Below are 112,077 nucleotides of genomic sequence, written 5' to 3'. Positions count from 1 at the left end.
CACTTCGACCTCGAGGGTGCGGACGCCGTGCTCGGCGGCTTTCTTGCCCGCGTCTTCAGCGGCGACCTGCGCCGCGTACGGCGTCGACTTGCGGCTGCCCTTGAAGCCCATCATGCCCGCGCTGGACCAGGCAATCGCATTGCCCTGCGCGTCGGTGATGGTGATCATGGTGTTGTTGAAGCTGGCGTTTACGTGAGCGACGCCGGCCGTGATGTTCTTGCGCTCCCTGCGGCGGAGGCGCTGCGGTGCTTGGGCCATTTAATTCTACATCCCTTCAAAAGTCGTGCTGGGGCGTCGCGCCTTGCTCAACTCGCCATCCGGCGGAGTAATGCGGCGCAACCGTCCCCCGGACGATCGCTGCTGCGATTACTTCTTCTTGCCAGCGATCGGCTTGGCCTTGCCCTTGCGGGTGCGCGCATTCGTGTGCGTGCGCTGGCCGCGGACCGGAAGGCCCTTGCGGTGGCGCAGGCCACGGTAGCAGGCCAGGTCCATGAGCCGCTTGATGTTCATCGCGGTCTCGCGGCGGAGGTCGCCCTCGACGGTGAGGTCGCGGTCGATCGCTTCGCGGATGTGCAGGACTTCCTGATCGGTCAGGTCCTGGACCCGGCGCTCGGGAGTGATCCCAAGCTTGGCCGTGATTCCCTTGGCCGTGGTGCGGCCAATGCCGTGGATGTAGGTCAGCGCGATTTCGACGCGCTTGTTAGTCGGGATATTGACGCCGGCGATGCGTGCCATTCTGTTTCCTTCTTCAGCTCCACAGGTGTGGAATTTTGCAGAGGGAAATTCCCACGCTTGACCCCACGCCCATCTCGTCGCTTGTTAAGCCCCGTTCCAAACGAAAAACCGACGCGCGCACAAGTGCGCCGCCGGAACCGGTGGATCGGGATAGCTGCGAAATAGGATTTGACTCTCTTCAAGTCAAGCCTTCGCGCGTGTAGCCGGGGCCTTCCATGAAAGAAAAGCGTATCCACCGGCTGTTCGTGCTGAGCGTCGGCCTCAAGGGCTTCTACGCCCTCGTCGAGATTGCGAGCGGAATCGGCCTGCTGGTGGTCACGCACGCGGCCATCATCACCTTCCTCAATCGCTTCTCGACCGACGAGATGATGCAGGACCGGCATGACTGGGTCGCTAGCCATGTGCTTGAATTCGCCCAGAGCTTCTCGCTGGAGACCCAGCACTTCTACGGGCTGTATCTGGTGACGCACGGCGTCGTGAAGCTCGCGGTCGTCATCGGCCTGCTGCGCGAAAAGCTGTGGGCCTATCCCGCGTGCTTCGTCGTCTTCACCGCCTTCATCGCCTACCAGCTCTACCGCTATAACTATACGCACGACATCGGCCTCGTCCTGCTGTCGATCCTCGATGCCTTCGTCATCGCGCTGGCCTGGCACGAATATCGCCTGCTGCGGCGGCACTTGCCCACGCACTGATTTGCGATAGGACCACGGCCAATGCAGCGGCTTCACCACGATCAGCCCATTCCGGAAGCGCTCCGCGGCGCGGTGCTCGCGCTCGGCAATTTCGACGGCTTCCACCTCGGCCATCAGGCCGTCGTGAGCAGGGCGATCGCGCTCGGCTTCCACATGCGCCGGCCGGTGATCGTCGCGACGTTCGATCCCCACCCTGTCCGTTACTTCAAGCCGGATGTTCCGCCCTTTCGGCTGACGACCCTCGATCAGCGGCAAGAGCTGTTCGCACACGCCGGCGCCGATGCGATGCTCGTTTTCGAGTTCGGCCCGGATCTCGCCGCGACCAGCGCAGAGAAGTTCGTCACGGAGATCCTCGCAGGCCGGATCGGCGCGGCGGGGGTCGTCACGGGCGACGACTTCACCTTCGGCAAGGGCCGGACCGGCAGCATCGAGATGATGCGTGAGCTCGGCGCTCGGCACGGCATCACTGCCGAGGCGGTGTGCCCGGTCCTCTACGAAGGGGAGCGGATTTCCTCCGGCCGCATCCGCGATGCGCTGGAGGCGGGAGACGTCGCGAGGGCGACCCATTTGCTCACCCGCGACTTCGCGATTGAAGGCGTGGTCCAGCGCGGCGACCAGCGCGGGCGGGAACTCGGCTATCCGACAGCTAACCTGGTGCTGGGCGATTATCAGCGCGCCAAGTACGGCATCTACGCGGTGCGGGTGAGGCTGGACGACGGACGCGAGGTGCCCGGCGTCGCCAGCCTCGGCATCCGTCCGACTTTCGAGCCTCCCGTGGAACTGCTGGAGACCCATATCTTGGACTTCGACGGCGACCTTTACGGTCGCAAGATCGAGGTCGGCCTCCACGCTTACATCCGTGAAGAAAAGAGGTTTGGTGACATTCAGGGGCTCGTTGCCCATATGAAGGATGACGAGGCGAGGGCCCGACACCTTCTCGCGCTCGACTAAGCCCCAGTTTGCAATCTCATGAGCGGCCGTTAAGGCCCCGCACCAAATGGCCGACAGCCCCGACACCACCGAACTGAAGCGGGATTACCGCTCGACCGTCTTCCTGCCCAAGACCGACTTCCCCATGAAGGCCGGCCTGCCGCAGAAGGAGCCGGCGATCCTCGCCCGCTGGCTGGAAGGCGACATCTACCAGCAGGTACGCCGCAGCCGCGAAGGCCGCGAGAAGTTCATCCTTCACGATGGCCCGCCGTACGCCAATGGCGACATGCATATCGGCCATGCGCTGAACCACATCCTCAAGGACATGGTCGTCCGCACCCAGACGCTCCTGGGCAAGGACGCGCCGTACGTGCCCGGCTGGGACTGCCACGGTCTTCCGATCGAATGGAAGGTCGAGGAGCAGTATCGCAAGAAGAAGCTCAACAAGGACGAGGTGCCGGTCAAGGAGTTCCGGGCCGAGTGCCGCGCCTATGCCCAGCACTGGGTCGACACGCAGCGCGAGCAGTTGAAGCGGCTCGGCATCGGCGGCGACTGGGATCATCCGTACTTGACGATGGACTTCCAGGCGGAAGCGACGATCGTCGCCGAGCTGATGAAGTTCGCCGAGAGCGGCCAGATCTATCGCGGCGCGAAGCCGGTCATGTGGTCGCCGGTCGAGAAGACCGCGCTGGCCGAAGCCGAGATCGAATATGAGGACATCACCTCGACCCAGATCGACGTGGCGTTCGAGATTGTTGAGAGTCCGATCCCGGAGCTGGTCGGCGCCCATGCGGTAATCTGGACGACCACGCCTTGGACGATTCCGGTCAACCAAGGCATCGCTTACGGGTCGGACGTTGAATACGTGCTGCTCTCGGGCGAAGGCTTCCACGTCCTTGCCGCGGAGCCGTTGGTCGGCGCGTTTAAGGAGCGCAGCGGGCTCGTTCATCTGCAGCCCGTTCGGCATCTGAAAGGCTCCGACCTCGCCGGCACCGTCGCGCGTCACCCGATGCACAAGCTCGGCGGCTTCTTCGCCAAGCCGCGGCCGTTCCTGCCGGGCGACTTCGTCACCACCGATCAGGGTACGGGCCTCGTCCACATGGCGCCGGACCATGGCGAGGACGATTTCGAGCTGTGCAAGGCGAACGGCATCGACCCGGTGTTCGCGGTCGACGGTGCAGGCTTCTACCGCCCCGACTGGCTGTGGCTCGGCGGGCAGGGCAGCGTCATCAACAACAAGTTCAATGCGCCGGATGGGCCGATCTGCACCGACCTGCGCGACGCCGGCGCTTTGCTGGCGGCGAGCGCGGACTTCCTGCACAGCTATCCGCACAGCTGGCGGTCGAAGGCCAAGGTCATCTACCGCTGCACGCCGCAATGGTTCGTTGCGATGGACAAGCCGCTCACGCACTTCTCTCCCGAAACGCGCGCAGAGCAGCGCTGGGACAATGAAGGCGGCGCCGACCCGGTTGACGAGACTCAGGGCGCGACGCTCCGCCAGCTCGCGCTGAACGCCATCGCCCAGACCCGCTTTGTGCCCGAGAAGGGCCGCAACCGCATCGGCTCGATGGTCGAGCAGCGCCCCGACTGGGTGCTCAGCCGCCAGCGCGCCTGGGGCGTGCCGATCGCATTGTTCGTCGAGCGCAAGACCGGCCAGCTCCTCGTCGACCATGACGTGAACCGGCGCATCGTCGCGGCCATCCGCGAGCAGGGCGTCGACGCCTGGGATCCGGAGAACGCTGCCGCTTTCCTCGGCAACCGCAACCCCGACGATTACGAGATGGTCGCCGACATCCTCGACGTCTGGTTCGACAGCGGCTCGACCCACGCCTTCGTGCTGGAAAGCGGCCGCTGGCTGGAGCAGCGCTGGCCGGCCGACCTCTACCTCGAAGGCAGCGACCAGCATCGCGGCTGGTTCCAGTCCTCCCTTCTCGAAAGCTGCGGAACGCGCGGCCGGGCGCCGTTCGACGCGGTCCTGACCCATGGCTTCACGATGGACGCCAAGGGCCTCAAGATGTCGAAGAGCCTCGGCAATACCATCAGCCCCATCGACCTGATGAAGGAGCATGGCGCCGACATCCTTCGGCTGTGGGCGCTGTCGGTCGACTTCACCGAGGACCATCGCATCGGCAAGGAGATCCTCGCCGGCGTCGCGGACCAATACCGCAAGCTCCGCAACACCTTCCGCTACCTGCTTGGCGCGCTCGCCGACTTCCGCGAGGAGGAGAAGGTCGGCATCGAAGCCATGCCGGAGCTGGAGCTCTACATGCTCCACCTGACCGCGGAGCTGGACAAGAAGCTGCGCCACGCGGTCAACGACTTCGACTTCAACAGCTACACGCGGCTGCTGTCCGATTTCGCCAACAACGATCTGTCGGCCTTTTACTTCGATATCCGCAAGGACGTCCTCTACTGCGAGGTGAATGCGGAGTCAGGCTTCCAGACCGAGAAGCGGCGCGCCTACCGAACGGTGCTGGACGAGATGTTCCAGGCGCTCGTGCGCTGGCTTGCGCCGGTGCTCGTGTTCACGACCGAGGAAGTCTGGGGTACGCGCTACCCCGACGGCGGCTCGGTGCATCTGCTCGAATGGCCGCAGATCCCTGACGTGCCCGCCGATGACGGCCGCTGGGCCAAGCTGCGGGAGCTTCGCGCCCAAGTCACCGAGACCATCGAGCCGCTGCGCCGTGAAAAGATCATCGGTTCAAGCCTCGAGGCCGAGGTCACCGTTCCCGAACTGCTCGCAACGCCGGATCAGCTGGCCGAGCTGTTCATCACGTCGACAGTTCACGGCGGCGAAGCACTGAGCGTCGAGAAGACCGATCATCACAAGTGCGGGCGCTGCTGGCGCTACCTGCCGGAAGTCGAGGAAGACGGCACGCTCTGCGGCCGCTGCGAGGATGTCGTGAATGCGTGACCGTTCCTGGGGCTTCGGGGTCGCCCTGTTGGTGTTCCTTCTCGATCAGGCGGTTAAGTGGTTCGTGACCGGGCCGCTGAACCTGCGCGAGGTCGGGCAGGTTTATCTGCTGCCCTTCTTCCAGTTCACCTACACCGAGAATTACGGCATCTCACTCGGCCTGTTCAACGCGCACAACGCGCTCGGCCGCTGGATGCTGGTCCTGATGACGAGTGCGATCGCCATCGGCGTGGCCATTTGGATCGTCCGGGAGAAGCTTCGCGTCGACCAGGTCGCGCTCGGCCTCGTCCTCGGCGGAGCGCTCGGGAACATCCTCGACCGCACCCGCCACGGCTACGTCGTCGACTTCGCCGACTTGCACTTCGGCGACTTCCGTCCGTTTTTAATCTTCAATGTCGGCGACGCTGCCATTAGCATTGGCGTCGTCATACTGTTACTGCGGGCCTTCCTCGCCAAGGAGCGCCCCAAGGAGAATGCCGAACATGCGTAAATTGGTTTCGCTGGCGCTGATTCCTGCTCTCGCTCTTGGCGGGTGCGCGGCATTCGGCAAGCGCGCCACGCCGGATGAGTTCCAGGTCGCGCGCAACGCGCCGCTGGTGATTCCGCCGGACTATTCGCTGACTCCTCCGGTCGCCGGCACTGCCGCGTTGAACCCGCAGGACGCTCAGCAGCAGGCGATCGACGCTCTCTTCGGCGGACCCGCTCCGCGCAGCTCGAGCGAAATGAACATGCTGGAAAAGGCCGGCCGCGACCGTACCCAGATCGGCGCGCGCTCGACCGCCGGCGATCCTGATACGCGCGTGGTCGACAAGGGCCCGGTGACGATGACGATCCTGAACGCTCCGGAAGCGGACGGTCAGGTGGCATCGGCGTCGGTGCCTCAGTAGGCCTACAACGAGCGGGGTGGGCAAATAATGGCTGAAGAAACACTTTCCGCACGCCTCGTGGAAATCGAGTCCATGCTCGAGCGGTCGCGTCGCCGCTTCGAGGAGGGCTCGCGCCTCGTCGAAGAGGCGCAGCAGCTGATGGGCGAGATCCAGCAGGCCATCATCGGGTCCCCGCGCCGCGTGTCGCCGGAGGACAGCGAGGAAGCGGCATCCCGCCTGCTCGCATCGCTGAAGGCTTCGGGCGGCGAGATGCCGGAGACGCTCTGCGGCGGCCGCCTGTCGGTCGACCAGGTCCAGCGCCTCATTCGCATCGATGGCCATCCGATCGGCATCACCGAGATGGAATATCGCGTGCTGGAGCTGCTGGCCTTCGCGCGCAACAATGTCGTCACCCGCGCGATGCTGTTGAAGCATCTCTACCGCCGGGCCGACGACCAGCCACAGCCGAAGATCATCGACGTCTTTATTTCGAAGCTGCGCAAGAAGCTGCGCAGCGCTTCGGGCGGGGCCGAGTTCATCGAGACGATCCCGCAACGCGGCTGGATCCTGCGCGACATCGACGCTCAGCAAGGCGCCTAAGGGTCTTCACACTTTCTTGACCATGGCCGCGGCAAGCTGCGGCCATGTTCCAGATCCTCTCCATCGAAGCCGCTGGCGAAGCGACGATCGAGTGCGGCGAGCTTGCCGCGCGCGTTGCCGGACTGAAGCGCGCTCTGCGCCTTCTCGAGCCGCACGGGCATGGCCCAGCGTGCGACGAGGAAGACTTCCTGGGCCTGGATTTTGCGAGCGAAAGCACCCGCCGCTGCTTCGATCACCGGTCGGAGCGGATTGTGGGAGCCGCTGCGGCGGGCCTCGATGCCGTCGTGAACGTGCGCAACGAAGGCCAGGAGCCGCATCCGATTGCGGTGGACTTGGTCGCCGACGCGATTCGTGAAGGCCTCGCCAACCTCGACGAGCTTCTGCGCCGCTAGGCTGCGCCCTTCACCTTCGGGGTCGAAGGGTCGGAGCCCCACTCGCTCCAGCTTCCGTCATACAAACGCGTGTCGCGGTTCCCGAGCAAGCGCGCCGCGAAAATCAATGAGTTGGCGGTCACGCCAGACCCGCAGGTCGCGACGAAAGGTCGATCGACGTCTGCGCCCGCGGCGAAGAAGAGCTTTCGAATCTCCTCCCGCGGCTTGAACGTCCCGTCAGGGTTATAGATCTCGGCATAGGGCAGGTTGCGCGCGCCGGGCATGTGACCAGGCTCGACGCCTGGACGCGGATCCTCCTCGGCCCCCTCGAAGCGCGGACGTCCTCGCGCGTCGACCAGCGGGACGCCTAGACCGGACAGGATCTCATTCTTGCCGACCACATTCGCGGGTTTGGCCGCCGCATCGAAGCGGGCTTCGCGGGGTTCGGGCTTTCCGCTCTCCGTCGGCCGGTTCTCGGCCAACCATTTCTGGAATCCGCCATCGAGGATGGCGACCCGATCGGCGCCGAAATGGCGCAGCATGAACCAGCCTCGGGCCGCGGTGCGCAGCGGGCTGTTGTCATAGACGACGATGCGATCGTCGTGCGCGACACCCAGCTTTGTCATCGCGACTCCGAAGTCCTCGGCCGACGGCAGCATGTGCGGCGCGGGGTTCTGCTTCTCGCTGAGTTCGTCGATGTCCAGGAAGCGCGCTCCCGGGATGTGGGACTGCTGAAACTCCCCGCGTCCGCTGCGGCCCGATGAGGGCATAAACCAGCTGCAGTCGACGGGTACGATGTCGCGCGCGGCCAGGTTTTGGGCCAGCCAGGCGGTGGAGACCAGATCGTCCATCGCGCGCAAGGATAGGCGTGAAGTCTTACGTCTGCTAGCTGGCCGCCCGATGGAGACTACGCACCTCGGCAAGCCCAGCGCCTTGCCAGCGTCGCCGGAAGAAGCGCGGCTCGACTATGTGCCGAACCCGCGGCCCGATACGCTTTACCTCGTCCGCTTCGCCGCGCCCGAATTCACGTCGCTCTGCCCAGTGACCGGCCAGCCGGACTTCGCACATCTGGTCATCGACTATGCGCCCGGCGAGACCATCGTCGAGAGCAAGAGCTTAAAGCTATTCCTCGGCTCCTTTCGCAATCACTGCGGCTTCCACGAGGACGTCACGGTGGGAATCGGCCAGCGGCTTGTCGAGGAGATGAAGCCGCGGTGGCTCCGGATCGGCGGCTATTGGTACCCGCGCGGCGGCATGCCGATCGACGTCTTCTGGCAGAGCGGAACGCCGCCCGAGGGGCTGTGGCTGCCGGACCAGGGCGTGCAACCCTATCGTGGCCGCGGCTAAAGTCGTCATTCATGGCGCCGGATCGGTCGGCTGTTTCGTCGGCGGCTGTTGGCAGGCGGCCGGAGTGCCAGTCAGCTTTTTGGGCCGTCAGAGCTTTGCGGCAGAAATCGCCGAGCACGGCCTCTCGCTCGCCGACTTCACAGGATGGCAGAGGCGCCTCGACTCGGTGGATTACCGGACCGATCCGGCCGTTCTGGCCGAAGCCGACATCATCGCGCTGACCGTGAAAAGCGGGGCGACCGAGGAAGCGGCCGAGCAGATCGCGCGCCATGCCCGTGACAGTGCGCTCGTCATCAGCTTCCAGAACGGCATCAGCAATCTGGACGTCCTGCGTCGGAAGTTGGGGCAGCGCCTGCAGGTCGCGCGCGGCATCGTGCAGTTCAACGTCGCTTATTTGGGCGAGGGGCGCTTTCACAAAGGCGTCGCCGGCGCGCTTTATGCGGAGGACCGCCCCGACATCCGCGCATTGGCTGCAACGGTCGGTGATGGGCGCGCTGCGCTGAAGCTTTCCGAAGACATGACCGGCGTCGCCTGGGGCAAGCTGCTCATCAACCTCAACAATGCGGTCAATGCGCTGTCGGGCAAGACCTTGCTCGGCGAGTTCGCGGAGCGGGATTACCGGCTGGTCGTCGCCGCTTCCCAGCGCGAGGCGCTGGCCCTTCTCAAGAGAGCGGGGATTTCGCCGGCCAAGATCGCGGCCGTCTCGCCGGGCCTGCTCCCGACGGTGATCGGATCGCCGAACTGGCTGTTCAAGAACGTCTTCCTGCGGAGCTGGAAGATCGACGAGAAGGCGCGTTCGTCGATGAACGACGATCTCGCGGCGGGCCGAAAGACCGAGATCGAATATATCAACGGTGAGCTTGTCCATCTGGCCGAGAAGCTTGGCGTCGATGCCCCGATCAATGGCGCTATCGTCCGCCTGATCCACGAAGCGGAGGCGGGGCGCGGACCGTTGCGAGCGCAAGAACTGCGCCGTGAGGTGCTCGGGCGCTAGTTAGTGGCGGACTGGCTTGAAGGCGATTTTCGCATCGTAGCGATAGAGGATGAGCTGATCGCCGTCCCGGCTCAGCTGCTCATCCTGAAAGCGCACCTTGCCCAGGTCATTCGGCACGAAGCGAACGGTCAGACGATGCCCGCCGCCGCCTGAAACAGGGATTGGCGAGGACACGTCGCCGTAAATCGGCACGACCGGCTGGATTGCCGCCACTCTAGCGCTGTCGACGGGAACGTGCCCATCACCCTCGGCCTCGGCCGGTTCGACCTTCCCGTCCTTCATGGTCACCAACATCCGCAGGTCGGTCGTGAAATTGCCGAAGCCCGGAGGCGCGAGCACCACCCATAGCTCGCCGGCGGGCGCGGGCTCGTCCTTCACGAGCTCGAACGCCGGCGCTTTGGGCATCGGGTCGCTTGTCAGGACCACAGTGTCGCCGAGCATCCGCCACTTGCCTTCGCCCTGCTCGGACGCGGCGCCATATTCCAGCGCGTAGCGGAAGCGTCCGTCGGGATTTAGCTCCAGCCCACCCGCCATCTCCATCTGGCGGATTTCGTAGAGGCCTTCGACCATGGGCGGCGGCTCGGCCGGTGCCGCCGCCGAAGCGGCGAAAAGCACCGGTCCGAGCAGCGCCTTCAGCACGCTACCGGTAGGTGGCTTCCGACGGAACGAGGGCATCATCGTCCGGAGCCGGAGCGTTCGACGCCCGGTTCTTCGTCCAGAAGTAGAGCGCCAGGATCGCTGCGGTAAACACTGCGAGGCTGACGACCATGACCGCCGGATAGGCTGGTACCAGCGCGAACACGTTGGCGCTGTCCTCCGACCCGGCCCTTTCGGCGCCGGCAACGGCAAAGGCATAGACGACGCCCATCAGGCTTTCGCCGACGATCAGTCCGGTCGCCATCAGCACGCCCATCCGCTCAGCGAAGGCGGGGCTCTTCGACTGCATCGCCCAGCGATTGTAGAACCAGCCAAGTGCGGCGCCGAACGGGATCAGCAGGTCCGCCTCCAGGGGCAGATAGATGCCCATGCCGATCGCAAGCGGCGGCAGGTGCAGCCGCCTGCCCGAGAAGCGCTTGAGAACCTCGTCGACAATGACCGCGACCACGCCGATGAGCGCGCCTTCGCGGATCAGGCCCCAGTCGAGGCTCCCGCCGAGCACGCCCTGCGCGATCGTCGAGATGATCGCCGCCTGGGGAGCGGGGAGGGCCGTGGGCTTCGCGCCGGGGGCACCCTGGAACGTGAAAGCCGTGTTCATGAGGTCGAGGATCGGCGGGATGACCAGCGCGCCGAAGACGACGCCGAGCACCAGCGCGACCTGCTGCCGCCAGGGCGTGGCGTCGACCAGCTGGCCGGTCTTCAGATCCTGCAGATTGTTGTTCGAGATGGTCGCAACGCCGAAGATGATGGCTGTGACGAACAAGGCGAAGGCCACGAGCGCCTTGGTCTCATCGACGCCGGCACCATGGAAGAGCGCGGCAAGGATCAGCGAAATGCCCAAGACCGACAGGATACCTACGCCGGAGATCGGGCTGTTCGATGCGCCGATGAGCCCGGCCATGTAACCGCAGACCGCCGCGATGACGACGCCGGCGATCAGCGTGTAGATGATGCTCAGTGTGATCGTGACGCCGGGTTCAGCGGCGATCGGCGCGGTGTTGCCGAACGCGAAGAGCAGCAGGCCGATCGGGATCATCGAGAGCAGGATGGTCGCCGCGACGATGCCGATCGGGATGTCGCGCTCGGTGAGCGGCAAGTCGGCTGCGCGGCCGGCCTTGCGCTCGCGGTTGGCCGCGATCGCCGCCCGGATGCCTCGGATGATCGGGCCCATGATGCGCAGCAGGGTCCAGATGGCGGCGACGCCGATGGTGCCGGCGCCAACCATGCGGGCCTTCTGACGGAACGCTGCACCGACCAATGTTTCGAGATCGGGGGCGGCGACTTGCGCCACGAAGCCGGCGTCCTGCGTCCAATGAGGCACGATGAAGACCCAGGTGATCAGCATGCCGACAATCATCGCCGCACCGACCGCGACGCCGACGAGATGGCCTACGCCGATGAGGGCCATCGACAGGCTGCCGGAAATCGCCGAACCCCCGGTTCCGACCTTAAAGGTCCGCCCGACGGTGTCGGTCAGCATGCGGGTCTTCGCGACCAGGAAATAGGCCGCCGCAACGACGGTCGAACCGCCGATGAGGATGAGGCCGCGGCGGTTCTCCTCGGCTCCGCCGACGCCGCTGCCGACTTTCAGCACTTCAGCCGCCGCGACGCCTTCGGGGAACGGCAGGTCCGTGCCGGTCACGAGCGCGCGCCGCAGCGGCACGGAATACATGACGCCCAGGATGCCGCCGATGCCGATCACGGCTACCGACAGCCAATAGGGAAAGCCGGTCCACCATCCGACCATGATCAGGCCGGGCAGGACGAAAATGATCGCCGACAGTGTTCCCGCCGCCGATGCGATCGTCTGGACGATGTTGTTTTCCTGAATCGTCGCATCGCGGAAGGCCTTGAGCACGGCCATAGAAATGACGGCGGCCGGGATCGAGGTCGCGAAGGTGATGCCGATCTTCAGGCCGAGGTAGACGTTGGCCGCGGTGAACACGACGGTGATGAGCGCGCCCAGGATAATGCCGCGCAGAGTCAGTTCGCGAACGGCCTTCACGCCGTCCTGTTGAGTTACAGTCGCCACGTCTTCCCCTCTTAAAACTTACATCCCGGCGGCGCTGGGCTCGAATGCCTTCGCACGACCTGCCACCGGTCTTCTTCCTTGACCCAGACGTCCGTTAGGAGGACGCAATCTTCGATCTCGCCGCCGAAATACTTCACTTTCCAGCGTGCCCAGACCGTCCCGACCATGACCTCGTCGCTGACGAACGATTCCCGGATCTCCAGGTCGATCGTCACGATCTCGCGCTGCTGAACGGCGGCAAGCCATTCCTCGCGATTGATGATGAAAGGGCCGCTCGCCCGCGTTCCGATGAGGACGAAGCGGGGATGGATCAGCGAACGCAGGCCGTCGATGTCGCGCGAAAGGAGCGCGTCCCGCCACTCATTCTCGAGCGACTGAATCAGCTCGCAACTAGCGTCCACGCAACAGGCCTCCGAAAATCCCGCGGAGCAGCTGGTTGCCGATCTGGCGGCCGACGGAGCTGGCGATCGAACGTCCTGCCGACTGCATCATCTTGTCGGCCATCGTGGGCTTGGCGGCCTCGCGGGCCTGGCGAGCAGCTTCACGCTCCGCAGCCACCCGCTGGCGCTCGGCTTCGCGCTGCTGCTGAGCCTCGAGGCGGGCTTGTGCTGCCTGGGCGCGGGCGGTCTCCTTCGCGACGATGGCGTCTTGCCGGGCCTTCTCTGCAGCGGCCTTGTCTGCGTCGTTCTGCGCCTTGGCCGACGCCGCAGCCGCAGCCGCTTCATCGCCCTTGGCCTTGAGGATTTCCTCGGCGGAATCGCGGTCGAGCAACGTATCGTACTTGGTGCCGACCGCGTCGGTGGTGACGATGACGTTGCGTTCTTCGGGTGTCAGCGGACCGACGCGCGTCGAGGGCGGCTTGATCAGCACGCGCTGAACGGGGGAGGGCGAACCGTCCGGCTGCAGGAACGAAACCAGGGCCTCGCCGATCTTCAGTTCGGTGATTGCGGTTGCGACGTCGATTTCCGGATTGACGCGGAACGTGTCGGCGGCCGCCTTCACGGCCTGCTGATCACGCGGCGTGAAGGCGTTAAGCTTGTGCTGGATGCGGTTGTTGAGCTGCGCGGCGACCTTGTCCGGAATGTCGATCGGGTTCTGCGTGATGAAATAGACGCCGATGCCCTTCGAACGGATCAGGCGGACGACCTGCTCGACCTTTTCGAGCAGCCCCGGAGGCGCATCGTTGAACAGCAGGTGGGCCTCGTCGAAGAAGAAGCACAGTACCGGCTTGTCCGGATCGCCGATTTCCGGAAGCTCTTCGAACAGTTCGCTCAGCAGCCAGAGCAGGAAGGTCGCGTAGAGCCGCGGGCTCGCCATCAGGCGATCCGCCGCAAGCACATTGACATAGCCCCGGCCCTGATCGTCGAAGCCGATGAAGTCGTGCAGGTCCAGCGCCGGCTCACCAAAGAAATGATCGCCGCCTTGGCTTCTCAGCTGAAGCAGCGAGCGCTGGATCGATCCGATCGATTGCTTGGACACGTTGCCGTACTGCAGGGTCAGCTGGTCCGCCTGCTCGCCGCAATGGACCAGCATCGATTGCAAATCGTCGAGATCGAGGAGGAGCAGACCCTCCTTGTCCGCGACGTTGAAAGCGATGTTGAGCACGCCTTCCTGAACGTCGTTGAGGTTCATCAATCGGCTGAGCAGCAGCGGACCCATCTCGCTGACGGTAGTGCGGATCGGGTGGCCCTGCTCACCGAACAGGTCCCAGAACTGGACCGGAGTGTCATGGTAGGTCCAGCCGGTCATGCCGACATCCGTCGCGCGCTGCGCGAAGATCGGGTGGATTTTTGAAGTAGGCGAGCCGGCCATCGCGAGACCGGAAAGGTCGCCCTTCACGTCCGCGACGAAGCAGGGGACGCCGGCAGCTGAAAGGCCTTCGACGATGCCCTGCAGGGTCACGGTCTTTCCGGTGCCGGTCGCTCCGGCGATCAGTCCGTGACGATTGGCCCGGCTAAGCTCGAGGCTCTGCGGATTGGCTCCGCCCGAAGCACTTCCAATGAAGACGCTGCTCGTCGACCCGTCGGCCATGCGCTCTCCCTCGCACATTCGCTTCCCCTAGCCTAGCGGCGGCGAATACGGATTGCGAGGGAGGCTCGCTACTTCTGACCGCTGCCGATTTCGATGCCGATGAAGGCCTCGGGCGCGGTGCCGCGCTTGACCAGCAGGAGGACGTTCGTCCGGCCAGCCCGGCGAGCGGCATCGACTGCGGCCTGGACCTGCGCGGGGGTAGTCACCAGCTGCTGGTTTACCGAGACGATGAGATCACCGCGCTGCAGGCCCTTTTCGCCCGCGTCGCTGTTCGAATCGACCGAGGCGATCACCACGCCGCGGGCGCCGGCCGGCAGGTTCAGTGCACGTGAGATCTGGGGGTTGAGCGACTGGAGCGAGAGTCCGAGGACCGAGCTTCCCGGAGTTGCCGGACTGTTGTCCTGGTCCGTGCCCTGGTCGGTGTCGCCTCCGCCGAGCTGCTTGGCGAGCTCTTCCTCGGTTGGGCGCTGGCCGACGGTCACGTTGAGCGACTGGCGCTTGCCGCCGCGGATGATTTCAAGCGGCACCTTCGATCCGACCGGCGTGTTGGCGATCAGGAAGGAGACCGTCTGGTCGGGGTTTACGTCACGGCCGTTAACGCGGACGATCACGTCGCCCTGCTGCAGGCCCGCACGCGCTGCCGGCTCGTTCGGCTGGACCGAACGGACGATCTCGCCGCGATCCTTCGGAAGACCGAGGCTCTCGGCGATATTCTCGTCGAGCGGCTGGAGGCCGACACCGAGGTAACCGCGCTGCGGACGCTGACCACGACGCAGTGAATCGATCACGGGCTTGGCCGCTTCCGCCGGGATGGCGAGACCGATGCCCACCGATGCACCCGTCGGGGAGATCAGCGCCGAGTTGATGCCGATGACGTTGCCACTGAGGTCGAACATGGGTCCGCCGGAGTTGCCCATGTTGATGGCCGCATCGGTCTGGATGTAGCGATCGTAGGCGCCAGCACCGGTGATGCCGCGGTGCAGGGCCGAGATGATGCCGGCCGTGACCGAGCCACCGAGACCGTACGGGTTGCCGATCGCGAGAACCCAGTCACCCACGCGGGCGTGGGTGCTGTCACCCCAGTTCACGTAGGGCAGGTTCTGCCCTTCGATCTTGAGGAGCGCGAGGTCGGACGCGGTGTCGCGGCCGATGATCCGCGCCGGATATTCCTTGCGGTTCGTCATTGTCACCGTGACCTGGTCGACGGTGCCGTTGCCGGTCGCGCTCTGGATCAGGTGGTTGTTGGTGACGATGTAGCCGTCCGGCGAAATGATGAAGCCGGAACCGAGCGAGCCGGTCTCGCGGGTGCGCGGGCCGCCGCCCTGACCACCTTGGCCACTACCGCCTTGGTCGCCGCCGCCCTGGTCGGGCATGCCGAAGCGCTTGAAGAATTCCTCGAGCGGGTCGGCCTGCGTGCGCACCGGCACGCGCTGCTTCGTCGAGATGTTGACGACCGCGGGCTGTAGCTTGGCCGCGAGATCCGCGAAGGACATGGGCGCTCCGCCAGGAGCCATTGCAGCAGGCGCGTTCTGAGCAACCTGCGCTCCCGCCTCGCCGGTTGCCCACGAAAAGGCGGTTCCGCCCAATAGCAGCGCCGTTGCAACTCCATAGGCGTAGCGCACCGTCCCGGACTCCTTCGATCTCATCGATACTCCATGAATTGCACGTTTAGCACCTGAGTTTGCGCTAGCCAGAACGCCTGAACGCGAATTGAACAGGCTCAGCGCCCTTTCCCAGCGAATTCCTTCAAATAGGCATTGTCAGGCGACAAAACGATGGTCGTCGGAGCAGCTTTTTCCTGTCCGTCGCCCACGAAAGTGGTCTGATAGCTCTGCATGGCGCGGTAGAAATCGTAGAAGTCCACGTCCTTGCCAAAGCTGGCCGCATAGGTGCGAGCCGCCTCTGCATCCGCCACGGCGCGGATGATCTGCGCCTGCTTCGCACCTTGCGCGCGGATCGAGCGGGCCTCTTGCAGACGAGCCGTCCGCATTCGGTCGTAAGCCGACTGAAGCGGCGTCCCGTCTGGCAGATCGGTCTTCTTGATCCGGACGTCGATGATCTGAGCGCCATATTGCCGGGCGATCAGGTTCAGCGACTGCTTCACGCTGTCCATGATGCCCTGCCGCTCCGGCGTCAGGAGCTGCGCGAACTCGATGCGGCCGAGCTCGTTGCGGACTTCGGAACCGAGGATGGGACGAAGCTGCTCGCGAAGCTGCTCCTCGTTGCGGGCGCGGACGTACATCAGCAGCGGATCCACGATGCGGTAGCGTGCGAATGCGTCGACCTCGAGCCGGCGCTGGTCGGTCGAGAGCACCTGCTGGCGCTGCATGTCTACGTCCTGCACGCGCTTGTCGATCCACACGACGTCCTCGGCGAAGGGGATGCGCCAGCTGATGCCGGCGCCAGCGCCGCCGATGGGACGGCCGGGCTCGTAGCGATTGAGGATGCGAACCGGCTTGCCGAAGCGGACGACGACCGCCTGCTTGGTCTCCGGAACGATCGGGAAGCTGCTGATGACCACGAACAGCGCGATCAGCGCGATCACGATCGAGAGGATCGAGTGGCGGCGGAAGAAATCGGTCATCGCGCCGACTCCTGCTGCTGCGACTGCTGTTGCTGCTTCTTGATCTCCGGCAGCGGCAGATAAGGTGTGACGCCGGGCGCCTCGATGATCGTCTTGTCGACCTTCGACAGAACCTGCTCCATCGTTTCGTAGTACATGCGACGGCGGGTCACGTCTGGCGCCAGCTTGTACTGTTCGTAGACCTTGTCGAACGCGGTCGCCTCGCCCTGCGCCTTGGCTGTCAGCTGAAGCGCATAGGCGCGTGCCTGGTTGACGTAGGACTGCGCGTCCTGCTGCGCGGCGGTGACTTCCTTGAAGGCGTCGTTGACCGCGTCAGGCGGATCGGCCTGCTTGATGGCGATGCCCTGCACTTGGATGCCCGAACGGTAGCCGTCGAGGATTCGCTGCATGGTCTCGGCAACCTGCGTCTCGATCTCGGCGCGCTTGTCGCCCATCGCGTCGTTCAGGCTGACGCGGCTGACGACCGCGCGCATCGCGCTTTCCGCAACCTGCTTGATCGTCTCGTCCGGATCGGAAAGCTGGAACAGATAAAGCTCCGGCGTGCGGATATTCCAGCGAACCGAATAGGCGATGTCGAGCAGGTTCTGGTCGCCCGTCAGCATCAAATCGTTCGCCTCTGCCGAGCCGAGATCGAAGGTCCGGATATTCTGGACGTCGATCTTCTTCACCCGATCGATCGGGGAGGGGAACGTCAGCCCGATACCCGGCCCGAGCGTGGCGTTGTACCGGCCGAAACGGGTGACCACGCCTTGCTGACCCGGCGCGACGCTATGGAAAGAGGTCCCTAAGATCCACAGCAGCGCCAGGACGCCGGCGATCCAAATGACGATCGATGTGTTCGGCCGTCCGGGAAGGTCTCCGCCGAAGCGCGCGCGGCTCTTGCGCAGGAAGTCGTCGAGGGACCCGACCTGGCGCGGAGCCGATCCTCCGCCGCGGCGTCGCTTCGGGCCGTCGCCCCACGGCCCTGCGGGCTGATGATCGTCGCCGCCCTCCGGTTCGTTGCCGGATGGTCCCCAGGGTCCCTTGTTGTCGCTGAAGAGGGCTCGCGCCCGTGGCCCCAGCCCCGAAAGAATTGTCATAAATACACTATAGGGAGCGGAAATCGCGAAAAACAGTGGCAAGCGCGAGGGGAGCACCTATGTCGCGCCGCGATGGCCGATCCTCTTGCCGAACTCGACACCCTTCCGGACGCCGGGCGTATCCGGTCGCGAAGACTGAATGACGGTGTCGCGACGCTGATCGTCGATGCCACCGGTTTGGCCGATGCAGACCGCAAGGTGCTGGAGGCAGAATTCCATCACGCCGCGTCGGGCATTGCGGGCGTCGAGGAAGTCCGCATCGCTCTGACGGCATCGCAGCAGCATCGGACCCTGATCGCCGTTGGGAGCGGGAAGGGTGGCGTGGGCAAGTCCACCGTCGCTGCCAATCTTGCCGTCGCGCTGGCGAAGAGTGGGAAGAAAGTCGGTCTCGTCGATGCCGACGTTTACGGCCCCTCGCAGCCGACCCTGCTTGGCACGGATGCCAAGCCGACCGCCGACAACGACCGTCTCAATCCCGTTGAGGCTCACGGCCTGAAATTTCTTTCGCTCGGGCAATTGGTTTCGCCCGGTCATGCGCTCGCCTGGCGCGGACCGATGGCGACGGGCGCCCTTGCCAAGCTGGTCGAGGCTGATTGGGGCGACGCCGAAGTGCTGGTCGTCGATCTTCCGCCGGGCACGGGCGACGTGCAGCTGTCGCTAATCCAGAAGTCGCGGCCGGACGGAGCAGTGATCGTCTCCACGCCGCAGGACCTGTCGCTGATCGACGCGACGCGCGCAATCGATCTGTTCCGCAAGATGGACGTGCCGGTGCTGGGGATCATCGAGAACATGGCCGGCTATATCTGCCCGCATTGCGGGGAGGGATCGGACCCCTTCGGCAGCGGCGGCGCCGAGGCCGCGGCGGCTCAGATCGGAGTGCCGTTCCTCGGACGCCTTCCGCTTTCTGCAGCAATTCGTTCAGCGTCCGATGCTGGAAATCCGCCGGCGCTCGGCGATGGGCCGGAGGCGAAAGCCTTCACCGATCTGGCTGCCAGAGTGATCGACGCACTGGAAACGGTGGGCCGCTAAAGCATTGAAGCACCAGGAGGCCGTCCATGCCGCTGACCCGTGACGAAGACATTGCTGAACTTCTGACCAATGCCCGGAACATCGCCGTCGTTGGTTGCTCAGACCGTCCGGACCGCCCGTCCTACGGCGTTTCGGCCTTCCTGCAGCGGCACGGCTACCGAATCCTGCCGGTGAATCCGCAGATCACCGGCGAGCGCGTCCACAGCGAATTCGTCTGGCGCGACCTGCACCAGCTCGGCGTTCCGATCGACATCGTCGACATCTTCCGCCGACCGATGGCGGCGGGTGAAGCGGTCGATGAAGCGATTGCCGTCGGGGCGAAAGCCGTGTGGCTTCAGCTCGGCATCGTCAATGAGGAAGCGGCTGCCCGCGCCGAAGCCGCGGGGCTAAAGGTCGTCATGGACCGCTGCACGAAGATCGAGATCATGCGGCTCGGCATCCCCGCGATCGAGGGTGCGGACTAGGCCGCGGCCACCGTCATTTCGGGGATGAGGATCGTCGGAGAGTCGATGCCGCGCCGGAACTCCAGGTCGCTTCCCGGTTCCAGCGTCGCGAACATGTCGATCAGGTTCGATGCGATCGTGATCTCGGCCACAGGCTCTGCAATCTCGCCGTTTCGAACCATGAAACCGACCGCGCCACGGCTGTAATCGCCGGTCACCGGGTTCACGCCCTGGCCGATCAGTTCGATGATCAGCAGTGCTTCCGGGAAGGCGGTGAGCAACTCATCGCGGCTGCGCTTTCCAGGCGCGAGGAAGAGATTGGTCGGACCCGCACCAGGCGCGCCGCTCGTCCCCCGCACGGCATGTCCGGTAGGCTGAATGCCAAGCTGACGCGCCGAAGCGCTCTCCGCCGTCCACGTGCGCAACACCCCGTCCGCGACCAGATCCATCTGCGCTACGGGGAGGCCTTCACCATCGAACGGCCGCGAGCGAAGGCCGCGAAACCGAAGGGGATCGTCGGTGATCGTCACGCCAGCGCCGAAGATGCTTTCGCCAAGCTTGTCCTGAAGGAAGCTCGACTTGCGAGCCACGGCGCCGCCGGTGATCGCGCCAGCGAAATGCGTGATAAGCGATCCGGCGACGCGCGGATCGAACAGCACGGGGTAGCGGCCCGGCTTCGGCTTGCCCGGGTTGAGCCGCGCGACGGCGCGCTCGCCGGACAGCCACCCGACCTGTTCCGCAGGGTCGAGGTCTTCGAGATGGCGAGTGCCGTGCCATGCACTGTCGCGCTGCATCGTCGCGCCTTCGCCCGCGATGACCGAGGCAGACACGCTGTGTCCCGTCGCGCGATATGCGCCGCTGAATCCCGTCGACGTCGCGAGCGCCACGGTACTCGCCGAGCTTCCGGCGGAGGCGCCGCTCGAATTTGTGATCTGGGGCACGCCAAGCGCCGCCCTTTCCGCCTCGAGCGCGCGGCTGCGCATCGCCTCGGGATCGGCACCCTGGCTATCTTCCGATTGGACGTCGGGCGGAGTTCCGCGTTGCAACAACTCGGCCGGGGCGAGACCCGCAAACGGATCTTCGGGCGCTTCGCGGGCCATGGCGATGACACGCGTGACGAGTTCCCGCAGGGCCTCGGGCGAGAAGTCCGATGAGGAGACGGTCGCCGAGCGCTGCCCGATGAATGCGCGCAGGCCGACTTCCTCGCCCTCCGACCGGTCGACATGCTCGAGTTCGCCGAGCCGGACCTGAACACTTTGGGACTCGGAGGCCGCATAGATCGCGTCGGCGGTGTCGGCGCCTGCCGCGCGTGCCTGCTCGACGAGCGACTCCGCGATCGCTCGCGCCTGTTCGATGGGAAGCATCGGGAGCGCCTAGCGGCTCGAAAGACCGACGACCAGCATTCCCAGGAAAACGAGAAAGCCCGCGGTTCGGTTTGATCGGAACAGCTTGAGAGCACCTTCGCCGTCCTTCGGATCGGCACGAAGCGCCTGATTGGCGAGGTGTAGCGCCGCCGGAGCGAGCGCGAACAGCGCCAGCCAGTCGGGACGCACCGCCCAGACTGCTGCGCCCCAGAGAATGACGGCGATGGCGTAGAAGATTGCGACGCCGACGGGCGCCTTGCCGCCGAGACGTCGGGCCGAGGACTTCACTCCGACGAGTGCGTCATCCTCCAGGTCCTGGATCGCGTAGAGCGTGTCGTATCCGATGACCCAGGCGATGCTCCCGAACCAGAGCAGCAGGGCCGGCCAATCCAGCGTCCCGCGAACCGCCGGCCATCCGACCAGAGCGCCCCACGAGAATACGAGACCGAGCCACGCCTGTGGCCACCAAGTGATCCGCTTCATGAAAGGATAGGCGGCGACCGGCGCGACGCTGACGAGCGAGACGATCGCCGCCGTCCGATTCAACTGCGCAAGGACGACCAGTCCGATTGCGCAAAGGACCCCGATCAGGAGCCACGCCGACTGGAGCGACACCCGCCGGCTGGCGAGGGGGCGCAACTTCGTCCGCTCCACCCTCTTGTCGAGGTCCCTGTCCACGACGTCGTTATAGACGCAGCCGGCGCTGCGCATCGCGAACGCGCCGAGAAACAGCCACAGGAACAGATCCCAGCGCCCGCCGACGCCCGCGAGCGCAACGCTCCACGCGCACGGCCAATAGAGCAGCCATGTCCCGATCGGGCGATCGAGCCGCATCAGCGAAGCATAGGGACGCAGCCTCGGCGGTAGTCCGCCGATGAATCCGCGCCGCTCGCTGTCCGGGACGATGTCGCCAGCCGTGCTCACGCTCGCGGCTTAGCGGGTTGATGGTGGCCTTAGCAAAGCGCTTCGCCCGGCAACGAAAGATAACTGCCTCGGCTGCTGAGCTTCATTTAAAGCGCGCGGACCCCGGGTGGACGGAGGAGAGCGCGTATGAGCAGGATCACCGTGTTTGTGGCGGCTATTTGCGCCGTTGCCGTTGCAGCCCCGGCCATGGCCGGTGAAGTCAATGGAAGCACGAAGAACCCCAAGTCGGACTATTCCAAGGGAATGTCCTTCTGCAAGTTCTCCGGCTTGAACGACGATCCGGACGCTCCGATTGACGGTCCGGAGGGTCCCGGCGGTCGCGTCCAGAATTGGGGGCACACGCATCAGATCTTCGATCTCGATTCGTCCGGTTTCAACCCGGGCGAGGGATGCAATCCTAACTCGAACCCGCTGCCGCCCGAGTTGCTCAACCGGTAGCCTGTTCTGAAGGCTGCGGCTAAGCGGGCGCGATGCCCGTAAAGCCTGTTCGTTCGTCAAGAAGCCGACCACACTTTCTCGTGGGGTCGGCATCGCTGGTTTTCACCGTCTCGTTTCTCGCGGCTCTGCCGGCGGAGCCGAGATCGATCCTGTTCGTGGGCAACAGCTTCACCTTCGGCGGCGAAGCGGAGGCGGTTCTCAAGTACCGGCCGGAGACCGTGACCGACCTTAACCGGGACGCCACGGGAGGCGTACCCGCGCTCTTTCAAGCATTCTCAGACCAGTTGCATCTGGGTTGGCGCGTGTCGCTGGAGACTTCGCCCGGCAAGTCGCTGGAGTGGCATTGGGACAACAGGCGGCAGGTTCTGAACCGCAAGTGGGATGCGGTCGTCCTTCAGGACTACAGCACGCTCGATCCCGACCAGCCCGGCGATGCTTCGAAGACGGTGACCTATTCGGGCAAGTTCGCCGAAATTTTCCGGCGTAAGTCGCCCCATGTCGCTCTCAGCATGACGGCGACGTGGAGCAGGCCGAACCTGACGTACCCGAGCGGCCAACATTGGTCGGGGCAGCCGATCCAGCGCATGGCGAAGGACGTGCGCCGAGGGTACGACGAGGCGCGGGCCGCCCATCCATCGATCGCTCGCATCCACCCCGTGGGAGAGGCCTTCAACTGCGCCATCGCCCGCGGGATCGCGGATCCCAACCCCTATGACGGCATATCGCTCGGTATGATCGATCTGTGGGCGCCGGACCATTATCATGCATCCGTGGCGGGCTATTATCTGGAGGCGCTGGTCGTGTTTGCGGGAGTGACGGGCCTGGACCCTCGACGCCTTGGAAAGGATGAGCGGGCCGCCCACGATCTCGATCTCGATGAAGGCCTTGTGGTTCGACTTCAGCAGCTGGCCCAGGACATCACGCACGGCGACGGCTGCAAGGCTGCGGCCGCCCCCTAATGCCTGCGACGCCCGCCTGGCCGGCAAAGAGCCTTCCTCGCCTCTTCGTGCGGGGGGAGTTGAGCGAAGGCGGGCGCCTCGAGCTCGATCCCGGCCAGGCGAACTATCTCGGCAACGTCATGCGGCTGGGTGAGGGCGCCCAGTTGCTCGTTTTCGACGGCAGTTCCGGCGAGTGGCTCGCAACCGTCGCCGAGGCCGGCAAGAAGCGCATGACGTTGACGGTGGGGCCCCGGACCCGCGAGCCCGAGAGCATTCCCGACGTCTGGCTGGCCTTCGCGCCGGTGAAGCGCACGCAGACGGATTGGCTCGTCGAAAAGGCGACCGAACTCGGCGTCGCCAAACTCATCCCCGTCATGACCCAGCGAACCGTAGCCGAGCGCGTGAAGCTCGACCGGCTGCGGTCGATCGCGGTCGAAGCGGCGGAGCAATGCGGTCGGACACGGCTGCCGGAGATCGCGGAGCCGTTGTCGCTCAAGCAACTGCTCGAAGGGCGCGACAGCAGTCGGCCGCTCTATTTCGCCGATGAAGGCGGCGGAGAGCCGCCCTCGTCTTCATTCAATCCGGGGCCTGCGCTCATCCTCACCGGTCCCGAAGGCGGCTTCACCGACGATGAGCGCGCGACGATCCGCGCTACCGCCGGCGCGGTGCCGGTTTCCCTCGGTCCACGCATCCTGCGCGCCGAAACAGCCGCATTGGCCGCGCTGGCCGCTTTCATGGCGATTGCCGGCGACTGGCGCTGAAGCCAGCCTTATCGGCTTATAAGCTGGAAGTGCTGGCGCGGGCTTGGGCGCGCCGCTAACGGGCCGGTGATGACGACGCGTACGGACGACAAGAAGAGCCGCCTGATCGAGAGCCGCGAGGACTTGTTGTCCGTCTTCGCCGGCGGCGAGAAGCCGCCCGAGCGCTGGCGCATCGGTACCGAGCACGAAAAATTCGTCTACCGCCTCGAAGACCATCGGGCGCCGAGCTACGACGAACCCGGCGGCATTCGCGACCTGCTGATGGGTCTCACCGAGTTCCCGTGGCAGCCGGTCCTGGAGAACGGCAACGTCATCGCGCTGAGTGGCCCGGACGGCACGATCAGCCTGGAGCCGGCGGGGCAGTTCGAGCTCTCCGGCGCCGCGCTCGAAAACCTGCACCAGACCTGTGCAGAGGCGGGCCGCCACCTCAACCAGTGCAAGGAAGTCGGCGCGCGGTTGGGCATCGGATTCCTCGGCCTCGGCATGTGGCCGGACAAGGCGCGCGCCGACCTGCCGGTCATGCCCAAGGGCCGGTACAAGATCATGCTTAACTACATGCCGAAGGTCGGATCGCTCGGCCTCGACATGATGCTTCGCACCTGTACCATTCAGGTTAATCTGGATTACGCGTCCGAAGCCGACATGGTAAAGAAGTTCCGTGTCGGCCTGGCCCTGCAGCCGGTTGCCACCGCGCTCTTCGCCAACTCGCCGTTCACAGAACGCAAGCCCAACGGCTATCGCAGCTTCCGCAGCCACATTTGGGAAGACACCGACCCGGACCGCACCGGCATGTTGCCCTTCGTGTTCGAGGACGGGTTCGGATACGAGCGCTACCTCGACTACGCGCTCGATGTGCCGATGTACTTCGTCTACCGGGACGGCCAGTACATCGACGTTGCAGGCGAGAGCTTCCGCGCCTTCCTCGAAGGCAAGCTTCCGCAACTGCCCGGTCAGAAGCCGCTGGTTTCGGATTTCGTCGACCATCTCTCGACCATCTTCCCCGAAGTCCGCCTCAAGAGTTTCCTGGAGATGCGCGGTGCCGACGGCGGGCGCTGGGGCCGGATCTGCGGCCTCCCGGCGCTGTGGGTTGGCCTTCTCTACGACGATGTCGCGCTCGATGCGGCGTGGGACCTGGTCAAGGACTGGAACATCGAGGAGCGCAGCCAGGTTCGGCACGACGTTCCACGCTTGGCACTCAAGACGCCCCTGCCCCGCGGTGGCACGGTCCACGACCTCGCTCGCGAAGTCCTCGAAATCGCAGGCGAGGGCCTGACCCGCCGCAACCGGCTCAATTCCGCCGGGGACAATGAAGGCGGCTTCCTCGATCCCCTGCGAGAGGTCGTCGCAACCGGCGTGACGCCTGCAGATCGCCTGCTCGACAAGTATGAGAATGAGTGGAATGGCGACGTGTCGCGCATCTACGAGGAGTTCAGCTTCTGATGGACATGCAGACCACGCAGCGCCGAGGGCTCTATCCGGAGATCGAGCCCTACGAAACAGGGATGCTCGACGTCGGCGACGGTCACAGCCTCTACTGGGAACTGACCGGCAATCCGGACGGCAAGCCGGCGGTGATGCTCCACGGCGGACCGGGTGGCGGATCGAGCCCCGATCACCGCCGTCAGTGGAACCCGGACAAGTACAAGATCCTCGTTTTCGACCAGCGCGGCTGCGGCAAGTCCACGCCCTACGCGAGCCTCGAGAACAACACGACCTGGGACCTCGTCGACGACATTGAGAAGCTGCGGACGCAGGTCTCGAAGGTCGACAAGTGGCAGGTTTTCGGCGGCAGCTGGGGCTCAACGCTCTCGCTAGCGTATGCGCAGACCTATCCCGAGCGCGTCACGGAACTGATCCTGCGCGGCATTTTCCTTTTCGACCAATATGAGATCGACTGGATGTACGCCTTTGGCGGCGCATCGTCCGTCTACCCCGACAAGTGGGACGAGTTCGAAGCGGTCATCCCGCAGGACGAGCGCAGCGACATGGTCGAGGCCTACCGCAAGCGCCTAACTAGCGACGACAAGGCTGAGCAGCTCCGCGCGGCCCAAGCATGGAGCAAGTGGGAAGGGGACATCGTCACTCTGCTGCCGAGCCCGGCAACGATCGAGCATTTCACCAGCCCCGACGTCGCCGTGGCGGTCGCGCGCATCGAGAACCACTACATGGCGAACAACGGCTGGTTCGAGGAAGGCCAGCTGCTGAAAGGTGCGGAAAAGCTGCGCGGCATCCCGGGCGTCATCGTTCAGGGCCGTCACGACACCTGTACGCCGCCGGTCGCGGCGTGGAAGCTCAAGCGGGCATGGCCGGAAGTCGATCTCAACATCGTTCCGGACGGCGGGCACCTGTTCAACGAACCGGGAGTTCTCGACGGGCTGGTGCGCGCTACGGATCGCTTCGCCGACGCCTGACCCGGTGCGCTTGTGAGCGCTAACATTTAGCCTCGCCAACGGCATTAGCCGTGCTATCCATCACCCTTCGTTTTGGGAGAGGCGAAGGGCATGAACGAGTTTTCGCGGCGCGATTTCGGCAAGGTTCTTGGCTCGGCATCGGCCGCAGCGTTGGTGAGTGCGCATTCGACGGCCGCGAGCGCCGCACCGGTCGAGCTTCGCTTCCCGAAAGATTTCCGTTGGGGCTGCGCGACGGCGGCCTACCAGATCGAAGGCGCGGTGAAGGAAGACGGCCGCGGGCCGACCAACTGGGACGTCTTCTCGCATACACCGGGCAAGGTGGTCGGCGGCGACACGGGTGACATCGCGACGGACAGCTATCATCGTTACGCCGAAGATACGCAGCTTCTAAAGAACCTGGGCGTCAGCACCTATCGCATGTCGCTGGCCTGGTCGCGCATCTTCCCGGAGGGCCGCGGCAAGCCCAACCAGAAGGGCGTCGATCACTACAACAAGGTCATCGACAACCTGCTGGCGAACGGCATCGATCCCTACGTCACCATGTTCCACTGGGACTATCCGGCGGCGCTTCCGGGCGGTTGGCAGAACCGCGACACGGCGAAGGCCTTCGCGGACTATGCGGGCTACATGGCGGGACAGATCTCCGACCGTGTGAAGAACATCATGACCGTGAACGAGCTGCGCTGCTTCACCGACCTGAGCCACAAGGTTGGCATCCACGCGCCCGGGTTGAAGCTTCCCGATGCGGAAGTGAACCAGGTTCGTCACCACGGCGTGGTTGCTCACGGCTTGGCCGTGCAGGCCATCCGCGCGCACGCGAAGGCGGGGACGCAGGTCGGAATAGCCGACAACACGGTCTTCTACGTCCCCGTAATGGAGACTGACGACCATGTCGCTGCGGCCAAGAAGGCCACGCGCGAAATGAACGCCATGTTCCTGACCGCGATCATGGAAGGCCGGTACATCGACGAATATCTGACGCAGGAAGGCGCCAATGCGCCCAAGGTCCAGCCCGGCGACATGGAAGCGATTGCCAGTCCGCTCGATTTCCTGGCGCTCAACATTTACGCGCCCGAGTGGGTTCGCGCCGACGATTCACCGCGCGGCTATGCGACGATCCCGCACATCCCGTCTTCGCCGCACATGGCCTCGCCTTGGCTGATCGTCGGCCCGGAGGTCGCATACTGGGGCGTCCGTCAAGTCAGCGAGCTGTGGAAGCCGAAGGTGCTCTACATCTCTGAGAACGGGGCGTCCGCGGACGATCCGCTTCAGAACGGGCGCGTCGACGATGCCGATCGCGTCATGTACCTGCGCAACTACGTCTCGCAATTCCATCGCGCGGTCGCGGAGGGCTATCCCCTGAAGGGCTATTTCCTGTGGAGCCTGCTCGACAATTTCGAATGGGCCGACGGGTACAGCAAGCGCTTCGGCATCCACTACGTGGACTTCAAGACGCAGCGGCGCATCCCGAAGCTGAGCGCAGCCTGGTACAAGGAAGTGATCCGGCAGAACCGGGTCGTCTAACCCTCACTGCCCGGGCTTGTAGCGCCGCTCCGTGTGGCCCTTCAGCTGGTCGGGGTAGAAATAGACGTCGCGCAGGTTTCCGGTCGCGTAGCGTTCGGCTTCGTCGTTGAAGTGCGGCGACGTTGGATTGCCGCTCTCACCGCCGGCCGTAACCGCTCGGGCGCGCACGCGATTGCCGAACTCAACGACCGCGACGAAGGAATTGCCGTAGTCGCCGTACCACTTCTTCGTGCCGTCCCGCGGCATCGAGCGGAAGGACGCGAGCGAGCCGAAATTGCCGTCGGCGAACGGCACCGGAATGCTCGGCGCGGCGTCGCTGTAGGTCGCCTTGATCGCCGGCGAGATTCGCTGGAAGCGATTGATCTCTCCCCACGGGACCTGAGACCAGCCAAAGTCACGGCGTAGCGCGGCAACCGTCGTGTCGAGCGCCTTGAGCTTCTGCTCGGCCGTCGTGTCGCGGCCGAGGCGCATCATCACCTTGTTGCCGGGCTCGTCGGTTGGGGCATTGAGCGCCTTGCGAAGCGTCAGGCCCCAGTTGACGGCCAGCGACTGCGCCACCGAACCCGCGCTCCAGCGGTAGTCCCAGGTACGCAGGATGTTGATCGCTCCATCGAGCCGTTCGCGCCGCGGATCCTTCTTCGGAAGCGCGTCGAACGCCTTCACGAGCTGAGGGATGAGATCGACGAAGGCAGGCTGGAGACTGTCGTACGCGGCGGCCTGCAGCTTCTCGAGAGTCCAGCCGCTGCTGTTCGTCAGCAGCTGAAGAGCATGCACCCCGCGATAATTCTCGCCGTCCATGTCCATATATTTCGGGAAGCGCTTCGGATCGGCGCTGTTCGGCCCAGCTGCGCGATAGGGCCAAGTATTCGTGTTTTGCACCCAGCCGTTCGGTGGGGTCGTGACGCTCGGCAGTTCGGCGAGGGTGTGCAGCGGACCCCGGTCCGTGGCCGGGTCGCTGCCGTCGACGGGCTTCGTGTAGTCGAAGCGGTCGTCGCGCCTCGGGACGAACTGCGGGTGCAGGTAAGCGATCTCCCCCTTATCGTCCGCAAAGATTGTGTCGTTGGAACTGTTGCTCTTGAGATTTGCGACCTTCAGGAAGTCCGCGAGGTCGCGCGTCTTGGTGCGGAGGAAGCTCTGCTGAAGAGCCGTGACGGGCCGGTCCATCATCGCGAAGGCCACCCAGCGGCCGTTGGTCCCCCGCACGATCGGGCCGTGATGCGTTCGCCATGTCTTGAACTCGCGGGAGGCGATCTGGCCGTCGGCGGTGCGGTAGCGGACCGTCACCGGGCGCGTGGCGAGCGGCCGGCACTCCTTGCCGTAACGGTAGCAGAAGCCCTTGCCCTTGCGCTCGAGCTTCTCTGCGAACTCATCGACGCTATCGACGCCGCTGGACGTGTGCATCCAGCCCGCATGCTGGTTGAAGCCCTGGTAGATGAAGAACTGGCCCCAGGTCGCCGCGCCGTATGCGTTCAGACCTTCGTCGCTCGTCACCTGCTGCTCCGAGCGAAAGAAGAAGCTAGTGTGGGGGTTGATCAGGAGAAGCGCGTTTCCGTCTCGCGTGATCTTCGGAGCGATGGCGATTCCGTTCGATCCGTTCCGCTCGGGATCGCGCGGCTCGAACGCCAAGGTCTGCTTGCCGTTGTAGAACTTCTGAAGCTCGCCGAGGTCGATCCGCTCGATATCGCCGCCGATGCTGCCTTCGGTAAAGCTCAGCGCCATCCACGGTTCGAACCGCGTCAGCACGCGCGGATGCACCTGCGGATGCGTGGCGAGATAGTAGTTCACGCCGGCCGCCCAGCCGTCCATCAGCTTCTTCAGCCAGTCAGGGCTGGCCTTGTAGTTGGCCTGCAGCTCGCTCTCGCTGACGTAGAGCCGCGCGCGCAGGTCCTGCCAGATCGCCTTCTCGCCCTCGGCCTCCGCGGTACGCCCGAGGTTCGTGAGATAGTTGGCCTCGATCCGCGGGAAGTCGTCTTCGGCCTGGGCGTAGATCATGCCGAACACGGCGTCCGCGTCGCTCTTCCCCTTCACATGAGCGATGCCCCAGTCGTCGCGCGTGATACTCACGCGGTCGGCTTGTTTCTGCCACTGCTTCAGCTCTGCGGGCGAGGCAGCCGTGAGAACGAAGAGAAGGGGAAGGAGTGCTGCGCGGGTGCGGCTATGCATCCGGTAGCGATTGCGTCGCTTTTCCCCAGCCCGCAAGCTTCTTCAATTTCGCACGCCGCAGCAGTTCCCCGGCGTCCAGAATGGAAAAGGCGTGGCCGCTATCGAAGTCCTTGAGTTCGTCCCACGCGATCGGAGCCGCCACCGGAGCGCCTTCGCGGGCACGCGCCGAGTAGGGCATGACCGCCGTCGCGCCGCGCTGGTTGCGAAGCCAGTCGAGGAAGATGCGGCCCTTGCGCTGCACCTTGCGGATGTTGGCGGTGAAGCGCTCGGGCTCCGACTCCGACACCGCGCGCGAGAAACGGTCGGCGAAGCTCTTCACCTCCGTCCAGTCCGCGGTCGCATCGAGCGGGACGACCACGTGGATGCCCTTGCCGCCGGTCAGTAGCGGGAAGCTCTCCAACCCCATCTCTCCGACGAGATCCCGGACCCGGACAGCCGCGTCCTTCACCTTGCCGAAGTCCAGGCCCTCGTCGGGGTCGAGGTCGAACACCAGGCGATCCGGATACTCGACATTGTCGACCTTGCTGCCCCAGCCGTGGAATTCCATCGTGCCCATCTGCACGCAGGCGAGCAGGCCGCGGATGTCGTCGAAGTAGAGATAGTCCTCGAAGTGGCCATCCTTCTCCTCGATCGGAACCTGCTTTACGTCCGGGCCGAACGTGCCCTTGTCGTGCTTTTGGAAGAAGCATTCCCCGGTGCGCCCGCCGGGGCAACGGATCAGGGTCATCGGACGATCGGCGGCATCGAGCATGATCAGCGGCTCGATGGTCGCGTAATAGTCGGCGAGGTCCTTCTTGGTGAGGCCGAGCTCGGGGTAGATGATGCGCTCGGGGCTTGAGATTTCGATCCCGAAATCCTCGGCGCTCTTGAGCTTAGCCTTACCTCGTGACGGCGGCTTGGCCTTCGACTTCATGCTCGTTTCCTCGAGATGCTTCGGCACTTCGCGCACCACCTGCGCAGCCGGCTTGTCCTCGCGAAGGGCGATGAAGCTCGGGTGCCGGAGAACGCCATCCGAGGTAAACTCCGTGAAATTGATTTCGGCCACGAGCTTGGGCTCGATCCAGTGCGCGCCCTTGCGATCGGGCCGGGGCACTTCGACGGCCGCCTTGCCGGTCGCGAGCGGCTCCATCCGCTCCATCAGGTCCTCAATCAGCGCTGCATTGAAGCCCGTGCCGACCTTACCCGCGTAGCTCAGCTTGCGGCCGTCGCGCGTGGCGAGCAGCAGCGAGCGGAAGCCGCGCCGTTTGTCGCTCTCCGACCAGCCGATGATCACGAACTCCTGCCGCTGGATGCATTTGATCTTCAGCCAGTTGCGCGACCGGTCGCCGCGATACGGCGCGTTCGCAAGCTTGGCGATCACGCCCTCGCCGCCGGCCTTGCAGATCTCGCGGAAGAGTTCATCGCCGCGCCCGAGGACATGGTCCCCGAAGAGGATCGGCGCCGGAATACCAGCAAGCAGCGACTTCAACCGATCCTTCCGCTCGATGTTTGGGAGGCGGGTGATGTCCTCGCCACGGTCGACCAGCAGGTCGAAGGCATAGAAGGCGAGGTTCTTGCCGCGGCTGTCCTTCAGAGTGGACTGCAGCAGCTGGAAGTCCGGCTTGCCGTCATCGTTGAGCGCGACGGCCTCACCATCGATAAGGCAACCCGCGGGCAAGTTTGCCGCCGCTTTCACAAGTGCCCGAAACTTGTCGCTCCAGTCCTTGCCGTTGCGCGTCCAGGCCGTGGCTGCGCCGCTGCCGGTCGCCATCAGCAGCCGGTAACCGTCGTACTTGTATTCGAAGAGCCAGTTCGATCCGGCGGGCACTTCGTCGACGAGCGTCGCGAGCTGAGGATTGCGGAAGGGCGGAGGAGCCTCACTCGACTTCTTCTTCGCCCGTCCGCCCTTTTGCCCGCCGCGATTGGAGCGCCAGACGTCGGTGCCCGACGCGATCTCAGCCATGGTTCGCCCGGTCGTGACGCTGGTGACCGCTTCGTCGACCAGTTCGTCGCCATCTTCGGGATTGGCGAACTCGTCGGTGACTTTCTTGAGCATCCACGTCTCGCGCCGGTCGCCCGGACGGGGCTTCAGGCGGAACATCACCCATTCGCCTTTCATCCGCTCTCCCTCGAGCGTGAAGTGCAGATGGCCTTCCTCGATCGTCTTGCGCGGGTCCTTGTCTGGGTGGGGAATCCAGCGTCCGTGATCCCACAGCATCACTGTCCCACCGCCATATTCGCCCGCCGGGATCGTCCCCTCGAAGCTGCCGTAGTCGAGCGGATGATCCTCGGTCCGCATGGCGAGGCGGTTCTCGCCGGGATCGACGCTGGGGCCCTTCGGCACCGCCCAGCTTTTGAGGACGCCGTCCAGTTCCAGCCGGAAGTCCCAATGTAGGTGCGACGCGTCATGCTTCTGGACGACGAAGCTGTCCCCGGAGCCCTTGAGCCTGCGGCCTTTGGGCTCCTTGGTCTTCGTGAAGTCGCGCTTTTGGTTGTAGGTCTCGATGTCGAGGCCCGCGCGCTTCGCCATGACTATGCTCGCTTACGGGCCGGTTCTTTGGTCGCCTTCTTGGCAGGCGCCTTCTTGGCGGTTGCCTTCTTGGGCAATGCCTTCTTCTCGTCGCCGAGGCTCTTCTTGAGCGCAGCCATAAGGTCGATGACGTTGGAGCCCTTCGGCGGACCCTTGTCGGCATCTGGGTCCTGGATGACCTTCTCGCCCTTGCTCTTCTGCTTCTCGGCAATGAGGTTCTTCAGCGCGTCGACGTAGCGATTGTGGAACTCGGACGGGTCGAACTCGCCCGCCTTCCGCTCGATCAGCATGCTCGCCATGTCGAGGAGGTCCGGGTCCGGCTTGGTGTCACCGATGTCGCGGAAGAAGCCCGACGACTTGTGCACTTCGTCGGCGTAGCGGAGCGTCTCCATCAGCATGCCGCGGCCCGAAGGCTTGATCGCAACGACATATTCCTGCCCGCGCATCGCCATCTGGCCGACGCCGATCTTCTTCGCGTCCTTCAGCGCGTCGCGAAGAACGACATAGGCTTCCTCGGCCAGATCATCGGCCGGGACCACGTAATAGGGCTTCTCGAAGTACATAGGTTCGATCTCGTCCTCATCCACGAATTGGACGAGGTCGAGAGTCTTGCGGCTCTCGAGCTTCACCGCCTCGATCTCTTCGGGATCGAGCAGGACGTAATGGCCCTTCGAGACCTCGTACCCCTTCACGATCTCGTCCGGATCGACCGGTCCGACACCGGGAACCACCTTTTCATATTTGATCCGCTTGCCGGTCGGCTCGTGGACTTGGTGGAACTGGATCTGGGCACCGCTCTTCGTGGCCGGATAGATCTCGACCGGGATCGAAACCAAGGCCAGGCGGATCTGCCCTCTCCATGCTGGACGCGACGGCATTCTTGTACTCTCCCGAGCTTGGAACCGCGCGATTCAATACGCTCGCCGCTGACTCGTTCCGTTGCGCATGCGAATCGTCTTTTATCACGCGCCTTCGCAGAAGCAGATTCATCGGCTAACCGCCGCGCATGCCCCGTCTCCCCACCGTAGCGATCGTCGGACGTCCCAATGTGGGGAAGTCGACGCTCTTCAACCGCCTCGTCGGCAAGAGACTGGCGCTGGTGGACGATCGCCCCGGCGTCACCCGCGACCGCCGCGAGGGCGACGCGAAGCTGCTGGGGCTGGAGTTCCGCGTGATGGATACCGCGGGTTACGAGGACGAGGATCCGCATACGCTTCCCGGCCGGATGCGCCAGCAGACCGAAGCGGCCGTGCGCGCTGCTGACGTGGCCCTGTTCCTGATCGACGGTCGAGAGGGCCTGACGCCGCTCGACGAGGAGATCGCGCGCTGGCTTCGTGCGGGCCAGACGCCCGTCATCGTCGCCGCCAACAAGGCCGAAGGGAATGCCGGCGAGAGCGGCCGTCTCGAAGCCTTCGCTCTCGGCCTGGGCGAGCCGATCGCTATCAGCGCGGAGCACGGCGAGGGGATCGTCGACCTCTTCGAGAGCCTTCGCCCCTTCGTCGAGCGCGAGGAGGACGAGTTCGAGGAGGAAGAGGACGAAGAGGATCCCGGCCGGCCGCTGAAGCTCGCGATCGTCGGCCGCCCGAATGCGGGTAAGTCCACGCTTGTGAACCGGATGCTCGGAGAAGAGCGCATGATCACCGGTCCTGAGGCGGGCATCACGCGCGATTCCATCACCCTCGACTGGGAGTGGAACGGACGTCCGGTTCGTCTCGTCGACACCGCCGGCCTCAGAAAACGCGCCAAGATCGAGGACAAGCTTGAAAAGCTGTCAGGGGCGGACGCCCGCCGGTCGATCGAGCACGCCGAAGTGGTTGTGCTCCTCCTGGACGCAACGCGCGGGCTAGAGGCCCAGGACCTGCGCATTGCAGACCACGTGATCGAAGAGGGCAGGGCTCTCATCATCGCGCTCAACAAGTGGGACGTTGCCGAGCACGCCTCCTCGCTGTTCAACGGCGTGAAGAGGGCGCTGGAGGAGGGCCTCTCGCAGCTGAGGGGCGTGCCCGTGCTCGCCATCTCCGCGAAGACGGGCAAGGCGGTCGACGACGTTCTCAAGGTCGCCTTCGATCTGCGGGAGTCCTGGTCGCGTCGCATTTCGACGGGAGAACTCAACCGCTGGTTCGAGCATGCGGTCGATGCCAACCCGCCGCCCGCGCCGTCCGGCCGGCGCATCAAGCTGCGCTACATCACGCAGGTGAAGACCCGGCCGCCCACGTTCGTGGTGTTCGGTACGCGCGTCGATCAACTGCCCGACAGCTACCGCCGCTACTTGCTGAACTCGATGAGGCGGGACCTGAAGATCGAGCCGGTGCCGCTGCGGCTGTCCTTCCGCGCGCCGAAAAATCCATTCGACGATCGACGCTAAGGCTAATTTTACCCTTTCGCCCGTAAGCCGGAGTTCAAGTGGGCACACGGGGAAGATGATGAGCGACGACGACTCCAAAATCGTCGATTGGGTACATTTCGAGAGAAGCCGTTCCGAACTGGGGGCGGGCTTCATCCGAATCCTGAGCTATTTCCGCGAAGACGGAGCCAAGTCGGTCTCACAGATCGAAGAGGCGATGCACGACCAGAACACGGCCGCGCTCGTCATTCCCGCGCACACGATCAAGGGTGAGGCCCGCCAGTTCGGCGCGGAGCCGCTCGCTGAGATCGCAGAGCTGATCGAAAGCACCGCGCGCCTGTGCGTCGAAACCCGTCGCTTTCCCGACGAGCTCGTTCCCGAAGTGGTGGAGCTTCGCCGTCTGTTCGATCGCACCGTCGACCTGTTCGACCGCGCGACCAATCCCCTCCTGACGCGCAACCCGCAGGGCGCATTCGGGCGAAAGGTTTCGAACCAGAACTTCGGCCGGATCTAGGCCGCAGCTTCCCTTCCGCTCTTCCGCATCGGCTGAAACTCCAGCCGCGCAAGGCTGCGCCACAGCCATTCGAAGGGACCGTAGCGGAAGCGGTCGAGCCACGGCTTCGACCACAGCAGCATCAGCAACCAGACGAACGGGACGACGAGCCACGCCTCGGCGCGGGTCAACTTGCCGTACCAACCGAGTCCCCAGCCGTAGAAGATGAAGGTGCAGACGAAGCTGGTGCCGAGATAATTGCTGAAGGCTGCTCGGCCGACCGCCGCGAAGCGCTGCACGATCCAGCCCATGTTCCGGCTCAGCAGGATCAGCAGCGCGGCATATCCGGAGGCCATCGCCAGCCGAAAAGGAACCATCAGCGATTCAAAGCCCGTGAGCAGGGTGGGCATGTAGAACCTGCTGGCGATGTCCACGATCACAAGCGCGCCGAAGCCGGCCAGGCCTATGGGAATTCCCAGCCTGACGATCCGCCAATAGTCGCGATCGTCCCAGGCGCCGGTCAGGAAGCCGGACCTGAGCCCGGCCATTCCAAGCAGCATCAGTCCGAGCGTATCGGGCAGAAGCAGCAGATCGTTGGTGAGAACGTCAGTGGCCTCACCGGCCTGATGCTTGACGATGCCGGTCCAGGGCCCGCCGTAGACTGCACGGTCCTCGGCCACGTCGTCCGCGGGCGGGTAGAAGGATGAAAGGTTCAGCTCCCAGTTGAGCCGGTCAAGCGGGTCGGCATTTGCCGCATGCGCCTGGACGTCCTGCCGCAGGAGCGTAACGCCGATCGCCGCGAACAGGATCAGGTTGAAGAGTGAGAAGCTCAGGCCCGCAGCGACCAGCTTCTCCGTCGCAAGCTTTCGAAACGGAAAGGCGATCAGGCCCGTGATCGCATAGAGCGTCAGAATGTCACCGCGCCACAGCAGAATGGCATGCGCGGCGCCGATGACGAGAAGCACCGCCATGCGCCGCCAGTGGACCGTCCAGCCACTCTCGCCCCTCCGTTCGGCACGGTCGATGATCAAAAGCATCGAGGCGCCGAAGAGCACGGAGAACAACGTCCTGAACTTGCCGTCCACGAAGAGCATGTTCGCGATCCAGACGGCGAGGCTCGCGGGGTCGGGCCACCCGAAGGCCGCGGGGTTCAGATAGGCGGCCTGCATCATCGAGAAGTCGACGATGTTGACGGACAGGATGCCCATGACGGCGACGCCGCGGATCACGTCGAGTGTGACGATGCGGCGATCGCTGCGGGCGATTGTCTCGGTCGTCATGCGGCAATCACCCTCCAGCAAGGGCGTCGTAAACCGCTAACGACAGTGGGCGCTAGTCCTCGGCCGGCTTGGACTGGAGCTGGATGTAGTTCTCGAGGCCCATGCGCGCGATCATCTCGAACTGCGTCTCGATGAAGTCGATGTGCTTCTCCTCGTCCTCGAGGATGCTGCGCGCTAGGTCGCGGGTGACGTAGTCGCGGACGCTTTCGGCGTGTTGGATCACGTCGCGGTACAGTTTGGCGCCCTGCTGCTCGGCTTCCATGTCGGCCTTCAGGATCTCCTCGACATTCTCGCCGATGCGGAGCCGGCCGAGCGCCTGGAAGTTGGGCAGGCCGTCGAGGAAAAGGATTCGCTCGGCGAGGCTGTCGGCATGCTTCATCTCGTCGATGGATTCGTGACGCTCATATTCGGCGAGCCGCTTCACGCCCCAATTGTCGAGCATGCGATAGTGCAACCAATATTGGTTGATCGCCGTCAGCTCTTCCTTGAGCGCCTCGTTGAGAAGCTCGATGACCTTGGCGTCGCCCTTCATGCGCTAAGCCTCCCTGTTCGGCCGGAAGGCTGTACTCCCCATATATAGCTTAGGGAAGCTCAAAGAATGGCGGAAAACAGGGAAAAACATGCGACTGATAGTCAGTCGCAGGAGAGGTCAGGCGGCCTTGCAGCTCACCAGGCGGAGGTGTGGCGCCTTGGCGTGCTCCTCGTCGATCACTTCCTGCGCATAGTCGAGGCAGCATCCGCACTGCACTTCGCAGCCGTGGCAGGCGTAGGCAGCCTCAGGCGTCGTAGAGCCCGCGCGCGCGGCCTTGCGGACTTCGCTCTCGGTGATTCGATTGCAGACGCAGACGATCATGGAGATCGATATAATCGATAATGCGAACCATTCGCAAGTAAAATCAGGTCCGACGCTTCATCAGCTTCAGCCCCGACCACGTCGCATCGACCGCGCAGACCTTCACATCGACCAGGCCCGTCGGCAGGCAGACGTCACGGATCGTGTCCTCGGTGATGTCGGTCGCGACCTTCGATGCCTTCTTGGGCCAGCTACCCAGATGAAACCGGACGCGGAAAGGAGCGGCATGAGTTGGCGCAGGCGTTCTTCCAGCATTGCCGGCTCGGTAACGAAGACGTGCGCCGCATCAATCGGCGCTTCGGCAACGGTGAGCAGGTCGAGCGCGAGCCCTTCCGATGCGATCTCATGCGCGACACTGTCGGGCATGCCCTCGCGCCAGACGCGCATCCCATCCTTGAGCGACAGCTTCTTCGCGAGCGGAGTGCCGGAGTACCCGGCCGTCACGCGTGTTTCGGTCGCAGGTATCGTGCGGCGACGAGGGCCATCGGGATGCCGACCAGGCAGATGTGAGCGAACAACTGTGTCGCAATGGAGATAGGCTTCGGCGGCAGCGGCGTTCCGAAGCGGATCGGAACCGCGATCAGGTTCATGACCGCGTAGGTCAGGAGGCCGTAGCCGATCCCGGCGAGGATCGGGCTTTCGAGGAGCCGAGGCCGCTCGCACACGATCAGCATGAAGACGGCCGCCATGATCGCCATCAGCGCGAAGTGGACCACCACGCCGAGGATCGCGCCGCTCGCCCCCATCTCCGTCGCGGCGGGGAACGGGCCCGAGGCCACGAACCGCAACATGTTTCCAATCTCGCGGCCGAACCAGACAGTCAGGATCATTGCGAACAGGATGTCGAGCGTGCCGCTGACGGCGGTCGCAACGGCGATCGGTTTGAGCATGGAGCCTCCCCCTCGATGGAGGGAGGCTGGGTCCCTGCTCCGCTCAAGTCAAGCGAGCGCCGCGTCGGCTCCCATCAGCTTGGGGAAGAAGCCTTCGTGGGCCGCGCGGAGGTCGCTCAGCGCAACGGTCTGCGGGCCGCCACGATCTACGAGGTCGAACGTCAGTGCGTCGCCGCCGGTCGTGCCGATCGGTACTGCGAAGAGCTGCGCGTCATTGGCGAGCGCGCGGACGCGATCGGGGTCGGTGGTGGTCACGACGTAACGACCCTGATCCTCGCCGAAGAGGATCGCAGCGGGGTTCGGAATCTGCGGAACGACTGTCATGGTCATGCCGATCTTCCCGGCAAGCGCCATCTCCGCGACCGCAACTGCGGCACCGCCGTCGGCACAATCGTGCACCGCGGTGACAAGAGCGTCGGCAATGAGCTTGCGGATGCATTCACCCGCGCGGCGCTCGGCGTCCAGGTCGACCGGTGGCGGCGTGCCTTCGCGGCGGCCGTGACAGACGTCGAGCCACAGCGACTGGCCCGCATGGCTGTCACTATGCCCGATGAGGATGACGTGCTCGCCCGCCGCCTTGAACGCGATCGTAGCGCTCTTCTCCCAGTCGTCGAGCAATCCCACGCCGCCGATCGCCGGCGTCGGCAAGATCGCGCTTCCACCGCCCGTCGCCTTGCTCTCATTATAGAGGCTGACGTTGCCGCTCACGATTGGGAAGTCGAGCGCGCGGCAGGCTTCGCCCATGCCCTCCAGCGCGCCGACGAACTGGGCCATAATCTCCGGGCGCTGCGGGTTGCCGAAGTTGAGGCAGTTGGTGACCGCCAGCGGCTTCGCGCCGACCGCGCAGAGGTTGCGATAGGCTTCGGCGATCGCCTGCTTTCCGCCCTCGAGCGGGTCGGCATAGACGTAGCGCGGCGTGCAGTCCGTGCTGATCGCCAGCGCCTTCTTCGTCCCGTGCACGCGCACGACAGCTGCGTCGCCTCCCGGCTTCTGCACCGTGTCCGCGCCAACGGACTGATCATATTGCTCCCAGATCCAGCGGCGGCTGGCGAGGTTCGGCGATCCCATCAGCTTCAGCAGGTCGGCCGCGATGTCCGTGCTTTCGGGCACGCTCTCCAGCGGCTTCACGCCCGCCCACGACTTATACTCGTCCTGGCTGATGTAGGGCCGCTCATAGCAGGGCGCCTCGTCGGCCAGAGGGCCGAGCGGGATGTCGCAAACGACCTCCCGATTCCACTCCAGCACCATGTGACCGGTGTCGGTGACTTCGCCGATGACCGCGAAGTCGAGCTCCCACTTGCGGAAGATGGCTTCGGCCATGGGTTCCTTGCCTGGCTTCAGCACCATGAGCATGCGCTCCTGGCTCTCGCTCAGCATCATTTCGTACGGGGTCATGCCCTCCTCGCGGCACGGCACCTTGTTCATGTCGAGGCGGATGCCCGCGCCGCCCTTCGACGCCATTTCGACGGAGGATGAGGTGAGACCCGCGGCGCCCATGTCCTGGATGGCGACGATGGCATCGGTTGCCATCAACTCGAGACAGGCTTCGATTAGCAGCTTTTCGGTGAAGGGATCACCGACCTGCACGGTCGGACGCTTCTCGTCGCTATTCTCGTCGAAGTCGGCGCTGGCCATAGTCGCGCCGTGAATGCCGTCGCGGCCGGTCTTCGAGCCGACGTAGACGATCGGATTCCCGATGCCCGTCGCCGCTGAGTAGAAGATCTTGTCCGTCTTCGCGACGCCGACGGTCATGGCGTTGACGAGGATGTTGCCGTCATAGGCGGCGTCGAAATTGACCTCGCCGCCGACGGTGGGGACGCCAACGCAATTGCCATAGCCGCCAATGCCGTGGACGACGCCGGCAATCAGGTGGCGCATCTTCGGATGGTCGGGCCGGCCGAAGCGAAGCGCGTTGAGGTTCGCGACCGGGCGCGCGCCCATGGTGAAGACGTCGCGCAAGATTCCGCCGACGCCCGTCGCGGCGCCCTGGTAAGGCTCGATGTAGGACGGATGGTTGTGGCTCTCCATCTTGAAGATGGCCGCATCGCCGTCGCCGATGTCGATGACGCCCGCATTCTCGCCCGGACCCTGGATAACCCATGAGGCCTCGGTGGGAAGCTTCTTCAGGTGGAAGCGCGAGCTCTTGTAGCTGCAATGCTCCGACCACATGACGGAGAAGATGCCGAGCTCGACGAGGTTCGGTTCGCGGCCGAGCGCATTCAGGATGCGATTGTATTCCTCGGGCGAAAGTCCGTGATCGGCGACCATCTGCGGCGTGATGCGGGGAGCTTCGAGAACGTCCATGGGCGGCCCCTTAGCCCCGTCTGCCAGCGGCGGCTAGGTTGCGACGAACGGCAGGCGCAGCCCTTGGGGCGACTCGTTGCGCGGCTGTAAGGTTCTGGCGGGCGGGGGAGAGGAGAAGTCACATGCCGAAGCCCATTCCTGAAGGCTATCACAGTGTCACGCCTTACCTCGTCGTCGACGATGCGAATGCCGCAATCAAATTCTACGGACGAGCGTTCGGGGCGACGGAAAAATTCCGGCTACCGATGGGCGACCGCATTGGCCATGCCGAGCTCCAGATCGGAGACAGCGTCGTCATGCTCGCCGACGAATTCCCGGACATGGGTCACCTGGGCCCGAAGAGCCGCGGCGGTCCGACCTCGAGCATTCTGCTCTACGTCGACAATGTCGATGAGGCCTTCAACAAGGCGATCAATGCGGGCGCCACGCAGCAGCGGCCGCTGGAAAACCAGTTCTGGGGCGACCGCATGGGCACGCTCGTCGACCCGTTCGGACACCAATGGAGCCTCGCTACCCATGTCGAGGAAGTGCAGCCGGACGAGATGCAGCGGCGGATGGAGCAGATGGGCTCGGCCCAGAAGCAGGCCGAACCCGCCTGAGCTGAAACGAAAACGACGCGGGAGAGCATCCCGCGCCGTTTGAATTGCTTGGATTGCGGCTTAAGCCTTGCAGCTCTGGCCTTTGTAGGTGATCGAAGAAGCTGCAGCATCGCCCGTGAGCGAAGCGTCGCCGGCCGGGATCGAGGTCCCGACGTCGTTACGATCCTTTTTCGCGCGCGCGGAGCCGTCGGACAGCCAGTCGAGGTAGACGACGCTGTTGTCCTTGCAGCGATAGACCTTGCTGGCGTTGATTGACGGCGGAAGAACGACACCGACGTTGTTCATCGGCTCATCGTCGGCTCCAGGCCCGGCAACGATGGTGTGGTCTTCATTGTTACAGCCGGCTAGCGCGGCGACCGCAACGAGCGTGAGGATTGTGAGGGGGCGAGTCATATCGTTGCCTTTCACAACCGGAGTGTAGAACGTCAAGGCACCTGCTTGCATTGTACCGTCTCGGGCCATAGCTTCCAAACACAATGGCTGCAGACGCCGGCACGACCGCTCAGCGCATACGTTATGGGCTTACTGGCCTCGCGATTGCCTTCCTGATTGTCCTGATGGGATCCGTCATCAGCAGGGCAAGTCGCGAGAACTCGCCTACGCCGACCAACACAGTCTCGAACGAAGCGGATCCTAGCGAGCCGATGGCGCAGCTCGGTGTCGCGCCAGGTGCCGAACCGACGGACAACGGCTCCACGAACAAACAGTGACGATGCGCCGCGGCGCGCGGGTCTGGACTTTCGCGGCGGCCGCGCTCGCTCTGGCTGGGGCCGCCGCAATTGCGGTCACCAGCCGCGACGCATCGCGCGCCGTTTCGCCTCGCCCGGAAAACGAGCGGCCGCCGTTGCTGCTGGTCACCAGCCTTCCCTTGGTCTTCGCTGAAGAGTTCACGCTGAAATCCGGGGGTTCGCCCGCTTTGCAGGCGCTCGACAGCCGGTACCATGTCGTACCCATTGGCACGACAGACCCCGCTTCGCTCCGCCAGGCAAAGCTCTTGCTGATGGCGCATCCACTGGCGCAGCCCGCAGAAGACCTCGTCGCGCTTGACGACTGGGTGCGGCAAGGTGGGCGCATCCTGCTCCTTGCCGACCCGCGCCTGGATTGGCCAAGCGAGCGGCCGCTCGGCGACAAGTTGAGGCCGCCGCCCGCGTTCGCGGACACTGGGCTGCTGTTGCATTGGGGCCTGCGTCTGCAACCTCCCGAACAATCGAGCGTCGAGCAGCGCAGCCTCGGAAGCCGTACCATCCAAACGGCATCTCCAGGCGCCCTGATCGGGGCCTGTCAGATCGCAGCCGACCGGCTGGTCGCGCACTGCCGTATCGGGAAGGGGCGGGCAACCGTGATCGCCGATGCCGATTTTCTCAACGTCGAGCGGTTTGGCGACGAAGGCTCATCCAACCTTCAGGCGCTGCTCGCCGAACTCGGCCGGCTGGAACACTGAGTCGCCAGTGACTTGCCGGTTGATTCTCCGATTCGGTCTGCGCACAGACTTATCCACAGGATCAAAGAGGTAGAACAGTTCAAGAACATCCCGTCGATTTGAGGTAAAAAAGCCGCAGAAATCCGCCTTTGGGCATAAAAACCCATGAAATGGCATCAAAATCCATTGAGTCCCCAAACCCGTTGAGTTACCAACATCGGGTAGTGCGGGGCTGACCCCAATGCCTGTGTGTTTGGGCGCGGAAGCGCGGCGATGCCGTGCGTCCGTGAACGGGAAAGCTTTGCGCTGCGAACGGGGAATTGGACGTGGCGCTAGAGCATCTGTTTCAAGGCAGCGCACTGAACGCGGTCGACGCAAAGGGCCGCGTATCCGTTCCCGCATTCCTTCGCTCCGTGATCGAGCGCCGCGGCGATTCCCGCACGATCGTCCTCGCCAAGCACGAAGCCTTCCCCTGTCTCAGCGCCTATGACCCCGCATACGCCGCGCTGAAGCACGCGAAGCTGGAGCGGTTGCTCGAGAAAGAAGAGACGAGCGCCGACGCGCAGCTCGAATATCAGCAGCGCAACCTGATGGCCTTCGCGGCGACGGAAGAGGTCCCGTACGACCCGTCCGGCCGCATCGTCCTCCCGCCGATGATGCGCCGTAAGGGCGGCCTCGAGGATCTCGCACTGTTCCTCGGCACCGGCGAGACGTTTCAGATCTGGAACCCGACCGCGTTCCTGAAGGACGCGCGCATTCCGGACGATATGAAGGACATCGCCCGCTTCCGCCTGGAAGAGAAGGGGCTGAAGGCATGACCGGCCGTGACGCAACCGCGCCGCACGTGCCGGTGCTTCTCGAGGAAGTCGTAACCGCGATGGCCCTCCATGAGGGCGAGACCGCGGTCGACGGAACTTTTGGGGCAGGCGGCTATACGTCCGCGCTGCTTCGGGTGGGGGCGGGACGAGTGATCGCTTTCGATCGCGACCCCGAGGCGATCGAAGCTGGTCGATCACTCGTCCCAGACTCACGACTGACGCTGGTCGAGGATCGATTCAGCCAGATGGACCGCGTGCTTGCGGAACGGGGCATCGGCCTCGTCGATGCGATCACGCTCGATATCGGCGTCTCCTCGATGCAACTGGACAGAGCGGACCGCGGCTTTTCCTTCTCGGCCGACGGTCCGCTCGACATGCGCATGGAAAAGGCCGGCCCGACGGCCGCCGACTTCCTCAACGAGGCCGACGAGGCCGAGATCGTTCGCGTGCTGCGCGACTATGGCGAGGAGCCGCGCGCTCGCGCGATCGCTCGCGCCATTGTCGCCAACCGGCCGATCGAGCGCACCGGCGAGCTTGCGGCGATCGTCCGCCGCGCCGTCGGCTATCGGCAGGGCCAGAAAAGCGATCCTGCGACCCGGACATTCCAGGCCATCCGCATTCACCTGAACGCCGAGCTCGACGAGCTGGAGGGTGGGCTGGCGGCCGCCGAGCGTGCCCTGAAGCCCGGCGGCCGCCTTGCAGTGGTGACCTTTCACAGTCTTGAGGACCGTATCGTGAAGCGGTTCTTCCGTGAACGTAGCGGCGCGACGCCAGCGGGGTCGCGTCACCGCCCTGTCGTTGTTCAAGGCCCCGCACCAACATTCGAACGGGTTGCGAAGCCGGTCAGCCCATCGGAGGCCGAGATCGCACGCAACCCCCGGTCGCGCTCCGCCCGGCTGCGCAGCGCGATCCGCACCTCGGCTCCAGCGTGGAAGAGTACAGGAGACAAGAAATGAGCGCCGCCCGTAGCTTCCGCTCGGTGTTCATGGTCGCGACGTGCGCAGGTGCTGCGCTGACTTGCTATCTCGTTTCCCTAAACGTCGCCTCGGAGCGCGCCTCCCTCGAGGACGTAGAGACGAAGATCGTTCTCGCACAGCGTGACATCCGCCTGCTGCAGACGGAAATCGGCACGCGCGGCCGGCTCGCGCAGCTCGAGCGGTGGAACGTCAAGGTACTCGCTTTGTCGGCGCCGGCCGCCGACCAGTTCCTGGAAGGTGGATTCCAGCTTGCGCGCCTCGCGCGGCCTGAACAGAAACTCGACGTTCAGGCGCCGGTCGTGCTCGCCTCGGCGCCCGCGCCGCGTCCCCCGTCCGCGCCGCTTAATGAGACTGAGCACGGCGCGGATGACGGCGCGGGCGTCACCGCCGTGCCGGTATCTCGGCTCATGCGCGAAGCCAGCCTGAAGGTTCCGATGCGGGAGACGGTCGAAGCGCCTCCGGCTCCAACTCCGAAGTCGGTGGCTCCGAAAGTTGAAGCGCTGCAGAAGCCCGCGAAGCCTGCCACTACGAGCAAGCCTGTCGCGGTGAGCAAGCCCGCGCCGGCCGCCGACAAGAAAGCTGGGGATAAGAAAGCCGCGACTGCTTCCGCGACGGTGACAAAGCCGGTGCGCCTCGCCAGGGTCGATCCGCTGGCCCCGCTTCCCGCGAAGGCTAACCCGAAGAAAACAGCCAAGGATTCCGGCTCGGCCCGATGAACGCTCCGACTCCCGCTCTCGTCGCACCACGGCCCGAGCGGCTCCGACTTGTCGGGCAGCGGCGCCAGATCCTCGGCATGATGCACCAGCGGCTGATGTTCGGCCTGCTGGTCTACGCCGGCATCATCGCGATCATCGCCTTGCGCATCCTCTATCTCGCCGCCTTCGGTGACCATGCGGGGGCGAAGCGCGGGCTGACGGCGCTCGTGCCCGAACGTGGGGACATCGTCGACCGCGACGGTGCTCCGCTCGCCCGTACCATCGATGCCTGGACCATCGGGCTGTGGCCGAAGAAGGTCATCGGCGACAAGCTGGCGCTGGCAAGGCGGCTCGCCGAGCTCATGCCCGAACGGGACGAGGCGGCCTATTTTGCGATGCTCCGCTCGGACAAGAGCTTCTACTTTCTCCGCCGCCGCGCGGCGCCGAGCCTGGTTGAAGCCGTCAATGCGATCGGAGAGCCCGGCCTCGCGCTCGAGCGCGAGCCCGATCGCCTGTACCCGCAGACGACCCTTGCTTCCCACGTCATCGGCTTCACCGATATCGACGGGCATGGCGCGGCGGGCGCCGAGCGGGCCTTCGACAAGCATCTGTCCGAGGCCGCCACGCGCGGCCAGCCGCTGGTCCTTTCGATTTCTAGCAAGGTTCAGCAAGCGCTCGAATTCGAGCTGAACGCGGCGGTGACCGAATTCTCCGCGATCGGCGCTGCAGGCGTAGTGATGGACGTTCACACGGGCGAAGTCCTGGCGATGACGTCCCTACCGTCAATCAATCCCAACACTCCAGGGCAGGGCACGCCCGAGGCGCACTTCAACCGGGCCACGCTCGGCGTGTTCGAGCTCGGCTCGACCTTCAAGCCCTTCACGGTCGCGATGGCGATGGACTCCGGCGTCATCAAGTCGGTCGGCCAAGTCTACAACTGCCCGAACGCGCTGCCGGTCTATGGCCATGTGGTTCACGATACCCATCCTTTCGGCCGCGCCTGCACGGTGGCCGAGATCATGATGGAAAGCTCCAACATCGGCACTGCGCAGATTGCCGACCAGCTCGGCAAGGAGCGTCAGAAGGAATGGCTCAAGAAGATGGGCTTCCTCGACAGGGTCGAGATCGAGCTCAGGGAGCGGGGCCGCGCGCTGAACCCGGGATCGCGCTGGGGACCCTTCGAGACCATGACTATCGGCTTCGGTCAGGGCATCGCAGTTGCACCGCTGCAGCTGGCGATGGGTTACGCGACGCTGTTCGACAACGGCGTCTACCATCCGCCGACGATCCTCAAGCGTGGGCCGGGCAATCCGCGTCCGCCGGGCCGCCGCGTCTTCTCGGAGGAGACGAGCTACAAGATGCGCTCGCTGCTGCGGCTCGTGGTCACGAAGGGCACCGGCAAGAACGCGGATGCTCCCGGTTACCGCATCGGCGGCAAGACCGGCACCGCCCAAAAACTGATCAACGGGCGCTATAGCCAGTCGATCAATATCACGAGCTTCGCGGGTGTGTTCCCGATGGATGACCCGCGCTATGTGATCGTCGTGATGCTTGACGAACCCAAGGCAACGCCGAAGACTTACGGCTTCACCACGGCCGGCTGGAACGCCGCGCCGGTGGTCAGCCGCACCGTTAGCCGGATCGCCCCGATGCTCGGTGTGCGCCCGGACAAGAACCGCGAGCCCGACATGTCGGCTGTGCTTCCCTACGTTCACGAGAAGGCGGAGCACTAAAGACGGTGAAGCTGCGGGATTTGGCGGGCGTCGACAGCGATTCAGAAGTGACGGGTTTTGCCATCGACCATCGCAAGGTGGTCCAGGGCAGCGTCTTCGGCGCCTTCAAGGGCGCGGTCTTCAACGGCGAAGACTTCATCGCCCTCGCGATCGAACGCGGCGCGGTGGCCGTCGTCGCACGCTCGGAGGCTTCGGTCCCGGACGTGCCGCGCCTCTCCGACACTGAGCCGCGGCGGCTGTTCGCGCAGCTCGCCTCGCGCTTCTACGGCCCGTATCCCGAGACGGTCGTGGCGGTTACCGGCACCAACGGAAAGACTTCGACCGTCGAGATGACGCGCCAGCTCTGGCGTATGGCTGGCCACCGCTCGGCCTCGATCGGGACGCTCGGCGTGACCACGTCCGACGACCAGGTGAAGACAGGACTGACGACGCCCGACATCGTCACCTTCCTCAACAATATGGCGGGCCTGAAGCGCTTGGGCATTTCCCATGTCGCTTACGAAGCGTCGTCGCACGGACTCGACCAGCATCGCGCCGAAGGCGTGCCGCTGAAGGCCGCGGCCTTCACCAACTTCAGCCGCGATCACCTCGACTATCACCCGTCGATGGACGCCTACTTCGAAGCGAAGATGCGGCTGTTCGACGAGCTTCTGCCGCAGGACGGAACGGCGGTCGTCTGGACCGACGACCCCAAGTCCGCCGAAGTGATCGAGCGGGTCCGCCGCCGCGGCATCGCCCTGATGACCGTCGGGCGCGCGGGCGAGACGATCCAGCTGGTCGAACAGCAGCCGACGGCGCTCGGCCAGAAGCTGGTCATCCGTTTTGCTGAAGGAACCTACCGTCTCGCTCTGCCTTTGATCGGTGCGTACCAGGCGTCGAACGTCCTGGTTGCGGCAGGCCTGGCTATGGCAACCGGCAGCAAATTCGAGACCGTCTTCTCCGCCATGCAGCGGCTCGCTCCGGTGCGCGGCAGGCTGGAGCGCGCCGTCATCAGCCGCGCCGGAGCGCCGGTCTACATCGACTATGCGCACACGCCTGACGCGCTCGAGGCTGCGATTGCCGCGCTTCGCCCGCACGTCAGCAACCGCTTGATCACCGTCTTCGGTGCAGGCGGCGATCGCGACCAGGGCAAGCGTCCGGAGATGGGCGAGGTCGCCGCGCGCCTCTCGGACGTCGTCATCGTCACCGACGACAACCCCCGCGGCGAGGATCCCGCCACGATCCGCGCTGCCGTCCTCGCGGGCGCGCCGGGGGCCAAGGAAATCGGCGGTCGCCGCGAAGCCATTGCCGAAGCCATCCGCATCGCCGTGGACGGAGACATCATCCTCGTGGCGGGCAAGGGTCACGAGACCGGCCAGATCATCGGCACCGGCGCGAACGAGCGAGTGCTTCCCTTCGACGATGCCTTGGTTGCTCGGGAGTGTGCCGCGTGAGCCCGCTCTGGACTTCCGCCGAGATCGAGGCGGCCACCGGCGGCCGTGCGAGCGCCTCTTTTGAAGTCTCCGGTGTGACCTTCGACAGCCGCGAAGTTCAGCCGGGCGATCTCTTCGTGGCCATGCCCGGCACGGTCTACGACGGGCACAAGTTCGTCGCGGGAGCATTCGCCGCCGGAGCCGCGGGGGCGATCGTTTCCCAACCGGTCGACGGCCCGCACATCCTTGTCGAAGATACTGCAAAGGCTCTCGAAGCGCTCGGCCGCGCGGCCCGCGAACGCTCCCAGGCGCGCATCGTCGGCGTTACCGGCTCCGTTGGAAAGACCAGCACCAAGGAAGCACTCTACGCAGCGCTCGACCGCGTCAGCGGCGGCAAGGCGCACCGCTCCGTCAAGAGCTACAACAACCATACGGGTGTGCCGCTGAGCCTCGCCCGCATGCCCCGCGAGGCCGAATTCGCCGTCCTCGAGATGGGCATGAACAACAAAGGAGAGATCGCCGCGCTGACCCGGCAGGTCCGCCCGCATCTGGTGCTGATCACGGCGATAGCGCCCGCGCACATCGAGAACCTCGGGTCGGAGGAAGCCATTGCGGACGCCAAGGCCGAGATCTTCGAAGGGCTGGAGACCGGCGGCACCGCGATCATCCCGAACGACACGCCGCACCGCGACCGGCTGGTACGCGCAGCGCGCCGCTATGCCGAAAACATCCTGACCTTCGGCCATGGCGATGCGGACGTTCACGCGCTTCACGCGGTGCGCTCCCGCGACGGCGGAAGCCTCATCTCGGCCGCGCTTCTCCAGAGCGAGGTGACTTTCACCATCTCGCAACGGGGCGAGCACTGGGTGTCGAACTCGCTGGCGGTTCTCGCTGCCGTGGAAGCGCTCGGCCAGGATATTGCGGTCGCCGGACTCGCTTTGGCTGACCTCGGCGGGCTCAAGGGTCGCGGCGAGCGTCACACTATTCAGACGGCCGACGGCGAGATCCTGCTGATCGACGAGAGCTACAACGCCAACCCGGCCTCGATGGCGGCGACGCTGAGGAGTCTCGGCGCCGAGATCGGCATCGACCGGCGTATCGCCGTGCTGGGCCCGATGCGCGAGCTCGGAGAGCACAGCAGCGCGCTGCATGCGGGCCTGGCGCCGAACATCCTCGACGCACGCATCGACCGCGTAATCCTGATTGGGGACGAGATGCGGCCGCTCGCGGAGAAGATCGTCGGTCGTGTCGGCCTCGACCTCGCTGCGGACGTTGACGAGGCGACCGAAGCCTTGCTGTCGATGATCCGGCCTGGGGACGCGATACTCGTCAAGGCATCCAACTCGGTCGGCCTTGCGAAGCTGGTGGAACGAGTGTCAGGGGAGCTCAAAGAAACATGCTCTACCTGATCGCCGAACAGCTCGGTTTCCCGGGCATCTTCAACCTCATTCGCTACATCAGCTTCCGGGCTGGTGCAGCGAGCGCGACCGCGCTGCTGATCGGGCTGGTGCTCGGCCCTTGGCTGATTTCCTACCTGCGCGTCCGCCAGGGGAAGGGTCAGCCCATCCGCGCCGACGGCCCGCAAAGCCACCTCGCCAAGCGTGGCACGCCGACCATGGGCGGCCTGCTGATCCTCATTTCGGTCGCGACGTCGGTCCTGCTGTGGATGGACCTTCGAAACCCCTACGTCTGGGCATGCCTGCTGGTAACGGGAGGCTTCGGCCTGATCGGTTTCCTCGACGACTACGACAAGGTGAAGAAGGCCCATCACGCGGGCCTGTCCGGCAGGACGCGGCTCGCGCTGGAATTCCTCATCGCCGGCTTCGCGACCTGGCTAATCGTGAGGGCCGGGACAACGAACCTCTACCTGCCATTCGTCCAAGGTCCGGTGATCGACCTCGGCTGGTTCTACATCGCGTTCGGTGCGTTCGTGATCGTCGCGTTCGGCAATGCGGTGAACCTGACCGACGGGCTCGACGGGCTTGCGACCATGCCGGTGATCATCGCCAGCATCGCCTTCCTTTTGATCTCGTACCTTGTCGGCAACGCGCGCTTCGCCGAATACCTCGGCATTCCGCACGTGCTCGGCGTGGGCGACCTCAGCGTTTTGTGCCTCGCCATCGTCGGCGCGGGCCTCGCCTTCCTCTGGTTCAACGCGCCGCCGGCGGCGGTCTTTATGGGTGACACCGGCAGCCTCGCGCTAGGCGGCGCGCTCGGAGCCATCGCGGTCGCGACGCACCATGAGTTCGTTCTGGCGATCATCGGCGGACTGTTCGTGATCGAGGCGCTGTCCGTGGTGATCCAGGTCTTCTTCTACAAAAGGACCGGCAAGCGCGTCTTCCGGATGGCGCCGATCCACCACCATTTTGAGCATCTCGGCTGGTCGGAGCCGACGGTCGTCATCCGCTTTTGGATCATCAGCTTCGTGCTCGCGCTGGCGGGCCTCGCTACCCTCAAGCTTCGGTGATCACCGCCAAGGCCTTCGCCGGCAAGCATTACGCAGTTTACGGTCTCGCTCGGTCGGGCTTGGCGACGGCAGAGGCGCTGCTCGCCAGCGGCGCGCACGTCACCGCCTGGGACGCGAAGGAACAGGCGAGGGCGAACGCGCCTGCCGGGACCGAGATCGCAAATCTGGACGAAGCGGATCTCAGCCAGTTCGACAGCCTGGTCGTCACGCCCGGCCTGCCGCTCAACCGCCATCCGATCGCCCAGCGCGCCCGCGACGCAGCCGTCGAGATCATCGGCGACATCGAGCTGTTCGCCCGCGCCCGGCCCGAGCTTCCGCCGCACAAGGTCGTCGGGATCACCGGCACCAACGGCAAATCGACGACGACCGCGCTCATCCATCATATCCTCAAGACCGCGGGCGTGCCGACGGAGATGGGCGGCAACATCGGCCTGCCGATCCTCGCGCAGGACCCGCTCCCCGAAGGTGGTGTCTATGTGCTCGAGCTTTCCAGCTATCAGATCGATCTGACGCAGAGCCTCGATTGCGACGTCGCGGTGCTGCTCAACATCACGCCCGATCATCTCGACCGGTACGAGAGCTTTGAGGCTTATGCTGCGTCGAAGATGCGACTTTTTGCGATGCAGACCGATCAGCATTGGGCAGTGGTCGCCGTTGATGACACCACCATCAGGGACAAGATATTCGATTTGAATGATGGCCCCGGAGCTTTGCATATCCCGAACGAAGGCGAGTCCATCGTGTTTGCGGACCAGGACGAGTTCCCATCTCTCCAAGGTCCTCACAACGCGCAAAATATTTGGGCCGCCGAACGAGTTTGCGGCAGCCTCGGGATAGATCGTGACGCGTTCGAAAAGGGCCTCCGCACCTATCCCGGCCTCCCGCACCGCATGGAGCGCGTCCGCGAGAAAGACGGCGTCCTGTTCGTAAACGACAGCAAGGCGACCAACCCGACCGCGACTGCTCCGGCGCTCGCCGCCTTCCCGTCGATCCGCTGGATCCTCGGCGGGCGGGCCAAGACGGATGAGCTCGACGAGTGCGCTCCGCACTTTGCGCACGTCCGCTCCGCCTACACGATCGGAGAGGCCGGTGAATTGTTCGCGAAGTTGCTTGCTCCGCACATGCCGGTCTCAAACTGCGAAACGCTTGAAAATGCGCTGAATCACGCCGCGGAGGATTCACAGCCGGGCGATACCGTTCTACTCTCTCCCGCCTGCGCGTCGTTCGACCAGTTCAAGGACTTCGAGCAGCGGGGGGACAGGTTCCGGGACCTGGTGGGGGCGTTATGATCGGAAGCATCTCAGGACAGATCAAGGCGAAGGCCGCTCGGCTCGACCCAAGCAACTATGGCCGGTCCGATACCTCTGCCGTCGGCCGCTGGTTCTGGGAGATCGACAAGGTCCTTTTGCTGCTGCTCGCGGTCCTCATCGGAATGGGCTTGATCGCAGTCGCGGCCGCCTCGCCTGCAGCGGGAGAGCGCTATTCCGGCGGCTCCGTCCGGTTCTCCGAGCTGCATTACTTCTATCGCCAGATCGTGTGGATCGGCGTCGGCGTGCCGGTGATGATCGCCATCTCGATGATGTCGCGCGAACGCGCGAAGCGCATGTCGCTCGTCGGCGCTGCAATCTTCTTCACGCTGCTGATCTTCGTGCCGATCCTTGGCCCCGAGGTGAACGGCGCGACGCGCTGGATCGACATCGGCATCGGGCAGCTTCAGCCGTCGGAATTCCTCAAGCCCTTCTTCGTCGTCTCGATGGCCTGGCTCCTGTCGCTCCGTGAGCAGGATAAGTCATTGCCCATCTTCCCGCTTTCGGCGGTGCTCGTCGGCGCCGTCGCAGTGCTTCTCATGAAGCAGCCGGACTTCGGCTCGACCATCATCTTCGCCAGTGTATGGATCGCGATGCTTGCCCTTGCCGGCGTGTCGCTGCGGGTGCTTGGCATTCTCGCGGCAGCCGCAGTGGTGGGCGTCATCCTCGCCTACTTCTTCTATCCCGTGGCGACCGTTCGCATCGATGGCTTCCTCTTCGGCGAGGGCGACAATTTCCAGGTAGAGAACGCCATGCGGACGCTGACTGCAGGCGGCCTGTTCGGCATGGGCCCGGGCGCCGGCACGCGCAAGTTCGGCCTGCCGGAGCCGCACACCGACTACATCTTCTCGGTCATCGGCGAGGAGTTCGGCCTGATCGCGTGCCTCGCCATCGCCTGCCTCTATCTGACGATCGTCGCGCGCGTGCTGATCAAGCTGCTCGACGAGGACAACAGCTTCGCGCTTCTCGCCGCCGCTGGTCTTGTCATCGAGTTCGGCTTGCAGGCGCTCATCAACATGATGGTCAACGTCCAGCTTGCCCCGTCGAAGGGCATGACGCTGCCTTTCATCAGCTACGGTGGAAGCTCGATGCTGGCCTTGTCCATAGGCATGGGCTTGCTTCTCGCCTTCACGCGCAGAAATCCGTATCTGACGCGCTCGCCCTATGTCGTGAAATGGAGCGGGGAGCAGACCGCCTGATGAATTTCGTTTTGGCCGCTGGAGGCACCGGGGGTCACATGATCCCCGCGCACGCGCTCGCGGCAGAGCTGAAGAAGCGCGGCCACGGCGTGCTTCTGATCACCGATCAGCGCGGCGCGCGCTTCCCCGGCCTGTTCGAGGGGGTGCCGGTGCACATCCTGCCGGCGGGAAGGCTCGGCGGCGGGCCACTCGGCTGGCTGCGCGCAGGGCGCTCCGTGCTTGCAGGACGGCGTGAGGCGCGGATGCTCTATCGCGACCATCGGCCGGACGCCGTGATCGGCTTCGGCGGATACCCGGCCGTCCCCTCGCTTCTCGCCGCCACGGCCATGCGCATTCCGACGGTGTTGCACGAGCAGAATGCCGTCCTCGGTCGCGCAAACCGCTTTCTCGCTGGCGACGCCGTGGCCATCGGCACTGCGTACACGCAGGTCGAGCGGCTGAAGAAGAGGCTTGAGGACAAGGTCATCCTCGTCGGCAATCCGGTCCGCGACGAGATTGCGCGGCTTGGCGAGCAGCCGTTCCCGGCCTTCGATGAATATGCGCCGTTCAAGATCCTCGTGACGGGCGGGAGCCAGGGCGCGACGGTATTGAGCAAGGTCGTGCCGGAAGGCCTCGGCATGCTCGATCCGTCGCTTCGCCATCGCCTTCAGGTCGTTCAGCAGTGCCGGCCCAACGACATCGACGAGGTCCGGGGTCGCTACGCGCTTCTCGGCATTCCGGCGGAACTGATGACCTATATCGAGGACATGCCCTCGAAGATTGCCGAGGCGCATCTCGTAATCGCGCGCTCCGGTGCTTCGACCGTCGCCGAGCTGACCGCCGCTGGCCGGCCGGCGATCCTGATTCCCTATCCGTCGGCAACCGACGATCACCAGACCGCCAACGCCCGCGACATCACGCAGGCGGGCGGCGCGCGTACGATTATCGAGGAGCAGTTCACGCCCGACGTCCTCGCCCGCCAGATCGAGGTGATGGCCAAGGACCCGCAGGCGCTCGCAAACGCCGCAGCGCGGTCGCTGTCGGTGGGCCGCCCGCATGCCGCGGAGGATTTGGCCGACCTGATGGAGCGTGTCGGCGGCGGGCTTTCGCCGATCGAGGTCGGTCCATCGCTCACTCCGCGCGTAAAGGCGACGGCTCCGACGGGAGGCGTTCCGGCGTGAAGGCGATTCATCTGATGGGACGCCTTCAAAAATGAAGGCTTTGGGCACGGACATCGGCACGATCCATTTCGTCGGGATCGGCGGCATCGGCATGTCTGGAATTGCCGAGGTCATGCACCAACTCGGGTACAAGGTGCAGGGCTCCGACATTTCCGAAGGCTATATCGTCGAGGGGCTTCGCAAGCTCGGCATCCCCATCATGATTGGCCAAAAGGCCGAGAACCTGGGCGATGCCGCGGTCATCGTGATCTCGTCCGCCGTCAGCCGCGGCAATCCGGAAGTCGAAGCAGCGGTCGAGCGCCGACTGCCCATCGTCCGCCGTGCGGAAATGCTGGCCGAGCTGATGCGCATGCAGAAGACCATCGCGGTCGCCGGTACGCACGGGAAGACGACGACGACGTCGATGATCGCCGCAATGCTCGACGCCGGCGGGCTCGATCCCACCGTCATCAACGGCGGGATCATCAATCGCTACGGATCGAACGCGCGTCTCGGCAAGAGCGACTGGATGGTCGTCGAAGCCGACGAGAGCGACGGCAGCTTCCTTCGTCTCGATGGGACGATCGCAGTCGTCACAAACATCGATCCGGAGCATCTCGAGCATTACGGCGGCTTCGAGGAGGTCAAGAGGGCCTACTGCGAGTTCATCGAGAACGTCCCGTTCTACGGCCTCGCGGTGATGTGTATCGACCATCCGGAAGTGCAGAACATCATCGGCCGCATCCGCGACCGCCGCATCTTGACCTACGGCTTCTCCGCGCTGGCAGACCTGCGCGCCGACAATGCCACCGGCGGACCGGGCGGGAGTATTTTCGACGCGGTGATCCTGGAACGTGACGGCTCTCGCCGCACGATCGAGGACATCACTGTCCCCATGCCTGGGCGGCACAACGTGCAGAATGCGCTCGCCGCAATCGCCGTCGCGCTGGAACTCGGTATCAGCGAGGAGCAAATCCGCGAAGGCTTCGCGCGCTTCGACGGCGTGAAGCGGCGCTTCACCAAGGTCGGCGAGGTCGACGGCGTGCCGATCATCGACGATTACGCGCACCATCCGGTGGAAATTCGCGCCGTGCTTTCGGCGGCTCGCGAGAGCGCTGACGAGCGGGTGATCGCGGTGATGCAGCCGCATCGCTACACGCGCCTCAATGATCTGATGGAAGACTTCCAGAACGCGTTCAACGACGCGGACGTGGTCTTCGTGACCCCTGTTTACGCGGCGGGCGAGCAGCCGATCGAGGGCGTGGATTCCGAAGCGCTGGTGGAGGGTTTGCGGGCCCACGGACATCGCATGGTTCGCACAGTCGCTGACCTCGACGATCTTTGCGGCGCGCTTCGTGACCTGGCGGCGCCCGGTGATCTTGTCATCTGCATGGGTGCGGGCGACATCACCAAGTGGGCTGCGTCGCTAGGCGATTGCCTGAGCGAGGCGAGGGCGAGCAAGTGAGCGTCGCCGCCCTGCCGCATGTCCGTGGCAAGCTCACCGAAAGCGCTCCGCTTGCCCCGCTGGTCTGGTTCAAGAGCGGCGGCGCCGCGCAATGGCTGTTCGAGCCGAAGGATGAGGAAGATCTCGTCACCTTCCTGCGCGAGCTCGATCCCGATGTCCCCGTGATGGCGCTCGGCCTAGGCTCCAACATGATCGTCCGCGATGGTGGCGTGCCAGGTGTCGTCGTTCGCCTCGGAAAGGCATTCGCCAAAATCGATAAGGTCGACGACGTGACGCTCCGCTGCGGCGGCGGCGCCAGTGGCATTCTCGTTTCCTCGACCGCTCGCGATGCCGGCATTGCCGGTCTGGAGTTCCTGCGCGGCATCCCTGGTACCGTCGGCGGCTTCGTCCGAATGAACGGCGGGGCCTATGGGCGGGAAGTGCAGGACATTCTCGTCGAAGCGCGCGTCGTCCTGCGCGACGGCACGGTCGAGACCTGGCCGCTCGACAAGCTCGGCTACACCTATCGCCATAGCGAAGTGCCTCCGGGCGCCACAGTCGTCGAAGCGACCTTCCGCGGCACTCCGGGCCATCCCGAAGCAATCGGCTCAGAGATGGACGCGATCGCCCGCGCCCGCGAGGAGTCGCAGCCCCTGCGCAGCCGCACGGGCGGTTCGACGTTCAAGAACCCGCCCGGTCACAAGGCATGGGTGCTCGTCGACGCGGCGGGCTGCCGCGGGCTGACGATGGGCGACGCCCAAGTGTCCGAAAAGCATTGCAACTTCCTGCTCAATCTCGGTAGCGCCACCAGCGCCGACATTGAGGCGCTGGGCGAGGAAGTCCGCCGCCGCGTGTTGGAAAGCTCCGGCATCACCCTTGAATGGGAAATCCAGCGGATCGGCAGGGAATGAACAGGGATTTGAACGTCGTCGTCCTGATGGGCGGCTGGTCTTCCGAGCGCGAGGTGTCGCTGACCAGTGGCCGCGGCGTCGCCGCTGCGTTGCGCGAGCGCGGCTGGTCGAACGTCACTGAAGTCGACATGGACCGTAACGTGGCCCAGGTGCTGACGGGGATCCGGCCGGATGTCGTCTTCAATGCCTTGCACGGCACACCGGGCGAGGACGGCACGGTTCAGGGTATGCTGGACCTGATGCAGATCCCGTACACGCACAGCGGCCTCGAAACGTCGGTGATCGCCATCGACAAGGAACTGACCAAGATGGTCCTCGTCCCGCACGGCGTTCGCATGCCGGCAGGAAAGGTTGTAACGAGTGAAAGTTTGCATCGCGAGGATCCGATCGCGCGACCCTACGTGGTGAAGCCCGTGAACGAGGGCTCGTCCGTGGGCGTCGCCATCGTCACCGCGGACGGCAATTACGGGAACCCGATCGGCCGCGACGTCGAGGGGCCGTGGAAGCATTTCGACCGCCTGCTCGCCGAGCCCTTCATCAAGGGCCGCGAGCTGACAGTCGCCGTGTTGAACGACGAACCGCTCGCGGTCACGGAGCTGCAGCCGAAGGCCGGTTTCTACGATTACGACGCGAAATATACCGACGGCCTCACGACGCACGTCTGCCCGGCACAGGTTCCGGACGACATTGCCAAGGCGATGATGGACATGGCCGCCGAAGCGCATCGCCTGCTCGGCTGCCGCGGAGCGTCGCGGTCCGACTTCCGCTGGGACGACGAGCAGGGCGAAGCCGGCATTTTTCTGTTGGAAGTCAACACTCAACCCGGAATGACCCCCTTGAGCCTTGTGCCAGAGCAGGCGAAAGTGCGGGGCATCAGCTACGGTGAGCTGGTCGAGCGCTTGATCCACGAAGCGCTCGAGCGAGAAAAGGTGACCTGATGGCGACGCGGGGGGCCAAATCGAAGCGCAAGCCTTCTTCGCAGAAGGGCGCGAAGAAGATTTCCGTCGCCAATGCGCGCGCCAACAAGCTCGCGGCTTTCGCCTTCACCGGTTTCCTGGTGCTCATGGCGGGTGCTGCGGCGATCGCCCTCGATCTGCCCGCCAAGGCCGCTCTGTCTGCAGGCGAGGCGGTGGGCAGCGCGGGATTCCGTGTCGACGGCTATCAGATCGTCGGTTTGAAGCACATGGACCGCAAGCTAGTCGACGCAGTGGTGCTCGACGAGCTTCGGCTTGCGGCGGCCGCCGCAGGCGTGGCGAAGCCCGCCCAGCCGCTCGTCAATGTCGCGCGGATCCGCGACCGCCTGATGCGCTTCGGATGGGTCAAGGACGCCCGCGTGTCGCGCCGCCTGCCTGACACACTCGTCATCGATATCGTCGAGCGCATTCCTTCGGCGCTGTGGCAGGACCGGCAGCGCCTCGCCCTCATCGACGGCGACGGCGTCGTCCTCGATCGCGTGCCCGTCGACAAGATGCCCGACCTGCCGCTGGTTATTGGGCCGGGGGCGAACTCGCGCGCCAGCGAGCTCAAGGCGATCCTAGCCGCTGCACCAACCATGCAGGCGCAACTGGCGTCCGCGACTTGGGTTGGTGGGCGCCGCTGGGACCTCAGCTTCCAGTCCGGCGAAACCGTCGCGCTTCCCGAAGGCGAGAAGGCAGCGAGTGACGCACTCGCGCGTTTCGCCAAGATGGATCGTTCGACAGGACTTCTCGGCCGCGGCCTCGTTCGCTTCGACCTTCGCATTCCCGGCAAGATGATCGTTCGCTTGCCCCGTTCGCCGGGCGAGCCGATCGACCTTTCGCCCACCCTGCAACAACCAGCCGAGGGCTGACTTCGAACCGTGGCTTCTCCGGCTGACCAGCCCCTGATTGCAGCACTCGATATCGGCTCCTCGAAGGTCGGGGCGCTGATCTGCTCGCTGACCGACGACGGCCGCCTGCAGGTGCTCGGCACCGGGCAGCGCGAAAGCCGCGGCGTCAAGCGCGGCTACATCACCGACATGGAGGCGAGCGAGCACAGCGTCCGCGAAGCGGTCGAGCTCGCCGAACGAATGTCGGGCCTGACGATCGAGGACGTGTGGGCGAGCTTCGGTGCCGGCGGGCTCAGCAGCAACCTCGCCAACGTCGAGGTCGAGCTTGGCGGCCATCAGGTAGAGCAATCCGACGTCGACGAGCTGCTCCTCGGTGGCCGCAATGCGATCGACCGCAACGGCCAGGTCGTGCTTCACGCGCACCCGGCGCTTTACACGATCGACGGCGTTGAGGGCGTGAAGAACCCGATCGGGCTTCATGCGGATCGCCTTGGCGTCGATATTCACGTTGTTGCAGCCGACCCCGCTCCGCTCCGCAACGTCGACTACGTCATCCGCTCGGCGCACCTCGGCGTGAAAGCGATCGTCGGATCGCCCGTCGCCGCCGCGCTGGCGTGCCTCAGCGAGGATGAGCGCGATCTCGGCGTTGCGCTCATCGAGCTGGGCGCCGAAGTCACCAACGTCTCGCTTCACGCGGGGGGCATGCTCCTCGGGCTGCGCTCGATCCCGCTCGGCGCGAAGGATATCACCGACGACATCGCCTGCGCGTTCGGCGTGCAGCGCCGCGATGCCGAACGGCTGAAGTGCTTCTACGGCTCGGCCATGACCAGCCCGCGCGACAATCATGAGATGATCGAGGCGCGGCAAATCGGATCGGAAGAGGCCGCCGAGCCGCTGCGCATCACGCGCGCCCAGCTGATGACCGTCATCCGCCAGCGCGTCGAGGAACTGACCGCAAAGATCGAGGAAGCGCTCAAGAGCCTCGGCTTCACCGGTCCGGTCGGACGCCAGGTGGTCCTGACCGGCGGCGGCGCGGAGCTGAAGAACATTGCAGACTACATGCAGGGCGTGTTGGGCCGCTCCGTCCGCGTCGGGCGGCCGAAGCAGATCACAGGCCTTCCGGACGCGCACAGCGGACCGGCCTTCTCAACCCTGGTCGGCCTCGCCATGCTGGCGTCGTCCCGCAGCGGCGACATCCGCGACCTCGCGCTCGGCAAGATCACGCAGAAGAAGCCGGCGACCGGCATGTTCGGCCGCCTCTTCGCCGCGATGAAGGGCGGGATTTAGCCGTCCGGTCTAGGTTTCTGCTTTGGGTGGAGGGCCGACACTAACGTGGCGATGACTTGAGTTCGAAGATGTGGCCGTCGGGGCTGCGAAAATACTGCCACGCAAAGCCGTTCCATCGGCCAATTTCCCCGATCAGCTCGATTCCGGCGAGCCTGAGTTCCTCACGAGCCGTTTCCAGGTCATCCACCTCGAATGCAACTACCGGCGACGACGTCAGCTGCTTTTCTCGCTCGTCCCTTCCGAAGATTTCGAGCTGGTGCCCGGAGGCAGTCTTCAGGATTGCCTGTTCGTCCCCGGCGACCCAGACTTCAAGCCCGAGAACGTCGCGATAGAACCGAAGGCTACGTCCGAAGTCGGAAGTCGAAACGCCGACCCAAGAGAAGGACTTAACCTGCACGCGTGCACTCCCTCGCAGGGAGGATAGCGAAGCATCGTCGTCGCTCAACAGATGCTCGTGTGATGGCAGGATTGGGTCGAAAGCGGACACTCGCGGTGGCCGGCGGGAGCCTTTTGCGCGCTGCTCCATTTGTATGGCTCGGTGTCTTGGGGTTTCGCGCAAATGCCTGCTTATAGGATGGTGGTGTACAGTGAGGATGACCGGTTCATTGTCGTGGACCGCACCTTCCATGCAGAGAACGACAATGCGGCCACGGAGACAGTGGTGTCATTGAGGCGCGGTCGGCGTGCCATCCTCAAGCGATCCTACGACGTGGTTCAGACGTGGGATTCCGAGCCAGAGGAATTTGTCGAGACGAATGTCGTCCCGCTCCGCCGCCTCACGCGGCCGCTGCCCCTGAGACTTGAGCGGCAGAATCTGTCTTAGGTCCGAAGGATCGCCTCGCCGGTGGAACCGATGGGCGCACGGCGATAAGGCGTTCCGCAATGCAGACCATAGCGCTCCTCATCATCTCGAACATCTTCATGACGCTGGCCTGGTACGGCCATCTCAAGTTCCCGCAGTGGCCGATGATCACGGCCATCCTCGTGGGATGGGGATTGGCCTTGGTCGAGTATTGCTTTGCCGTCCCGGCGAACCGGCTGGGCTATGCGCACGGCTTCACCGCAAGCCAGCTCAAGATCGCGCAGGAAGTCATCACACTTGCTGTGTTCGCCGTGTTCGCGGCGGTTGTGCTGAAGGAGCCGATCGGCTGGCGCTACGCCGGCGCTTTCGTGTGCCTCGCGGGCGCAGCAAGCTTCATGTTCCTTGGACGCGCCTAGCAGGCGCGCCAGAAGCACGGAATTAGCAATTGCTCTCCTGGGCTGGAGTGGCATGCTCCCCCCGTCGCGCAGTGGGACGTTTGCAGGCAGGCGGGGGAGTGGGCAACCATGACGGCAATCGGTGCGAGGCGCGGCGCTTCGGGTGCGCTCGTCTTCCTGCTCGGTGCGGCGATGTTCCTGAACTACGTCGATCGGGGGGCGATCGGCATTGCGTCGCCCTTGATGAAGTCGGATCTGGGTCTCAGCGATGAGGCGTACGGCGTCGCCTTCTCCGCTTTCTTCTGGGTCTACGCGCCGGTACAACTCTTCGCGGGTTGGCTGTGCGATCGCTTCTCAGTCTACAGACTGATGGCGCTCGGCATCCTGCTGTGGGCGGGAAGTACGCTGTTAATCGGTCTCGTCGGCGGCTTCGCGTCGCTGCTCGTTCTGCGGATCATGCTCGGGGTCGGCGAGAGCATTTCCTTCCCCGGAAGCTCCAAGATTATCTCACAGCAGGTCCCACCGGGACGGCGCGGTATCGCCAATGCAGCGATCGCTGCGGGCCTGGCGCTGGGGCCCGCCGCCGGGACCCTCGCTGGCGGACTGATTCTCGCCCACTCGGGCTGGCGAATGATCTTCATCGTCTTCGGGATCGTGACTCTGATCTGGCTGTGGCCATGGCGTCAGACGGTTCGGTCGCTGCCGACGGTGACTGAAACTCAGGCAGATGATCGCGTTTCGCTGGGCTTCCTGATGAGAAAGTGGCCGCTGTGGTCGATGTCGATCGTCCACGCTTTGGGCAACTACTGCTTCTACTTCCTCCTCGCTTGGCTACCCTTGTTCCTAACGAAATCGCGCGGCTTCTCGATCGGCGAGATGACCATGCTCGCGACGCTCGGCTACGCCGTGCAGGCGGCATGTGCCCTCGGCTACGGTCACTTTTCGGACTGGTGGACGCGCTCCGGCCGGTCCGAGGCCGTGTGCCGGCGCTGGATGATGGTTGCGAGCCAATTGCTTGCGGCTGGAGCGATCCTCGGCCTGGCCTTCGCGCATGACGCAGTGACGATCGGCATCTTGCTGTGCCTCGCGGGAGCAGCATCCGGGTCCCTTTCGCTGAATCTCTACGCGGTCGCCCAGATGTTCGCCGGTCCTCGCGCGTCCGGCACCTGGGTGGGAGTGCAGAATGCGATCGGCAACCTTTCAGGCATCATCGGGCCGATCATCACCGGTATTGTGGTGCAACGCGCCGGCTACAACAGCGCGTTCGTCCTGACCGCAGCGATCGCGGCATTCGGCGCAGCTTGGTGGGCCGTGGGGGTCCCCAAAATCGAACAGGTCGCCCTGGGAGAGGAACAACCGCAACGCGATTGAGTCTTTCAAGCCACGGAATCGACACTTTTTTCGGCGGTTGTTAACTTTTTCGCTTGGCAGGCGACTCGCGATGATTCAGAAGATTCGTGGTGGTGGTTCAACGCGCTAGCGGCGCTTGAGGGGGTTTAAGGTCCATGAGCATCGATTTCATTCGGCCCGAGGTTGACGAGCTTCGTCCCCGGATCAGCGTAATCGGCGTGGGCGGTGCTGGCGGAAACGCTGTCGCCAATATGATGCGCGCCGACGTGCAGGGCGTCGACTTCGTCGTCGCGAACACCGACGCGCAGGCCCTCAACGCCTCCGCAGCCGACCGGCGCATCCAGCTGGGCCTCAAGATCACGCAGGGGCTTGGCGCAGGTTCTCGGCCCGAGATCGGCCGCGCCGCAGCCGAGGAAACGATCGAGGATATCGAGCGCGCCCTCGAAGGTTCGCACATGTGCTTCATCGCCGCCGGCATGGGCGGCGGTACGGGCACGGGCGCGGCTCCCGTGATCGCCAAGGCTGCTCGCGACCGCGGCATCCTGACGGTCGGCGTCGTGACCAAGCCGTTCGCCTTCGAAGGCGCTCGTCGTGGCCGTTCTGCCGACACCGGCATCGAGGAGTTACAGCAGCACGTCGACACTTTGATCGTCATCCCGAACCAGAACCTGTTCCGCTTGGCCAACTCGGAAACGACCTTCAAGGAAGCGTTCGAGATGGCCGACGAAGTCCTCCAGCAGGGCGTTCGCGGAATCACGGACCTGATGGTTATGCCGGGCCTCATCAACCTCGACTTCGCCGACGTCCGCTCGGTGATGGGCGAGATGGGCAAGGCGATGATGGGCACCGGCGAAGCGTCGGGCGACAATCGCGCCATCGAAGCCGCCGAAAAGGCGATCTCGAACCCCCTGCTCGACGGCGTTTCGATGAAGGGCGCCAAGGGCGTCATCATTTCGATCACGGGCGGCGAGGACATGCGCCTCATGGAGGTCGACGAGGCCGCCAGCCACATCAAGGAACTGGTCGATCCGGACGCGAACATCATCTGGGGTTCTGCGTTCAACAACGACCTCGACGGCCGCATCCGCGTGTCCGTGGTCGCCACGGGGATCGAGGCGGAAGCCGTTGCGCAGCCGCAGCCGGGCAAGGTGTTCGCCTTCCCGCGCGCGACAACTGCCCCGGTCGCAACCGCTCCGGCCGCGCCGGCTCCCGTCATCGACGAAACGGAAAGCGACGACGACGAGACGCTCGAGCTGACGGACGAGGCTGGCGACGAACTGCTGCTCGACAGCGACGATGTCCTGACCGCGCCGGTCGGCTCGGCTCCGATCGCTCCGCCCACGGACGAAGACGAGACCACGATCGAAGCGACTCCGACCGAGGAGAAGCCGAAGGTTCGTGAGACCGGCACTCTGTTCGAGCGCATGTCGAACATCGCTCGCGGCGCCGCCCAGGCGCAGGTCAGCGATGAGGATGCGACTCCCGGCTTCCGCCGCGAGCCGATCGACATTCCGCGCTTCCTCAACCGGCAGAACAATCAGTAACGACAAGGATCGTTGACGTGACGGGCGCCTTAACGAGCGCTCGCCACGGCTCGCCGTTAATCCACTGGCGCGAAACCTTTGAGCAAGCTCACGTCTGTCATGGGGAGGTCCATGGCAAAAGGTCTGTGCATTCACGCGCGCGTAGCCGCGCTGAATTTGGCGTTTCTTGGGTGCGCGTTAGCGCTGCCATCGCAAGCTGTTGCGCAAATGACGTACGCGGAAAGCCCCGCGGACGCACTGACTCGCAACGTGAAGATCCTCGGCGAGGATCCGAAGAACTTCCAGGCGTTGATCGCCGCCGGTCGTGCTGCGCTCGCCATGGGCGACACGCAGGCAGCCGTCGGTTTCTTCGGTCGCGCGGACGAGGTCTGGTCGACCAGTCCGTTGCCGCAAGCCGGCATGGGCGCAGCCATGGCGCAGAGCGGCGAGGGCTCGCAGGCCCTCCAATTCTTCCGCGCGGCCACGCAACGCGGCGCAACCCAGTCGATGATCGGCGCCGACCGCGGTCTCGCCTACGATCTGTTGGGCCAGCATGCACAGGCTCAGGCAGACTATCGCGCTGCCTTGTTGGGCCCGGATAGGGACGAGGCACGGCGGCGTCTCGCCCTCAGCCTGGCAATCACTGGGAACAAGACTGAAGCGCTATCGCTGCTGAGTCCGCTAATGGCTCGCGGCGATGCTGCCGGCGCGCGGGTTCGCGCATTCGTCCTTGCGCTGACCGGCGACGTATCCGGCGCGCGATCGGCGATCGAGGCGGCAATGCCCGGATCGTCGCGCGAAATGGCCTACTTTTTCCAGAAGTTGCCGACGCTGCGTTCCGATCAGAAGGTCGCCGCGTGCAACCTCGGTATCTTCCCGAGCAATGGATCCTCGCTCCCGTCCGTTTCGGTGGCGTCCGTTGTGACATCCTACTCAGCTTCGCCCGCGGCGCCTGCTGCCAAGGAAGACCGCATGAGTTCGATCCAGCAATGGCTTTCCCAGGGCAACTCGACCGCAGCGACCGTCACTGCGCCGACACCGATCCTTGCCCCGCCTCCGGCGCCGGCAACCACGCAGGTCGCCTCTCTGACGACGAGCATCCCGCAGCCCAAGGCGGCGACGGGGTCAGCCACGTACACGACAAGCAAGCTCTGGCTCCAGCTCGCGAGCGGCACGAACGCAGCGGCGATGCCGGAGCAGTTCGAGCGTATGAAGTCCCGCGACCACGAGCTATTCGAGGGGATCAATGGCTATGTCGTCGAGGAAGGTGGGAAGGCGCGCCTCCTGGTGGGCCCGTTCCGCAACAGCAGCGACGCGAATATTTTCGCCGACGATCTTGCGTCGGTGCGGATCGACGCCTTTACGTGGACCAGCCGACCCGGCCAAACGATCAGGAAATTGCCCGCCGAATGACCCTTCTTCCGGACCTCGCCGCGCAACCATCGAAATCGCGCGGCAGGGCCCATCCGGAAGCGGACGGGGGACCTCGCGGTCCTCGCGACATCTTTCAGCGCGACCGCGACCGGATCATCCATTCCGTCGCTTTTCGCCGCCTCCGCCATAAGACGCAGGTCTTCGTCGCTCCCGACGGGGACCATTACCGCGTCCGCCTAACCCACAGCATCGAAGTCGCGCAGATCGGAAGGACGATCGCCCGCGCTCTCGGGCTGAACGAGGATCTGACGGAAGCGCTGTGTCTTGCCCACGACCTTGGTCATCCGCCGTTCGGTCATGCAGGTGAGGACGCCCTTCAGGCGGCAATGGCGAGTGCCGGCGGCTTCGACCACAACGCCCACAGCATTCGCCTCGTTACCAAGCTGGAGACGCCTTATCCGGGATTCGACGGCCTCAACCTGACGTGGGAAGCGCTCGAGGGGCTGGCCAAGCACAACGGGCCGATCGCCGCGCCTTCATGGGCGCTTGCTGCGGCCAATCATTCCTTCGACTTTGAACTCGGTAGCTGGCCGTCGCTGGAGGCGCAGGTCGCGGCCGTCGCGGACGACATCGCCTACGACAATCACGATATCGACGACGGCATGCGCGCGGGCTTGCTAAACCTCGACGAGCTGATCGAGGTGCCCATCGTCAAGCGCCACTGGGAGGACATCGAGCGGCGCCATCCCGGCATTCCGAACGACAGAAGGCTCCGCGCCCTGGTGCGGGACATGATCGGGACGATGGTGGGTGACGTCCTCACCGAGACGGAATTGCGGGTCGCTGCAGCGGGCGTGGCGACGAGCGATGAGGTTCGTGCTGCCGGCGAGCAGCTTGCGGGCTTCTCGGCGGAACTCGCCGAAGAGGAGAGGGAGCTGAAGCACTTCCTTTATGCCCGGCTCTATAATGCACCGGAACTCGTGCCCGTCCGCGTCGAAGCGCAGCGCGTTGTGGCCAACCTTTTTGAAGTGTATCGGGCGAATCCGGGGAAGCTGCCGGAAGACTGGCGCGGCGGCGCCGACGAAACCGAGCGGCTCCGCATCATCGGCGATTTCATTGCTGGAATGACGGACCGGTTCGCTGCCGCGCGCCACGAAGAGCTTATCGGGCGGGTGGACCTTCCCGACCGCTTCTGAAGCGGCATGGGTGGGGTCCGTCCCTCGCGTCGCTCATCAAGAGCCGGACCCCATAAGGCTTCTCAATGGCTTGGGTGGGACCCGCCAGCTCCGGTGTCGCGTAAGAGCCGGGGGTCCCGCAACAGGACCCGCTCCCTCCCACTAGGGGAGGAAGCGGGTCTTTGGTTCATGGACTGCCATTGTGAACGGCCCGAGCAGCCGCTCTTTCCTGGACTGCTAGGCGACCTGGGTCAGGAGCGCCTTGCGGCGGCGGCGAATGCTGTATCCAGCAGCGCCGAAGCCGATGATCATCATCGCCCAGGTTGCCGGCTCAGGAATCGCGCCGTTGACCGGGATTGCCTTCGACACGAGGTCGTAGTTGTTCTGGCTGCCGACCCAATCAATCTTGAAGGCCGTCTCGTAAGCGTCCCAGCTCCCGACCGTGTTCGAGGTCACGCTGAACATGATGCTCAGCGAGTCGCCGAGCAGGGCGGCTGGGATTGGCGGGATGCTGGGGTTGTCGAAGCAGTAGAAGTTGCCGCTTCCGTCGCAGCCGGTGCTGTTCAACCCCCCGGTCATGAAGTTGAAGCCAGCGCTCGACCCAGACACGGCGGTCCCGACGTGCGGGTCATTAAACGCAAAGGCGTTGATGCCTGTACGGCCACCCTCGGTATCAGAAGCGCTGTTGATGCCGCTGATGGCCAGAGTGAAGTTGCCCGTCAGGCCCCCGTTGGTGATTGAGTCCAGCGACAGGTCGTAGGTGATACCATCTGCGATGAGGACAGCAGCCGAAGCGGGCGTTGCGAACGCTAGCGCGGTGCTGGCGGCAATTACGGTTAACAGAGCGGATTTCATGGCGCGTCCTTTCCCAAGGCAGCGAGCCATCGCGCACCCTCCGAGCGCGGTGATTCGTCACGAGTTTGATCTAGCGCAATACGTTGAAGTTGGGCCCTTATCTTTAGTTAACCTTAAGCAGATTCTCGATAATCGCTGTTAACAGCCTGTGCTAAAACGGGACATTTCTGTCCCAGGGTGGGGCCCGCGCCTCGCGTCGCTCGTAAGACGCGGACCCCGCAACGGGTTGGGACCCGCCCGCCCCCGGTGTCGCGAAAGGGCGGCGGGCCCCGTAAACGATCGATGCGATTCTGGAAGCCGCTTTGGGCGAATGGGTTAGCGCTTCCCTCGTCACATCAAGGGGAGCCTCCGCGCTGTGTCGAACGCGTCGACTCGTCGACGAGGGGGCTTTTACGCCCGCCATCCCGCGATGTTAACATTCTATTCACTTTTCATTTACCACCGCGGCGACAGGTGACGGACCGGCACTGCTGCGCTAGAGGCCGCGTCTCCCGACATTCGCGAGAAGAAATGAGCATCTACGCGCGTTACTCCGCGCTCCTCGACGGAGTGCTGGACGACCTCCAATCCAGTGGCGATCTGCCGGCCGATTTCAATCGCCGCGCGGTTGCGGTCGAGCCCCCGCGCGATGCGTCGCACGGTGACCTCGCGACCAACGCCGCGATGGTGCTCGCCAAGCCCGCCGGCACGAACCCGCGAGCGCTTGCGGCGCTGATCGCTCCGAAGCTGGAGGCCTTGCCTGGAGTCACGGCGGTCGAGGTTGCGGGTCCGGGGTTCATCAACCTCCGCCTGTCGCCCGACGCATGGCGTAACGAACTCCGCACCATCCTCAACGAGGGTGAAAGCTACGGCACGTCGAACGCCGGCAAGGCAGAGCGCGTCAACGTCGAATATGTCTCGGCGAACCCGACTGGTCCGCTGCACATGGGCCATTGCCGCGGTGCCGTGGTGGGCGATGCTCTTGCGCGCGTGCTCGAAGCGGCGGGCTACCGGGTCACCAAGGAATATTACGTCAACGACGCGGGCGGCCAGGTCGATACACTCGCCCGCTCGCTGCACCTCAGGTACCGCGAGGCGCTCGGCGAGGACATCGGCGAGATCCCGGAAGGACTCTACCCCGGCGATTATCTGATCCCGGTCGCGACCGCGCTGGCTGCGGAGTTCGGCGATCAATATGTCGGCCAGCCCGAAGAGGCTTGGCTCGAGACGTTCCGCACCCGCGCCGTCGCGGCAATGATCGAGCTCATCCGCCACGATCTCGGCCTGCTCGGCATTCATCACGACAAGTTCGCTTCCGAGGCGGAGCTGCAGAAGTCGGGCGCCGTCGAGCGGACGATGGAAGTGCTCAAGGCGAAGGGGCTAGTCTACCAGGGAGCGCTCGAACGGCCGAAGAGCCTCGACCCGCACGACGAGTGGGAGCCGGTGGAGCTGACGCTGTTCCGCTCGACGCAGTTCGGCGACGACCAGGACCGGCCGATGAAGAAGTCGGATGGCAGCTGGACCTACTTCGGCGCCGACGCAGCTTATCACCTGCAGAAGGCCGAGCCCGCGGACCATCTCGTCAACATCTGGGGCGCCGACCACGCCGGCACCGTCAAGCGCGTGCAGGCGGCGGTGACTGCGCTGACCGACGGCAAGGTCGATCTTGACGTGAAGCTCGTCCAGATGGTGCGCCTGTTCCGCGCCGGCGAGCCGGTGAAGATGTCGAAGCGCTCGGGATCCTTCGTCACGCTGGCCGACGTCGTCCGCGAAGTCGGCAAGGACGTGGTGCGCTTCATGATGCTCACCAAGCGCGCCGACACGATGCTCGACTTCGACTTTGCGAAGGTGGTCGAAGCATCGAAAGACAATCCCGTCTTCTACGTGCAGTACGCGCACGCCCGGATCAGCTCCCTGAAGCGCAAGGCGGCGGATGCCGGCGTCAGCTTTGACGATCCGGTCGACCTCGATCTCTTGGACGACGAGGAATTGGCGCTGGTGAAACTGGCCGCGCAATACCCGCGCACGGTTGAGTCCGCGGCGACCACGCACGAGCCGCACCGGATCGCCTTTTACCTCTACGATCTGGCCGCGGCGTTCCACGCGTTGTGGCATCGCGGCAACGACGATCCAAATCGTCGCTTTCTCGTTGAAAATAATCCGCAACTTTCGCGCGCGCGACTGGAACTCGCGCTCGGCATCGGGCAGATAATCCGGAGCGGTCTGGCGCTCATGGGGGTCGCCGCGACCGAGGAGATGCGTTGAAGTCATGCCGAATATTTCGACGGCTGCGGACGCCGACCGGCTTCCCTGGCTGACCGACGAGATCAAGCGGCGTCCGAAGCGGTCGTCCAGCTGGGTCGTTCCGTTCCTCGCCGCTAGCGCTGTCGCACTGATTGCCGCGCTTTCCTTCTGGCTCGGAATGAGTGGGGCGCTGCGGCAGAAGGCCGTCGAGGCGCCGAACGCTCGCGTCGAGCTGCCCCCGGCCTCCCTGCCGTCGGAGCCCGTGCTGCTGCAGCCTGAACCGGTCATGCCGCAGGTTGCGCCTGCGCCGTCCCCCGAGGTTGCGTTGCCGGAGCAAAAGGAAGTCGCGATCGAAGCGCCGCCTCTGAGGCGCGCCCGGCAAGCCGCGGCTGTCGCGGTTCACCGCTCGCATGCCGTTGCTGCCAAACCGAAGCCGTCGACGGCAAAACCAGAGGAGGACAAGGGCGGCCTGAGATATGCCAGTCCATGGGAGTCCAAGGACGTGTCGGGTCGGATGGTCCGCGTTGGCGCCTACTCCACCCTCGAGAAGGGCAAGGAAGCCTGGACGCGGCTGGCCCAGCTGTCACCCGCGATCAAGCAGCTTCCCGCCGTCGTCACCGACCTGCCGGGCAGGAGCGGCAAGGTTTATTACTGGCTCCAGATCGGAACCACTTCACAGGCCCACTCCGAAGTGCTTTGCCAGCGCATGAGGGCGATCAAGCAGAGCTGCGTGGTCGTCGATTTGGCGGGGGCGCGGAAGGGCAGCGGAAATGAGCGACAGCCGGTCGGCATATGACGAACAGCTGCCGTGGCTGGAGGCAGTCGATGACGAGGACGGCCCCAAGGGTCTCCCGGCACGGCGCATGCTCGCCGCGTTGCTCGTCGTTCTCCTCGCCGCAGCGTTAGTTTCAGCGACCTTCTTCTGGCTCGGGCGGCAGAATGCCGTCGACACGGGTGTCGCTCCCGAGATCATCCGTGCGGAGCCTGGTCCCTATAAGGTCCGGCCGGTCGATCCCGGCGGACTCGACGTTGCCGGCGAAAGCGAAACCGCGTTCGAAACGAGCGCGGGGCAGGACACGGACGCGCAGCTCGATCTCAGCAAGGCGCCGGAAGAGCCGGTCGCCGCGCCGAAATCCGCCCCGAAGCCGGAGCCCGCAGTTGCAGAACCCGCCAAGCCGGCAAAAGCCGCGGAGCCGGAAGCCGAGGCCGCTCCCACGGGCGGCAAGGGCAGCGTGGTCCAGCTCGGCGCATTTGCCAACAAGGCGCAGGCGGAGCGGGCCTGGTCCGCGCTTTCCGCGCGCTTCCCGTCAGTCGCTGCCATGAACAAGATGGTCATCCCCTTTTCCGGCGGGATCCGCCTGCGTGGCGCGGCGGCATCCCCGGCCGATGCGAAGACGGTGTGCCAGACGCTCAAGGTCGCGGGCGAGAATTGCTTCGTGGCCAACTGATGCAGGCGGCGATCTACGGGCTGGAAGGGACGGAGCTGAAGCCGGGAGAGCGCGACTTCTTCGGCGATGCCGACCCGGCCGGATACATCCTCTTCAGGCGCAATTGCGAAGACCGGGCGCAGCTTCGGCGGCTCACGGACGGGCTGCGCGAGATCAGCGGACGGCCCGACCTTCCGATCCTCATCGACCAGGAAGGCGGACGGGTCGCGCGCCTGCGTCCGCCGGAATGGCCCACGTTCCCCTGCGGCGAGGCGTTCGACCGGCTCTATCAGGTGGCACCATCGAGCGCGATCGAAGCGGCGCGGGTGAACGCGCGAGCGCTCGCGCTGATGCTCGACGAGGTCGGGGTCAACGTGGACTGTCTACCGATGCTCGACGTTCGTCAGCCCGGAGCGACCGACATCGTCGGTGATCGAGCACTGGGATCGGAGCCGATGCAGGTCGCGGCGCTGGGCAAGGCGATCCTCGACGGCCTCCATTCGGCGGGCGTGCTCGGCGTCATCAAGCACATTCCGGGACACGGGCGCGCACTGGTCGACAGCCACCACGAGCTTCCGGTTGTGGATGCAGGCGAGGAAGAGCTCGCCGTCGATCTCGAGCCGTTCGAGCGGCTTCGCGGCGCTGCGATGGGGATGACCAGTCACTTGCTCTACAAGCAGTGGGATCCGGAGCGGCCCGCGTCGCAATCGCCCATCGTCATTCACGACATCATCCGCCAGCGCATCGGCTTCGACGGCTTCCTGATGAGCGACGATATTGGCATGGAAGCGCTTGCCGGCGATCACGGGCAGCGCGCGGCGGCCTGCGTGGCGGCAGGATGCGACGTCGCGCTCCACTGCGACGGCAAGATGGAGAACATGGTGCTGGTCGCCGGCGCGGTTCCGTCGCTCTCGCCGGAAGCGGAGGGGAGGCTCGCCCGCGCGATGGCGTTGACCTTCACGCCGCAGGACGGCGAGGATTTCGCGGCTGCGGTCGAGAAGCGGGACGCTCTGCTGGCGCTCGCCTGAGTCGGGAACTTATCCACAGGACTCTGGGCTTTTCCCTTCGCATGACAGGAACTTGCGGTTAGTCTTCGAGCCGTGGAGGGGAATGCGCTCGATTTCTCGGCGGGTTCGGAAGAGCTGACGCTGAACCTGGACGGGTGGGAAGGCCCGCTCGATCTGCTGCTCAACCTCGCGCGCGCCCAGAAGGTCGACCTCGCGCAGATTTCCATCCTGCAGCTCGTCGACCAATACACCGACTATATCGCCGGCGCCCGTGCGCTGAAGCTGGAGATCGCGGCCGACTATCTCGTGATGGCCGCCTGGCTGGCCTACCTGAAGTCCTGCCTGCTGCTGCCGAAGGACCCTGAGCAGGACCCGAGCCCCGAAGAAGTCGCGCTGCGCCTGCAGATGCGCCTGCAGCGGCTCGACGCGATGCGCGAGGCTGGTGCGCGTTTGCTCGGCCGCGACCGCATCGGCCGCGACGTGTTCGTGCGCGGCGCGCCGGAGGGACTGCGGCTCGTGCGCAAGTCGGCGTGGCAGGTCACGCCGTTTGATCTGTTCTCGGCCTACGGTTTCGTGAAGGCGCGGACGCAGCCGGCGATGCACGTGATTCATACGCGCCACGTGATGACGCTGGACGATGCGATCGAGCGGGTCAGCAAGATGATCGGCATGGCCATCGACTGGATGGAGATCGAAGCCTTCCTTCCTGCTGGTGACGATCCCGCGTTCCGGCGCTCGGCGCTCGCGTCCAGCTTCGTGGCGGCTTTGGAACTCGCCCGCAGGGGCAGGCTCGACATCAGGCAGGACGAGCCTTTCGCTCCGCTTCAACTCCGCGCCGCCTGATGGACGAGTTCGTTCGCGCCGTAGAGGCCACGATCTTCGCCTCGGCCGAACCCCTGACGCCCGATGAGATCGGGCTGCATGCGGGTGAGGGCGACGTCGACGTGGCTCTGCGCACCCTGACCGAAATCTACACCGGTCGCGGGATCGAGCTCGTCGAGCGCGGCGGGAAGTGGCACTTCCAGACCGCGCCGGATCTCGCGCATTTGCTGCGGCGTACCCGTGAGGAGCCCCGTCGCCTGTCACGCGCGGCTACGGAAACGCTGGCGATCGTCGCCTATCACGAGCCCGTCTCGCGGGCAGAGATCGAGGCCATCCGCGGCGTCCAGATCTCCAAGGGCACGCTCGACGTGCTGATGGAAGCGGGATGGGTCCGCACCGCCGGGCGCCGTGAAACGCCCGGCCGGCCGCTGCTCTACGCGACGACCAATGACTTCCTGAAGCACTTCGGCCTGGGCTCGCGCCGCGACCTTCCGGGGATCGACGACCTGAAGGCCGCCGGATTGCTCGATCCGCTCGACGAAACCGTCTTTGAGGCTCTCGGGCAACTCCAACTGGAAAGCGACGAAGAGGAGGACTAGAAGGCCCGCCAAAGGAGTTTCATTCGATGGGCGGTTTCAGTTTCTGGCATATCCTGATCTTCGCGATCATCCTGCTGCTGTTGTTCGGCGGCAACCGCTTCTCCAACATGATGGGCGACGTCGCCAAAGGCCTGAAAAGCTTCAAGCAGGGCATGGCGGACGACGAGGACGACAAGATGCGTCGCTATGAGGAGCAGCGTCGCCAGGACCCGCGCCCGCTTCCGCGCAACGAGGACCGCCCGATCGACGTGACTCCGGAGCCACGCCGTTCCACCGACTCCGTGCCGCCCGCCGGAGACGACCGCACCAACGGCTAAATTCAGGCGGGACGCCCGGCATGTTCGGCGTCGACACCAGCGAGCTTCTTCTTGTCGCCGTCCTGGCGCTGATCTTCATCGGCCCCAAGGACCTGCCCAACGCCCTGCGCACCCTCGGCCGCTTTGTCGGTCAGGTTCGCGGGATGGCTCGCCATTTCCAGTCCGGCATCGATGCGATGATCCGCGAGGCCGAACTCGCAGAGATGGAGAAGAAGTGGCGCGAGGAGAATGAGCGCATCATGCGCGACTATCCGGCGCTTCTTGAGGGACAGAGGGCGGAGGCTGCCCATGCGAAGCAGCCGGACCTGCCGCTCGACAGCGCTCCGGGCGTGCCAGACCCGCTGAATCCGCCCTCCACGCCGCCGGAAACTGAAAACACTCCCGAGAAGAGGGAGCTTCCGTGAGGGACATCGACGACACCAAGGCGCCGCTGATCGAGCATCTGATCGAGCTGAGGAAGCGCCTGCTCTATTCGCTCGGCGTGCTCGTCGTGCTTTTCTTCGGCTGTCTGGCCTACGCCAAGACGATCTTCGCAATCCTCGTGCAGCCGCTGATCGCCGCGGGGCAGGGCAAGATCATCTACACCGACATCTTCGAAGCCTTTTTTGCCGAGGTGAAAGTCGCTCTTTTTGCGGCGCTGATGGTCGGCTTCCCCTTCTTCGCAATCCAGGTCTGGAAGTTCGTCGCGCCCGGGCTCTACGCCAAGGAGAAGAAGGCGCTCTTGCCCTTCCTGGTGCTGACGCCCGTCTTCTTCGTCGGCGGCGCGTCCTTCGCTTATTTCGTCGCAATGCCGTGGGCGCTGCATTTCTTGCTTAGCTTCCAGGGCGACGTCGGAGGCATCCAGCGCGAAGCACTTCCCGGCGTTGGCAATTACCTGAACTTCTGCACGCGCTTCCTGTTCGGCTTCGGCGTCGCGTTCCTGACGCCCATTCTGCTGATGGTGCTGGAGCGTGCCGGGCTGATTACTCTCGAGCAGCTCACCAAGTCGCGCCGCTACGCCATCGTGGGATGCGCGGCGGTCTCGGCCGTGCTTACTCCGCCGGATGCCGTTTCGATGCTTCTGCTGCTTGTGCCGCTCTATTCGCTGTACGAGCTGGCCATCCTCGCCATCCGCCTCACGCACTGGCGTCGGGGACGCAAGGAAGCGACCGCTCCCAAGGCTGATTCAGGCTCTGAAGAAAATGAGGGCCCGGAAGCGCCACCGGGGGGGGGGAGGGTTGGCGGTTCCGGGCCCATTTAATCGGATAGCGAGAGCGGGGGGGCAAAAGGTCACTATCCGAAGAGCAAAACGGCCATGCCCGTCTACGGTTCCGGACATTTCGACAATTTTTTCGTCGTGACCGTAACGACCTAACTAGAGGTCGCGCGGAGGGAAAACCGGCAATTCGACGCTGTAGCGGCCAAGTTTCCGCTCAAGACTAGACCGGAGCTGTTTCGCCAGGCCGGAAATGATCCTTTCGAACTGAACCTTCTCGCGATCGCCCTCTTCGTCGGGGTTGAGGACTTTGCTGTTGAGCGTCAGTCGGGCCGTCAGCTCGCTCGTTCTCCGAAGCGAGATTTCGACCGGGTCCTCCGGTGTCCTCAACATTGCGAATTCTACGATCTCGGTGACCAGGAAGGCCACCGACACGGCAACGTCCTGGGTGGTGTTTGCACCTTCAAGGTCCAGGTCGATGCGTAACGATCGGGCCGATTCCGGCGCCGTCGCGCGCAGCTCCGCCGCGAGCTCCGAAATCAGCGGGCGAAGGGAGATCCCCCGATTCTCCTCCATCTCCGCGAAGTGGTTGCGGTGGACGATCGCGAGTGCGCCAACGCGGCGGCTGATCGACCCGTAGGCGGCGCGCGCATGGGCACTCTCGGCGTTACGGCCGTGGATGTTGATCAGCGACGCGACCACCTGGAGATTGTTCTTCACTCGGTGATGGACCTCGCGGACCAGCCGCCTCTGCCCGTCAAGCGCGCCCGCCATCTCGCGTTCGGACTCCTCCACTCGCGTCACGGCCTTTTGGAAGGAGTCACGCAGGTCCTGAATCTCGGTCGACGGTCCGAGTTTGCTCGGCAGCTGGAGACCGTTCCCGCCGGGCTCGTAACTGCCGACGGCGCGCTGCAGCTGGCGCAGCGGCCGGATGAGTAGCCGAGTCACCAGCACCCAGGTGATCAAAGCGGCAATCAACCACATCAGGAACGGGAGCATGAGCATGACGCGGTCGCCGGTCGTGATGCCCGGGACGTGGGTGGAGACGAGTACCTTCAGCCGGCCGTTTCCGATCGCCCACTCGCGCGTCTCGACAGGTGGATCGGCTGCGTCGCCTGCATCCGGGGCGATAATGGTGAGCGCACGGTCGCCTTCGCGGACGATTAGGGCGCTTACGACAGCGCCGGTTTCGATGGCCGCCGCACGGAGGTCCTGCTCTGACAGGCTGCCTGTGGCCATTCCGTCGCTCAGGCCTACCCGGAACGTGAGGGATTTAGAGTCGGGGGAGATGCCGAGCGCGATGTCACCCGGCGCGACCATGTTGAGTTCGCTCGTGTCCGGAACCTCTCCGACCTCGCAAATCGGGGTGCCGTCGGGGCGTTCGAGCTCGAACCGCCGCGCCACGGCCGGCGTAATGCTTAGCGAGCGTTGGACCCTTTGGCAGGGGTCGGGGCCCGTCAGCTCACCATTGGCGGCGATCCGAAGGGCCATGGCATTGCGCGCGACGAGGCTTTCCACGGATCGCGCGGCGAGCCGCGACTGCTCCTGCGCTCGGCTGCGCAGGATCGCGTTCGCGTCGCCGATGCCTTGGTTGGCAGCCCAGAAAAGCCCGATCCCGATCGGGAGCAGGGCCGCGCTGAGAATAAGGAGAAGCTTTACGGCAGTCGGAAGCGCGGCAAACCACCGCCCTGCCGCGCTTAGCATTGCGGGGGCCCTACTAGGGAATCAGCTGAGCTTGCCGAGGAGGTCCGAAAAATCATCGGGCACGGATTCGCGGAGCGTGTCATCGTAAATCGTGCGAAGAGCCCGACCGATGTCGCTCGCCCGCTGCTTGCGGCCCTTCTTTTCGTCAGGCGACTTCCCGTGCACTGCCTTCTCCTCGGCACCGCCAGAAGGGCCGCCCTTAGTCTTACCACTCAACTCCTCGTCCCCCCTTGCGCGGGTACAAGCGCGCTTCACTTACCGATCAACTTCAACGGTGCAACGGCTTTGACAGCTTGCCGCGAGGAAAATGTACCGGACAAGGACGCAGAACCGCACCCGCAGCACCTTGCTGCGCGATGGGGGAAACCAAATGGCCAGTTCTTTGTTCCAGCGAACAACACTTCTTTGCGGGGATGAGTACCGGACCGAAAGACACAACCCACCAAGGGTTGCATCAATTGTTACGCACGCTCAAAGAATGCCTCGCTCACGATTGGGAGAGCTCGAATATATGTCGCTTGGTCAGGAACTCGCACCGCATCTGCCATTTCTGCGCCGCTACGCGCGCGCTCTGACGGGAAGTCAGACGCATGGTGATGCGTTCGTCCGCGCGACGCTCGAGGCTATTGTCGCCAAGCCGGACGAGTTCCCGCGCGACGTCGATCCGCGTCTCGGTCTGTACCGGACCTTTCACGCAATCTGGTCTACGGCCAACGTGGAAGAAGGCGAAGAGCCGACGAAGGACTACAGCGGCGCCGAAGGCATTGCGCAGGCACGCCTCTCGCGCATCACGCCGCTGTCCCGGCAGGCGCTGCTTCTGACCTCGCTCGAAGGTTTCTCGTCCGACGATGCCGCGTATTTGATCGGCGCGACGCCTGAAGACGTGGATTCGCTCGTCGCCGAGGCTCTCAGCGAGATCGAACGCCAGACCCTGGCCGACGTCCTCATCATCGAGGACGAGCCGATCATCGCAATGGATATCGAGACGATCGTCCGCGACCTCGGCCATAACGTCACCGGCGTTGCGGTGACTCGCGACGAGGCGGTTGCGCAGGCTCGCCAGCACCCGCCGGGCCTGGTCCTCGCCGACATTCAGCTCGCCGACGATTCCAGCGGCATCGATGCGGTGAAGGACATTCTGGCCGAATTCTCGGTCCCGGTGATCTTCATCACGGCGTTCCCGGAACGTCTCCTGACGGGCACCCGTCCGGAGCCGACATTCCTCATCACCAAGCCGTTTCAACGGTCGACGGTGAAGGCGGCCATCGCGCAGGCGCTGTTCTTCGACGCGGCAACGGTACCGGCCTAAGTTTCCGACGTAACGCAGGCGGAACATGGTTCGCGACAGCGCGTTGGCCCGTCGAAACTTGGCTTGAGAGAATTGATGAGCGACCAGAGGCCGGAACAGCTTACGACGACTGAAGCGCGGGCGGGGTACACGCCCCACATGACGCGCTACGTTTTGGGCATCGGTCTCGTGCTGGTGGTGGTGATTTTCGCGTTGATATACCTGTTTTACGCGGCCTGAGCTTCCTAAGTTCAATTACCTCGCAAGCCATGCGTCCGGCAGGTCCGCTGCCGGGAGAACCGATTCAACGGGTGGGGAATAGTGGCCGAAGATCAAGACGACGACATGGACCTTGATGGCGAGATGCAGCCGGCTCCCGAGCCGGTCCCGCTATCCGATCCCGAGTTCAAGGAGCAGCTGGCGGCGGTCATTCCGCATCTGCGTGCCTTCGGCCGTTCCCTTTCGGGAAGCCGCGATCTGGCGGACGATCTGGTGCAGGAAACGCTTCTCAAGGCGTGGGCCGCGCGCAAACGCTTCCAGGCGGGCACGAACATGCGTGCCTGGACCTTTATCATCCTTCGCAACCTGTTCCTCAGCCAGATGCGCCGTGCGCGCTTCAAGGGCGAGTGGGACGAACTGACGGCCTCGAAGATCCTTTCGGCCCCCGCGAGCCAGGATCGTCACATCGAGCTCAGCGACATGCAGCGTGCGCTCATGCATTTGCCGCAACCGCAGCGTGAGGCACTCATCCTCGTCGGTGCGGGCGGGTTCGCTTACGAAGAAGCCGCCGAGATCTGCGGTTGCGCCGTCGGCACGATCAAGAGCCGCGTGGCTCGCGGCCGCGTTGCTCTCGAGGGTCTGCTTTCGAGCGGAAAGCTGCCGTCGCGCAGGCAGCACAAGACCGATCCGAACAAGTCGGCGCTTCAGACGATCATGGGTGAAGTGGACGACCTCAGCCGAGACCACGAAGGTCAGGGCTGAAAGCTAGTTCAGGCGGCGCAGTAGATCGTCGAAATCGGACTCGCGCCGGTCTTCGTTCACCGGCGCGAATGCGCGCCGGAGAGCTGCCGTAATACCGGCATGGGCTGGCGGGATATCGACGCGAATGATTCTGCGGTCCATGCTGATATCCGATGCCGCCGTGGATCGACGCTCCGTGTCCATGGTCTGTAGATAACTATCGATTAGCAGGGAGGTTTCCCCTGAAGTCGGCCATTGGCCAAGAAACTGCCGCAACCTCGCGTCCTGCTGCCGGTGCAACGCGGCAAGCCGCGCTGGATCGCGCACGGGAGTTCTCGCCGTTCCTGCGCGAAGCCGCGGCAGCGCTTCCCCAACTTGCGGATCTGTTCGTCGAGCAGGGGTCGGTTTCCGCGATCGAGGCCGCGGTCGCGGTTCGCGGCGACACGGTCGAAGCAGAGCTGCGGCGGCAGCGGCTTGGGCTGGCTCTCACTGTGGCGTTTGGCGATTTGGCCGGCGAACTGTCGTTCGAAGAGGCAACCGGTGCACTGTCCGATTTTGCGGACAGCGCGATCGAACGGGCGCTTGCCGCGGCCTTGAATGAGCGCGTGCCGGGTTGCGAGGTCAAGGGCATCACCGCGCTCGCACTCGGCAAGCTCGGAAGCCGGGAATTGAACTATTCGTCGGACGTCGACCTGCTGCTGCTGTTCGACCCCGAGACCATGCCGCGTCGAGAGCGCGACGATCCTTCGGAAGCCGCGGTCCGCGTCGGCAAGCGCATGATTGAGCTGCTGCAGAAGCGGACAGGTGATGGCTATGTCGTCCGCGTCGACCTCCGGCTGAGGCCGTCGCCTGAAGTCACCCCCATCGTCCTGCCCGTGAATGCCGCCATCTCGCATTACGAATCGAGCGCTTTGCCGTGGGAGCGGGCCGCGTTCATCCGCGCTCGCGTTTGCGCGGGCGATCGAACGCTAGGCGAGCATTTTCTGCAGTCGATCAAGCCGTTCGTCTGGCGCCGCTCGCTCGACTTCGGCGTCATCGAGGAAGTGCGCGAGATTTCCGCCCGCATCCGCGATCATTATGCCCAGGGCGCTCAGCTTGGGCCCGGCTTCGATTTGAAGCGTGGGCGCGGCGGCATTCGCGAAGTCGAGTTTTTCGCCCAGATCCAGCAGATGATTCACGGCGGCCGCGATCCGGCCGTTCGCGAACCGGCAACGCTCGACGCTCTCGATGCTCTGCAGCGGACGGGCAAAATCGGGGCCGACGACGCGGCGGCGCTGGCTGAAGCCTACCGGCTGTTCCGCACGATCGAGCACCGGGTGCAGATGATCGATGATGCGCAGACGCACCTGCTTCCGCTCGATCGCAGTGCGCTAGACCAGGTCGCGCACTTGCACGAACTGCCCGATGGCGACGCATTAATCGAACTGCTCCGGCCGCACGTCGAGCGCACCGAGACGCTGTTCAATTCGCTGGCGCCCGACCGCGAGGGCCGCCTGTCCAACGACGAGGACAAGCTCGCGGAGGAGCTGCGCACGCTCGGGTTCGACAATCCCGACGTCGCGATGCGCAGGATCCACGATTGGAGGTCGGGCAAGGCGCGGTCCCTGCGGTCGCCCGCCGCGCTAACGGCCTTCGAAGGCATGCTGCCGGGATTGCTCCGTGAGATCGCGACGGGCCCCGATCCGGAGCGCGCGCTCAACCGCTTCGCCGACATCATCGAGCGCCTCTCGAGCGGCATCAACCTGTACCGATTGCTCGAAGCGCGGCCGCAGCTCGCGCGCCATCTGGCGCTGATCCTGGCTCACGCACCGCCTCTCGGCGATATGCTGGCGGCGCGGCCTGATCTACTCGACGGCCTGATCGACGAGTCCAGCTTCAGCTTGCCGCCCGAACCGGATGTGCTTTCAGAGCGGCTGCTGTCGGCGATGGCCGGGGAAGCCTACGATCGCGCGCTGGATCGCACCCGGCGCCAGGTCAACGAACGGCGTTTCGCGCTCGGCGTCACCTTGATCGCCGCGCATGCCGATCCGCTCGACGTCGCCATCGGCTACAGCGACGTGGCGGAGAGCGCCGTCGTCGCCTTGGCCGAGCTGGCGACCGACGAACTGGCGAGGACGTACGGCCGCGTTCCGGGCGCGGAGCTGATCATCTTGGCGCTCGGGCGCTTCGGGGGACGCGCGCTCACACACGCGTCGGACCTCGACATTATTTACCTCTACGATGCGCCGCCGGGCGCCATGTCGGATGGCGCCAAGTCGGTCAGCGCGACGGATTACTTCAACCGCCTCGCCAACCGAGTGACCGCGGCGCTCAGCGTCTCGACGGCGGTGGGCGGGCTCTACGACGTCGATACGCGCCTCCGGCCGCAGGGCAGCGAAGGCATGCTCGCCGTGTCGCTGGAGGGTTTCGTCGATTATCAGCGCGGCGAAGCCTGGACGTGGGAGCATATGGCGCTGTGCCGGGCCCGGCCCATCTACGGCTCCGCACAAAAGCGCGAGAAGATTCGTCAGGCGATCCACTCCATCCTCGCCGATCGCGGGGACAAGGCGAAAATCCGCGCTGACGCCGCCAAGATGCGCGACGAAATGGCGCGGCATAAGCGGCCGTCCGGCCCATTGGACATCAAGCTCGGGCCAGGCGGGCTCGTTGACCTGGAGTTTGCGGTGCACACGCTCCAGCTGACGAACGGGCAGGGGCTCGACACGAGGCTTGAATGTGCGATCGCCGGCCTCGCGGAGAAGGGCCTGATGGACCCCTCCTACGACGCCGACCTTCGCCTGCTCAGCCGGATGCTGGTCGTGATGCGGCTGGTTGCACCGGACGGTAAGGAGCCGCCGGAAAAGTCGCGCGGCCTCGTCGCGTCGCTCTGCGGCCACGAAAGCTGGGAGTCGCTTCTTGCAGCGCATGACGAGGCGCGGCAGAGGATCGCGGCGCTGTGGAAGAAGGTGAAGGAAGCTCCATGATTGACGAAGGCGACAAGGCCCCAGCCATTACGGTGATCGCAAGCGACGGGAGCAGCGTCGACCTCTCCTCGCCGAGCCAGCCGCTCGTCCTCTACTTCTATCCAAAGGACGACACTTCCGGCTGCACCAAGGAAGCGCAGGATTTCACCGCGCTTGCGGGCGACTTCAAGAAGGCTGGTGCCAAGGTCGTCGGCGTGTCGCGCGATCCAATGAAAAAGCACGAAAAGTTCATCAGCAAGTACGACCTCGCCGTGCCGCTCGCTTCCGACGAGGACGGCCGCATCTCCGACGCGTTCGGCACCTGGGTCGAAAAGTCGATGTACGGCCGGAAATATATGGGCATGGAGCGCGCGACCTATCTTATCGATTCGGACGGCAAGGTCATCCGCGCCTGGCGCAAGGTGAAGGTGCCTGGCCACGCGCAAGAAGTCCTGAGGGCGGCCGCGCAGGTTTGAAAAGATGGGGCGCGGGTGATAGCGCCCGCGCAAGTCAAATAGGAGCAGGCCTTGGCCGAGTTTCGCCTTCCCAAGAACAGCCGCATCACCAAGGGCAAGAAGCACCCGGCCGAAGAGGGCAAGCGGCTCAAGACGTTCAAGATCTACCGTTACGATCCGGACGGCAGCGCGAACCCGCGTTTCGACACCTACACCATCGATCTCGACAAGACCGGGCCGATGGTCCTCGACGCGCTCATCCGCATCAAGAACGAGATCGATTCCACGCTGACCTTCCGCCGCTCCTGCCGCGAAGGCATTTGCGGTTCCTGCTCGATGAACATGGACGGCCGGAATGGCCTCGCCTGCACGACCGCGATCGAGGACATGAAGGGCGACGTGCAGATCACTCCGCTTCCGCACATGGAAGTGGTAAAGGACCTCGTTCCCGACCTCACTCACGTTTACGCGCAATATGCGTCAATCCAGCCGTGGCTGAAGAGCGTGACGCCGGCACCGTCGGGGCGCGAGCGGCTGCAATCGCCCGAAGACCGCGCGAAGCTGGATGGCCTCTACGAGTGCATCCTGTGCTTCTGCTGCTCCACAGGCTGCCCGAGCTACTGGTGGAACTCCGACCGCTTCCTCGGTCCGGCGGTGCTGCTGCAGGCCTACCGCTGGCTGGCCGACAGCCGTGACGAAGCGACGGGCGAGCGCCTCAACGATCTCGAAGATCCGTTCCGCCTGTATCGCTGTCACACGATCATGAACTGCGCGAACGTCTGTCCGAAGGGCCTCAATCCGGCCAAGGCGATCGCGGAGACCAAGAAGCTGATCGCCGAACGCGCCGCGTGAGCGAAGACGGCCACACTTTAGGCGGCGAAGGGTTGGAAGACGTCGGCGTTCCCGCCGGAGCCAAGCCCGACGCAGACAATCCCGGGTGGTACAGCTGGGGCGACTTCCCGCGCGGATCGTTCGCCGCCGCGACCGGACGCCTGCTGTTCAGGCCTGACGGGCCGGGGCGCGGCGTCGCCCGCATGTTCCCGACCGAAGCGCATATGAACATGGGCGGCTCGATCCACGGCGGCGCTGTCATGAGCTTCATTGACATGGCCATGTTTGCCGGCGGCCGCTGCGCGGGCATGGCGCAGGGTCATTACGTCACCCTCGACCTGACGACGCACTTCCTGGCGCGCGGCAAGGTCGGCGTCCCGCTCGATGCGCACGTCGAGCTGGTCAGGCAGACGCGCGCGCACGCCTTCATGCAAGGCGTGGTGAAGCAGGACGGAGAGGCCTGCTACAGCTTCACCGGCACGCTGAAGCGCATCAAAGAGAAGAACGCGCCCGCATGACCGGAGCGGTAGGCCGCGCCTACCAGGAGATGGTCAGGGCAGGGGAGCTGAAGCCGGACCCGGCGCAGGAACGCGCCGTCGCCGCTCTCGACCGGTTCGCGCAGGACCTGGAATCGGACAACGGCAAAAACTTGTTCTCCCGCCTGTTCGGCAAGCGTCAGGACGGGCCGGTCGGCGTGTACCTCTGGGGCGGCGTCGGACGCGGCAAGTCGATGCTGATGGACCTCGCCTTCGACCATATCGCGGTGGAGCCAAAACGGCGCGTCCACTTCCACGCCTTCATGATCGAGACGCACGCGCGACTTCGCGACAAGCGCAAGGACGAGGAAGGCGATCCGCTGGAGCGGGCGGCCGACGACATCGCCGATGAAGTGAAGCTGCTTTGCTTCGACGAGATGCAGGTGACGAACCCCGCCGACGCGATGATCCTGTCGCGCCTGTTCGAGCGTCTGATCGAGCGCGGCGTTCGCATCGTCACCACGTCGAACCGGCCGCCGCGCGATCTCTACAAGGACGGACTGAACCGCGAGCTCTTCTTGCCCTTCATCGACCTTCTCGAGAAGCGGTTCGCGGTCGTCGAGGTGAACGGCCCGACGGACTATCGCCTGCATCGATTGACCGGCGTGAATGTCTGGCACGTGCCCAACGGGCCGGAGGCGACGAAGGCGCTTAGCAACGCCTTCTTCAAGCTCACCGACTATCCGGTCGAGGACCGCGCCAAGGTTCCGACCGAGGAACTATCCGTCGGCGGCGGCCGCACTCTGCACGTGCCGAAAAGCCTGAAGGGCGTCGCGGTCTTTTCGTTTAAACGGCTGGTCGGCGAACCGCGCGGCGCCGCCGATTATCTGGCCATCGCGCAGCGCTATCACACGGTCATCATCGTCGGCATTCCGGTGATGACGCGCGACATGCGCAACGAGGCCGCTCGGTTCGTGACCCTGATCGACGCGCTTTACGAGCACCGCGTGAAGCTGCTCGCCGCCGCCGACGCCCAACCCGAAGGCCTTTACCCGCAAGGCGACGGCAGCTTCGAATTTCAGCGCACGGTTAGCCGTTTGGAAGAGATGCGCAGCGCCGAATATCTCGCGGAAGGCCACGGAACCGACCACGCTTGACGGGCCACGCTGCGCCGGTAGCTTCACGCAACTCATTTCGGGGGAGTCTTACTGATGCGCCGTCTGCCTGCCGCTGCGTTCGCCACCGTTTCGCTCGCCGTTCTCGCCGGCGCCTCACCCCCGCAACTGACCCAGGCGCAGCGCGACTCCACACACGCGATGTTCGAGCATGTGGTCAACACGCCCACGGTCATTGGGCGGCACAAGACTCCTGAAATGGCGAATTACGTCGCCGACCAGTTCAAGGCCGCAGGCTTCCGGGCGGAAGATGTGCACGTCGTTCCCTACCACACCGAAAGCGCAACGACCGGCGGCGATGACACGGCTGCAGTGATCGTTCGCTGGCGGGCTCCAGGCAAAAGCAATCTGAAGCCGATTATGCTGATGGGTCACATGGATGTGGTCGAGGCAAAGGTCGAAGATTCCACCACCGATCCGTTCGTGCTGACCGAGCGGGACGGCTATTACTACGGGCGCGGCACCACCGACATGAAGGACGGGATCGTCGCCATCACGCAGGCGATGATCAATCTGAAGGCATCCGGCTTCAAACCGAAGCGCGATATCGTCGTCCTGTTTACGGGCGACGAGGAGACCAACGGCATCGGCGCGAAGAAGGGCGCGGGCGAGTGGCTCGAGCTGCTCAGCCACCCGGAATTCGGATTGAACGCCGATGGCGGCGGCGGCGGCATCAATCCCGACAAGTCGCCTGCCGGGTATACGATGCAGACTGCCGAGAAGACGTTCGCGGGCTATACGCTGACAGTGCGCAATCGCGGCGGTCACTCGTCGAAGCCGCGCAAGGACAATGCCATCTACAGCCTCGCGCACGCGCTGGATAAGATCGAAGCCTACCGCTTCGCGCCGATGATGAACGAGACGACCCGCGCTTACTTCGCGGGACGCGAGAAGCAGGAGAAGGGGCCGCTCGGCGATGCGATGCGCGCCTGGCTCGCCAATCCCAATGACGGCGCCGCGGCCGACACGATCGAAGCGAGCGAAAGCGAAGTTGGCCTGACGCGGACGCGCTGCGTTCCGACCCGCCTGTTCGCGGGACACGCGGACAATGCCCTTCCGCAGCTCGCGACCGCGATGATCAACTGCCGCATCTTCCCGGGCGTCGATCCGAACGACGTGAAGAAGGAACTGGAGAAGATCGTTGCCGATACGGAAGTCGTAGTGACTCGTAACGACGACAATCCAGCTTCGCTAGCATCACCGCTGCGTCCAGAAGTGACTGCCGCCTACACGAAAGCGATCCACGCTCTGCACCCGAACCAGCCGATCTTCCCGGAAATGTCGACGGGCGCGAGCGATGCGCGGCCGTTCCGTGTTGCCGGCATCCCGGTCTACGGGGTGAACGGCAGCTGGTACGTTGTGCCCGTCGACTTCCGTGCACACGGCAAGGACGAGCGCATTCCCGTGCAGGCCCTCTACGACAATGTCGTGCACTGGCAGATCCTGCTGCGTGAGCTGACCGGCAAGTAAAGCGGTTCGCCGCTTGACCCTTCGTCCAGTCGTCCTAGCCTTCGAACATTCCAGCCAAAGGTCATTCCCGATGAAGTCTGTTCTTGCCTGCGTACTCGCCGCGGCTCTTGCGAGCACCGCGTCCGCTGCAACCAATCCGCTGACCGTTCCGACCAAGCTCGAACCAGCCTGGCAGGCGAAGACGCGCGACGTGTTCAAGCAGGCGATCGAGATCCCCTCCGTCCATCATCGCGGCGAGATGCCGCGCATGGCGAAGCTGCTCGCCGACCAGTTCCGCGCGGCGGGCATTCCGGAATCCGACATCCACATCATGCCCTACGAGGCGCTTCCGGGCGACAAGACTGTCGCGCTGATCGTCCGCTGGCGGTCGCCGCACGCGACGAAGAAGCCGATGATGATCCTCGGCCACATGGACGTCGTCGAAGCCAAGCGTGAGGATTGGAAGTTCGACCCGTTCGTGTTCCGCGAAGAGGGCGGCTATTTCCTCGGCCGGGGCACCAGCGACATGAAGAACGGCGACGTCGCGACGACGATGGCGGCGGTGAAGCTGATGAGCGAAGGCTTCAAGCCGAACCGCGACATCATCTTCTTCTACAGCGGCGACGAGGAGACGAACGGACGCGGCGCGACGCTTGGCGCAAGCGAGTGGCGCAACCTGACCGACGCCGAATTCGGTCTGAATGCCGACGGCGGCTGCGGTGCGTACGACAAGAACTTCCGTCCCCTCGGCTGCGGTATCTCGACTGCCGAGAAGACGTTCCAGACCTACTTCTTCACGACGATCAATCCGGGCGGCCACAGCTCTCGTCCGCGTCCGGACAACGCCATCTACGATCTCGCGGATGCCTTGAAGGCGCTCCAGAACCATCGCTTCACGCCGATGATGAACGAGACGAGCCGCGGCTATTTCGAGGAGCGTGCGCGGCAGGAAGGCAATAGCGCGCTCGGCAATGCGATGCGGCGTTGGCTCGCCAATCCGAACGACGGCGCCGCCGCCGACGAGATCGAGGCGAACCCGCTGGAAGTCGGCCTGACCCGCACCCGCTGCGTTGCGACGATGCTGGAAGGCGGTCATGCCGACAATGCGCTGCCGCAACGGGCAAAGGCGACCGTGAATTGCCGGATCATGCCGGGCGTGCAGCCGAAGGACGTTCAGGCCGAGCTTCAGCAGCTCGCCGGCCCGAAGGTGCAGGTCACGCCGGACCCTAATTATATCGGCGAGCCGACCCCGCCGTCGCCGCTTCGTCCCGACGTGTTGAAGGCGGTGACCAAGTCGATCCAGAAGCTGCACGGGCCGCAGATGCGGGTCTATCCGCTGATGTCCACGGGCGCGAGCGACGGCTCCTTCTTCAGGGCCAAGGGCATCCCGGTTTACGACGTCGACGGCAGCTGGGGCATCTCGCCCGACGACGAGCGCGCCCATGGCCTCGACGAGCGTATCCCGGTCCGCGCGATGTACGACGACGTCGTCCACTGGCAGTCGATCATCCGCGACCTCGCCAGCTGAGGCTGGTCATGCTGCGGGTGCTGCTGGCGGCAATCGGACTGGCGTTCAGCGCGGTCGCTTCGGCGACCGTGCCGCCTCCGCCGCCGATTGCGCTCGTGTCCGCGGACATGCGGCCGCACCAGAGCCTCGACGGTCCCTGGCACTGGTCCGTCGACCCCTATCGCGACGGCCGCGCGGGCTTTCATGGTGGCCCGCCGGGTCCGAGCAGCCAGCGCTACGCCGACATCATCCAGGCGGACGTTGCGGCCAAGGATCCGACGGCGCTGTTCGAATTCGACATGCAGCGCTCCCCCACGGTCGAGCTTCCCGGCGCGTGGATCGGGCACTCGCCGGAAATGCGCTATTACAATGGCTTGGTCTGGTATCAGCGAACGTTTGACTTCACGCCGCAGCCGGGAAAGCGGACGTTCGTCCGCTTCGGCGCCGTGGATTATCGCGCCGACCTCTACTTGAACGGCAAGAAGCTCATCAGCCATTTCGGCGGCTTCACGCCCTTCGCCGCCGAGGTGACGCAGTTCGTTCGCCCGGGCAGAAACCAGATCACCGTCGGCGTGGATTCCGAGCGCAACAGCCTGGACGTCCCGCCGGTCGTGACCGACTGGGAGAATTACGGCGGGATCACGCGGTCCGTGAGCCTAATCAGCGTTCCCGAGACGTTCATCGACGATGCTTGGGTAAGGCTGACGAAGGACGGGCGCATCGCGGCGTCCGTGCGTCTCAACGGTTCGCAGATGGCCGGCTTCCCCGTCCGTCTACGTATCCCTTCTCTGGGCCTGACGATTGCCGGAACGACGGATGGCGATGGCAGGTGGACCGGCAACGCGCCCGTCACGCGCGCCCTGCGTCGTTGGTCGCCGGAAAGTCCGACACTTTACGACGTGCGCTTCGAAGCGGGCATCGATGTGCTCGCCGATCGCGTCGGTTTCCGCACCATCGAAGTCCGCGGCGAGGACATATTGCTCAACGGCAAACCCATCTTCCTTCGCGGCATCTCAATGCACGAGGAGGAGCTGGGCGAAAATCCGGTGCGGAGGATCACGCCGGAAGCAGCGAAGGCGCTGCTGGGTACCATCAAGCAAGGGCTGCACGGCAATTTCGTGCGGCTCGCTCATTATCCGCACAGCGAGGTGATGACGCGGGCGGCCGATGAACTTGGCCTGCTCGTGTGGAGCGAGATCCCGGTCTACTGGCAAGTCCAGTGGGACAATCCCGGCGTGCTCTCCAGCGCCGAGGAGATGCTGCGCGAGAACATCGTCCGCGACCGCAATCGCGCTTCGATCATCCTGTGGAGCGTCGGCAACGAGACGCCAGTCAGCGATGCCCGGACAGCTTTCATGCGCGCGCTGGTGAAGCAGGTGCGTGAGCTCGACGACAGCCGGTTGGTGACGGCAGCGCTGCTGAGCGCGCGCAAGGGGAATGTGCAGACCATCGACGATCCGCTTGCGGGCGGACTCGATGTGATGGCGGTCAACACGTACAACGGTTGGTACACGCCAGACCCGCTGGCGAGCCTGCCGGAGCTTGAGTGGCGCTCGCCGGTGAGGAAGCCGCTCATCTTCTCCGAGTTCGGAGCGGACGCGAAGGCGGGCTACCACGACGAGGCGGCGAGCCCGCACAAGTTCAGCGAGGAATATCAGGCGGAATATTACCGCCAGACTCTCGCGATGGCACGCAAGGTCCCGTTCCTGCGCGGGATGAGCCCATGGATCCTCAAGGACTTCCGCTCGCCGCGCCGGCAGCACCCGGTTTTCCAGCAAGGCTGGAACCGTAAGGGGCTCATTTCGCCAACCGGCCAGCGCAAGGAAGCGTTCGGCGTTCTCTCCAAAGAGTATCAGGCACTGGAGGCTGTAGGAGTAGGCAAATAAAAAGGGCCGGAGGATCGCTCCTCCAGCCCTTCTCTTTTGCCTTGGGTCGCGGACCTAGAAGTCCATGCCGCCCATGCCGCCCATGCCGCCGGCACCAGCCATCGCAGGCTTGTCCTCGGGCATTTCGCTGACCGCCGCTTCGGTGGTGATCAGCAGGCCGGCGACCGATGCCGCGTCCTGGAGTGCAGCGCGGACGACCTTGGTCGGGTCGATCACGCCAGCCGCAACCAGGTTCTCGTAGACCTCCGTCTGGGCGTTGAAGCCGAGGGTCGGGTCCTTGGCGTCGATCAGCTTGCCGGCAACCACGGCGCCGTCATGGCCCGCGTTCTCGGCAATCTGCCGCACTGGCGACTGGAGCGCCTTGCGGATGATGTCGATGCCGCGGGTCTGGTCGTCATTCTCGCCCTTGAGGCCTTCAAGAGCTTTGGTCGCGTAGAGCAGCGCAGTGCCGCCGCCCGGGACGATGCCTTCCTCGACCGCGGCGCGGGTCGCGTGGAGAGCGTCGTCGACGCGGTCCTTGCGCTCCTTCACTTCGATCTCGGACGCGCCGCCAACCTTGATCACCGCGACGCCGCCGGCGAGCTTCGCCAGCCGCTCCTGCAGCTTCTCACGGTCATAGTCGGAGGTCGTGTTCTCGATCTGCTGACGGATCGCGGCAACCCGGCCCTCGATCGCTTCACGCTGACCGGCACCATCCACGATCGTGGTGTTGTCCTTGTCAATCGTGACGCGCTTGGCCTGACCGAGCATGTTCACAGTGACGTTCTCGAGCTTGATGCCGAGATCTTCGCTGATCATCTCGCCGCCGGTGAGGACTGCGATGTCCTCGAGCATCGCCTTGCGGCGATCGCCGAAGCCCGGCGCCTTTACCGCCGCAACCTTGAGGCCGCCGCGCAGCTTGTTAACGACGAGCGTCGCGAGAGCTTCGCCTTCGATGTCCTCGGCGATGATCAGGAGCGGACGGCCGCTCTGGACGACCGCTTCCAGGATCGGAAGCATCGCCTGGAGGTTCGAAAGCTTCTTCTCATGGATGAGGATGTACGGGTCCGTCAGCTCGACCTGCATCTTCTCGGGGTTGGTGATGAAGTAGGGCGACAGATAGCCGCGGTCGAACTGCATGCCTTCGACGACGTCCAGCTCGAACTCGAGACCCTTGGCCTCCTCGACAGTGATCACGCCTTCCTTGCCGACCTTCTCCATGGCCTCGGCGATCTTCTCGCCGACTTCCTTGTCGCCATTGGCGGAGATGATTCCGACCTGGGCGATTTCCTGGCTGCCCGCGACGGCCTTCGAACGGCCCTTGAGGTCCTCGACGACCTTGCCGACGGCGATGTCGATGCCGCGCTTGAGATCCATCGGGTTCATGCCGGCCGCGACCGACTTCATGCCCTCACGGACGATCGACTGCGCCAGAACGGTCGCGGTCGTGGTGCCGTCGCCGGCGAGGTCGTTCGTCTTCGAAGCGACTTCGCGCAGCATCTGCGCACCCATGTTCTCGAACTTGTCCTTGAGCTCGATCTCCTTGGCGACGGTGACGCCGTCCTTGGTGATGCGCGGTGCGCCGAAGCTCTTGTCGATGACGACGTTCCGGCCCTTGGGGCCCAGCGTCACCTTCACTGCGTCGGCGAGAATGTCGACGCCGCGGAGAATGCGCTCACGCGCATCGCGGGAAAATTTGACGTCCTTGGCTGCCATCTGGCTACCCTTTCGTTTCTTGGAAGTTCGCTAAGTTCACTGCTCAACGCGCATGCGCGCGAGAGCCGAAGGTCAGCCGACGATCCCGAGGATGTCGCTTTCCTTCATGATGATCAGGTCTTCGCCGTCGATCTTCACTTCGGTGCCCGACCACTTGCCGAACAGGATCTTGTCGCCGGCCTTAACGTCGAGAGGCGTGACCTTGCCCTCGTCGCTGCGAGCCCCGGTGCCGACGGAGATGACTTCGCCTTCCTGCGGTTTTTCCTTGGCGGTGTCCGGAATGATGATTCCACCGGTCGTCTTCTCATCAGCCTCGATACGGCGGACGAGGACGCGGTCATGAAGCGGCCTGAAACCCATTGTGTGAGCCCCTTGTCTTTCTTGTTGAACCTATACGCGTTGGCACTCCCGCAAGGAGAGTGCCAGCGATGGCCGGCATATGGGTGTGGCGGTTTAGGGCGTCAACACCCTGAGCGCACATTTTACGCGTCGGCTGGAAGCAACCCCAATTTGTCGCGTCGGCTCCAGCGCCTGATCATCAGAACGGCAACGACTCCAAGACCCGCGGCCAGTCCAGTCCAGATGCCGACGCCGCGCCACTCCATTGCGAATGCGAGCGCGACACCGATGCCCAGGCCAATGGCCCAGTAACCGAACAGAGCGAAGACCATCGGCACCCGTGTGTCGTGGATGCCGCGCAGCATACCGGCACCGACCACCTGCCAGCCGTCCACGATCTGGAAAAGAGCGGCGATGCGCAGGAAGGATACTCCGAGGGCGATCACCGTCGCATTCTCCGGCGTGTCCGCGAGGAAAAGCGTGATCAGCTCGTGCGGGAAGATGAACATCAGCGTTGCCATCAGCGTCATGAATGCTGTGCTGAGGCCCAATGCTGTCCAGCCCGCGAGGCCGATGGCGGCACGATCGCCTCGACCGTATGCCAAGCCGACGCGCACCGTCGTCGCCTGCCCAAGCGCCAGCGGGACCATGAAGGTCGTCGCGGCGATCTGCAGCGCGATCTGGTGAGCGGCTACGGAGGAGGCTCCGAACAGGCCCATGAGGTAGGCGGCAGCGCTGAACACACCGCCTTCGAAGCCCGTGGTCAGACCGATTGGGAGACCGAGCTTGAAGAGCTGGCGGAAGCGAGGCCAGTCGGGCCTCCAAAAGCGGCCGAAGAGATGGAAACGGCGGAACTGGCGGTCGGTGAGAATGACAAGACCCAGCGCCAGGGCCATTGCCGCCCAGACGACCGAGCTGCCGATGCCTCCGCCGATAAGACCTAGCTTCGGCAGGCCGAGATGGCCGAATATCAGCGACCAGCTGACGATCGCGTTTAACGGAATCCCGAGCGTGCTGATGACGAGGACCCACCCGGGACGCTCCAGCGCGGAAACGAAGTTCCGCATCACCTGGAACAGCATCCAGGGCGGGATGACCCACATGTAGCCACGCAGGAACCAGCCCGCGAGCCGCGACAGCTCCGGATCCTGGCCGAAGAAGAGGATGACCTTCTCGGCGTTCCACAGGACGATCAGCGTCGGCCCGGCCATCAGCGCGGCGGCCCACAGACCCTGGCGGAAGGTGCGGCGGACGTCGCGAACGGCATTGGACCGCGCGCCGAGGGCAGACGCCATCATCGGCGAAGTGGCGGTGAGCACCCCAAGCGCGAAAAGGATCATGCCGAACGAAAGGCTCAGCCCGAGCGCGGCAGCGGCAAGCTCCTTTGATCCCAGCCAGCCGAGCAGGACGACGTCTGTCGCCTGAATGAGCTGCATCGTCAGGTTGGCGAGGATCAGCGGCCAGGCGAGCGCGAGCGTCGCGCGCAGTTCGTCCGTCCAGCGGGCGCGGCTTTCGGCGGTCATGCTTGCGGCCGTATCCATGCGCGGGCCCTAGCCGCCCGCGAGAGCCTTAGTCGAGGTTGGGCCGCACCCAGCGCTCTGCGCAGGCGACATCAACGCCGCGGCGGCTGGCATAATCTTCCAGCTGGTCGCGTCCGATGCGTGCGACGCCGAAATACTGGCTGTCGCGGTGCCCGAAGTAGAAGCCGGACACGGCCGACGTCGGCAGCATCGCGAAATTCTCGGTCAGCGTGACTCCGGCCGGATCGCCGCCGAGCATCTCGAACAGGATCGGCTTCAGGCTGTGGTCCGGGCAGGCAGGGTAGCCGGGAGCTGGGCGAATGCCCTCGAACTTCTCACGGATGAGGTCGGCGTTCGACAGATGCTCGTCCGCATAACCCCAGATGCGGCCACGTACTTCGGCGTGGAGCACTTCCGCGAAGCTTTCCGCAAGACGGTCGGCGAGCGCCTTCAGTAGGATGTCCGAGTAATCGTCGTGCGCGGCCTTGAAGCGCTCGAGATGCGGTTCGAGGCCGTGGATGCCGACCGCGAAGCCGCCGATCCAGTCCTCGCCCTCCGGGTTGATGAAGTCGGCCAGGCATAGGTTCGCCCGTCCTTCGCGCTTTTTCACCTGCTGGCGGAGGAAGGGAACGCGCGTCCAGTCGTTGCCAGCGAGGACCAGGACGTCGTCGCCTTCGCGCTTGCAGCGCCACAGGCCGACCGTGCCGCTGGCTGTCACCCAGCGTTCTGCGATCAGCTGGTCGAGCATCTTCTGGGCGTCGTTGAACAGGCTCGTCGCGCTCTCACCGACGACGGGGTCGTCGAGGATCTGCGGATAGTTTCCGGCCAGCTCCCAGGCGCGGAAGAAGGGCGTCCAGTCGATCGAGGCTCGGAGATCGGCGAGCGGCCATTCGCCGAACTGGCGGAGGCCGGGATATTTGGGCGCCGGAGCCTGGCCCGTCGGGTCGAAAGCGAAGCCGTTGGCGCGCGCATCCTCAAGCGAGGAAAGCTCGCTCTGGCCGCTGCGGGAGCGGGCCTGGCGGAGCGCCTCATATTCGTCGGCGGTCTTTTCGACGAGCGGCTCGCACTGCGTGTCGGACATGAGCGACGAGGCGACGCCGACCGCGCGGCTGGCGTCGAGCACGTGGATCACAGGACCTTTGTAGGCGGGGTCGATGCGCAGCGCCGTGTGCGCCTTGCTCGTCGTCGCGCCGCCGATCAGGAGCGGGGTCTTGAGGCCGAGCCGCTGCATCTCGTCCGCGACGGTCACCATTTCGTCGAGCGAAGGCGTGATGAGGCCGGAGAGACCGATCATGTCGGCGTTGTTGTCCTTCGCGGACTCGAGGATCGTCTGCCACGGGACCATGACGCCGAGATCGATGACCTCGAAGCCGTTGCACTGGAGGACGACCCCGACGATGTTCTTGCCGATGTCGTGAACGTCGCCCTTCACGGTCGCCATCACGATGCGGCCCTTGCCCTGCGTCGCGCCGGTTGCTTCCTTCTCCGCCTCGATGAACGGAATGAGGTGGGCGACGGCCTTCTTCATCACGCGGGCGGATTTCACGACCTGCGGAAGGAACATCTTGCCGGAGCCGAACAGGTCGCCGACGACGTTCATGCCGTCCATTAGCGGGCCCTCGATGACATGGATCGGCCGCTCTGCCTGCTGACGGGCCTCCTCGGTGTCCTCGACGATGTTCGCGTCGATGCCCTTCACGAGCGCGTAGGACAGGCGCTCGGCGACCGGCAGGCTGCGCCATTCGGCGAGCTTCTTTTCCTCGGCGGCGTCGGTACCCTTGAAGCGCTCGGCGAGCGCGATGAGGGTCTCGGTCGCGTCGTCCTTCCGGTCGAGGATGACGTCCTCGACGGCTTCGCGAAGCTCCGGGTCGATCTGATCGTAGACGTCGAGCTGGCCGGCGTTGACGATGCCCATGTCCATGCCGGCCGGAATGGCGTGGTAGAGGAACACACTGTGCATCGCGCGGCGCACGGGCTCATTGCCGCGGAACGAGAAGCTGAGGTTCGACAGGCCGCCCGAGATGTGCACGCCGGGGCAGCGGCGCCGGATGTCGGCTGCCGCCTCGATGAAGTCGATCGCGTAGCGGCGATGCTCGTCGATACCCGTCGCGATGGCGAAGATGTTCGGGTCGAAGATGATGTCCTGGGCTTCGAAGCCGTTGGCGAGGAGCAGATTGTAGGCGCGCTCACAGATGGCGACCTTGCGCTCGGCCGTGTCGGCCTGACCGACCTCGTCGAACGCCATGACCACGACGGCGGCGCCGTAGGCGTGACACTTGCGGGCGAGCTCGAGAAACGGACCTTCGCCTTCCTTGAGGCTGATCGAATTGACGATCGGCTTGCCCGACACGCACTTGAGGCCCGCCTCGATCACGCTCCACTTGGAGCTGTCGACCATCACGGGGACGCGGGCGATGTCCGGTTCGGCGGCGATGCGCTTCAGGAAGGTGGTCATCGCCTGCTCTGAATCGAGCAGGGCTTCGTCCATGTTGACGTCGATAATCTGCGCGCCGTTCTCGACCTGGTCGCGCGCGACCTCGACCGCGGCGTCATAGTCGCCGGCGAGAATCAGCTTCTTGAACTTGGCGGAGCCGGTGACGTTCGTGCGCTCGCCGACGTTGACGAAGCGCGCGCCTGCCGCGACCTGCTCGGCGGGTTCGGGCTCAATGACGGCCTGTGCACGAATGCTCACGCGGCGATCACCATTGGTTCGAGGCCCGCGAGAAGAGTCTGGCGAGGTGCTGCCGGGACCTTGCGCGGTTCACGCCCGCGGGTCGCTTCGGCGATGGCGGCGATGTGCGCGGGCGTCGTTCCGCAGCAGCCGCCGACGATGTTGACCAAGCCGGCGTCCAGCCATTCGCGCACCTGTGCCGCGGTCTCCTCGGCAGCCTCGTCATATTCGCCAAGCTCGTTCGGCAGGCCGGCGTTCGGGTAGGCCATGATCAGAGTGTCGGCCAGGGTCGAGAGCGCCGCGAGATGCGGGCGAAGCTGCGCTGCCCCGAAGGAACAGTTCAGGCCGATGGTGACCGGCCGCGCATGGCGGACGCTCGCCCAGAATGCCTCGACCGTGTGGCCCGACAGGTTGCGGCCGCTCAGGTCGGTCAGCGTCATCGAGATCATCAGCGGAAGCTCGCGGCCGAGCGCCTGTTCTGCCTCCAGCGTCGCCATGATCGCCGCCTTGGCGTTCAGCGTGTCGAAGATCGTCTCGATGAGGATGAAGTCGACGCCGCCTTCTATGAGCGCATCGATCTGCTCGCGGTACACGTCCTTGACCGTGTCGAAGTCGACCTCGCGAAAAGCGGGGTCGTTGACGTTCGGTGACAGCGACAGAGTCTTGTTGGTGGGCCCGAGGGCGCCGGCGACCCAGCGCGGCTTGCCGTCCTTTGCGGTGTAGCGATCCGCGACCTCGCGCATGATGCGCGCAGAGGCCCAGTTCATCTCCGCCGCCAGGTCCTCGGCGCCATAGTCGCCCTGGCTGATGCGGTTCGCATTGAACGTGTTCGTCGCGAGGATCTCCGCGCCCGCGTCGGCGAAGCTCTCGCAGATGCTGCGGATGACCTGCGGCTGCGTGATGTTGAGAAGGTCGTTGTTGCCCTTCTGGTCCTTCACGAGGTCGAGACCGGCGCAATAATCGTCGGCGCCGAGCTTCCGCGCCTGGATCCCGGTGCCGTACGGCCCGTCCTTGATCAGGATGCGCTTCGCGGCCTCCGCACGAAGGGTGTCAGCGATACTCATGCTTTCGCCCGAACTCCAAGAAGATGGCAAATGGCGTAGCTGAGCTCCGCCCGGTTCAGTGTGTAGAAGTGGAAGTGGCGGACGCCGCCCGCGTAGAGCTGGCCGCAAATCTCCGCTGCCACCGTCGCGGCGATCAGCTGCCTTGCCGACGGAAGGTCGTCGAGGCCTTCAAACAGCTGGTCCAGCCATTGCGGGATGCTCGCTCCACAGGTCGCGGCGAACCGGCGCGTGGTGGCGACGTTCGAAACCGGCAGGATGCCCGGCACGATCTCTGCGTCGATGCCCGCTGCGGCCGCCTCGTCGCGGAAGCGGAAGAAGCAGTCGGCGGAGAAGAAGAATTGCGTGATTGCGCGGTCGGCGCCCGCATCGACCTTGCGCCGCAGGTTCTCGAGGTCGAACGAGCGCGACGAGGAGTCCGGATGGACCTCGGGATAGGCGGCGACCGAGATGTCGAACGGCGCCACGGCCTTCAGGCCCGCGACCAGCTCGCAGGCGTCGCGGTAGCCTTGTGGGTGCGGCTGATACTTGGTGCCGGCTTCAGGCGGATCCCCTCGGAGCGCGACGATGTTGCGGACGCCGAGATCCCAATATTCGCGGGCGATGTCGTCGATCTCGCCGCGGCTCGCGCCGACACAGGTCAAGTGGGCGGCCGGCGTCAGCGAGGTTTCCTTGAGGATGCGCTCGACCGTCTGGTGCGTCCGCTCACGGGTAGATCCGCCCGCTCCGTAGGTTACGGAGACGAAGCGAGGGTGCAGCGGCTCGAGCGTCTTGACCGAATCCCACAGGGTCTCGGCCATCTTCTCCGTCTTGGGCGGGAAGAATTCGAAGCTCACCTCGATGTCGCCGCGCGTCTCCGCGAAGAGCGGCGGGTGGTTCGCTAGGGTTTCGAGCTTGTTCATGCCGCCCTCCGCCGGCGTTCCGCAGCCTTCAGGCCGCGCCACAGCGTAACGGTGAGCTCTCCGCCCTCGAGCCGCTGCACGTGATCGATGGTGAGGCCGGCCGCCTTGAACCAGCCGCTCATGGTCTCGTCGTCGAAGCCCAGCCGAACGTGTGCGTCAGTCGTCCGCAGGTCCTCGCGCTCATGCGCGGCGAAGTCGACCACCAGCAACCGGCCACCGAACGCCAGTACCCGGCTCGCTTCCGAGATCGCGGCGGCGGGGGAGTGCGCATAGTGCAGTACCTGGTGAATGATCACGGTATCCGCGCTTCCGTCGTCCAGGGGCAGCGCGTTCATGTCGCCCTGACGCAGGCTCGAAGAGATACCCGCAGCCTCCAGCTTCGCACGGGCCAGACGCAACATTTCGGAGGAGCGGTCGATGCCGATTGCTTGCTGGGCGTCGCGCCCGAACAGCTCGATCATTCGCCCGGTGCCGGTACCGATGTCGACGAGACGGCCGAGGGGCTGGTCGTCCAGTGCGATAGCGATCGCCTGCTCGACCTCGCTCTCCGCGACGTGGAGCGAGCGAATGCTGTCCCAGACGTTGGCGTGCGAGGTGAAGTAGCGCGACGCGGCCTCAGCGCGCTCCAGCCGGATGCGGTCCAGCTTCGAAGCGTCGGCTTCAAAGATCGCGCAGGTCGCTTCGTCGGCCCAGGCATCGACCAACCCGAACATCGGGGCGGTCCTCTCCTCGCCCGCGATGGTCAGGAAGACCCAGCTTCCTTCCTTGCGGCGTTCCACGGCTCGCGCGTCCGCCAGGATGCGGACGTGCCGGGACACGCGCGGCTGGCTCTGCCCAAGAAGCTGGGCAAGCTCGCCGACGGACAGCTCTATGCGCCGAAGGAGCGCGAGAATCCGCAGCCGCGTCGGGTCGGCGAGGGCCTGCAGGAGGTCGGCAAGGGGAAGCGCGTCCATCTCGGAAAGCTGATATAAAGAAAACTTTATATGTCAATGAAGCGAGGGAAGTCCAATTTGACCGCAATATGAATTGCGCATTGCACGGCTGTTACACCCTCTGTAATGCCGCGCCCTGGCCAGAGCGGCTTAATCGCGAACGGCCGAGCCCAAAGCCCCCGCGTGCGGGGGCCTGCTTTTTATGGAGTGGAACGATCATGAAGAAGGTTGCTGTGACCGTTGCGGTCCTGGCGCTCGGCCTTGCCGCGTGCCAGCCGAAGGCTGAAGAGAACACCGCCGGCAATGAAGTGAACGTCGAGAACGCTGCGGAGACCGACGTCAACGCCGCCACCGTCGACGCTTCGAACGCCGCCGACAACGCGCTCGACGCGGCCGGCAATGCGATCGAGAACGCGGGCAATGCGGTCGAGAACGCTAGCGACGCCGTCGCGAATTCGGCCGACAACTCAGCGCACTAAGCGTTTCGTTGACTGATTGAAGGGGTCGCGCGCCAGCCGGTGCGCGGCCCCTTTTTCATTGTGCTAGAGGGCTCCGGATGTTCACGCGCGCCTTAATTGTCTCCGCCCTCGTGCTGCTCTGCGGCTGCAACCGCGAGCCTGAAGCGCCTAACGCCGAAGAGAACCGGCAGCTGGATGACGTTGCCAACCTGCTGAACCAGGCTCCGGCAAACCTCGACGCGATCGACGATTACGGCCTCGACGGGAATAATGCCGTCGCGCCCGAGGAACCGAACTAGGGCCTGAGGACCGCCTGCAGGATCTGGCTGACGATCATGGTCGTCGGATCGACGCGATAGAGATAGCCCTGATCGTAGATGTACCGCGACCGCGGATCGAGGACAGAGCTGTACTGGTCCCTGACGCTGTAGGGCAGAGCGCCATAGCCGATCAGTCCGTTGTAATTGCTGGGCACGCGCTGACCGACCTCGAACAGCTTCTTGTATTGGCCGGGTGGCATGCAGGCTGCATTCTTCTTGGCGAGGCCAGGGGGGCAGCCGCCCGTTCCGTAAGCGGCGTTGCCGTGAGCCGAATTGCCATGGCCAGGCTTGGCCAACGCCGGGCTGGCTGAAGCGAGCGTCGCAATGGCTGCGAGCAGAAGAATCTTTTCCATGGCCGGTCCAATGTGCCTCGTCGAAACTGAACAGCGGCTGTCGAGCTTTGGTTGCCGCCGCGACAACAACCTGTCCCATCGCGGGGCGGTTGCCCGACTCTTCATCGCGGTCTAGAGCGCCGCCAACTTTTGCTGCGCCGTTCCTGGCGCGCCCATACAATAGAGGAAAGCAGCAGCCTGATGGCCCGCAAGAAGATCGCCCTGATTGGCGCCGGAATGATCGGTGGAACCCTCGCTCACCTCGCGGCGCAGCGCGAGCTTGGCGACATCGTCCTGTTCGACATCGCCGAAGGCATTCCGCAGGGCAAGGCGCTGGACCTCAGCCAGTGCGGGCCGATCGAAGGCTTCGACGCCAAGCTGACCGGCACCAACGACTATGCCGACATTGCCGGTGCCGACGTGGTAATCGTCACCGCAGGCGTGCCGCGCAAGCCGGGCATGAGCCGCGACGACCTTCTTGGTATCAACCTCAAGGTCATGAAGGCCGTAGGCGAGGGCATCAAGAACCACGCACCCGACGCGTTCGTCATCTGCATCACCAACCCGCTCGACGCGATGGTCTGGGCGCTGCGCGAATTCTCGGGCCTGCCGCACAACAAGGTCGTCGGTATGGCCGGCGTTCTCGACAGCGCCCGCTTCGCTACCTTCCTGGCGCAGGAGTTCAAGGTCAGCGTTAAGGACGTCAACGCCTTCGTGCTTGGCGGCCACGGCGACACGATGGTTCCGGTCACCCGCTACACGACCGTCAGCGGCATTCCCGTAGACGACCTCGTGAAGATGGGCCGCTCGACGAAGGAGCGCATCGACGAGATCGTCAAGCGCACTCGCGGCGGCGGCGGCGAGATCGTCGCGCTGCTGAAGACCGGTTCGGCCTATTACGCTCCGGCAACCAGCGCGATCGCGATGGCCGAAGCCTATCTCGGCGACCAGAAGCGCATCCTGCCCTGCGCAGTGTATGTCGAAGGCAGGTACGGCCTCGACGGCCTCTATGTCGGCGTGCCGGTAGTGATTGGCGCCAATGGTGCGGAAGAGGTCATCGAGATCCCTCTCGACGACGAGGCCAAGAAGAATTTTCAGGTCAGCGTCGATGCGGTGAAGGAGCTTCTGGTGGCCTGCAAGCAGATCGACGGAAGCCTCGCCTGATTGGCAGGAGCTTTCCGCCTTTTTGCCGTAGGTCGAATTTCGGTTTCATTGGCGTGAGTTGATGAGGCATTCTCCTAGCCCCAAGCAGTAGAGGGAGGTTCCAATGATGCTTCCACTTGCAGCAGCCGCTTTGATGAATGCCGCAGGCGCTTCCGCCATGGTGACCCCGGATCAGCTTCCGAACCTGTTCATCGCCGCGTGCCTCGACGGAAGTGCGGCGACGGCCGACGTCTCCGCGACCCCGATCGAGTTCAGTGCGCTTCCGTCCGATCTCCGGTCGCGCCTTGGCAAGCCTATCGCGGCGAAGGTCTGGCAAATCCCAGGCGCCAGCCCAGCTTTTCTCTACTCGCTAAGCTACACGGATCGGGGCTGGAGCCCGAAAATCTGCGGACTTGCGGCCCAGCACCTGGTGCTGCGGCCCGCGTCTGCAGCGGTCGAGACCCGTCTTCGGGGCACTCCGTCCGCTGGATCGTATAAGCCCGTGGAATGGTTGAACGAACCGGCCGGTTATCGCGCTCTTGCGACCCGGGCCGGCGGGTTCACCATCCTGCAGGTCAATTGGCTAACTGAAAATCGTGCGGAGGTCCCGCGTACCCAATGAGCATTCTCGTCGATCGTAATACGAAGGTCATCACTCAGGGGATGACAGGTGAGACCGGCACGTTCCACACGCGCCAGGCTCTCGACTACGGCACCCAGATGGTCGGCGGCGTCACGCCGGGCAAAGGCGGCTCCACCCATCTGGGCCTGCCGGTCTTCGATACGGTCGCGCAGGCCGTCGAGGCGACGGGCGCGACGGCCAGCGTCATCTACGTGCCGCCGCCCTTCGCCGCGGACTCGATCCTCGAAGCCATCGATGCGGAAGTCCCGCTGATCGTCACCATCACCGAGGGCATCCCGGTGCTCGACATGGTGAAGGTGAAGCGCGCTCTCGACGGATCGAAGTCGCGGCTGATCGGCCCGAACTGCCCCGGCGTGCTGACGCCCGACGAGTGCAAGATCGGCATCATGCCGGGCAACATCTTCAAAAAGGGCAGCGTCGGCGTGGTCAGCCGCTCCGGCACGCTCACCTATGAAGCCGTGTTCCAGACCACGAACGAGGGCTTGGGCCAGTCGACGGCGGTCGGCATCGGCGGCGACCCGGTGAAGGGCACCGAGTTCATCGACGTGCTCGAGATGTTCCTTGGCGATCCCGCCACGGAATCGATCATCATGATCGGTGAGATCGGCGGCAGTGCCGAAGAGGACGCCGCCCAGTTCCTCGCCGACGAGGCCCGCCGCGGTCGCCGGAAGCCGGTGGTCGGCTTCATCGCCGGCCGCACCGCGCCTCCGGGACGCCGCATGGGCCATGCCGGCGCCATCGTGTCCGGCGGCAAGGGCGATGCGGAAAGCAAGATCGCGGCGATGGAGGCGGCTGGAATTACCGTCAGCCCAAGCCCATCTGAGCTCGGAAGAACCCTGAAAGAATTGCTGGTTACAGCTTAATCCATGTCTGACGACCAACCGATCACCTTCGAGCGCGAGCCGGGCCCGAGCTGGGCGCGGCCGAACTGGCCGATAGCCGAGCTGGACGACATCAACCTCGGGCTCGACCCGACGCAGGCGACCATCGAAGCGTTCAAGAAAGCCGCTACGGAGAAGGCGGCTGCGGCCGCTCCGGCAGCGGACCCCGACGACGTCCGTCGTGCCGCGGAAGATTCGATCCGCGCGATGATGCTGATCCGCACCTATCGCGTGCGTGGGCATCTCGCCGCGAAGCTAGATCCGCTGGGGCTCCATCACTCCGAGCTGCCGGCGGACCTGACTCCGGAATATCACGGCTTTGGCCCAGGTGATCTCGATCGGCCAATCTGGGTCGGCGGCGCGCTTGGCTTCGAGCGCGCGACCGTCCGCGAGATCGTGAAGGTACTGCAGGCCAATTACTGCGGCACCGTCGGCGTCGAATACATGCACATCAACGACCTGGAGGAGCGCCGCTTTCTACAGGAGCGGATCGAGGGCAAGGACGCCGAGATCCAGTTCACGCCCGAAGGCAAGCGCTCGATCCTGCAGAAGGTGATCGAAGGTGAGCAGTGGGAAAAGTTTCTCGCGCGCAAATATGTCGGGACGAAAAGATTCGGTCTCGATGGCGGCGAGAGCGCGATCCCGGCTCTTGAAGCGGTCATCAAATACGGCGGCCAGTACGGCGTCGAGGAGATCGACGTCGGCATGGCCCACCGCGGGCGCCTGAACGTCCTCTCCAACGTCATGGGCAAGCCGTATCGCGCAATCTTCCACGAGTTCGCGGGCGGAGCGACGAACCCGGCGGACGTCGGCGGGTCGGGCGACGTGAAGTACCACCTCGGCGCCTCGTCAGACCGCGAGTTCGACGGCAACAAGGTGCACTTGTCGCTGCTTCCGAACCCGTCGCACCTCGAAGCGGTCGACCCCGTGGTGCTCGGCAAGGCGCGTGCCGTCATGACGCTGAAGGGCGACAAGCACGGCAAGACGGTGCTTCCGATCCTTCTCCACGGCGACGCGGCCTTCGCCGGCCAAGGGGTGGTGTGGGAATGTCTCAGCTTCTCGGGCCTTCCCGGCTACGGCACCGGCGGCACGATCCACTTCATCATCAATAATCAGGTCGGATTCACGACCAGCCCGCAGTTTGCGCGCTCCTCACCCTATCCGTCGGACGTGGCGAAGGGCATTCAGGCGCCGATCCTTCACGTCAACGGCGACGATCCAGAAGCGGTGACCTTCTGCTGCAAACTGGCGACCGAGTTCCGGCAGACCTTCGGCCGCGACATGGTCATCGACATGTGGTGCTACCGCCGCTTCGGCCACAACGAGGGCGACGAGCCGAGCTTCACCCAGCCGCAGATGTACGCGGAAATCCGCCAGCATCCGCCGATCTCGCAGATCTACGGCAAGCGGCTCATCGCCGAGGGCGTGATCGACCAGGCATGGATCGAAGAGCACACGAAGGGTTTCGTCGAGCATCTGGAAGAGGAGTTCCAGGCCGCCGTGAGCTATCTGCCGAACAAGGCGGACTGGTTCGAGGGACGCTGGACGGGGCTCGGCCGGCCGGATGAGCCGGTGCTCGGCCGCCGCAACATCGAGACCGCAGTCTCCGACGAAGAATTCCGCAAGGTCGGTGAGCTTCTGACCACGGTTCCGGAGGGTATTCACGTCCACAAGACGCTGCAGCGCATCCTCGACGCCAAGAAGGCGATGTTCGAGACGGGCAGCGGCTTCGATTGGGCCACGGCCGAAGCGCTGGCGTTCGGGACTTTAGTCGCCGAAGGGCACAACGTTCGCCTCTCCGGCCAGGACAGCGGCCGCGGCACCTTCAGCCAGCGTCATGCCGTCTGGGTCGATCAGCAGAGCGGCGAGAAGTACATCCCGCTGACGCACGTTCCGGGCGGCGGCCGTTTCGAGGTCCGTGACAGCCCGCTCAGCGAGTTCGGTGTGCTCGGCTTCGAATATGGCTATTCGCTGGCGGACCCCCGCACGTTGGTGTGCTGGGAGGCGCAGTTCGGCGACTTCGCCAATGGCGCGCAGACAATCATCGACCAGTTCGTATCGAGCGGCGAGGCCAAGTGGCTCCGCGCGAGCGGGCTCGTGATGCTGCTGCCGCACGGGTTCGAAGGGCAGGGGCCGGAGCACAGCTCTGCCCGCCTCGAGCGCTACCTGCAGCTTTGCGCCGACGACAACATGCAGGTCGCGAACTGCACGACGCCGGCGAACTACTTCCACATCCTGCGCCGCCAGCTTCTCCGCGACTTCCGCAAGCCGCTCGTGATGATGACGCCGAAGTCGCTGCTGCGGCACAAGCTGGCCGTCTCGGAAGCGTCCGACTTCACGGGCGAGAGCCACTTCCGCCGGATCGTGAGCGACCTGAACGCGCCGGTCGAGGGCGACACCCGCCGTCTCGTCCTCTGCACGGGCAAGCTGGCCTACGAGCTGATGGAAGCGCGCGACGCCGCGGGCGACCGCTCGACCGAGATCGTGCGCATCGAGCAGCTCTATCCCTATCCGTCGGAGCCTTTGGTGAAGCGCCTCAAGGCGATGCCGAAGCTGGAATCGGTCGTCTGGGCGCAGGAAGAGCCGCGCAACAACGGCGCCTGGTTCTTCGTCGAGCCGCTTATCGAGCAGTGCCTGACGGACGCCGGCTTCCGCGGCTTGCGGGCGCAATATGCGGGCCGGGATAACTCGGCTTCGCCCGCCACCGGCCTCGCCAAGCGCCACGCCGCGGAACAGGCGAACTTGATTGCCGCCGCTCTAGGCCATAGCAGCCGCGTCGAAGGCCCGGCCGTCGCCGCTCAGTAGAAGGACCATTATGGCCACCGACGTTGCAGTTCCCGCTCTTGGTGAATCGATCACCGAAGGGACTCTTGCCCAGTGGCTGAAGAAGCCAGGCGAAGCCGTTGCTGCCGACGAGCCTATCGCGACGCTTGAGACCGACAAGGTCAGCGTCGACGTGCCGTCGCCCGTCGCCGGCGTGCTCAGCGAGACGCTGGCGAACGAGGGCGACACGGTTGCCGTCGGCGCTCTCATTGCGCGGATCGACGAGAAGGCGACCGCCGGTGCCACGCCGGCGCAAGCGGCAGCGGCCGCCACGACGAATCCGGCCGGAGCTGGTGAGAACCCGCAGCTTCGCGGAAGCGAGCATGCGCCGGAGCCGACCGCCAACGGTGACGAGGATGCGATCACCACGCTGTCGCCCGCAGTGCGACGCGCCGTGCTCGAGCATCATGTCGACCCGAGCAAGATCCGCGGCACCGGCAAGGACGGCCGCCTGACCAAGGACGACGTGCTGGCCGCCGCAGAAGCAGCGAAGGCTGGTGGCCCAGTGCATGAGCCGGAAGCCCGCGCTCCCGCGCCGACCGCACCCCCACCGCAATCTGCCCCGCAGCCCGCGGCAAAGGTTCAGACCGGCGAACGCCGCGAAGAGCGCGTGAAGATGACGCGCCTGCGCCAGACGGTCGCCAAGCGTCTGAAGGAGGCGCAAAACACCGCCGCCATGCTGACCACGTTTAACGACGTGGACATGTCGGCGGTCATCGAGGCGCGCGCCAAGTACAAGGATCTGTTCGAGAAGAAGCACGGCATCCGCCTCGGCTTCATGGGCTTCTTCGTGAAGGCCGTCGCGCTCGCGGCGAAGGATGTTCCCGCCGTGAACGGCAGCATCGAAGGCGACGAGATCGTCTACCACGACTATCTCGACGTTTCGGTCGCCGTCTCCGCCCCGAAGGGCCTCGTCGTCCCGGTCATCCGCAACGCCGACCGCATGAGCTTCGCCGAGATCGAGAAGACGATCGCCGACTTCGGCAAGCGCGCCAAGGAAGGTTCGCTGACGGTCGAGGACATGACCGGCGGCACCTTCACCATATCCAACGGCGGCGTGTTCGGTTCGCTTCTGTCGACGCCGATCATCAACCCGCCGCAGTCTGCGGTGCTCGGCATGCACCGCATCGAGGAGCGCCCCGTAGTCAAGAACGGCCAGATCGTCGCCAAGCCGATGATGTACCTGGCGCTCAGCTACGATCACCGCCTGATCGACGGCCGCGAGGCGGTGACCTTCCTCGTCCGCATCAAGGAAGCGATCGAAGACCCGACGCGTCTCCTGATCGACCTGTAGTCTCCACGCCGGCCGCCTATCAGGCGGCGGCGTTCAGCCTGCGATCCATGCTTTGTGCGAGCCGCTCGGCGGCCCCGGTCAGCACCGCTTCGTGCTGGTCGACGCGCCACGCGGCGCTGCCAACTACGAGCCGGCCGAAGTTGCGACGCGTCGAGAAAGCCGCTCCGAAATGTGTCCGGCTATCGGCCTGCAGCATTCGGGCCGCGCGAGAGCCGGTGATCAGCATGCCCTGCCACGCGCCGAAGCTGTGCATCAGGTTGACTGCGAAACGGCCCAGCATGTTCGCTAGCATGCGTGGACGTTCCGTATCGAGCATCTCGGGACAAGCCGTCGTCCAAACGGGGTCGAGCCGGTCGAGCATCAGCAGCATCTCCCAGCTGGCGACCGCATATGTTCCGCGCGCGGCCTTGGCGAGGCGCTCCTCGCGATCATTGGCGGGAGAGAAGTCCATGTGGCCCGCCTCCGTCTCCAGCACGGAGACCGAACCGTCGCGGGCAATGTCCATGATCGCGGCGCCAACGCCTTCCTCAACCATGATCATGCCGTAGCGCCCAGGTTTGTCGAAGGTCGGCATGCCGGCGCCGCGCAGCGGCTCGATGATGCCGGTGCCGGATCGCGCTGCCCAAGCGCGCGCCGCGACGTCGTTAAGGATGACCGGCTCGGTCCCGAAATAGGCCGCGAGGCCGGCCCTGCTGATGGTCCAGCGGGAGCGCACCAGCGAGATCGTTTCCCCGCTCGCGGCACCGGCGATGGCCATCGCGCATTGCATGCCTCGCAGGTGCAGGCCCTTCTCGCGCTGGTACTGCTGCAGCGTGTCGGTAAACGTCGGGACGCCTTCGACATTGATCTCGTAAAGGTCGGCGATTCGCGGCCGCGCGGACGGCATCGCCGTCGCGAAGCGCAGCACTCCCTCACGCGAAGCTTCAATCAACAGCCAAGGGCTCGCGCCCTGCACGCCAAGGTTCATCATGTACTACGGCTCTCCCCCGTGCTGATAGCGCTAACATATGAGCGTTAAATCCGCGTTACCGGCGCCGGCGCGGCTTGCGAGCACCCCGCCGCGCCCCTAAGTCGCGCGCAAACCCCAAAAGCGGAGCGATTGATGGCCGAGGCCTACGACTTTGATGTTCTCGTGATCGGCGCGGGCCCGGGCGGCTACGTCGCAGCCATCCGCGCCGCGCAGCTTGGCCTCAAGACCGCTTGCGCCGAGAGCCGCGAGACGCTCGGCGGGACCTGCCTCAACGTGGGCTGCATCCCGTCCAAGGCGCTCCTCCACGCGTCGGAATATTATGAAGCGGCCGCGGGCGGCGCGATGGCAAAGATGGGCATCAAGGTGACACCGGAGCTCGACCTTCCGGCGATGCACGCCCAGCGCATCGACGCTGTGAAGGGCCTGACCGGCGGCATCGAGTTCCTGTTCAAGAAGAACAAGATCGAATGGCTGAAGGGCCGCGCCAGCTTCGAGAGCGCCGACACGGTCAAGGTCGGCGACCGCACCGTACGGGCCAAGAATATTGTCATCGCTACGGGTTCGTCGGTGACGCCGCTTCCGGGCGTGGAGATCGACGAGAAGATCGTCGTGTCCTCGACCGGCGCGCTGGAGCTGGAGAAGGTCCCGGGTCACCTCGTCGTGATCGGCGGCGGCGTCATCGGGCTGGAGCTCGGCAGCGTGTGGCGGCGTGTCGGCGCCAAGGTCACCTGCGTCGAGTTCCTCGACCAGATCCTGCCGGGCTTCGACGACGACGTCCGCAAGGAAGCGAACAAGATATTCAAGAAGCAGGGCATCGAGTTCCGTCTCGGCACCAAGGTTACCGGCGTGCAGGTCGACGGCGGCAAGGCGACGCTGACCGTCGAGCCCGCGAAGGGCGGAGCTGCCGAGACGATCGAGGCGGACGCGGTGCTGGTGTCGATCGGGCGACGGCCGAACACCGAAGGTCTCGCGCTCGACAAGGCAGGCCTTCAGATCAACCAGCGCGGCCAGATCGAGACCGACCACGACTTCCGCACTTCCGTCCCGGGCGTCTGGGCGATCGGTGACGTGATCCCCGGCCCGATGCTCGCGCACAAGGCCGAGGACGAAGGCATCGCGGTCGCCGAGAATATCGCGGGCCTCACCGGCATCGTGAACCACGATGTGATCCCGAGCGTCGTCTACACCATGCCGGAGATCGCCGGCGTCGGCCTGACGGAAGCGCAGGCGCGCGAGCATGGCGACGTGAAGGTCGGCAAGTTCCCGATGCTCGCGAACAGCCGCGCCAAGACCAACCACGAGCCCGACGGCTTCGTAAAGGTCATCGCCGATGCGAAGACCGACCGCGTCCTCGGCGTCTGGATGATCGCTTCGGTCGCCGGAACGATGGTTGCCCAAGCGGCGCAGGCGATGGAGTTCGGCGCGACCAGCGAAGACATCGCCTACACCTGCCACGCCCACCCGACGCACAGCGAAGCGCTGAAGGAAGCGGCGATGGCGGTTCTCGGCAAGCCGATCCACATCTAAGACGGTGCGCGTGGTTACTCGCGCGCAATTCCGCCGATGGCACATTTGGACCGGGTGGCTTGTCGGCATCCCGATTCTGCTGTGGGTGATCTCCGGCCTCGTGATGGTTTGGAAGCCGATCGAGGAGGTTCGTGGATCGGACCTGCTGCGGCCCTCACCGGAAGTGCGCCTGCCGGGACCGCCGATCCCGCCGAACGTCGCCGGAGTGCCGCTCAAGTCGCTCACTCTTGAGCCGCGGGCGGCCGGGCCGCGATGGGTCATCAAGCTGCCGGGTGGAATGACCCGACTTGCTGACCCGCTGACGGGATTGCTGGTTCCTCCGATTTCCGCGGCGGACGCGCGCGGAGAAGTGGAGGCTCGTTACACCGGCGCCTCAACCGTTCGGTCGGTGGCGCGCACGGCCGCCGACGATCCGCCGCTGGACCTACGGCGTCCGGTTTCGACATGGCGGGTCTCGATGAACGACGGCACGCGCTTCTACGTAGATGCGGGCTCGGGCGAGATCATCGCGACGCGGACGCGCTGGTGGCGTTTCTACGACCTGATGTGGGGCTTCCACATCATGGATTTGAAGACGCGCGAGGATACGCACAATCCGCTGATCATCGGCCTCGGCATTGCCGCGCTGGCGATGAGCGTGCTTGGCGCGATCCTGCTGCCCAAAGCGCTCAAGCGGAAGCGGAACTCCGGCTAGAAGCTCCGCTCGCGGCGCTAGGACAGCCAACTCATTAGAGCGGACAGGAAGCCGACGTCCTTCTTGTCGACCCGCGCCGGTGCGACGGCGGGGCACTCGAGGCAGCGGACCTGGATGCTCGGACCGCTCAGGACCGACCGCATGTCGGCGACCGCCTGCGCAAGCTGTACCTGGCCGTTGCCGACGAACGCGAAGCTGTCCGTGCCCGTATCGCCGTCCTGCTTTTCGGACTGCGCGAGCATCTCGAGCAGCTGTTCCTTGAAGGTCGTGGGTCGCTCCAGATAGGTCACGCCGCGATCGTCCTTGGCGAGCTTCGCGAGATCGCCGGCCTTCTGGATGGCATCTTCCATCCCGCCGAAGCCATCGACGAGGCCGATCTGGTGAGCGGTTCCGCCGTCCCACACACGTCCCTGGGCGATTGCGTCGATCTGCTGCGGCGTCTTGTGGCGGGACTGGGAAACGATGCCAAGGAAGCGGCTATAGATGGAATCCACGCCGGTCTGCAGCAGCTGGCTGGCTTCCGGCGATGGGCCGTTGAGCACGTCCGGCTCACCCGAAAGCGGGGTCGTCTTGATGCCGTCCGCTCCGAGGCCGAGCTTCTGGAGGGTGCCTTCGAAACTCGGCAAGATTCCGAACACGCCGATCGATCCGGTGATGGTCGAAGGCTCGGCGTAGATGAAGTCGGCGGGCGTGGAGACCCAATAGCCGCCCGATGCCGCGACGCTGCCCATCGACACGACGACGGGAAGCTTCTGCCGCTTCGCTTCGAGGATCGCCTGGCGGATCCGTTCGGACGCGAGGACCGAGCCGCCGGGGCTGTCGACCCGAACGACGAGCGCCTTCAGGTCGTAGTCCTGCAGGCCCTTCTCGATGAGCTGCGCGATGGTCTCGCCGCCGGCGGTGCCGTTGGCGGCCTTGCCGTCCACGATCATGCCCGCGACCGTGATGACGCCGATCGGTCCGCGGCCCTGATGCTCGAGTGTTTCGCGGCCGTAGGCGGCGAGCTTGATGCGCTTGTATCCGCCGAGTGCGCTGTCGTCCTCCCCACCGAGCTCAGCCAGGCGCCGTTCGAACACCTGACGGTCGGCGATCTTGTCAACGAGGCCGGCATTCTGCGCCGCCTTCGCCATATCGCCGCCCGCAGCCTGGACGACGCCGGGCGTGTTGCGCAGGAAGTCGTCGACCTTCGCCTTCGGGCGAGCCTTGAGGACGCCTTCGCGCCAGGACTCCAGCAAAGCGTTGCCGAGCGCCTGCGCGTTTTCGCGCGCTTCGGGCGACATGTCGCTGCGGGTGAAGGGCTCGACGGCAGCCTTGTAGGTACCGACGCGATAGACGTGCGGGTTGACGCCGAGCTTGTCGAGCAGGCCCTTGTAATAGAGGTGCTGGCTGCCCGGGCCGGCAATCGCCACGAGACCGAGTGGGTTCAACCAGATCTCCGAGGCCGCCGAAGCCACCTGGTAGCTGTCGTCGGTGTACCCGGTCGCATAGGCGAGCACCGGCTTGCCTGAAGTGCGAACCGCGCGAACCGCGTCGGACAGGTCGGACAGAGCCGTCTGGCCGCCGCCCGTGAAGCCGTCGAGGTCCAGCGCGACCGCCTTCACGCGATCGTCGGTGCGCGCTGCGTTCAGCACGGCGACGAGGTCGCGCAGGCGATATTCCTTGGGTCCGCTACCTCCGGAAACGACTTCGGAGAATTGCGCCTTCGAAGGCTGCTCGACGACGGAGCCTTTGAGGTCGAGCGTCAGCACGCCTTCGCCGATCGGCGTCGGCTTGGCCGATAGACCCGCATAGAGAGCGCCGAAGAAAAACAGCATGAGGATGAGGACGAGAGCGTCCTTGATCCCGACAAGAAGCTTCCAGATTGCCCGTGCGAAGCGCATCCGACTGAATCTCCGAATACAAAGCCGGTGTCTCGCTAGCGTAGAACAATGACCATTGCGAGGGGACGTCTTGCGCTTTGGATGTTCGGCTGTACCGAATCCGACTAATGCTCGGACGGCTCCTCCTGCTGATCGCGATGCTCCTAGCGCCGGCTGTGGCGCAGGCGCGCGGGGTCGAGCCGGAACTCGTCGCCGAAGGGCAGGCGCCACCGGGCGGCGAGGTCGAGCTCGCGATCCGCATGCGCCCCAAGGCTGGCTGGCACGGCTACTGGCTCAATCCGGGCGATGCCGGCCTGCCGATGGACGTAAAGTGGCAGCTTCCGCCAGGCTTCTCCGGGGGCGCCCTGCGCTATCCGGTCCCGACCCGCCTGACCGTCGCGGGGATCATGAATTACGTGTTCGAGCGGGATTATGCCGTGCTCGTGCGGTTGCGGGTGCCGAAGGACGCGAAAGGCACGGTGCCGATCCGCGCCGAGGCCCACTGGCTCGCCTGCACCGACAAGATCTGCGTCCCGGAACAGGGCGAGCTCTCCCTCGACC

The 112,077-nt window shown here is 64.8% G+C and carries 109 protein-coding genes (2 of these 109 only partly in view); 72 read left to right on the top strand and 37 right to left on the bottom strand.

Annotated elements, in window-relative coordinates; translation table 11 throughout:
- Window positions 1-258: the 5' portion of a 30S ribosomal protein S11 gene (rpsK, locus tag LZ016_RS09355; RefSeq protein ID WP_241447108.1), read on the bottom strand. The gene continues 132 nt to the left of window position 1, outside the view; only the first 258 of its 390 coding nucleotides appear in the window; it begins with the start codon at window positions 256-258; its stop codon lies off the left edge, out of view.
- Between the two features lie 108 nt (window positions 259-366).
- Window positions 367-735, bottom strand: coding sequence for a 30S ribosomal protein S13 (gene rpsM, locus LZ016_RS09350; protein WP_241447107.1), 369 nt, complete (start codon window positions 733-735; stop codon window positions 367-369).
- A 215-nt stretch (window positions 736-950) separates the two neighbouring features.
- Between rpsM and LZ016_RS09345 the strand changes: the two genes are divergently transcribed.
- Genes LZ016_RS09345 through LZ016_RS09315 form a run of 7 tightly spaced genes read left to right on the top strand, consistent with a single transcriptional unit; the run spans window position 951 to window position 7,129 of the window.
- A complete protein-coding gene (locus LZ016_RS09345; protein ID WP_241447106.1) occupies window positions 951-1,427 on the top strand; it encodes a DUF2127 domain-containing protein in 477 nt (158 codons plus the stop codon).
- Window positions 1,428-1,448: 21 nt separating this feature from the next.
- Window positions 1,449-2,378, top strand: coding sequence for a bifunctional riboflavin kinase/FAD synthetase (locus LZ016_RS09340; RefSeq protein WP_241447105.1), 930 nt, complete (start codon window positions 1,449-1,451; stop codon window positions 2,376-2,378).
- Between the two features lie 46 nt (window positions 2,379-2,424).
- Complete coding sequence (gene ileS / locus LZ016_RS09335) at window positions 2,425-5,271, top strand: isoleucine--tRNA ligase (RefSeq protein WP_241447104.1); 2,847 nt, start codon at window positions 2,425-2,427, stop codon at window positions 5,269-5,271.
- On the top strand, window positions 5,264-5,761 hold the full coding sequence (gene lspA, locus LZ016_RS09330; protein WP_241447103.1) for a signal peptidase II: 498 nt from the start codon (window positions 5,264-5,266) through the stop codon (window positions 5,759-5,761). Before ileS ends, lspA begins: the two co-directional genes overlap by 8 nt.
- On the top strand, window positions 5,754-6,158 hold the full coding sequence (locus tag LZ016_RS09325) for a DUF3035 domain-containing protein (protein ID WP_241447102.1): 405 nt from the start codon (window positions 5,754-5,756) through the stop codon (window positions 6,156-6,158). The genes lspA and LZ016_RS09325 overlap by 8 nt, the downstream gene beginning before the upstream one ends.
- A gap of 27 nt (window positions 6,159-6,185) precedes the next feature.
- Entirely contained in the window at window positions 6,186-6,737 is a 552-nt protein-coding gene (locus LZ016_RS09320; protein ID WP_241447101.1) for a winged helix-turn-helix domain-containing protein, read from the top strand.
- A gap of 44 nt (window positions 6,738-6,781) precedes the next feature.
- Window positions 6,782-7,129 carry a hypothetical protein gene (locus tag LZ016_RS09315; protein ID WP_241447100.1) on the top strand — a complete coding sequence of 116 codons (348 nt, stop codon included), beginning with the start codon at window positions 6,782-6,784 and terminating at the stop codon, window positions 7,127-7,129.
- Here LZ016_RS09315 and LZ016_RS09310 read toward each other — a convergent pair.
- Window positions 7,126-7,959: a sulfurtransferase gene (locus LZ016_RS09310; RefSeq protein WP_241447099.1), complete on the bottom strand. Its 834-nt coding sequence runs from the start codon at window positions 7,957-7,959 to the stop codon at window positions 7,126-7,128. The two genes, LZ016_RS09315 and LZ016_RS09310, sit on opposite strands and share 4 nt — an antisense overlap.
- A gap of 49 nt (window positions 7,960-8,008) precedes the next feature.
- Here LZ016_RS09310 and queF point away from each other — a divergent pair, with 49 nt between their 5' ends.
- Both queF and LZ016_RS09300 read left to right on the top strand, forming a co-directional pair.
- Entirely contained in the window at window positions 8,009-8,455 is a 447-nt protein-coding gene (queF, locus tag LZ016_RS09305) for a preQ(1) synthase (RefSeq protein ID WP_241447098.1), read from the top strand.
- Window positions 8,442-9,449: a 2-dehydropantoate 2-reductase gene (locus tag LZ016_RS09300; protein ID WP_241447097.1), complete on the top strand. Its 1,008-nt coding sequence runs from the start codon at window positions 8,442-8,444 to the stop codon at window positions 9,447-9,449. The genes queF and LZ016_RS09300 overlap by 14 nt, the downstream gene beginning before the upstream one ends.
- Here the strand turns inward: LZ016_RS09300 and LZ016_RS09295 are convergent, their stop codons facing one another.
- From LZ016_RS09295 to hflK, 7 genes are all read right to left on the bottom strand, one after another.
- On the bottom strand, window positions 9,450-10,088 hold the full coding sequence (locus LZ016_RS09295) for a hypothetical protein (protein ID WP_241447096.1): 639 nt from the start codon (window positions 10,086-10,088) through the stop codon (window positions 9,450-9,452). It abuts the gene before it with no gap.
- A 1-nt stretch (window position 10,089) separates the two neighbouring features.
- Complete coding sequence (locus LZ016_RS09290) at window positions 10,090-12,138, bottom strand: OPT family oligopeptide transporter (RefSeq protein WP_241447095.1); 2,049 nt, start codon at window positions 12,136-12,138, stop codon at window positions 10,090-10,092.
- An 11-nt stretch (window positions 12,139-12,149) separates the two neighbouring features.
- A complete protein-coding gene (locus tag LZ016_RS09285; protein WP_241447094.1) occupies window positions 12,150-12,539 on the bottom strand; it encodes a nuclear transport factor 2 family protein in 390 nt (129 codons plus the stop codon).
- A complete protein-coding gene (locus LZ016_RS09280; RefSeq protein ID WP_241447093.1) occupies window positions 12,529-14,169 on the bottom strand; it encodes a helicase HerA-like domain-containing protein in 1,641 nt (546 codons plus the stop codon). Before LZ016_RS09280 ends, LZ016_RS09285 begins: the two co-directional genes overlap by 11 nt.
- A 68-nt stretch (window positions 14,170-14,237) precedes the next feature.
- Window positions 14,238-15,815 (bottom strand): Do family serine endopeptidase, encoded by a 1,578-nt coding sequence (locus LZ016_RS09275; protein ID WP_241447092.1) that lies wholly within the window; start codon window positions 15,813-15,815, stop codon window positions 14,238-14,240.
- A 74-nt stretch (window positions 15,816-15,889) separates the two neighbouring features.
- Window positions 15,890-16,753, bottom strand: a complete 864-nt coding sequence (gene hflC / locus LZ016_RS09270; RefSeq protein ID WP_241447091.1) for a protease modulator HflC — start codon at window positions 16,751-16,753, stop codon at window positions 15,890-15,892.
- Window positions 16,750-17,832 carry an FtsH protease activity modulator HflK gene (gene hflK, locus LZ016_RS09265; RefSeq protein ID WP_241447090.1) on the bottom strand — a complete coding sequence of 361 codons (1,083 nt, stop codon included), beginning with the start codon at window positions 17,830-17,832 and terminating at the stop codon, window positions 16,750-16,752. The genes hflC and hflK overlap by 4 nt, the downstream gene beginning before the upstream one ends.
- Window positions 17,833-17,904: 72 nt before the next feature.
- Here hflK and LZ016_RS09260 point away from each other — a divergent pair, with 72 nt between their 5' ends.
- Both LZ016_RS09260 and LZ016_RS09255 read left to right on the top strand, forming a co-directional pair.
- Window positions 17,905-18,861, top strand: coding sequence for an Mrp/NBP35 family ATP-binding protein (locus tag LZ016_RS09260; RefSeq protein WP_241447089.1), 957 nt, complete (start codon window positions 17,905-17,907; stop codon window positions 18,859-18,861).
- A 26-nt stretch (window positions 18,862-18,887) separates the two neighbouring features.
- Window positions 18,888-19,325 (top strand): CoA-binding protein, encoded by a 438-nt coding sequence (locus tag LZ016_RS09255; RefSeq protein WP_241447088.1) that lies wholly within the window; start codon window positions 18,888-18,890, stop codon window positions 19,323-19,325.
- Here the strand turns inward: LZ016_RS09255 and LZ016_RS09250 are convergent.
- Window positions 19,322-20,668 (bottom strand): TldD/PmbA family protein, encoded by a 1,347-nt coding sequence (locus LZ016_RS09250; RefSeq protein WP_241447087.1) that lies wholly within the window; start codon window positions 20,666-20,668, stop codon window positions 19,322-19,324. The two genes, LZ016_RS09255 and LZ016_RS09250, sit on opposite strands and share 4 nt — an antisense overlap.
- Before the next feature lie 9 nt (window positions 20,669-20,677).
- Window positions 20,678-21,592, bottom strand: coding sequence for a 4-hydroxybenzoate octaprenyltransferase (ubiA, locus tag LZ016_RS09245; protein WP_241447086.1), 915 nt, complete (start codon window positions 21,590-21,592; stop codon window positions 20,678-20,680).
- A gap of 126 nt (window positions 21,593-21,718) precedes the next feature.
- On the opposite strand from ubiA, the gene LZ016_RS09240 reads away from it, so the two are divergent.
- From LZ016_RS09240 to LZ016_RS09215, 6 genes are all read left to right on the top strand, one after another.
- Entirely contained in the window at window positions 21,719-22,030 is a 312-nt protein-coding gene (locus tag LZ016_RS09240) for a hypothetical protein (protein WP_241447085.1), read from the top strand.
- Between the two features lie 80 nt (window positions 22,031-22,110).
- Window positions 22,111-22,989: a PEP-CTERM sorting domain-containing protein gene (locus LZ016_RS09235; RefSeq protein WP_241447084.1), complete on the top strand. Its 879-nt coding sequence runs from the start codon at window positions 22,111-22,113 to the stop codon at window positions 22,987-22,989.
- A complete protein-coding gene (locus LZ016_RS09230) occupies window positions 22,989-23,729 on the top strand; it encodes a 16S rRNA (uracil(1498)-N(3))-methyltransferase (RefSeq protein WP_241447083.1) in 741 nt (246 codons plus the stop codon). The genes LZ016_RS09235 and LZ016_RS09230 overlap by 1 nt, the downstream gene beginning before the upstream one ends.
- Window positions 23,730-23,798: 69 nt before the next feature.
- The gene (locus LZ016_RS09225) at window positions 23,799-25,169 is read left to right on the top strand and encodes a glutamate--cysteine ligase (RefSeq protein ID WP_241447082.1); all 1,371 of its coding nucleotides are present in this window, start codon (window positions 23,799-23,801) and stop codon (window positions 25,167-25,169) included.
- 5 nt (window positions 25,170-25,174) lie between these two features.
- On the top strand, window positions 25,175-26,140 hold the full coding sequence (pip, locus tag LZ016_RS09220; protein WP_436286362.1) for a prolyl aminopeptidase: 966 nt from the start codon (window positions 25,175-25,177) through the stop codon (window positions 26,138-26,140).
- A gap of 90 nt (window positions 26,141-26,230) precedes the next feature.
- On the top strand, window positions 26,231-27,664 hold the full coding sequence (locus LZ016_RS09215; RefSeq protein WP_241447080.1) for a GH1 family beta-glucosidase: 1,434 nt from the start codon (window positions 26,231-26,233) through the stop codon (window positions 27,662-27,664).
- A gap of 3 nt (window positions 27,665-27,667) precedes the next feature.
- Here LZ016_RS09215 and LZ016_RS09210 read toward each other — a convergent pair whose 3' ends face one another.
- From LZ016_RS09210 to ku, 3 genes are read right to left on the bottom strand one after another with little or no spacing between them, the layout of a single operon-like run.
- Window positions 27,668-29,827: a penicillin acylase family protein gene (locus LZ016_RS09210; protein ID WP_241447079.1), complete on the bottom strand. Its 2,160-nt coding sequence runs from the start codon at window positions 29,825-29,827 to the stop codon at window positions 27,668-27,670.
- Window positions 29,820-32,336, bottom strand: coding sequence for a DNA ligase D (ligD, locus tag LZ016_RS09205; protein ID WP_241447078.1), 2,517 nt, complete (start codon window positions 32,334-32,336; stop codon window positions 29,820-29,822). The genes LZ016_RS09210 and ligD overlap by 8 nt, the downstream gene beginning before the upstream one ends.
- Before the next feature lie 2 nt (window positions 32,337-32,338).
- Window positions 32,339-33,214 carry a non-homologous end joining protein Ku gene (gene ku, locus LZ016_RS09200; protein ID WP_241447077.1) on the bottom strand — a complete coding sequence of 292 codons (876 nt, stop codon included), beginning with the start codon at window positions 33,212-33,214 and terminating at the stop codon, window positions 32,339-32,341.
- Window positions 33,215-33,342: 128 nt separating this feature from the next.
- Here ku and der point away from each other — a divergent pair, with 128 nt between their 5' ends.
- Both der and LZ016_RS09190 read left to right on the top strand, forming a co-directional pair.
- On the top strand, window positions 33,343-34,701 hold the full coding sequence (der, locus tag LZ016_RS09195) for a ribosome biogenesis GTPase Der (protein WP_241447076.1): 1,359 nt from the start codon (window positions 33,343-33,345) through the stop codon (window positions 34,699-34,701).
- Window positions 34,702-34,759: 58 nt separating this feature from the next.
- A complete protein-coding gene (locus tag LZ016_RS09190) occupies window positions 34,760-35,194 on the top strand; it encodes an Hpt domain-containing protein (RefSeq protein WP_241447075.1) in 435 nt (144 codons plus the stop codon).
- On the opposite strand, the gene LZ016_RS09185 is transcribed toward LZ016_RS09190, so the two are convergent.
- The 6 genes from LZ016_RS09185 to purL all read right to left on the bottom strand — a co-directional run bounded on the left by LZ016_RS09185 (window position 35,191) and on the right by purL (window position 40,500).
- On the bottom strand, window positions 35,191-36,453 hold the full coding sequence (locus LZ016_RS09185) for a DUF418 domain-containing protein (RefSeq protein ID WP_241447074.1): 1,263 nt from the start codon (window positions 36,451-36,453) through the stop codon (window positions 35,191-35,193). The genes LZ016_RS09190 and LZ016_RS09185 overlap by 4 nt on opposite strands.
- Window positions 36,454-36,505: 52 nt before the next feature.
- Window positions 36,506-36,985, bottom strand: coding sequence for a bacterioferritin (gene bfr, locus LZ016_RS09180; protein WP_241447073.1), 480 nt, complete (start codon window positions 36,983-36,985; stop codon window positions 36,506-36,508).
- A 117-nt stretch (window positions 36,986-37,102) separates the two neighbouring features.
- Window positions 37,103-37,306 carry a (2Fe-2S)-binding protein gene (locus LZ016_RS09175; protein WP_241447072.1) on the bottom strand — a complete coding sequence of 68 codons (204 nt, stop codon included), beginning with the start codon at window positions 37,304-37,306 and terminating at the stop codon, window positions 37,103-37,105.
- 102 nt (window positions 37,307-37,408) lie between these two features.
- Entirely contained in the window at window positions 37,409-37,750 is a 342-nt protein-coding gene (locus tag LZ016_RS09170) for a hypothetical protein (RefSeq protein WP_366512897.1), read from the bottom strand.
- The gene (locus LZ016_RS09165) at window positions 37,747-38,196 is read right to left on the bottom strand and encodes a hypothetical protein (RefSeq protein ID WP_241447071.1); all 450 of its coding nucleotides are present in this window, start codon (window positions 38,194-38,196) and stop codon (window positions 37,747-37,749) included. Before LZ016_RS09165 ends, LZ016_RS09170 begins: the two co-directional genes overlap by 4 nt.
- Before the next feature lie 48 nt (window positions 38,197-38,244).
- Window positions 38,245-40,500, bottom strand: coding sequence for a phosphoribosylformylglycinamidine synthase subunit PurL (gene purL / locus LZ016_RS09160; protein WP_241447070.1), 2,256 nt, complete (start codon window positions 40,498-40,500; stop codon window positions 38,245-38,247).
- A gap of 122 nt (window positions 40,501-40,622) precedes the next feature.
- On the opposite strand from purL, the gene LZ016_RS09155 reads away from it, so the two are divergent.
- Complete coding sequence (locus LZ016_RS09155; RefSeq protein WP_241447069.1) at window positions 40,623-41,099, top strand: VOC family protein; 477 nt, start codon at window positions 40,623-40,625, stop codon at window positions 41,097-41,099.
- 60 nt (window positions 41,100-41,159) lie between these two features.
- On the opposite strand, the gene LZ016_RS09150 is transcribed toward LZ016_RS09155, so the two are convergent.
- Window positions 41,160-41,492 (bottom strand): hypothetical protein, encoded by a 333-nt coding sequence (locus tag LZ016_RS09150; RefSeq protein ID WP_241447068.1) that lies wholly within the window; start codon window positions 41,490-41,492, stop codon window positions 41,160-41,162.
- Between the two features lie 83 nt (window positions 41,493-41,575).
- Between LZ016_RS09150 and LZ016_RS09145 the strand changes: the two genes are divergently transcribed.
- The 17 genes from LZ016_RS09145 (at window position 41,576) to ftsA (ending at window position 59,715) form a co-directional block, all read left to right on the top strand.
- A complete protein-coding gene (locus LZ016_RS09145) occupies window positions 41,576-41,809 on the top strand; it encodes a hypothetical protein (RefSeq protein WP_241447067.1) in 234 nt (77 codons plus the stop codon).
- Between the two features lie 2 nt (window positions 41,810-41,811).
- On the top strand, window positions 41,812-42,540 hold the full coding sequence (locus tag LZ016_RS09140; RefSeq protein WP_241447066.1) for a GldG family protein: 729 nt from the start codon (window positions 41,812-41,814) through the stop codon (window positions 42,538-42,540).
- A 305-nt stretch (window positions 42,541-42,845) separates the two neighbouring features.
- Entirely contained in the window at window positions 42,846-43,337 is a 492-nt protein-coding gene (locus LZ016_RS15700) for a division/cell wall cluster transcriptional repressor MraZ (RefSeq protein WP_241447065.1), read from the top strand.
- Window positions 43,334-44,293 carry a 16S rRNA (cytosine(1402)-N(4))-methyltransferase RsmH gene (rsmH, locus tag LZ016_RS09130; RefSeq protein WP_241447064.1) on the top strand — a complete coding sequence of 320 codons (960 nt, stop codon included), beginning with the start codon at window positions 43,334-43,336 and terminating at the stop codon, window positions 44,291-44,293. The genes LZ016_RS15700 and rsmH overlap by 4 nt, the downstream gene beginning before the upstream one ends.
- Window positions 44,290-45,030 carry a hypothetical protein gene (locus LZ016_RS09125; protein ID WP_241447063.1) on the top strand — a complete coding sequence of 247 codons (741 nt, stop codon included), beginning with the start codon at window positions 44,290-44,292 and terminating at the stop codon, window positions 45,028-45,030. Before rsmH ends, LZ016_RS09125 begins: the two co-directional genes overlap by 4 nt.
- Window positions 45,027-46,742, top strand: a complete 1,716-nt coding sequence (locus LZ016_RS09120) for a peptidoglycan D,D-transpeptidase FtsI family protein (protein WP_241447062.1) — start codon at window positions 45,027-45,029, stop codon at window positions 46,740-46,742. The genes LZ016_RS09125 and LZ016_RS09120 overlap by 4 nt, the downstream gene beginning before the upstream one ends.
- A 5-nt stretch (window positions 46,743-46,747) precedes the next feature.
- Window positions 46,748-48,175 (top strand): UDP-N-acetylmuramoyl-L-alanyl-D-glutamate--2,6-diaminopimelate ligase, encoded by a 1,428-nt coding sequence (locus tag LZ016_RS09115; RefSeq protein ID WP_241447061.1) that lies wholly within the window; start codon window positions 46,748-46,750, stop codon window positions 48,173-48,175.
- Window positions 48,172-49,563, top strand: a complete 1,392-nt coding sequence (locus LZ016_RS09110) for a UDP-N-acetylmuramoyl-tripeptide--D-alanyl-D-alanine ligase (RefSeq protein ID WP_241447060.1) — start codon at window positions 48,172-48,174, stop codon at window positions 49,561-49,563. Before LZ016_RS09115 ends, LZ016_RS09110 begins: the two co-directional genes overlap by 4 nt.
- Window positions 49,551-50,621, top strand: coding sequence for a phospho-N-acetylmuramoyl-pentapeptide-transferase (mraY, locus tag LZ016_RS09105; protein ID WP_241447059.1), 1,071 nt, complete (start codon window positions 49,551-49,553; stop codon window positions 50,619-50,621). The genes LZ016_RS09110 and mraY overlap by 13 nt, the downstream gene beginning before the upstream one ends.
- On the top strand, window positions 50,618-51,910 hold the full coding sequence (gene murD / locus LZ016_RS09100; protein ID WP_241447058.1) for a UDP-N-acetylmuramoyl-L-alanine--D-glutamate ligase: 1,293 nt from the start codon (window positions 50,618-50,620) through the stop codon (window positions 51,908-51,910). The genes mraY and murD overlap by 4 nt, the downstream gene beginning before the upstream one ends.
- Window positions 51,907-53,127, top strand: a complete 1,221-nt coding sequence (locus tag LZ016_RS09095) for an FtsW/RodA/SpoVE family cell cycle protein (protein WP_241447057.1) — start codon at window positions 51,907-51,909, stop codon at window positions 53,125-53,127. Before murD ends, LZ016_RS09095 begins: the two co-directional genes overlap by 4 nt.
- The gene (gene murG / locus LZ016_RS09090) at window positions 53,127-54,287 is read left to right on the top strand and encodes an undecaprenyldiphospho-muramoylpentapeptide beta-N-acetylglucosaminyltransferase (protein ID WP_241447056.1); all 1,161 of its coding nucleotides are present in this window, start codon (window positions 53,127-53,129) and stop codon (window positions 54,285-54,287) included. Before LZ016_RS09095 ends, murG begins: the two co-directional genes overlap by 1 nt.
- A gap of 31 nt (window positions 54,288-54,318) precedes the next feature.
- Window positions 54,319-55,731 (top strand): UDP-N-acetylmuramate--L-alanine ligase, encoded by a 1,413-nt coding sequence (gene murC / locus LZ016_RS09085; protein WP_241447055.1) that lies wholly within the window; start codon window positions 54,319-54,321, stop codon window positions 55,729-55,731.
- On the top strand, window positions 55,728-56,621 hold the full coding sequence (murB, locus tag LZ016_RS09080) for a UDP-N-acetylmuramate dehydrogenase (protein WP_241447054.1): 894 nt from the start codon (window positions 55,728-55,730) through the stop codon (window positions 56,619-56,621). The genes murC and murB overlap by 4 nt, the downstream gene beginning before the upstream one ends.
- Entirely contained in the window at window positions 56,618-57,559 is a 942-nt protein-coding gene (locus LZ016_RS09075) for a D-alanine--D-alanine ligase (RefSeq protein WP_241447053.1), read from the top strand. Before murB ends, LZ016_RS09075 begins: the two co-directional genes overlap by 4 nt.
- Window positions 57,559-58,449, top strand: a complete 891-nt coding sequence (locus LZ016_RS09070) for a cell division protein FtsQ/DivIB (RefSeq protein ID WP_241447052.1) — start codon at window positions 57,559-57,561, stop codon at window positions 58,447-58,449. Before LZ016_RS09075 ends, LZ016_RS09070 begins: the two co-directional genes overlap by 1 nt.
- Before the next feature lie 9 nt (window positions 58,450-58,458).
- The gene (gene ftsA / locus LZ016_RS09065) at window positions 58,459-59,715 is read left to right on the top strand and encodes a cell division protein FtsA (RefSeq protein ID WP_241447051.1); all 1,257 of its coding nucleotides are present in this window, start codon (window positions 58,459-58,461) and stop codon (window positions 59,713-59,715) included.
- A gap of 40 nt (window positions 59,716-59,755) precedes the next feature.
- On the opposite strand, the gene LZ016_RS09060 is transcribed toward ftsA, so the two are convergent.
- Window positions 59,756-60,112 (bottom strand): VOC family protein, encoded by a 357-nt coding sequence (locus LZ016_RS09060; RefSeq protein ID WP_241447050.1) that lies wholly within the window; start codon window positions 60,110-60,112, stop codon window positions 59,756-59,758.
- Between the two features lie 485 nt (window positions 60,113-60,597).
- Between LZ016_RS09060 and LZ016_RS09055 the strand changes: the two genes are divergently transcribed.
- From LZ016_RS09055 to LZ016_RS09035, 5 genes are all read left to right on the top strand, one after another.
- Window positions 60,598-60,933 carry a DMT family protein gene (locus LZ016_RS09055; protein WP_241447049.1) on the top strand — a complete coding sequence of 112 codons (336 nt, stop codon included), beginning with the start codon at window positions 60,598-60,600 and terminating at the stop codon, window positions 60,931-60,933.
- Between the two features lie 108 nt (window positions 60,934-61,041).
- Window positions 61,042-62,283 carry an MFS transporter gene (locus tag LZ016_RS09050; RefSeq protein WP_241447048.1) on the top strand — a complete coding sequence of 414 codons (1,242 nt, stop codon included), beginning with the start codon at window positions 61,042-61,044 and terminating at the stop codon, window positions 62,281-62,283.
- A 134-nt stretch (window positions 62,284-62,417) separates the two neighbouring features.
- Window positions 62,418-63,806, top strand: coding sequence for a cell division protein FtsZ (gene ftsZ / locus LZ016_RS09045; protein ID WP_241447047.1), 1,389 nt, complete (start codon window positions 62,418-62,420; stop codon window positions 63,804-63,806).
- A gap of 207 nt (window positions 63,807-64,013) precedes the next feature.
- Window positions 64,014-65,198, top strand: a complete 1,185-nt coding sequence (locus LZ016_RS09040) for a tetratricopeptide repeat protein (protein ID WP_241447046.1) — start codon at window positions 64,014-64,016, stop codon at window positions 65,196-65,198.
- Window positions 65,195-66,355, top strand: a complete 1,161-nt coding sequence (locus tag LZ016_RS09035; protein WP_241447045.1) for a deoxyguanosinetriphosphate triphosphohydrolase — start codon at window positions 65,195-65,197, stop codon at window positions 66,353-66,355. Before LZ016_RS09040 ends, LZ016_RS09035 begins: the two co-directional genes overlap by 4 nt.
- Before the next feature lie 216 nt (window positions 66,356-66,571).
- On the opposite strand, the gene LZ016_RS09030 is transcribed toward LZ016_RS09035, so the two are convergent.
- Window positions 66,572-67,189, bottom strand: coding sequence for a PEPxxWA-CTERM sorting domain-containing protein (locus LZ016_RS09030; protein ID WP_241447044.1), 618 nt, complete (start codon window positions 67,187-67,189; stop codon window positions 66,572-66,574).
- A 510-nt stretch (window positions 67,190-67,699) separates the two neighbouring features.
- Here LZ016_RS09030 and argS point away from each other — a divergent pair.
- From argS to tatC, 9 genes are all read left to right on the top strand, one after another.
- Window positions 67,700-69,433, top strand: coding sequence for an arginine--tRNA ligase (gene argS, locus LZ016_RS09025; protein ID WP_241447043.1), 1,734 nt, complete (start codon window positions 67,700-67,702; stop codon window positions 69,431-69,433).
- Window positions 69,434-69,437: 4 nt separating this feature from the next.
- The gene (locus LZ016_RS09020; protein WP_241447042.1) at window positions 69,438-70,208 is read left to right on the top strand and encodes a hypothetical protein; all 771 of its coding nucleotides are present in this window, start codon (window positions 69,438-69,440) and stop codon (window positions 70,206-70,208) included.
- On the top strand, window positions 70,183-70,860 hold the full coding sequence (locus tag LZ016_RS09015) for an SPOR domain-containing protein (RefSeq protein WP_241447041.1): 678 nt from the start codon (window positions 70,183-70,185) through the stop codon (window positions 70,858-70,860). Before LZ016_RS09020 ends, LZ016_RS09015 begins: the two co-directional genes overlap by 26 nt.
- Entirely contained in the window at window positions 70,860-71,867 is a 1,008-nt protein-coding gene (gene nagZ / locus LZ016_RS09010; protein ID WP_241447504.1) for a beta-N-acetylhexosaminidase, read from the top strand. Before LZ016_RS09015 ends, nagZ begins: the two co-directional genes overlap by 1 nt.
- A gap of 72 nt (window positions 71,868-71,939) precedes the next feature.
- Window positions 71,940-72,689, top strand: coding sequence for a segregation and condensation protein A (locus LZ016_RS09005; RefSeq protein ID WP_241447040.1), 750 nt, complete (start codon window positions 71,940-71,942; stop codon window positions 72,687-72,689).
- Window positions 72,689-73,267: an SMC-Scp complex subunit ScpB gene (gene scpB / locus LZ016_RS09000; RefSeq protein WP_241447039.1), complete on the top strand. Its 579-nt coding sequence runs from the start codon at window positions 72,689-72,691 to the stop codon at window positions 73,265-73,267. The genes LZ016_RS09005 and scpB overlap by 1 nt, the downstream gene beginning before the upstream one ends.
- A gap of 26 nt (window positions 73,268-73,293) precedes the next feature.
- Window positions 73,294-73,584: a twin-arginine translocase TatA/TatE family subunit gene (locus LZ016_RS08995; protein ID WP_241447038.1), complete on the top strand. Its 291-nt coding sequence runs from the start codon at window positions 73,294-73,296 to the stop codon at window positions 73,582-73,584.
- 20 nt (window positions 73,585-73,604) lie between these two features.
- Window positions 73,605-73,988, top strand: a complete 384-nt coding sequence (tatB, locus tag LZ016_RS08990; protein ID WP_241447037.1) for a Sec-independent protein translocase protein TatB — start codon at window positions 73,605-73,607, stop codon at window positions 73,986-73,988.
- Window positions 73,985-74,824: a twin-arginine translocase subunit TatC gene (gene tatC, locus LZ016_RS08985; RefSeq protein WP_241447036.1), complete on the top strand. Its 840-nt coding sequence runs from the start codon at window positions 73,985-73,987 to the stop codon at window positions 74,822-74,824. The genes tatB and tatC overlap by 4 nt, the downstream gene beginning before the upstream one ends.
- A 114-nt stretch (window positions 74,825-74,938) precedes the next feature.
- On the opposite strand, the gene LZ016_RS08980 is transcribed toward tatC, so the two are convergent.
- Complete coding sequence (locus LZ016_RS08980; RefSeq protein WP_241447035.1) at window positions 74,939-76,483, bottom strand: sensor histidine kinase; 1,545 nt, start codon at window positions 76,481-76,483, stop codon at window positions 74,939-74,941.
- Window positions 76,484-76,504: 21 nt separating this feature from the next.
- Window positions 76,505-76,699, bottom strand: a complete 195-nt coding sequence (locus LZ016_RS08975; RefSeq protein WP_241447034.1) for a NepR family anti-sigma factor — start codon at window positions 76,697-76,699, stop codon at window positions 76,505-76,507.
- A gap of 295 nt (window positions 76,700-76,994) precedes the next feature.
- Between LZ016_RS08975 and LZ016_RS08970 the strand changes: the two genes are divergently transcribed.
- From LZ016_RS08970 to LZ016_RS08960, 3 genes are all read left to right on the top strand, one after another.
- The gene (locus LZ016_RS08970; RefSeq protein WP_241447503.1) at window positions 76,995-77,792 is read left to right on the top strand and encodes a response regulator; all 798 of its coding nucleotides are present in this window, start codon (window positions 76,995-76,997) and stop codon (window positions 77,790-77,792) included.
- A gap of 75 nt (window positions 77,793-77,867) precedes the next feature.
- A complete protein-coding gene (locus LZ016_RS08965) occupies window positions 77,868-78,011 on the top strand; it encodes a hypothetical protein (RefSeq protein WP_241447033.1) in 144 nt (47 codons plus the stop codon).
- Window positions 78,012-78,116: 105 nt separating this feature from the next.
- On the top strand, window positions 78,117-78,752 hold the full coding sequence (locus LZ016_RS08960; RefSeq protein WP_241447502.1) for a sigma-70 family RNA polymerase sigma factor: 636 nt from the start codon (window positions 78,117-78,119) through the stop codon (window positions 78,750-78,752).
- Window positions 78,753-78,755: 3 nt separating this feature from the next.
- Here LZ016_RS08960 and LZ016_RS08955 read toward each other — a convergent pair whose 3' ends face one another.
- Complete coding sequence (locus LZ016_RS08955) at window positions 78,756-78,893, bottom strand: hypothetical protein (RefSeq protein ID WP_241447032.1); 138 nt, start codon at window positions 78,891-78,893, stop codon at window positions 78,756-78,758.
- Window positions 78,894-78,904: 11 nt separating this feature from the next.
- Here LZ016_RS08955 and LZ016_RS08950 point away from each other — a divergent pair, with 11 nt between their 5' ends.
- The 8 genes from LZ016_RS08950 (at window position 78,905) to LZ016_RS08915 (ending at window position 89,452) form a co-directional block, all read left to right on the top strand.
- Window positions 78,905-81,694 (top strand): bifunctional [glutamine synthetase] adenylyltransferase/[glutamine synthetase]-adenylyl-L-tyrosine phosphorylase, encoded by a 2,790-nt coding sequence (locus tag LZ016_RS08950; protein ID WP_241447031.1) that lies wholly within the window; start codon window positions 78,905-78,907, stop codon window positions 81,692-81,694.
- Window positions 81,691-82,149 carry a peroxiredoxin gene (locus LZ016_RS08945; protein ID WP_241447030.1) on the top strand — a complete coding sequence of 153 codons (459 nt, stop codon included), beginning with the start codon at window positions 81,691-81,693 and terminating at the stop codon, window positions 82,147-82,149. The genes LZ016_RS08950 and LZ016_RS08945 overlap by 4 nt, the downstream gene beginning before the upstream one ends.
- Before the next feature lie 51 nt (window positions 82,150-82,200).
- Window positions 82,201-82,980 carry a succinate dehydrogenase iron-sulfur subunit gene (locus LZ016_RS08940; RefSeq protein WP_277622533.1) on the top strand — a complete coding sequence of 260 codons (780 nt, stop codon included), beginning with the start codon at window positions 82,201-82,203 and terminating at the stop codon, window positions 82,978-82,980.
- Window positions 82,977-83,477, top strand: coding sequence for a PaaI family thioesterase (locus LZ016_RS15695; RefSeq protein WP_241447029.1), 501 nt, complete (start codon window positions 82,977-82,979; stop codon window positions 83,475-83,477). Before LZ016_RS08940 ends, LZ016_RS15695 begins: the two co-directional genes overlap by 4 nt.
- A complete protein-coding gene (zapE, locus tag LZ016_RS08930; RefSeq protein WP_241447028.1) occupies window positions 83,474-84,592 on the top strand; it encodes a cell division protein ZapE in 1,119 nt (372 codons plus the stop codon). The genes LZ016_RS15695 and zapE overlap by 4 nt, the downstream gene beginning before the upstream one ends.
- Window positions 84,593-84,646: 54 nt before the next feature.
- Window positions 84,647-86,080 carry a M20/M25/M40 family metallo-hydrolase gene (locus LZ016_RS08925; RefSeq protein WP_241447027.1) on the top strand — a complete coding sequence of 478 codons (1,434 nt, stop codon included), beginning with the start codon at window positions 84,647-84,649 and terminating at the stop codon, window positions 86,078-86,080.
- Between the two features lie 70 nt (window positions 86,081-86,150).
- The gene (locus tag LZ016_RS08920; protein WP_241447026.1) at window positions 86,151-87,587 is read left to right on the top strand and encodes a M20/M25/M40 family metallo-hydrolase; all 1,437 of its coding nucleotides are present in this window, start codon (window positions 86,151-86,153) and stop codon (window positions 87,585-87,587) included.
- Window positions 87,588-87,595: 8 nt separating this feature from the next.
- Entirely contained in the window at window positions 87,596-89,452 is a 1,857-nt protein-coding gene (locus LZ016_RS08915) for a glycoside hydrolase family 2 protein (protein WP_241447025.1), read from the top strand.
- 54 nt (window positions 89,453-89,506) lie between these two features.
- Here LZ016_RS08915 and groL read toward each other — a convergent pair whose 3' ends face one another.
- The 7 genes from groL to LZ016_RS08880 form a co-directional block, all read right to left on the bottom strand.
- Window positions 89,507-91,147 carry a chaperonin GroEL gene (gene groL, locus LZ016_RS08910; RefSeq protein ID WP_241447024.1) on the bottom strand — a complete coding sequence of 547 codons (1,641 nt, stop codon included), beginning with the start codon at window positions 91,145-91,147 and terminating at the stop codon, window positions 89,507-89,509.
- A gap of 72 nt (window positions 91,148-91,219) precedes the next feature.
- A complete protein-coding gene (gene groES / locus LZ016_RS08905; RefSeq protein ID WP_187708007.1) occupies window positions 91,220-91,507 on the bottom strand; it encodes a co-chaperone GroES in 288 nt (95 codons plus the stop codon).
- Window positions 91,508-91,629: 122 nt separating this feature from the next.
- On the bottom strand, window positions 91,630-93,027 hold the full coding sequence (locus tag LZ016_RS08900; RefSeq protein WP_241447023.1) for an MATE family efflux transporter: 1,398 nt from the start codon (window positions 93,025-93,027) through the stop codon (window positions 91,630-91,632).
- 28 nt (window positions 93,028-93,055) lie between these two features.
- A complete protein-coding gene (metH, locus tag LZ016_RS08895; protein ID WP_241447500.1) occupies window positions 93,056-95,692 on the bottom strand; it encodes a methionine synthase in 2,637 nt (878 codons plus the stop codon).
- Window positions 95,693-95,694: 2 nt separating this feature from the next.
- A complete protein-coding gene (locus tag LZ016_RS08890) occupies window positions 95,695-96,741 on the bottom strand; it encodes a homocysteine S-methyltransferase family protein (RefSeq protein WP_241447022.1) in 1,047 nt (348 codons plus the stop codon).
- On the bottom strand, window positions 96,738-97,640 hold the full coding sequence (metF, locus tag LZ016_RS08885) for a methylenetetrahydrofolate reductase [NAD(P)H] (RefSeq protein WP_241447021.1): 903 nt from the start codon (window positions 97,638-97,640) through the stop codon (window positions 96,738-96,740). Before metF ends, LZ016_RS08890 begins: the two co-directional genes overlap by 4 nt.
- Window positions 97,637-98,593, bottom strand: a complete 957-nt coding sequence (locus LZ016_RS08880; protein WP_241447020.1) for an ArsR/SmtB family transcription factor — start codon at window positions 98,591-98,593, stop codon at window positions 97,637-97,639. The genes metF and LZ016_RS08880 overlap by 4 nt, the downstream gene beginning before the upstream one ends.
- Window positions 98,594-98,790: 197 nt before the next feature.
- On the opposite strand from LZ016_RS08880, the gene LZ016_RS08875 reads away from it, so the two are divergent.
- Window positions 98,791-99,051: a circumsporozoite protein gene (locus LZ016_RS08875; RefSeq protein ID WP_277622532.1), complete on the top strand. Its 261-nt coding sequence runs from the start codon at window positions 98,791-98,793 to the stop codon at window positions 99,049-99,051.
- 77 nt (window positions 99,052-99,128) lie between these two features.
- Window positions 99,129-99,329 carry a hypothetical protein gene (locus LZ016_RS08870; protein WP_241447019.1) on the top strand — a complete coding sequence of 67 codons (201 nt, stop codon included), beginning with the start codon at window positions 99,129-99,131 and terminating at the stop codon, window positions 99,327-99,329.
- On the opposite strand, the gene LZ016_RS08865 is transcribed toward LZ016_RS08870, so the two are convergent.
- Window positions 99,326-99,703, bottom strand: coding sequence for a hypothetical protein (locus tag LZ016_RS08865; RefSeq protein ID WP_241447018.1), 378 nt, complete (start codon window positions 99,701-99,703; stop codon window positions 99,326-99,328). The genes LZ016_RS08870 and LZ016_RS08865 overlap by 4 nt on opposite strands.
- Window positions 99,704-99,883: 180 nt before the next feature.
- Here LZ016_RS08865 and mdh point away from each other — a divergent pair, with 180 nt between their 5' ends.
- From mdh to odhB, 5 genes are all read left to right on the top strand, one after another.
- Entirely contained in the window at window positions 99,884-100,846 is a 963-nt protein-coding gene (gene mdh / locus LZ016_RS08860; RefSeq protein ID WP_241447017.1) for a malate dehydrogenase, read from the top strand.
- Window positions 100,847-100,949: 103 nt separating this feature from the next.
- A complete protein-coding gene (locus tag LZ016_RS08855) occupies window positions 100,950-101,447 on the top strand; it encodes a hypothetical protein (protein WP_241447016.1) in 498 nt (165 codons plus the stop codon).
- The gene (sucD, locus tag LZ016_RS08850; protein ID WP_241447015.1) at window positions 101,444-102,331 is read left to right on the top strand and encodes a succinate--CoA ligase subunit alpha; all 888 of its coding nucleotides are present in this window, start codon (window positions 101,444-101,446) and stop codon (window positions 102,329-102,331) included. Before LZ016_RS08855 ends, sucD begins: the two co-directional genes overlap by 4 nt.
- A 3-nt stretch (window positions 102,332-102,334) precedes the next feature.
- Window positions 102,335-105,154: a 2-oxoglutarate dehydrogenase E1 component gene (locus LZ016_RS08845; protein WP_241447014.1), complete on the top strand. Its 2,820-nt coding sequence runs from the start codon at window positions 102,335-102,337 to the stop codon at window positions 105,152-105,154.
- 10 nt (window positions 105,155-105,164) lie between these two features.
- Window positions 105,165-106,466, top strand: a complete 1,302-nt coding sequence (gene odhB / locus LZ016_RS08840; protein ID WP_241447013.1) for a 2-oxoglutarate dehydrogenase complex dihydrolipoyllysine-residue succinyltransferase — start codon at window positions 105,165-105,167, stop codon at window positions 106,464-106,466.
- A gap of 19 nt (window positions 106,467-106,485) precedes the next feature.
- On the opposite strand, the gene LZ016_RS08835 is transcribed toward odhB, so the two are convergent.
- On the bottom strand, window positions 106,486-107,436 hold the full coding sequence (locus LZ016_RS08835; protein ID WP_241447012.1) for a glucokinase: 951 nt from the start codon (window positions 107,434-107,436) through the stop codon (window positions 106,486-106,488).
- Between the two features lie 132 nt (window positions 107,437-107,568).
- On the opposite strand from LZ016_RS08835, the gene lpdA reads away from it, so the two are divergent.
- Together lpdA and LZ016_RS08825 are read left to right on the top strand one after the other, a co-directional pair.
- Window positions 107,569-108,963: a dihydrolipoyl dehydrogenase gene (gene lpdA / locus LZ016_RS08830; RefSeq protein ID WP_241447011.1), complete on the top strand. Its 1,395-nt coding sequence runs from the start codon at window positions 107,569-107,571 to the stop codon at window positions 108,961-108,963.
- Window positions 108,964-108,973: 10 nt separating this feature from the next.
- Entirely contained in the window at window positions 108,974-109,657 is a 684-nt protein-coding gene (locus LZ016_RS08825) for a PepSY domain-containing protein (RefSeq protein WP_241447010.1), read from the top strand.
- A gap of 17 nt (window positions 109,658-109,674) precedes the next feature.
- On the opposite strand, the gene sppA is transcribed toward LZ016_RS08825, so the two are convergent.
- Window positions 109,675-111,537, bottom strand: coding sequence for a signal peptide peptidase SppA (gene sppA, locus LZ016_RS08820; protein WP_241447009.1), 1,863 nt, complete (start codon window positions 111,535-111,537; stop codon window positions 109,675-109,677).
- A 107-nt stretch (window positions 111,538-111,644) separates the two neighbouring features.
- Here sppA and LZ016_RS08815 point away from each other — a divergent pair, with 107 nt between their 5' ends.
- On the top strand, window positions 111,645-112,077 hold the start of the coding sequence (locus tag LZ016_RS08815) for a protein-disulfide reductase DsbD family protein (RefSeq protein WP_241447008.1). 1,544 nt of this gene lie beyond the right edge of the window; the window shows 433 of its 1,977 coding nt (coding positions 1-433); the start codon lies at window positions 111,645-111,647; its stop codon lies beyond the right edge, outside the window.

The organism is Sphingomonas telluris, from assembly GCF_022568775.1.
GTDB classification, from domain to species: Bacteria; Pseudomonadota; Alphaproteobacteria; order Sphingomonadales; family Sphingomonadaceae; genus Sphingomicrobium; species Sphingomicrobium telluris.
Note: the sequence above shows the minus strand (reverse complement) of the source record. Positions and strands in the feature narration are given on the sequence as shown.

What these genes read in the sequence shown, in the direction of transcription:
- odhB (WP_241447013.1), top strand. Translation starts at nt 105,165, where the DNA reads ATGGCCACCGACGTTGCAGTTCCCGCTCTTGGTGAATCGATCACCGAA.
- mdh (WP_241447017.1), top strand. Translation starts at nt 99,884, where the DNA reads ATGGCCCGCAAGAAGATCGCCCTGATTGGCGCCGGAATGATCGGTGGA.
- LZ016_RS08960 (WP_241447502.1), top strand. Translation starts at nt 78,117, where the DNA reads ATGGACCTTGATGGCGAGATGCAGCCGGCTCCCGAGCCGGTCCCGCTA.
- zapE (WP_241447028.1), top strand. Translation starts at nt 83,474, where the DNA reads ATGACCGGAGCGGTAGGCCGCGCCTACCAGGAGATGGTCAGGGCAGGG.
- pip (WP_436286362.1), top strand. Translation starts at nt 25,175, where the DNA reads ATGCAGACCACGCAGCGCCGAGGGCTCTATCCGGAGATCGAGCCCTAC.
- tatB (WP_241447037.1), top strand. Translation starts at nt 73,605, where the DNA reads ATGTTCGGCGTCGACACCAGCGAGCTTCTTCTTGTCGCCGTCCTGGCG.
- LZ016_RS09345 (WP_241447106.1), top strand. Translation starts at nt 951, where the DNA reads ATGAAAGAAAAGCGTATCCACCGGCTGTTCGTGCTGAGCGTCGGCCTC.
- rpsM (WP_241447107.1), bottom strand. Translation starts at nt 735, where the DNA reads ATGGCACGCATCGCCGGCGTCAATATCCCGACTAACAAGCGCGTCGAA.
- LZ016_RS09145 (WP_241447067.1), top strand. Translation starts at nt 41,576, where the DNA reads ATGGCTGCAGACGCCGGCACGACCGCTCAGCGCATACGTTATGGGCTT.
- purL (WP_241447070.1), bottom strand. Translation starts at nt 40,500, where the DNA reads ATGGACGTTCTCGAAGCTCCCCGCATCACGCCGCAGATGGTCGCCGAT.
- LZ016_RS08950 (WP_241447031.1), top strand. Translation starts at nt 78,905, where the DNA reads ATGCCGCCGTGGATCGACGCTCCGTGTCCATGGTCTGTAGATAACTAT.
- ligD (WP_241447078.1), bottom strand. Translation starts at nt 32,336, where the DNA reads ATGGCGAAGCGCGCGGGCCTCGACATCGAGACCTACAACCAAAAGCGC.
- metF (WP_241447021.1), bottom strand. Translation starts at nt 97,640, where the DNA reads ATGAACAAGCTCGAAACCCTAGCGAACCACCCGCCGCTCTTCGCGGAG.
- LZ016_RS08890 (WP_241447022.1), bottom strand. Translation starts at nt 96,741, where the DNA reads ATGAGTATCGCTGACACCCTTCGTGCGGAGGCCGCGAAGCGCATCCTG.
- LZ016_RS09250 (WP_241447087.1), bottom strand. Translation starts at nt 20,668, where the DNA reads ATGCTTCCCATCGAACAGGCGCGAGCGATCGCGGAGTCGCTCGTCGAG.
- LZ016_RS08900 (WP_241447023.1), bottom strand. Translation starts at nt 93,027, where the DNA reads ATGGATACGGCCGCAAGCATGACCGCCGAAAGCCGCGCCCGCTGGACG.
- LZ016_RS08875 (WP_277622532.1), top strand. Translation starts at nt 98,791, where the DNA reads ATGAAGAAGGTTGCTGTGACCGTTGCGGTCCTGGCGCTCGGCCTTGCC.
- LZ016_RS08865 (WP_241447018.1), bottom strand. Translation starts at nt 99,703, where the DNA reads ATGGAAAAGATTCTTCTGCTCGCAGCCATTGCGACGCTCGCTTCAGCC.
- ftsZ (WP_241447047.1), top strand. Translation starts at nt 62,418, where the DNA reads ATGAGCATCGATTTCATTCGGCCCGAGGTTGACGAGCTTCGTCCCCGG.
- LZ016_RS09230 (WP_241447083.1), top strand. Translation starts at nt 22,989, where the DNA reads ATGCCTGCGACGCCCGCCTGGCCGGCAAAGAGCCTTCCTCGCCTCTTC.
- LZ016_RS09040 (WP_241447046.1), top strand. Translation starts at nt 64,014, where the DNA reads ATGACGTACGCGGAAAGCCCCGCGGACGCACTGACTCGCAACGTGAAG.
- LZ016_RS08920 (WP_241447026.1), top strand. Translation starts at nt 86,151, where the DNA reads ATGAAGTCTGTTCTTGCCTGCGTACTCGCCGCGGCTCTTGCGAGCACC.
- LZ016_RS09055 (WP_241447049.1), top strand. Translation starts at nt 60,598, where the DNA reads ATGCAGACCATAGCGCTCCTCATCATCTCGAACATCTTCATGACGCTG.
- LZ016_RS08995 (WP_241447038.1), top strand. Translation starts at nt 73,294, where the DNA reads ATGGGCGGTTTCAGTTTCTGGCATATCCTGATCTTCGCGATCATCCTG.
- LZ016_RS09315 (WP_241447100.1), top strand. Translation starts at nt 6,782, where the DNA reads ATGTTCCAGATCCTCTCCATCGAAGCCGCTGGCGAAGCGACGATCGAG.
- LZ016_RS08970 (WP_241447503.1), top strand. Translation starts at nt 76,995, where the DNA reads ATGTCGCTTGGTCAGGAACTCGCACCGCATCTGCCATTTCTGCGCCGC.
- LZ016_RS08965 (WP_241447033.1), top strand. Translation starts at nt 77,868, where the DNA reads ATGAGCGACCAGAGGCCGGAACAGCTTACGACGACTGAAGCGCGGGCG.
- LZ016_RS09165 (WP_241447071.1), bottom strand. Translation starts at nt 38,196, where the DNA reads ATGCTCAAACCGATCGCCGTTGCGACCGCCGTCAGCGGCACGCTCGAC.
- ku (WP_241447077.1), bottom strand. Translation starts at nt 33,214, where the DNA reads ATGCCGTCGCGTCCAGCATGGAGAGGGCAGATCCGCCTGGCCTTGGTT.
- LZ016_RS09260 (WP_241447089.1), top strand. Translation starts at nt 17,905, where the DNA reads ATGGCCGATCCTCTTGCCGAACTCGACACCCTTCCGGACGCCGGGCGT.
- lspA (WP_241447103.1), top strand. Translation starts at nt 5,264, where the DNA reads ATGCGTGACCGTTCCTGGGGCTTCGGGGTCGCCCTGTTGGTGTTCCTT.
- LZ016_RS09275 (WP_241447092.1), bottom strand. Translation starts at nt 15,815, where the DNA reads ATGAGATCGAAGGAGTCCGGGACGGTGCGCTACGCCTATGGAGTTGCA.
- LZ016_RS09320 (WP_241447101.1), top strand. Translation starts at nt 6,186, where the DNA reads ATGGCTGAAGAAACACTTTCCGCACGCCTCGTGGAAATCGAGTCCATG.
- LZ016_RS09225 (WP_241447082.1), top strand. Translation starts at nt 23,799, where the DNA reads ATGACGACGCGTACGGACGACAAGAAGAGCCGCCTGATCGAGAGCCGC.
- hflK (WP_241447090.1), bottom strand. Translation starts at nt 17,832, where the DNA reads ATGACAATTCTTTCGGGGCTGGGGCCACGGGCGCGAGCCCTCTTCAGC.
- LZ016_RS09050 (WP_241447048.1), top strand. Translation starts at nt 61,042, where the DNA reads ATGACGGCAATCGGTGCGAGGCGCGGCGCTTCGGGTGCGCTCGTCTTC.
- LZ016_RS09310 (WP_241447099.1), bottom strand. Translation starts at nt 7,959, where the DNA reads ATGGACGATCTGGTCTCCACCGCCTGGCTGGCCCAAAACCTGGCCGCG.
- LZ016_RS09175 (WP_241447072.1), bottom strand. Translation starts at nt 37,306, where the DNA reads ATGATCGTCTGCGTCTGCAATCGAATCACCGAGAGCGAAGTCCGCAAG.
- LZ016_RS08925 (WP_241447027.1), top strand. Translation starts at nt 84,647, where the DNA reads ATGCGCCGTCTGCCTGCCGCTGCGTTCGCCACCGTTTCGCTCGCCGTT.
- LZ016_RS09070 (WP_241447052.1), top strand. Translation starts at nt 57,559, where the DNA reads ATGGCGACGCGGGGGGCCAAATCGAAGCGCAAGCCTTCTTCGCAGAAG.
- der (WP_241447076.1), top strand. Translation starts at nt 33,343, where the DNA reads ATGCCCCGTCTCCCCACCGTAGCGATCGTCGGACGTCCCAATGTGGGG.
- LZ016_RS08955 (WP_241447032.1), bottom strand. Translation starts at nt 78,893, where the DNA reads ATGGACCGCAGAATCATTCGCGTCGATATCCCGCCAGCCCATGCCGGT.
- sucD (WP_241447015.1), top strand. Translation starts at nt 101,444, where the DNA reads ATGAGCATTCTCGTCGATCGTAATACGAAGGTCATCACTCAGGGGATG.
- murC (WP_241447055.1), top strand. Translation starts at nt 54,319, where the DNA reads ATGAAGGCTTTGGGCACGGACATCGGCACGATCCATTTCGTCGGGATC.
- argS (WP_241447043.1), top strand. Translation starts at nt 67,700, where the DNA reads ATGAGCATCTACGCGCGTTACTCCGCGCTCCTCGACGGAGTGCTGGAC.
- LZ016_RS09210 (WP_241447079.1), bottom strand. Translation starts at nt 29,827, where the DNA reads ATGCATAGCCGCACCCGCGCAGCACTCCTTCCCCTTCTCTTCGTTCTC.
- LZ016_RS09020 (WP_241447042.1), top strand. Translation starts at nt 69,438, where the DNA reads ATGCCGAATATTTCGACGGCTGCGGACGCCGACCGGCTTCCCTGGCTG.
- sppA (WP_241447009.1), bottom strand. Translation starts at nt 111,537, where the DNA reads ATGCGCTTCGCACGGGCAATCTGGAAGCTTCTTGTCGGGATCAAGGAC.
- LZ016_RS09325 (WP_241447102.1), top strand. Translation starts at nt 5,754, where the DNA reads ATGCGTAAATTGGTTTCGCTGGCGCTGATTCCTGCTCTCGCTCTTGGC.
- LZ016_RS08915 (WP_241447025.1), top strand. Translation starts at nt 87,596, where the DNA reads ATGCTGCGGGTGCTGCTGGCGGCAATCGGACTGGCGTTCAGCGCGGTC.
- LZ016_RS09340 (WP_241447105.1), top strand. Translation starts at nt 1,449, where the DNA reads ATGCAGCGGCTTCACCACGATCAGCCCATTCCGGAAGCGCTCCGCGGC.
- LZ016_RS08870 (WP_241447019.1), top strand. Translation starts at nt 99,129, where the DNA reads ATGTTCACGCGCGCCTTAATTGTCTCCGCCCTCGTGCTGCTCTGCGGC.
- lpdA (WP_241447011.1), top strand. Translation starts at nt 107,569, where the DNA reads ATGGCCGAGGCCTACGACTTTGATGTTCTCGTGATCGGCGCGGGCCCG.
- mraY (WP_241447059.1), top strand. Translation starts at nt 49,551, where the DNA reads ATGCTCTACCTGATCGCCGAACAGCTCGGTTTCCCGGGCATCTTCAAC.
- LZ016_RS09240 (WP_241447085.1), top strand. Translation starts at nt 21,719, where the DNA reads ATGAGCAGGATCACCGTGTTTGTGGCGGCTATTTGCGCCGTTGCCGTT.
- LZ016_RS09140 (WP_241447066.1), top strand. Translation starts at nt 41,812, where the DNA reads ATGCGCCGCGGCGCGCGGGTCTGGACTTTCGCGGCGGCCGCGCTCGCT.
- murG (WP_241447056.1), top strand. Translation starts at nt 53,127, where the DNA reads ATGAATTTCGTTTTGGCCGCTGGAGGCACCGGGGGTCACATGATCCCC.
- LZ016_RS08945 (WP_241447030.1), top strand. Translation starts at nt 81,691, where the DNA reads ATGATTGACGAAGGCGACAAGGCCCCAGCCATTACGGTGATCGCAAGC.
- groL (WP_241447024.1), bottom strand. Translation starts at nt 91,147, where the DNA reads ATGGCAGCCAAGGACGTCAAATTTTCCCGCGATGCGCGTGAGCGCATT.
- rsmH (WP_241447064.1), top strand. Translation starts at nt 43,334, where the DNA reads ATGACCGGCCGTGACGCAACCGCGCCGCACGTGCCGGTGCTTCTCGAG.
- LZ016_RS09190 (WP_241447075.1), top strand. Translation starts at nt 34,760, where the DNA reads ATGAGCGACGACGACTCCAAAATCGTCGATTGGGTACATTTCGAGAGA.
- LZ016_RS09120 (WP_241447062.1), top strand. Translation starts at nt 45,027, where the DNA reads ATGAACGCTCCGACTCCCGCTCTCGTCGCACCACGGCCCGAGCGGCTC.
- LZ016_RS09030 (WP_241447044.1), bottom strand. Translation starts at nt 67,189, where the DNA reads ATGAAATCCGCTCTGTTAACCGTAATTGCCGCCAGCACCGCGCTAGCG.
- bfr (WP_241447073.1), bottom strand. Translation starts at nt 36,985, where the DNA reads ATGAAGGGCGACGCCAAGGTCATCGAGCTTCTCAACGAGGCGCTCAAG.
- LZ016_RS08855 (WP_241447016.1), top strand. Translation starts at nt 100,950, where the DNA reads ATGATGCTTCCACTTGCAGCAGCCGCTTTGATGAATGCCGCAGGCGCT.
- LZ016_RS08880 (WP_241447020.1), bottom strand. Translation starts at nt 98,593, where the DNA reads ATGGACGCGCTTCCCCTTGCCGACCTCCTGCAGGCCCTCGCCGACCCG.
- LZ016_RS09150 (WP_241447068.1), bottom strand. Translation starts at nt 41,492, where the DNA reads ATGACTCGCCCCCTCACAATCCTCACGCTCGTTGCGGTCGCCGCGCTA.
- nagZ (WP_241447504.1), top strand. Translation starts at nt 70,860, where the DNA reads ATGCAGGCGGCGATCTACGGGCTGGAAGGGACGGAGCTGAAGCCGGGA.
- queF (WP_241447098.1), top strand. Translation starts at nt 8,009, where the DNA reads ATGGAGACTACGCACCTCGGCAAGCCCAGCGCCTTGCCAGCGTCGCCG.
- LZ016_RS09185 (WP_241447074.1), bottom strand. Translation starts at nt 36,453, where the DNA reads ATGACGACCGAGACAATCGCCCGCAGCGATCGCCGCATCGTCACACTC.
- LZ016_RS08845 (WP_241447014.1), top strand. Translation starts at nt 102,335, where the DNA reads ATGTCTGACGACCAACCGATCACCTTCGAGCGCGAGCCGGGCCCGAGC.
- LZ016_RS09015 (WP_241447041.1), top strand. Translation starts at nt 70,183, where the DNA reads ATGAGCGACAGCCGGTCGGCATATGACGAACAGCTGCCGTGGCTGGAG.
- LZ016_RS09095 (WP_241447057.1), top strand. Translation starts at nt 51,907, where the DNA reads ATGATCGGAAGCATCTCAGGACAGATCAAGGCGAAGGCCGCTCGGCTC.
- LZ016_RS09155 (WP_241447069.1), top strand. Translation starts at nt 40,623, where the DNA reads ATGCCGAAGCCCATTCCTGAAGGCTATCACAGTGTCACGCCTTACCTC.
- LZ016_RS09075 (WP_241447053.1), top strand. Translation starts at nt 56,618, where the DNA reads ATGAACAGGGATTTGAACGTCGTCGTCCTGATGGGCGGCTGGTCTTCC.
- hflC (WP_241447091.1), bottom strand. Translation starts at nt 16,753, where the DNA reads ATGACCGATTTCTTCCGCCGCCACTCGATCCTCTCGATCGTGATCGCG.
- LZ016_RS09035 (WP_241447045.1), top strand. Translation starts at nt 65,195, where the DNA reads ATGACCCTTCTTCCGGACCTCGCCGCGCAACCATCGAAATCGCGCGGC.
- LZ016_RS09215 (WP_241447080.1), top strand. Translation starts at nt 26,231, where the DNA reads ATGAACGAGTTTTCGCGGCGCGATTTCGGCAAGGTTCTTGGCTCGGCA.
- LZ016_RS09280 (WP_241447093.1), bottom strand. Translation starts at nt 14,169, where the DNA reads ATGGCCGACGGGTCGACGAGCAGCGTCTTCATTGGAAGTGCTTCGGGC.
- scpB (WP_241447039.1), top strand. Translation starts at nt 72,689, where the DNA reads ATGGACGAGTTCGTTCGCGCCGTAGAGGCCACGATCTTCGCCTCGGCC.
- LZ016_RS09255 (WP_241447088.1), top strand. Translation starts at nt 18,888, where the DNA reads ATGCCGCTGACCCGTGACGAAGACATTGCTGAACTTCTGACCAATGCC.
- LZ016_RS08835 (WP_241447012.1), bottom strand. Translation starts at nt 107,436, where the DNA reads ATGATGAACCTTGGCGTGCAGGGCGCGAGCCCTTGGCTGTTGATTGAA.
- LZ016_RS08980 (WP_241447035.1), bottom strand. Translation starts at nt 76,483, where the DNA reads ATGCTAAGCGCGGCAGGGCGGTGGTTTGCCGCGCTTCCGACTGCCGTA.
- ileS (WP_241447104.1), top strand. Translation starts at nt 2,425, where the DNA reads ATGGCCGACAGCCCCGACACCACCGAACTGAAGCGGGATTACCGCTCG.
- groES (WP_187708007.1), bottom strand. Translation starts at nt 91,507, where the DNA reads ATGGGTTTCAGGCCGCTTCATGACCGCGTCCTCGTCCGCCGTATCGAG.
- LZ016_RS09125 (WP_241447063.1), top strand. Translation starts at nt 44,290, where the DNA reads ATGAGCGCCGCCCGTAGCTTCCGCTCGGTGTTCATGGTCGCGACGTGC.